The 112,965-nt window shown below is 66.6% G+C and carries 103 protein-coding genes, 1 tRNA gene, 1 other RNA gene, 6 pseudogenes and 1 riboswitch; of the genes and pseudogenes, 56 read left to right on the top strand and 55 right to left on the bottom strand.

Features of this window, described 5'->3' with window-relative positions; genetic code table 11:
- The first annotated feature begins 568 nt into the window (after positions 1 to 568).
- Both WS75_RS34510 and WS75_RS34505 read left to right on the top strand, forming a co-directional pair.
- Positions 569 to 694, top strand: a complete 126-nt coding sequence (locus WS75_RS34510; RefSeq protein ID WP_257129356.1) for an Arm DNA-binding domain-containing protein — start codon at positions 569 to 571, stop codon at positions 692 to 694.
- A 6-nt stretch (positions 695 to 700) separates the two neighbouring features.
- Positions 701 to 835 (top strand): annotated as a pseudogene (locus WS75_RS34505) (Arm DNA-binding domain-containing protein); the annotation flags it as partial.
- Between the two features lie 299 nt (positions 836 to 1,134).
- Here WS75_RS34505 and WS75_RS10965 read toward each other — a convergent pair.
- Positions 1,135 to 2,253, bottom strand: a complete 1,119-nt coding sequence (locus WS75_RS10965; protein ID WP_059680496.1) for a right-handed parallel beta-helix repeat-containing protein — start codon at positions 2,251 to 2,253, stop codon at positions 1,135 to 1,137.
- 463 nt (positions 2,254 to 2,716) lie between these two features.
- Here WS75_RS10965 and WS75_RS10960 point away from each other — a divergent pair, with 463 nt between their 5' ends.
- Positions 2,717 to 3,061: a hypothetical protein gene (locus WS75_RS10960; RefSeq protein WP_059680495.1), complete on the top strand. Its 345-nt coding sequence runs from the start codon at positions 2,717 to 2,719 to the stop codon at positions 3,059 to 3,061.
- Between the two features lie 43 nt (positions 3,062 to 3,104).
- Here the strand turns inward: WS75_RS10960 and WS75_RS34910 are convergent.
- Positions 3,105 to 3,350, bottom strand: a pseudogene (locus tag WS75_RS34910) (SDR family oxidoreductase); the annotation flags it as partial.
- An 11-nt stretch (positions 3,351 to 3,361) separates the two neighbouring features.
- Between WS75_RS34910 and WS75_RS10955 the strand changes: the two are divergent.
- Positions 3,362 to 3,610: pseudogene (locus tag WS75_RS10955) on the top strand (TetR/AcrR family transcriptional regulator); the annotation flags it as partial.
- 81 nt (positions 3,611 to 3,691) lie between these two features.
- On the opposite strand, the gene eco reads toward WS75_RS10955, so the two are convergent.
- Positions 3,692 to 4,192 (bottom strand): serine protease inhibitor ecotin, encoded by a 501-nt coding sequence (gene eco, locus WS75_RS10950; RefSeq protein ID WP_059680494.1) that lies wholly within the window; start codon positions 4,190 to 4,192, stop codon positions 3,692 to 3,694.
- Positions 4,193 to 4,335: 143 nt separating this feature from the next.
- On the opposite strand from eco, the gene WS75_RS10945 reads away from it, so the two are divergent.
- Complete coding sequence (locus WS75_RS10945) at positions 4,336 to 4,674, top strand: hypothetical protein (RefSeq protein ID WP_059680493.1); 339 nt, start codon at positions 4,336 to 4,338, stop codon at positions 4,672 to 4,674.
- Positions 4,675 to 4,894: 220 nt separating this feature from the next.
- Here WS75_RS10945 and WS75_RS10940 read toward each other — a convergent pair whose 3' ends face one another.
- Positions 4,895 to 5,296 carry a hypothetical protein gene (locus WS75_RS10940; protein WP_059680492.1) on the bottom strand — a complete coding sequence of 134 codons (402 nt, stop codon included), beginning with the start codon at positions 5,294 to 5,296 and terminating at the stop codon, positions 4,895 to 4,897.
- A 117-nt stretch (positions 5,297 to 5,413) separates the two neighbouring features.
- On the opposite strand from WS75_RS10940, the gene WS75_RS10935 reads away from it, so the two are divergent.
- Positions 5,414 to 5,794, top strand: coding sequence for a DUF5594 family protein (locus tag WS75_RS10935; protein ID WP_059680491.1), 381 nt, complete (start codon positions 5,414 to 5,416; stop codon positions 5,792 to 5,794).
- A 182-nt stretch (positions 5,795 to 5,976) separates the two neighbouring features.
- Positions 5,977 to 7,344 carry an MFS transporter gene (locus tag WS75_RS10930; protein ID WP_059680490.1) on the top strand — a complete coding sequence of 456 codons (1,368 nt, stop codon included), beginning with the start codon at positions 5,977 to 5,979 and terminating at the stop codon, positions 7,342 to 7,344.
- Positions 7,345 to 7,499: 155 nt separating this feature from the next.
- On the opposite strand, the gene otsA is transcribed toward WS75_RS10930, so the two are convergent.
- Together otsA and WS75_RS10920 are read right to left on the bottom strand one after the other, a co-directional pair.
- Entirely contained in the window at positions 7,500 to 8,921 is a 1,422-nt protein-coding gene (otsA, locus tag WS75_RS10925) for an alpha,alpha-trehalose-phosphate synthase (UDP-forming) (protein ID WP_059680489.1), read from the bottom strand.
- A 150-nt stretch (positions 8,922 to 9,071) separates the two neighbouring features.
- Complete coding sequence (locus WS75_RS10920; protein ID WP_059680488.1) at positions 9,072 to 9,257, bottom strand: hypothetical protein; 186 nt, start codon at positions 9,255 to 9,257, stop codon at positions 9,072 to 9,074.
- Between the two features lie 286 nt (positions 9,258 to 9,543).
- Here WS75_RS10920 and WS75_RS10915 point away from each other — a divergent pair, with 286 nt between their 5' ends.
- Together WS75_RS10915 and WS75_RS10910 are read left to right on the top strand one after the other, a co-directional pair.
- Positions 9,544 to 10,095, top strand: coding sequence for a hypothetical protein (locus tag WS75_RS10915; RefSeq protein ID WP_059680487.1), 552 nt, complete (start codon positions 9,544 to 9,546; stop codon positions 10,093 to 10,095).
- A complete protein-coding gene (locus tag WS75_RS10910; RefSeq protein WP_059680486.1) occupies positions 10,092 to 10,586 on the top strand; it encodes a hypothetical protein in 495 nt (164 codons plus the stop codon). Before WS75_RS10915 ends, WS75_RS10910 begins: the two co-directional genes overlap by 4 nt.
- Positions 10,587 to 10,747: 161 nt before the next feature.
- Here WS75_RS10910 and WS75_RS10905 read toward each other — a convergent pair whose 3' ends face one another.
- From WS75_RS10905 to WS75_RS10870, 7 genes are all read right to left on the bottom strand, one after another.
- Entirely contained in the window at positions 10,748 to 11,179 is a 432-nt protein-coding gene (locus WS75_RS10905; protein WP_059680485.1) for a hypothetical protein, read from the bottom strand.
- The gene (locus WS75_RS31875) at positions 11,176 to 12,459 is read right to left on the bottom strand and encodes a PAAR domain-containing protein (protein WP_218919268.1); all 1,284 of its coding nucleotides are present in this window, start codon (positions 12,457 to 12,459) and stop codon (positions 11,176 to 11,178) included. The genes WS75_RS10905 and WS75_RS31875 overlap by 4 nt, the downstream gene beginning before the upstream one ends.
- Positions 12,460 to 12,471: 12 nt before the next feature.
- Complete coding sequence (locus WS75_RS10895) at positions 12,472 to 13,293, bottom strand: DcrB-related protein (protein WP_059680484.1); 822 nt, start codon at positions 13,291 to 13,293, stop codon at positions 12,472 to 12,474.
- A 97-nt stretch (positions 13,294 to 13,390) separates the two neighbouring features.
- The gene (locus WS75_RS10890; RefSeq protein ID WP_257129355.1) at positions 13,391 to 14,077 is read right to left on the bottom strand and encodes an ankyrin repeat domain-containing protein; all 687 of its coding nucleotides are present in this window, start codon (positions 14,075 to 14,077) and stop codon (positions 13,391 to 13,393) included.
- Between the two features lie 95 nt (positions 14,078 to 14,172).
- The gene (tssI, locus tag WS75_RS10885; protein ID WP_059680628.1) at positions 14,173 to 17,172 is read right to left on the bottom strand and encodes a type VI secretion system Vgr family protein; all 3,000 of its coding nucleotides are present in this window, start codon (positions 17,170 to 17,172) and stop codon (positions 14,173 to 14,175) included.
- Positions 17,173 to 17,687: 515 nt separating this feature from the next.
- Positions 17,688 to 19,025: an ABC transporter ATP-binding protein gene (locus WS75_RS10875; protein ID WP_059680481.1), complete on the bottom strand. Its 1,338-nt coding sequence runs from the start codon at positions 19,023 to 19,025 to the stop codon at positions 17,688 to 17,690.
- 22 nt (positions 19,026 to 19,047) lie between these two features.
- A complete protein-coding gene (locus tag WS75_RS10870) occupies positions 19,048 to 20,805 on the bottom strand; it encodes an ABC transporter permease (RefSeq protein WP_059680480.1) in 1,758 nt (585 codons plus the stop codon).
- Between the two features lie 506 nt (positions 20,806 to 21,311).
- On the opposite strand from WS75_RS10870, the gene WS75_RS10865 reads away from it, so the two are divergent.
- Entirely contained in the window at positions 21,312 to 21,578 is a 267-nt protein-coding gene (locus tag WS75_RS10865) for a double-stranded DNA-specific endonuclease (RefSeq protein WP_014896379.1), read from the top strand.
- A gap of 49 nt (positions 21,579 to 21,627) precedes the next feature.
- On the opposite strand, the gene WS75_RS10860 is transcribed toward WS75_RS10865, so the two are convergent.
- Complete coding sequence (locus tag WS75_RS10860) at positions 21,628 to 22,944, bottom strand: ATP-binding protein (protein ID WP_059680479.1); 1,317 nt, start codon at positions 22,942 to 22,944, stop codon at positions 21,628 to 21,630.
- Complete coding sequence (locus tag WS75_RS10855; RefSeq protein ID WP_059680478.1) at positions 22,928 to 23,653, bottom strand: response regulator; 726 nt, start codon at positions 23,651 to 23,653, stop codon at positions 22,928 to 22,930. The genes WS75_RS10860 and WS75_RS10855 overlap by 17 nt, the downstream gene beginning before the upstream one ends.
- Positions 23,654 to 23,877: 224 nt before the next feature.
- On the opposite strand from WS75_RS10855, the gene WS75_RS10850 reads away from it, so the two are divergent.
- Positions 23,878 to 24,429: a periplasmic heavy metal sensor gene (locus WS75_RS10850; RefSeq protein ID WP_059680477.1), complete on the top strand. Its 552-nt coding sequence runs from the start codon at positions 23,878 to 23,880 to the stop codon at positions 24,427 to 24,429.
- Between the two features lie 70 nt (positions 24,430 to 24,499).
- Here WS75_RS10850 and WS75_RS10845 read toward each other — a convergent pair whose 3' ends face one another.
- Positions 24,500 to 25,198 (bottom strand): pirin family protein, encoded by a 699-nt coding sequence (locus WS75_RS10845; RefSeq protein ID WP_059680476.1) that lies wholly within the window; start codon positions 25,196 to 25,198, stop codon positions 24,500 to 24,502.
- A gap of 369 nt (positions 25,199 to 25,567) precedes the next feature.
- Here WS75_RS10845 and WS75_RS10840 point away from each other — a divergent pair, with 369 nt between their 5' ends.
- The 4 genes from WS75_RS10840 to WS75_RS10825 all read left to right on the top strand — a co-directional run bounded on the left by WS75_RS10840 (position 25,568) and on the right by WS75_RS10825 (position 28,769).
- A complete protein-coding gene (locus WS75_RS10840; protein ID WP_059680627.1) occupies positions 25,568 to 26,344 on the top strand; it encodes an ABC transporter substrate-binding protein in 777 nt (258 codons plus the stop codon).
- A gap of 227 nt (positions 26,345 to 26,571) precedes the next feature.
- Positions 26,572 to 27,261, top strand: coding sequence for an ABC transporter permease (locus tag WS75_RS10835; protein ID WP_044847743.1), 690 nt, complete (start codon positions 26,572 to 26,574; stop codon positions 27,259 to 27,261).
- A complete protein-coding gene (locus WS75_RS10830) occupies positions 27,258 to 27,971 on the top strand; it encodes an ABC transporter permease (protein ID WP_059680475.1) in 714 nt (237 codons plus the stop codon). Before WS75_RS10835 ends, WS75_RS10830 begins: the two co-directional genes overlap by 4 nt.
- A gap of 18 nt (positions 27,972 to 27,989) precedes the next feature.
- Positions 27,990 to 28,769, top strand: coding sequence for an ABC transporter ATP-binding protein (locus WS75_RS10825; protein ID WP_059680474.1), 780 nt, complete (start codon positions 27,990 to 27,992; stop codon positions 28,767 to 28,769).
- 55 nt (positions 28,770 to 28,824) lie between these two features.
- Here the strand turns inward: WS75_RS10825 and WS75_RS10820 are convergent, their stop codons facing one another.
- Positions 28,825 to 29,322, bottom strand: coding sequence for a GNAT family N-acetyltransferase (locus WS75_RS10820; RefSeq protein WP_059680473.1), 498 nt, complete (start codon positions 29,320 to 29,322; stop codon positions 28,825 to 28,827).
- Between the two features lie 136 nt (positions 29,323 to 29,458).
- On the opposite strand from WS75_RS10820, the gene WS75_RS10815 reads away from it, so the two are divergent.
- Together WS75_RS10815 and WS75_RS10810 are read left to right on the top strand one after the other, a co-directional pair.
- Positions 29,459 to 30,385 (top strand): LysR family transcriptional regulator, encoded by a 927-nt coding sequence (locus WS75_RS10815; RefSeq protein ID WP_059680626.1) that lies wholly within the window; start codon positions 29,459 to 29,461, stop codon positions 30,383 to 30,385.
- 574 nt (positions 30,386 to 30,959) lie between these two features.
- Positions 30,960 to 32,039 (top strand): porin, encoded by a 1,080-nt coding sequence (locus WS75_RS10810; RefSeq protein ID WP_059680625.1) that lies wholly within the window; start codon positions 30,960 to 30,962, stop codon positions 32,037 to 32,039.
- Between the two features lie 141 nt (positions 32,040 to 32,180).
- Here the strand turns inward: WS75_RS10810 and WS75_RS10805 are convergent, their stop codons facing one another.
- Positions 32,181 to 32,519, bottom strand: a complete 339-nt coding sequence (locus WS75_RS10805) for a P-II family nitrogen regulator (protein WP_006398637.1) — start codon at positions 32,517 to 32,519, stop codon at positions 32,181 to 32,183.
- An 83-nt stretch (positions 32,520 to 32,602) separates the two neighbouring features.
- Entirely contained in the window at positions 32,603 to 34,324 is a 1,722-nt protein-coding gene (locus tag WS75_RS10800; RefSeq protein ID WP_059680624.1) for an NAD+ synthase, read from the bottom strand.
- Between the two features lie 109 nt (positions 34,325 to 34,433).
- On the opposite strand from WS75_RS10800, the gene WS75_RS10795 reads away from it, so the two are divergent.
- A complete protein-coding gene (locus tag WS75_RS10795; protein ID WP_059680472.1) occupies positions 34,434 to 35,615 on the top strand; it encodes a GNAT family N-acetyltransferase in 1,182 nt (393 codons plus the stop codon).
- 39 nt (positions 35,616 to 35,654) lie between these two features.
- Here WS75_RS10795 and WS75_RS31870 read toward each other — a convergent pair.
- Positions 35,655 to 35,852: pseudogene (locus WS75_RS31870) on the bottom strand (fibronectin type III-like domain-contianing protein); the annotation flags it as partial.
- Positions 35,853 to 35,941: 89 nt separating this feature from the next.
- Here WS75_RS31870 and WS75_RS10790 point away from each other — a divergent pair.
- Entirely contained in the window at positions 35,942 to 36,820 is an 879-nt protein-coding gene (locus WS75_RS10790; RefSeq protein ID WP_059680471.1) for a GIY-YIG nuclease family protein, read from the top strand.
- A 56-nt stretch (positions 36,821 to 36,876) separates the two neighbouring features.
- Here WS75_RS10790 and ppa read toward each other — a convergent pair whose 3' ends face one another.
- The gene (ppa, locus tag WS75_RS10785) at positions 36,877 to 37,404 is read right to left on the bottom strand and encodes an inorganic diphosphatase (RefSeq protein ID WP_011885693.1); all 528 of its coding nucleotides are present in this window, start codon (positions 37,402 to 37,404) and stop codon (positions 36,877 to 36,879) included.
- Positions 37,405 to 37,814: 410 nt separating this feature from the next.
- Here ppa and WS75_RS10780 point away from each other — a divergent pair, with 410 nt between their 5' ends.
- From WS75_RS10780 to WS75_RS10770, 3 genes are all read left to right on the top strand, one after another.
- Complete coding sequence (locus WS75_RS10780) at positions 37,815 to 39,254, top strand: aldehyde dehydrogenase family protein (RefSeq protein WP_059603720.1); 1,440 nt, start codon at positions 37,815 to 37,817, stop codon at positions 39,252 to 39,254.
- A gap of 75 nt (positions 39,255 to 39,329) precedes the next feature.
- Positions 39,330 to 40,088, top strand: coding sequence for an SDR family oxidoreductase (locus WS75_RS10775; protein WP_059680470.1), 759 nt, complete (start codon positions 39,330 to 39,332; stop codon positions 40,086 to 40,088).
- 128 nt (positions 40,089 to 40,216) lie between these two features.
- Entirely contained in the window at positions 40,217 to 41,521 is a 1,305-nt protein-coding gene (locus tag WS75_RS10770) for an MFS transporter (protein ID WP_059680469.1), read from the top strand.
- Positions 41,522 to 41,626: 105 nt separating this feature from the next.
- Here the strand turns inward: WS75_RS10770 and WS75_RS10765 are convergent, their stop codons facing one another.
- The 3 genes from WS75_RS10765 to hemC are packed head-to-tail and all read right to left on the bottom strand — an operon-like array spanning position 41,627 to position 45,779.
- Entirely contained in the window at positions 41,627 to 42,814 is a 1,188-nt protein-coding gene (locus WS75_RS10765) for a heme biosynthesis protein HemY (RefSeq protein WP_059680468.1), read from the bottom strand.
- A 2-nt stretch (positions 42,815 to 42,816) separates the two neighbouring features.
- Entirely contained in the window at positions 42,817 to 44,793 is a 1,977-nt protein-coding gene (hemDX, locus tag WS75_RS10760) for a fused uroporphyrinogen-III synthase HemD/membrane protein HemX (protein WP_059680467.1), read from the bottom strand.
- Positions 44,793 to 45,779: a hydroxymethylbilane synthase gene (gene hemC, locus WS75_RS10755; protein WP_059680466.1), complete on the bottom strand. Its 987-nt coding sequence runs from the start codon at positions 45,777 to 45,779 to the stop codon at positions 44,793 to 44,795. Before hemC ends, hemDX begins: the two co-directional genes overlap by 1 nt.
- A gap of 218 nt (positions 45,780 to 45,997) precedes the next feature.
- Between hemC and ppc the strand changes: the two genes are divergently transcribed.
- Positions 45,998 to 49,012: a phosphoenolpyruvate carboxylase gene (gene ppc, locus WS75_RS10750; protein ID WP_059680465.1), complete on the top strand. Its 3,015-nt coding sequence runs from the start codon at positions 45,998 to 46,000 to the stop codon at positions 49,010 to 49,012.
- 148 nt (positions 49,013 to 49,160) lie between these two features.
- On the opposite strand, the gene WS75_RS10745 is transcribed toward ppc, so the two are convergent.
- Positions 49,161 to 49,913: a class I SAM-dependent methyltransferase gene (locus tag WS75_RS10745; RefSeq protein ID WP_059680464.1), complete on the bottom strand. Its 753-nt coding sequence runs from the start codon at positions 49,911 to 49,913 to the stop codon at positions 49,161 to 49,163.
- 182 nt (positions 49,914 to 50,095) lie between these two features.
- On the opposite strand from WS75_RS10745, the gene WS75_RS10740 reads away from it, so the two are divergent.
- From WS75_RS10740 to WS75_RS10730, 4 genes and pseudogenes are all read left to right on the top strand, one after another.
- On the top strand, positions 50,096 to 50,905 hold the full coding sequence (locus tag WS75_RS10740) for a helix-turn-helix transcriptional regulator (protein WP_059680463.1): 810 nt from the start codon (positions 50,096 to 50,098) through the stop codon (positions 50,903 to 50,905).
- Between the two features lie 43 nt (positions 50,906 to 50,948).
- A pseudogene (locus tag WS75_RS34905) lies at positions 50,949 to 51,182 on the top strand (fimbria/pilus outer membrane usher protein); the annotation flags it as partial.
- A 109-nt stretch (positions 51,183 to 51,291) separates the two neighbouring features.
- Positions 51,292 to 52,701, top strand: coding sequence for an argininosuccinate lyase (gene argH / locus WS75_RS10735; RefSeq protein WP_059680462.1), 1,410 nt, complete (start codon positions 51,292 to 51,294; stop codon positions 52,699 to 52,701).
- Positions 52,702 to 52,795: 94 nt separating this feature from the next.
- Complete coding sequence (locus WS75_RS10730; RefSeq protein ID WP_059680461.1) at positions 52,796 to 53,479, top strand: HAD family hydrolase; 684 nt, start codon at positions 52,796 to 52,798, stop codon at positions 53,477 to 53,479.
- Between the two features lie 89 nt (positions 53,480 to 53,568).
- Here the strand turns inward: WS75_RS10730 and WS75_RS10725 are convergent, their stop codons facing one another.
- The 5 genes from WS75_RS10725 to apbC all read right to left on the bottom strand — a co-directional run bounded on the left by WS75_RS10725 (position 53,569) and on the right by apbC (position 59,203).
- The gene (locus tag WS75_RS10725) at positions 53,569 to 54,399 is read right to left on the bottom strand and encodes a lysozyme inhibitor LprI family protein (protein ID WP_059680460.1); all 831 of its coding nucleotides are present in this window, start codon (positions 54,397 to 54,399) and stop codon (positions 53,569 to 53,571) included.
- Complete coding sequence (locus tag WS75_RS10720) at positions 54,399 to 56,678, bottom strand: arginine/lysine/ornithine decarboxylase (protein ID WP_006497175.1); 2,280 nt, start codon at positions 56,676 to 56,678, stop codon at positions 54,399 to 54,401. The genes WS75_RS10725 and WS75_RS10720 overlap by 1 nt, the downstream gene beginning before the upstream one ends.
- Before the next feature lie 81 nt (positions 56,679 to 56,759).
- The gene (gene dcd / locus WS75_RS10715) at positions 56,760 to 57,329 is read right to left on the bottom strand and encodes a dCTP deaminase (RefSeq protein WP_006398615.1); all 570 of its coding nucleotides are present in this window, start codon (positions 57,327 to 57,329) and stop codon (positions 56,760 to 56,762) included.
- A gap of 112 nt (positions 57,330 to 57,441) precedes the next feature.
- Positions 57,442 to 57,978: a superoxide dismutase [Cu-Zn] gene (gene sodC / locus WS75_RS10710; RefSeq protein ID WP_059680459.1), complete on the bottom strand. Its 537-nt coding sequence runs from the start codon at positions 57,976 to 57,978 to the stop codon at positions 57,442 to 57,444.
- Between the two features lie 133 nt (positions 57,979 to 58,111).
- Positions 58,112 to 59,203, bottom strand: a complete 1,092-nt coding sequence (apbC, locus tag WS75_RS10705; RefSeq protein WP_059680458.1) for an iron-sulfur cluster carrier protein ApbC — start codon at positions 59,201 to 59,203, stop codon at positions 58,112 to 58,114.
- A gap of 352 nt (positions 59,204 to 59,555) precedes the next feature.
- Between apbC and WS75_RS10700 the strand changes: the two genes are divergently transcribed.
- Positions 59,556 to 60,197 carry an OmpA family protein gene (locus tag WS75_RS10700; protein ID WP_059527561.1) on the top strand — a complete coding sequence of 214 codons (642 nt, stop codon included), beginning with the start codon at positions 59,556 to 59,558 and terminating at the stop codon, positions 60,195 to 60,197.
- A 368-nt stretch (positions 60,198 to 60,565) separates the two neighbouring features.
- Positions 60,566 to 62,722 carry a methionine--tRNA ligase gene (gene metG / locus WS75_RS10695; protein WP_059680457.1) on the top strand — a complete coding sequence of 719 codons (2,157 nt, stop codon included), beginning with the start codon at positions 60,566 to 60,568 and terminating at the stop codon, positions 62,720 to 62,722.
- A gap of 100 nt (positions 62,723 to 62,822) precedes the next feature.
- Here the strand turns inward: metG and WS75_RS10690 are convergent, their stop codons facing one another.
- Both WS75_RS10690 and WS75_RS10685 read right to left on the bottom strand, forming a co-directional pair.
- Entirely contained in the window at positions 62,823 to 66,869 is a 4,047-nt protein-coding gene (locus tag WS75_RS10690) for a translocation/assembly module TamB domain-containing protein (RefSeq protein WP_059680456.1), read from the bottom strand.
- Positions 66,870 to 66,897: 28 nt separating this feature from the next.
- Positions 66,898 to 68,724, bottom strand: a complete 1,827-nt coding sequence (locus tag WS75_RS10685) for an autotransporter assembly complex protein TamA (protein ID WP_059680455.1) — start codon at positions 68,722 to 68,724, stop codon at positions 66,898 to 66,900.
- Between the two features lie 254 nt (positions 68,725 to 68,978).
- Between WS75_RS10685 and WS75_RS10680 the strand changes: the two genes are divergently transcribed.
- The 4 genes from WS75_RS10680 (at position 68,979) to panD (ending at position 71,570) form a co-directional block, all read left to right on the top strand.
- Positions 68,979 to 69,167, top strand: a complete 189-nt coding sequence (locus tag WS75_RS10680; RefSeq protein WP_044849219.1) for a DUF3460 family protein — start codon at positions 68,979 to 68,981, stop codon at positions 69,165 to 69,167.
- A gap of 4 nt (positions 69,168 to 69,171) precedes the next feature.
- Entirely contained in the window at positions 69,172 to 70,044 is an 873-nt protein-coding gene (locus WS75_RS10675; protein WP_059527573.1) for a segregation and condensation protein A, read from the top strand.
- Positions 70,045 to 70,302: 258 nt separating this feature from the next.
- Entirely contained in the window at positions 70,303 to 71,142 is an 840-nt protein-coding gene (gene panC, locus WS75_RS10670; RefSeq protein WP_059680454.1) for a pantoate--beta-alanine ligase, read from the top strand.
- A gap of 41 nt (positions 71,143 to 71,183) precedes the next feature.
- The gene (gene panD, locus WS75_RS10665; RefSeq protein WP_006484038.1) at positions 71,184 to 71,570 is read left to right on the top strand and encodes an aspartate 1-decarboxylase; all 387 of its coding nucleotides are present in this window, start codon (positions 71,184 to 71,186) and stop codon (positions 71,568 to 71,570) included.
- Between the two features lie 182 nt (positions 71,571 to 71,752).
- Here the strand turns inward: panD and WS75_RS10660 are convergent, their stop codons facing one another.
- The 4 genes from WS75_RS10660 to WS75_RS10650 all read right to left on the bottom strand — a co-directional run bounded on the left by WS75_RS10660 (position 71,753) and on the right by WS75_RS10650 (position 74,840).
- Positions 71,753 to 72,412 (bottom strand): ParA family protein, encoded by a 660-nt coding sequence (locus tag WS75_RS10660; protein WP_059680622.1) that lies wholly within the window; start codon positions 72,410 to 72,412, stop codon positions 71,753 to 71,755.
- A 126-nt stretch (positions 72,413 to 72,538) separates the two neighbouring features.
- Entirely contained in the window at positions 72,539 to 72,952 is a 414-nt protein-coding gene (locus WS75_RS10655) for a DoxX family protein (protein ID WP_059680623.1), read from the bottom strand.
- Between the two features lie 163 nt (positions 72,953 to 73,115).
- A complete protein-coding gene (locus WS75_RS34080; RefSeq protein WP_170296487.1) occupies positions 73,116 to 73,256 on the bottom strand; it encodes a hypothetical protein in 141 nt (46 codons plus the stop codon).
- Positions 73,257 to 73,337: 81 nt separating this feature from the next.
- A complete protein-coding gene (locus tag WS75_RS10650; RefSeq protein WP_059680453.1) occupies positions 73,338 to 74,840 on the bottom strand; it encodes a cobyric acid synthase in 1,503 nt (500 codons plus the stop codon).
- A 75-nt stretch (positions 74,841 to 74,915) separates the two neighbouring features.
- Here WS75_RS10650 and cobU point away from each other — a divergent pair, with 75 nt between their 5' ends.
- The 4 genes from cobU to WS75_RS10630 are packed head-to-tail and all read left to right on the top strand — an operon-like array spanning position 74,916 to position 78,340.
- Complete coding sequence (gene cobU, locus WS75_RS10645; RefSeq protein ID WP_059680621.1) at positions 74,916 to 75,476, top strand: bifunctional adenosylcobinamide kinase/adenosylcobinamide-phosphate guanylyltransferase; 561 nt, start codon at positions 74,916 to 74,918, stop codon at positions 75,474 to 75,476.
- Positions 75,470 to 76,414, top strand: coding sequence for an adenosylcobinamide-phosphate synthase CbiB (gene cbiB / locus WS75_RS10640; protein WP_059680452.1), 945 nt, complete (start codon positions 75,470 to 75,472; stop codon positions 76,412 to 76,414). Before cobU ends, cbiB begins: the two co-directional genes overlap by 7 nt.
- Positions 76,407 to 77,426, top strand: coding sequence for a threonine-phosphate decarboxylase CobD (gene cobD / locus WS75_RS10635; RefSeq protein ID WP_059680451.1), 1,020 nt, complete (start codon positions 76,407 to 76,409; stop codon positions 77,424 to 77,426). Before cbiB ends, cobD begins: the two co-directional genes overlap by 8 nt.
- Entirely contained in the window at positions 77,423 to 78,340 is a 918-nt protein-coding gene (locus WS75_RS10630; protein ID WP_059680450.1) for a cobalamin-binding protein, read from the top strand. The genes cobD and WS75_RS10630 overlap by 4 nt, the downstream gene beginning before the upstream one ends.
- 47 nt (positions 78,341 to 78,387) lie before the next feature.
- On the opposite strand, the gene cobC is transcribed toward WS75_RS10630, so the two are convergent.
- Genes cobC through WS75_RS10605 form a run of 5 tightly spaced genes read right to left on the bottom strand, consistent with a single transcriptional unit; the run spans position 78,388 to position 82,701 of the window.
- Positions 78,388 to 78,972, bottom strand: a complete 585-nt coding sequence (cobC, locus tag WS75_RS10625; RefSeq protein WP_059680449.1) for an alpha-ribazole phosphatase — start codon at positions 78,970 to 78,972, stop codon at positions 78,388 to 78,390.
- Positions 78,957 to 79,733: an adenosylcobinamide-GDP ribazoletransferase gene (locus tag WS75_RS10620; RefSeq protein ID WP_059680448.1), complete on the bottom strand. Its 777-nt coding sequence runs from the start codon at positions 79,731 to 79,733 to the stop codon at positions 78,957 to 78,959. Before WS75_RS10620 ends, cobC begins: the two co-directional genes overlap by 16 nt.
- A complete protein-coding gene (cobT, locus tag WS75_RS10615) occupies positions 79,723 to 80,778 on the bottom strand; it encodes a nicotinate-nucleotide--dimethylbenzimidazole phosphoribosyltransferase (protein WP_059680447.1) in 1,056 nt (351 codons plus the stop codon). The genes WS75_RS10620 and cobT overlap by 11 nt, the downstream gene beginning before the upstream one ends.
- 52 nt (positions 80,779 to 80,830) lie before the next feature.
- The gene (locus tag WS75_RS10610) at positions 80,831 to 81,643 is read right to left on the bottom strand and encodes an ABC transporter ATP-binding protein (protein ID WP_059680446.1); all 813 of its coding nucleotides are present in this window, start codon (positions 81,641 to 81,643) and stop codon (positions 80,831 to 80,833) included.
- Entirely contained in the window at positions 81,640 to 82,701 is a 1,062-nt protein-coding gene (locus WS75_RS10605; RefSeq protein ID WP_257129354.1) for a FecCD family ABC transporter permease, read from the bottom strand. Before WS75_RS10605 ends, WS75_RS10610 begins: the two co-directional genes overlap by 4 nt.
- A 639-nt stretch (positions 82,702 to 83,340) precedes the next feature.
- Positions 83,341 to 83,593, bottom strand: a riboswitch (cobalamin riboswitch).
- 154 nt (positions 83,594 to 83,747) lie between these two features.
- On the opposite strand from WS75_RS10605, the gene WS75_RS10595 reads away from it, so the two are divergent.
- The 5 genes from WS75_RS10595 (at position 83,748) to WS75_RS10575 (ending at position 86,151) form a co-directional block, all read left to right on the top strand.
- On the top strand, positions 83,748 to 84,098 hold the full coding sequence (locus WS75_RS10595) for a hypothetical protein (RefSeq protein WP_059603797.1): 351 nt from the start codon (positions 83,748 to 83,750) through the stop codon (positions 84,096 to 84,098).
- Positions 84,095 to 84,409, top strand: coding sequence for a cell division protein ZapA (locus tag WS75_RS10590; protein ID WP_011885730.1), 315 nt, complete (start codon positions 84,095 to 84,097; stop codon positions 84,407 to 84,409). Before WS75_RS10595 ends, WS75_RS10590 begins: the two co-directional genes overlap by 4 nt.
- An 80-nt stretch (positions 84,410 to 84,489) precedes the next feature.
- A non-coding RNA gene (gene ssrS / locus WS75_RS10585) (6S RNA) lies at positions 84,490 to 84,671 on the top strand.
- A gap of 69 nt (positions 84,672 to 84,740) precedes the next feature.
- Entirely contained in the window at positions 84,741 to 85,202 is a 462-nt protein-coding gene (locus WS75_RS10580) for an EVE domain-containing protein (protein WP_059680444.1), read from the top strand.
- Between the two features lie 208 nt (positions 85,203 to 85,410).
- Positions 85,411 to 86,151 (top strand): SIMPL domain-containing protein, encoded by a 741-nt coding sequence (locus tag WS75_RS10575; RefSeq protein WP_059680443.1) that lies wholly within the window; start codon positions 85,411 to 85,413, stop codon positions 86,149 to 86,151.
- Positions 86,152 to 86,339: 188 nt separating this feature from the next.
- Here the strand turns inward: WS75_RS10575 and lgt are convergent, their stop codons facing one another.
- Together lgt and WS75_RS10565 are read right to left on the bottom strand one after the other, a co-directional pair.
- Entirely contained in the window at positions 86,340 to 87,230 is an 891-nt protein-coding gene (gene lgt, locus WS75_RS10570) for a prolipoprotein diacylglyceryl transferase (RefSeq protein WP_059680442.1), read from the bottom strand.
- Positions 87,231 to 87,319: 89 nt separating this feature from the next.
- Positions 87,320 to 88,237, bottom strand: a complete 918-nt coding sequence (locus tag WS75_RS10565; protein WP_059680441.1) for a LysR substrate-binding domain-containing protein — start codon at positions 88,235 to 88,237, stop codon at positions 87,320 to 87,322.
- A 135-nt stretch (positions 88,238 to 88,372) separates the two neighbouring features.
- Between WS75_RS10565 and ilvD the strand changes: the two genes are divergently transcribed.
- Both ilvD and WS75_RS10555 read left to right on the top strand, forming a co-directional pair.
- On the top strand, positions 88,373 to 90,046 hold the full coding sequence (gene ilvD, locus WS75_RS10560; protein ID WP_059680440.1) for a dihydroxy-acid dehydratase: 1,674 nt from the start codon (positions 88,373 to 88,375) through the stop codon (positions 90,044 to 90,046).
- A 124-nt stretch (positions 90,047 to 90,170) separates the two neighbouring features.
- Positions 90,171 to 90,500 carry a c-type cytochrome gene (locus tag WS75_RS10555; RefSeq protein WP_059680619.1) on the top strand — a complete coding sequence of 110 codons (330 nt, stop codon included), beginning with the start codon at positions 90,171 to 90,173 and terminating at the stop codon, positions 90,498 to 90,500.
- A 143-nt stretch (positions 90,501 to 90,643) separates the two neighbouring features.
- On the opposite strand, the gene WS75_RS10550 is transcribed toward WS75_RS10555, so the two are convergent.
- Genes WS75_RS10550 through WS75_RS10540 form a run of 3 tightly spaced genes read right to left on the bottom strand, consistent with a single transcriptional unit; the run spans position 90,644 to position 93,375 of the window.
- The gene (locus WS75_RS10550) at positions 90,644 to 91,387 is read right to left on the bottom strand and encodes a DUF2486 family protein (protein ID WP_059680439.1); all 744 of its coding nucleotides are present in this window, start codon (positions 91,385 to 91,387) and stop codon (positions 90,644 to 90,646) included.
- A 25-nt stretch (positions 91,388 to 91,412) separates the two neighbouring features.
- Positions 91,413 to 91,829, bottom strand: coding sequence for a DNA polymerase III subunit chi (locus WS75_RS10545; RefSeq protein WP_059680438.1), 417 nt, complete (start codon positions 91,827 to 91,829; stop codon positions 91,413 to 91,415).
- Positions 91,830 to 91,863: 34 nt separating this feature from the next.
- Positions 91,864 to 93,375 carry a leucyl aminopeptidase gene (locus WS75_RS10540; RefSeq protein ID WP_059680437.1) on the bottom strand — a complete coding sequence of 504 codons (1,512 nt, stop codon included), beginning with the start codon at positions 93,373 to 93,375 and terminating at the stop codon, positions 91,864 to 91,866.
- A 122-nt stretch (positions 93,376 to 93,497) separates the two neighbouring features.
- Between WS75_RS10540 and lptF the strand changes: the two genes are divergently transcribed.
- Genes lptF through WS75_RS10525 form a run of 3 tightly spaced genes read left to right on the top strand, consistent with a single transcriptional unit; the run spans position 93,498 to position 96,150 of the window.
- A complete protein-coding gene (gene lptF, locus WS75_RS10535; protein WP_059680436.1) occupies positions 93,498 to 94,589 on the top strand; it encodes an LPS export ABC transporter permease LptF in 1,092 nt (363 codons plus the stop codon).
- A 3-nt stretch (positions 94,590 to 94,592) separates the two neighbouring features.
- The gene (gene lptG, locus WS75_RS10530; protein WP_059680435.1) at positions 94,593 to 95,741 is read left to right on the top strand and encodes an LPS export ABC transporter permease LptG; all 1,149 of its coding nucleotides are present in this window, start codon (positions 94,593 to 94,595) and stop codon (positions 95,739 to 95,741) included.
- Positions 95,742 to 95,766: 25 nt separating this feature from the next.
- Positions 95,767 to 96,150 (top strand): sirohydrochlorin chelatase, encoded by a 384-nt coding sequence (locus WS75_RS10525; RefSeq protein ID WP_059680434.1) that lies wholly within the window; start codon positions 95,767 to 95,769, stop codon positions 96,148 to 96,150.
- Positions 96,151 to 96,229: 79 nt separating this feature from the next.
- On the opposite strand, the gene cobA is transcribed toward WS75_RS10525, so the two are convergent.
- The 6 genes from cobA to WS75_RS10495 all read right to left on the bottom strand — a co-directional run bounded on the left by cobA (position 96,230) and on the right by WS75_RS10495 (position 102,419).
- Positions 96,230 to 96,979, bottom strand: a complete 750-nt coding sequence (cobA, locus tag WS75_RS10520) for a uroporphyrinogen-III C-methyltransferase (RefSeq protein WP_059680433.1) — start codon at positions 96,977 to 96,979, stop codon at positions 96,230 to 96,232.
- 75 nt (positions 96,980 to 97,054) lie between these two features.
- Positions 97,055 to 98,371: a sulfate adenylyltransferase subunit 1 gene (locus WS75_RS10515; protein ID WP_059680432.1), complete on the bottom strand. Its 1,317-nt coding sequence runs from the start codon at positions 98,369 to 98,371 to the stop codon at positions 97,055 to 97,057.
- Positions 98,372 to 98,393: 22 nt separating this feature from the next.
- Entirely contained in the window at positions 98,394 to 99,356 is a 963-nt protein-coding gene (gene cysD / locus WS75_RS10510; RefSeq protein ID WP_059603846.1) for a sulfate adenylyltransferase subunit CysD, read from the bottom strand.
- Positions 99,357 to 99,431: 75 nt separating this feature from the next.
- Complete coding sequence (locus WS75_RS10505; RefSeq protein WP_059680431.1) at positions 99,432 to 100,175, bottom strand: phosphoadenylyl-sulfate reductase; 744 nt, start codon at positions 100,173 to 100,175, stop codon at positions 99,432 to 99,434.
- Complete coding sequence (locus WS75_RS10500; protein WP_059680430.1) at positions 100,172 to 100,714, bottom strand: DUF934 domain-containing protein; 543 nt, start codon at positions 100,712 to 100,714, stop codon at positions 100,172 to 100,174. Before WS75_RS10500 ends, WS75_RS10505 begins: the two co-directional genes overlap by 4 nt.
- Before the next feature lie 25 nt (positions 100,715 to 100,739).
- On the bottom strand, positions 100,740 to 102,419 hold the full coding sequence (locus tag WS75_RS10495) for a nitrite/sulfite reductase (RefSeq protein ID WP_059680429.1): 1,680 nt from the start codon (positions 102,417 to 102,419) through the stop codon (positions 100,740 to 100,742).
- Between the two features lie 214 nt (positions 102,420 to 102,633).
- Here WS75_RS10495 and WS75_RS10490 point away from each other — a divergent pair, with 214 nt between their 5' ends.
- The 8 genes and pseudogenes from WS75_RS10490 (at position 102,634) to WS75_RS33495 (ending at position 110,053) form a co-directional block, all read left to right on the top strand.
- Positions 102,634 to 103,575 carry a CysB family HTH-type transcriptional regulator gene (locus WS75_RS10490; protein WP_009689198.1) on the top strand — a complete coding sequence of 314 codons (942 nt, stop codon included), beginning with the start codon at positions 102,634 to 102,636 and terminating at the stop codon, positions 103,573 to 103,575.
- A 64-nt stretch (positions 103,576 to 103,639) separates the two neighbouring features.
- A complete protein-coding gene (locus WS75_RS10485) occupies positions 103,640 to 104,797 on the top strand; it encodes an ABC transporter substrate-binding protein (RefSeq protein ID WP_059680428.1) in 1,158 nt (385 codons plus the stop codon).
- 93 nt (positions 104,798 to 104,890) lie between these two features.
- Positions 104,891 to 104,975, top strand: a tRNA-Leu gene (locus WS75_RS10480).
- A gap of 175 nt (positions 104,976 to 105,150) precedes the next feature.
- Entirely contained in the window at positions 105,151 to 105,921 is a 771-nt protein-coding gene (locus WS75_RS34900) for a tyrosine-type recombinase/integrase (RefSeq protein ID WP_306453402.1), read from the top strand.
- Between the two features lie 15 nt (positions 105,922 to 105,936).
- A pseudogene (locus WS75_RS34895) lies at positions 105,937 to 106,383 on the top strand (tyrosine-type recombinase/integrase); the annotation flags it as partial.
- 495 nt (positions 106,384 to 106,878) lie between these two features.
- Positions 106,879 to 107,670: a DUF5677 domain-containing protein gene (locus WS75_RS10470; RefSeq protein WP_059680427.1), complete on the top strand. Its 792-nt coding sequence runs from the start codon at positions 106,879 to 106,881 to the stop codon at positions 107,668 to 107,670.
- A gap of 451 nt (positions 107,671 to 108,121) precedes the next feature.
- The gene (locus WS75_RS33500; protein ID WP_156429756.1) at positions 108,122 to 109,153 is read left to right on the top strand and encodes a hypothetical protein; all 1,032 of its coding nucleotides are present in this window, start codon (positions 108,122 to 108,124) and stop codon (positions 109,151 to 109,153) included.
- 3 nt (positions 109,154 to 109,156) lie between these two features.
- Positions 109,157 to 110,053 (top strand): hypothetical protein, encoded by an 897-nt coding sequence (locus tag WS75_RS33495; RefSeq protein WP_156429755.1) that lies wholly within the window; start codon positions 109,157 to 109,159, stop codon positions 110,051 to 110,053.
- Positions 110,054 to 110,306: 253 nt separating this feature from the next.
- On the opposite strand, the gene WS75_RS10455 is transcribed toward WS75_RS33495, so the two are convergent.
- Genes WS75_RS10455 through WS75_RS31850 form a run of 3 tightly spaced genes read right to left on the bottom strand, consistent with a single transcriptional unit; the run spans position 110,307 to position 112,611 of the window.
- Complete coding sequence (locus WS75_RS10455; protein WP_059680424.1) at positions 110,307 to 111,395, bottom strand: type VI immunity family protein; 1,089 nt, start codon at positions 111,393 to 111,395, stop codon at positions 110,307 to 110,309.
- Positions 111,396 to 111,400: 5 nt separating this feature from the next.
- Entirely contained in the window at positions 111,401 to 112,105 is a 705-nt protein-coding gene (locus WS75_RS10450; protein WP_059680423.1) for a VRR-NUC domain-containing protein, read from the bottom strand.
- Entirely contained in the window at positions 112,102 to 112,611 is a 510-nt protein-coding gene (locus tag WS75_RS31850) for a PAAR domain-containing protein (protein ID WP_082729558.1), read from the bottom strand. The genes WS75_RS10450 and WS75_RS31850 overlap by 4 nt, the downstream gene beginning before the upstream one ends.
- Before the next feature lie 238 nt (positions 112,612 to 112,849).
- Here WS75_RS31850 and WS75_RS10445 point away from each other — a divergent pair.
- Positions 112,850 to 112,965 (top strand): transposase (locus WS75_RS10445; RefSeq protein ID WP_059680422.1); only part of this gene is annotated, 116 nt, incomplete at its 3' end.

Raw genomic sequence — 112,965 nt, 5'->3', positions numbered from 1 at the left:
AACGATTGACTTGAGTCAACTTCAGTTTGCGGGACGAAAATCGGCGCCGGGATAGCCGGAATGGCCAACCGCCCTTGGCTCAAGATGGCAGCCACGCAACGGCTACACCAGCAGCACACCGGGTAAGCGTCGGCGCGGCGCGATTCTTTGCGCGGAACGTTCCAGACGGCGGAGCAGTTCGCAAAGAGACGGAATGGATACCGCCTGCCCGGTCGTCCATCTCCAAATCTCCAGATATTTTTGCTTCCGACGGCACGACAAGCTTACGCACAACGTCCCCTTCGGCTAATCCAGCCTACGCCGATACGCCTGTCGGTATTTTTGTTGATATCTACGGATAATCTGAACCCGCTGAACCCACCCAGCCGTGAGATAGGAAACATGAATTCTGTCGGGGACCAGCCTAGTTCCCAATACTTCCCAAGCTTTCCCCAAAAATCGCGCACATCCCTGTGTCGCCTAGGCTTTTGCTGCCATCACTACCCAAGGTTGCCCACTACAAGCAACCTAACCTGTGGGCATCTTTTGGGACATGCCTCCATGCCCCCAAACTCGATGCCCCCACGCCATGCCGAAGCGCGCTACCCCGCTCACCGAGATGCAGATCCGCAAGGCCAAGCCTGCCGACAAGCCCTATCGCCTCGCAGACGGCAAGGGGCTGTACCTAGAGGTAATGCCGAACGAATCGCGCTAACGGCGGATGAAGTACCGATTCGACGGCAACGAGAAGCGCGCCGCCTTCGGCGTCTATCCAGCGGTGACACTGGCTGAGGCTCGACGGGCCTGTCTCAATGTGCGGAAGCAACTGGCCGCCGACACCGATCCGACCGAGCAGAAGCGAGAAGCAAAACGCACCCGAGCGATCGAATCCGCATCGACGTTTGAAGCCGTCGCGCGCGAGTGGTTTACGACCCAGAAGAATGGCTGGACCGAAGTGAATGCGGCCAAAGTCCATGTATTCATACCCAGAACGCGTTCGGGCGGTCGAGTTGTGCCTGAAACCTGCGTCCCCCGCATTTGCTGCATCCGGCCGCTGATTCGCGCACGTTCCCGCCTGGTCCCCTGTTCGGCCGCGACCACCTACGCCAGGCTTTGCCACACAACACCCACCCGCCTTGCAGCCTCACCGCCCCGTCACTGCATCAACCCGGTCCTGACCTGCGGCATCAGACTCGCATTCGCACCCGTCACGGCAAACGTCCCCGTCGGCGACGCCCCGGCCGGCAGCGCCAGCAGACTGCCGTCCCCGAGCCGATTCGCATCGACGACGATCTGGTTCGCCGCGCAACCATTCGTCAACAGCGAGACCGGCAAGCCGGCAATCGACGAAAACGTGTTGCCCGTCACACTGAACGAACACACGTTCCCGTACGCCCGGAAACCCGCATAGCCGGAGCCCGACACGCGGTTGTCCGCCACGGTGACATCCGACACGGTTCCCGACCACGTATCCAGCTCGATCGCGCCCTGCTGCGTCGGCTGCAGCCCGTTGTTCACGTTCGCGGTCTGAATGTTGGTCACCGTATTGCCCGTGATGACGACGTTCGAAGACCCGTAGGTTTTCCAGCTGTCCTCCTGTGCGACCAGAATTCCCGCCGCCTTCTCGACGCCGTCGACCGTATTGTTCGAGATCGTTACTGCCTGCCCGCCGACGACGGTGATGCCGCGCCCCCACGCGTTGCCCGACACCGCGTTATGGTCGATCAGCACGTTGTTGCTCAGGCGGCCGTCGCCGAGATAGCTGACCACGGCGATCAGGTCGTCACCGGTGCCGGCCACCGTATTGTTCTGCACCAGCACGTTGGTCGAACCGTAAGTCGTATGGATGCCGTCGGCCAGCGTCGCCTGAACGGTATTGCCCACGATCGCGATACCGTTGCCGCCGAACACGAAGATCCCGGCGCTCGCGCCGCCCTGGATCGTCACGCCGAGCACCTGAACGTCCGAGCCCGTCACCTCGACTTTCGTCGACTCGGGCGTCGTGAGGCGCGTCGTGCCGGTGCCGGCCAGCGTCACGCCGACGAGCGTCGAACCCGCGCCACTCATCACGAGCGTCTGGTCGGCCGGGTTCGTGGCGGCCAGCGTCGCTCCATATCCGGAAATCACCGCCTGGGGCACCGTCACGGCAAGCGAATGCCCGACGACGTAGCGTCCCGGTGCGATGACCAGGCGTTGGCCGGCACGCAGGCTGTCGAATGCTTTCTGCAACGCGTCGGCCTGGTCGCTGCCGTCGGCGGCCGGGAAGACCGTCACATCGGCGACGAGAACGGGTTTGGTGCCATTGGCAGGCGGAAGCGTCGCGCCGGACGCCGTACCGGTAGGCCCGGCGGTCGACGCCGGGCTGCCGGAATTCGTCGATGAAGCCGTTGCGCCAGACGATGTCGATGTGCCCGCAACGGTCTGCACGCCTGCCGCAGCGTTGTCGTCACCGCCGCCACATGCGGCAAGACAAAGGCAGAGCGCGGCAAACGTCGCCCGATCGACTGTACGCATACGAAGTTCCGCTAGCCCAAATTGGCGTCATCGTAAGTACGCTTGATCACTTTGTAAATGAATTCCGCATTTCACCTGTTAAATAGTTCGTTATCCTCTTGCATTCATCGCCGCGTCATCACGACAACATGCGACATGCGATCGCACCTGGACCTTGCGCAATCGACATGCACCGTAGATTACGTAGAATCCCGAAACTTCATCGCCCCCCCGGACCTCGACCATGACTCAAACACTCGCGGCCCTAGCCATGTCTTCGGCGCTGATCTGCACGGCGAATGCCGCCGATGTCGCAAGCGCGACCGGCATCGCGACGCCGAAGCAGCGATACGTCAGCCCGGGCGTCGCCAACGTCGCGGATGCGGCAACACACCGGCCGGAACGCGCGTCGCCCGTTGCTCGCTGCAGCGAACTGGCCGCCGGCATCGATGCCGTCAAACATGCGCCGGACCGCGGCCACAAGGTCGTGCGCGGCATCGGCCCGGACGGCAAGCCGCGCAACGAGCTGCGTGCTTACGACAAACGAGCCGATCTGGAGGTCGAGCATCGGCAGCTCGGCTGCCCGTAGTCAACGTCACTCCGTCCGATCAGGTCGCATCGGCCATTGCCCCTTACGCATTCGCGCCGCCGTCGGCCGCCAACTCCGTCCCGTTGATCGACCTGCCCTTCCAGCTCGACGACTAACGCGACGAGCGCCACCACATCCTCGGCCGTGCCGCACTGCGGAAGCGCCATCCGCGAACGTTGTGCGGCGGCGTGCTCACCGTCGGCCGGATTCATGTCGTATCGGTCGCCCCCGGATGCACGAGATTGACCGTGATGCCGCGCGCGCCGAGATCGTGCGCAAGCGCCTGCGTTCGGCGGTGCGGTACGGCAAACGCTGATCGCGATGCGCAAGCAGACGGTCGGCGCATTACGCACGCGGCTTGGCGAAGGCGTGGTAACCGGCGAGCTCGCCGCGCACGCGAACTTCGATGCGATCGCGCACTACTCCGTGACGGTCCAACAGGGGATGGCGATTCAGACGCGCTGCGGCGCGAGCCGTCGCGATCTGGAGGCGGTCGCGCAAATCGCGCTGGCCGCATGGCCGGCACTCGCGGATGCGAGCGGCGGATAGCGACGGGCTCGGGAGAGAAACCCGCGAGACCGGGCGGCCATGCAGCGGCAAGCGCCCCGCATGACCGCGGCGGTCGGTGCGTTACTGCGTGACGGCGTGCTGCACGTCCTTCGACGCATGCCACACGCGGTAGCGCACGTCGAAACCGTCCGGCACGTACACGACGAGCGGCAGGCGGCTGTTGTAGCGCAGCAGCTGGCCGTCACCGCGCACTTGCACGAAGCGCTGCTGCGGCGCCTGGCCCGGGCAGGCCATCAGCGTCGACGCCGGCCCCTTCACGTCGGTCAGCCGGTAGTACGTATAGCCCCAGCCCTTCACGTCCTCTGCGGTCAACTCGCCGCCGAACCATTGCTGGTTGCAGTCGGTCTGCAGCATCTTGCCGATCATCAGCTCGACACGCGCATCGCCTTCGTTCTCGAGCGCGGGCAACGCGATCACCGCGCGCTGCTGGCCAGCCGCCGGCTGCGGGAACATCTTGATCGATTCGGCCGGCACGGCGGGCGCCGATGCGGGCCCCGCCGCGCAGGCGGCGGCGGTCGTCACGCAAAGGGCGGCCAGGGCGGCCCGGATCGCGAATTTCATCGATGTGCTCCTGAAAAACAAAATAGGCCCCGATGCTAACACTTTCATCGCGCGACCTTACGAGGCTGTAATTTGGCGACACAATTGCAAACAGCCGGCAATCCCCGCGCGCGGTACTTATAGGGGAACCAACGGAGAACATCATGCTGAAGCTCATTGCCGCCGCCGGCGTCGCCACGTTGCTGGCCGGGTGCGTCGTCGGTCCGGACGCCGGATATGGCTACGGCTACGGACAGACCTACTATTCCGATCCCGGCTACGCATACGGGCCGGCCTACGGGGCATCCCCCGTCTATGGCACGGTCAATATCTGGGGTGGCGGCGGCGGACGCGACTGGGATCGCGGACACCGCGACTACCGCCGCTGGGATCGCGATCGTGGCGATCGTGGGGACCATGGCGGCTGGGGACGCGGCGGCGGACGTCGCGGCGACTGGAACGAAGGCGGCGGCGGACGCGGCGACGGCGGCCATCGTCACTGATCCCGCGGATCCAATTGCAACCGTTTGTATCCGCACGCGGCTTCGCTCGGCTGCCGTCTGGCGCCCCAAAGCCGACACCCGAGAAATGACGAAGGCCCTCGCATCGCACGAGGGCCTTTCCTTTTGTCTTCCTGCGTACCGGCGATTCACTCAATCGGCACCGGCCACGCGGAGACGAGCCCAATCACCGGCCCAATCACCGGCCCGATCACAAGCCCGCTTACCAGCCGGCCGGCCGCGCATAGCCGCCCGACACCGGCGCGCCGCACACGTACGGGCGCTGATAGCGGTCGTAGCAATAGTCCTGGCCGTCGTCCTGGTACTGCGCCTGCTGATAGGTCGGATAAGCCGGCTGCTGGTAAGCCGGGGCCTGGTAGTACGTCGGCGGCTGATAGGCCGGTGCCTGATACACGGGCGCCTGGTACGCGACGGGCGGATTCATCGCCGATGTCACGATCGCGCCGAGCACCGCGCCGCCGATCAGCGCGCCGATGATGGCGCCCCCGTCGCGACCATGCGCGGACGCCGGGCCCGCCACGGCGAGCGAACCGGCGAGGACACATACTGCGGCAATTCTTTTCATGATGGACTCCCACGCGAAGTGGTACTGGATGCGATGCATTGTGGCTGCGCGCGGCCGTAATAGATGCAGCAAGTGGTAACGCGCCATTACGCGTATCGCGCACACCGAAACGCGGCACGGCCGTGCTACGATTTTCGGCACACAGGAGACACCTTCATGCAGCCCGAAACCGCCCGCCGTTTCGATACCGAATTCGCGCCGCGCATTGCGCAGGCGATCGCCGCCTACTTCGCCGATCACGTGCTGACCGACGTCGTCCCGTACGGCGGGCACGGACAACCGACGCGCGTGCAGATCCGCAGCGCGCCGCACGAGCACGTGAGCGGCTTCGCGCATCCGCTGAACCTCGAACTGACCTGGGACACCGACGAGATCGAACGACTGATGGGACCCGACGGGCCCGCGCGATTCGAGCACTACCTGAGCGCGCTGCCGAGGAAGCTGAGCGCATGGCAGGGCGCGCGCGACATCGATCTCGTGTCGCGCACGCAGGCCGCGCCGCTCGTGCGGCTCGGCGGCCTCGACTTCGAAGGCTGAGTGCACGCACCGGCCGCCGGCCGGCGGCGGCGTCGCTCGACGCGGCCCGGTGATACACTCGACCGGTCCCGCTCCGGCGCCGCCAGGCTGACCGGGCCGTTCACCACCGCCTCCGCCCGCGAGCATGGTTGCGCACGCAACCGGCATCCGGGCACGCGGCCAATCACGCCTTCGCTCCCGTCATGAACGCCGATACCGGCCTGCCGCTTCCGCAACGCTACTGGGCAATCGTCTGCGTCGCATTGGGCATCACGCTCGCCGTGCTCGACGGCGCCATCGCGAACGTCGCGCTGCCGACGATCGCGCGCGACCTGCACGCGTCCGATGCCGCATCGATCTGGATCGTCAACGCGTACCAGCTCGCGGTCACGATCACGCTGCTGCCGCTCGCGTCGCTCGGCGAACGCGTCGGCTATCGCCGCATCTACATCGCCGGGCTCGGGCTCTTCACCGCGGCGTCGCTCGGCTGCGCGCTCGCCGGCTCGCTGCCCATGCTCGCCGTGATGCGCGTGATACAGGGGTTCGGTGCAGCCGGCATCATGAGCGTGAACGCGGCGCTCGTGCGGATGATCTACCCGTCGTCGATGCTCGGGCGCGGGCTGTCGATCAATGCGATGGTGGTCGCGCTGTCGTCGGCGATCGGCCCGACGGTCGCATCGGCGATCCTGTCGTTCGCGTCGTGGCCCTGGCTGTTCGCGGTCAACGTGCCGATCGGCATCGCCGCGGTGTTCGGCAGCCTCCGTGCATTGCCGGCCAACCCGCTGCACGACGCACCGTACGACTTCCCGAGCGCGCTGATGAACGCGTGCGTGTTCGGCCTGCTGATCATGGCCGTCGACGGGCTCGGTCACGGCGAAAGCCACGCGTACGTCGCGGCCGAACTGGCGATCGCGTTCGCCGTCGGCTACTTCTTCGTGAAGCGACAGCTGTCGCAGCCGGCGCCGCTGCTACCGGTCGACCTGATGCGCATCCCGATGTTCGCGCTGTCGATCTGCACGTCGGTTGCGTCGTTCACGTCGCAGATGCTCGCGTTCGTCGCGCTGCCGTTCTGGCTGCAGCATTCGCTCGGTTTCTCGCAGGTCGAAACCGGCCTCTACATGACGCCCTGGCCGCTCGTGATCGTATTCGCCGCGCCGCTCGCCGGCGTGCTGTCGGATCGCTACTCGGCCGGCATCCTCGGCGGAATCGGACTTGCGCTGTTCGCGGCCGGGCTACTGTCGCTCGCGACGATCGGCGCGCATCCTGGCACCGTCGACATCGTGTGGCGGATGGCGCTGTGCGGCGCGGGTTTCGGGCTGTTCCAGTCGCCGAACAATCGAGCGATGCTGTCGTCGGCGCCGCGCGAGCGCAGCGGCGGCGCGGGTGGGATGCTGAGCACGGCGCGCCTGACGGGCCAGACGCTCGGTGCCGCGCTCGTCGCACTGATTTTCGGGCTGGCGCCCGACCGTGGGCCGACGATCGCGCTCTATGTCGCCACGGTGTTCGCGGCGCTCGCCGCGGTGGTCAGCATGCTGCGCATCGCGTCGCCGCGCCCCGACGCGGCAACCTGACGCCGCCGCGTGCGCGGCGAGCGCCGGTCACGCGGCGTCGAGCGCGTCCATCACGAAGCGCACGCGCGCCTTCAGCTCACGCACGGCAGCCGGGGCCGCCTGTCACGACGAAGAAGCGGGCGGACACATCCTGCGCGCCGCCCTCCTCCACGCGCTCAGACATGCGCGGCTCGCCGGCCCGCGCGCTGCGTGACCGACGCGACCGCCGCGACGCTGCGCAGGTCGGCGACGAACGTATCGCGCCAGACCGACAGGTTGTTCTCGCGCAGCCGCGCGAGGTTCTCCTCGTGACGCGCCTGCCGCTCCGCGAGCGGCATCGACAGCGCGCGCTCGAGCGCGTCGGCCATCTGCGACACGTCGTAAGGATTGACGAGCAGCGCACCGGTCAGCTCGGCCGCCGCGCCCGCGAACTCCGACAGCACGAGCACGCCCGGATCGGCCGGATCCTGCGATGCGACGTACTCCTTGGCGACGAGATTCATCCCGTCGCGCAACGGCGTCACGTAGCCGACCTGCGACATCCGGAAGAACGCCATAAGCAGATTGCGCTCGTACTTGCGGTTCAGGTACTGGATCGGCGTCCAGTCGAGCTGCGAGAAGCGGCCGTTGATGCGGCCGGCCTCGCCTTCGAGCATTTCGCGAATGCGCTGGTAGGTCTGCACGTCGGAACGCGTCGGCGGCGCGATCTGCACGAGCGACACGCGCCCCTGCCAGCCCGGCGCGTTGGCGAGCATCCGCTCGAACGACTGGAAGCGTTCGACGAGCCCCTTCGAATAGTCGAGCCGGTCGACGCTCATCACGAGCTTGCGGCCGGCGAGCGCATCGCTCAGCATCTTCACCGGCTTGCGCGAGCCGTACTGGACGGCTGCCTCGGCGATCGCATCCGGATGCACGCCGATCGGATAGGCGGCGACCTTCACGACGCGGCCGTGCGCATGCAGCATCCCGTCGTCGCTCGCCGCACCGACGCCGCGCCGCTCGATGTAGTCGGTAAACGCCTGCTTGTCGGCATCGGTCTGGAAACCCGCGATGTCGTACGCGCACATGAACTTCACGAGCTCCTCGTGCGGCGGCACGACGCGCAGCATGTCGGGCGACGGAAACGGAATGTGCAGAAAGAAGCCGATCGGGTTCTTCACGCCAAGTTCGCGCAGGCAATGCGCGAACGGCAGCAGGTGATAGTCGTGCACCCAGATCAGGTCGTCGGGCCGCAGCAGCGCGGCGAGCTGCTTCGCGAGCATCGCGTTCACGCGCAGATAGCCCGCGTACTCCTGCCGGTCGAAGCGCGCGAGATCGCCGCGGTAGTGAAACACCGGCCACAGCGTCGCGTTCGAGAAGCCGCGGTAGTACTGATCGTAGTCGCGCCGGGTGAGCCCGAGCGTCGCATACGTGACGTTGCCGTCCCGCTGGATGGCGGGTGCGGCGTCGGGCGTACCGACGATCTCGCCGTTCCAGCCGAACCAGACGCCACCGGTTTCCTTCAGCGCGTCCATCACGCCGACCGCGAGGCCGCCTGCGCTCGGGCGCGTGTCCTCGCCGGCGGCGACACGGTTCGATACCACGATCAATCTGCTCATGCGGCTTCCCCTCCTCGATTCGATGGGATGACGCGCGGCGCGCGCCAAGGCGGACGCGACGGCCCGAAGGCGGTCGCGCGGCGATTCAGATGTGAGCGATGCAACAACGAGCGCAAGGAAATGCGGCGGCGGAATGCAACGGCGACGGCATCAAGCGTCCTGCTCCTGGCCGAGATCGCGTTGATAGTCGAGCCCTTCAGGACGTGCGCCGCCCTGGTTGTGATCGCCGTCGGACGGCGTCGCGTCGGGCGCGCCGGCCGGCGCATCGGTCTGCGGACGCGGGCGCTCGACACCCGAATCGGGCGGCCGGGGAGAAAACCGTTTCGAACGGCGCATGGCTGGGTGTCTCATATGCAACGCGGCTCGGAGCCGTCGTAGAAACATTCCATAGCAAAACAGTCTAGGTGGCTTGCTCGCATGCCACGGTAACAATTACCTTCAATTTGTAACGTTTCGACCCCTGCTCAGCGGACTGTCCGACAATAGCGCCGCGCGTACGCGCGAGCCGCCGCCCGGTGATTTGTCAAAGCTTTGCAGTTTTCCTATGACAATTGCGAAACAATGACGCGGCATGGGGGCGCGCATGCGTCGCCGCTCACCCAGACAGGACTTGCACTCAGGGATGAAGATTCGTTTCGAACCGCCGCGTCGGGCCATGCCGGCGCGCATCGTGCTGGCCGCGATCGCCACGGCCGCACTGCTGTCCGGCTGCAACTCGCTGTACAGCGAAGGCGCGACAGCCGGTGCCGGTATCGCGGGCGCCGCGATTGCTTCCAAGGTCACCAACAACGCCGCCGTCGCGACGGGTATCGGCCTCGGCGCCGTCGCCGGCGCGCGTGCGGGCGTCCAGTACACGCAGCGGGTCGCGCACCGCTACACGCAGGAGCAGATCGCGAAAGCGGCCGGCCCGCTCGACGTCGGGGGCGTCGCGCCGTGGGCGACGCACCATTCTTTCCCGATCGAGGACGACGAACAGGGCCGCGTGACGGTCAGCCGGATGATCAGCATCGGCCCGCTCGACTGCAAGGAAATCGTGTTCGCGGTCGACACGCCCGCGAAGGCCGACAAGGCCGCCGAATCGGCGTTCTACGTGGCCACGATCTGCCGCGACGGCCCTGTGTGGAAATGGGCGTCGGCCGAACCCGCGACCGAACGCTGGGGCGCGCTGCAATGAGCGTCGCGATTCGTATCGCGGCGATCGGCGTCCTGTGCGCGGCCAGCGCCGCGCTGTCGGGCTGCGGCTCGGTCGGCGCGGCGAGCGGCGCGCTCGCCGGCGCGGCGACGGGCCTCGTCACCGCGAATCCGGCGGTCGGTGTCGGCGTCGGGATCGCCGTGCAGGCGGCGACCGACGAGGCCGTCAACCGCACGATGAAGCAGCTCCATCAGAATCAGCAGGACGCGATCGCGAAGGCGGCAGGCAGCCTGGCCGTCGGCGAGGTGAAGCCGTGGAAGGTGAAGAACACGCTGCCGCTCGAAAACGGCGAAGGCGAGGTGCGCGTCACGCGTGCGTACTCGACAGCGCTCGCGCTGTGCAAGGAATTCGCGTTCTCGGTGAAGGACGGCGACAAGGCCGACTGGTATTTCGCGAATGCGTGCCAGCAAGGCACGCACTGGAAGTGGGCGTCGGCCGAACCGGCCGTCGACCGCTGGGGGAATTTGCAGTAACGGGGCGATGCGCCGCGCATCGTGCGTGGCGTCCGTGTCGTTCTGCGTACTTTCGTGGTTACAGACGCGTGCGAAGCTGCGCCACGCGTTCCTTGATCTTCGCGGACAGCGCATCGTCCGGGTTGTAATCCAGGGCGACACAAAATGGGCCGGGCGCGCGCCTAGCGACTCCAGACATCGATCAGGGATCTCTGCAATTCCTTGTTTTTGGCGAGGCTTGCGATATAGGCGAAGTGATCCTCGTCTTCATCGAGCTCTGGCAGATTCGGATCGAATGTTTCATCGCCAACCCACCAGGCGGGATACTGAATCGCATCGCCATCAATGGAAAAAGTCGTCATCCCGCGGTGGAAGTCGTGTTCGTACTTGACGTTGTGTCCGAGATCCGCGAAGTTCCAGCGCTTTTTGTTCCATTGAAGATACAGCTGCCGATCCGCCGCGAAGACAGCAACGTCCTGGCCCTCGACAGAGATGTAATTCCCCCGCGCCACGTAACCGTCTCCGACCAGCGCGGAAAACACGCCTGTCTCCAGATTCAGCTCGACGAAGCTCGACGGGCGATTGATCACGCCGAGTTGCACGTTCTTCATCATTTTCCAACCTTCGCGATGCCAGTAAGAATGTCCATTGTAGGGTTGCTGCGTGTCCCCGCGGCAATCACCCCCTCCGGGCTACCATATTTCTGAAGCAATGCTTCATACGTCGGACCGTACTTGTTTCCGTATTTCGCCATATTGCGCTCATACAACATCGGCAGCTTGTCCTCGGCGTATTTCGACATCCGGGTTTGATTGCGCATGTCGACGATCTGCCGCCCAATACTTTCTTCGCTGGCGCCGCTGGCGCGCATGTCGGATACCCATGCACTCTCGTCGGCCAGGCCCTGATGGTATTCGAGCCGCACGTTCCGGGCATTGGCAACTTGCTCCGCATTCGTCCAGTCGACCGGCCACTTGGGCGCCGCAAACTCGGATCCTTCTACCGGCGTGTACCCGTAGACACCCTTTGGATTGCTGACGAGGTCCGCCGGCATCGAATCGACCACGTAATCGAAAGGACTCGTCGCGCCGGCCTTGGGCAGCGTGCCGGCAAGCGCGTCGGCGGCGGCTTCCCCGGCAGAGATTTCGCCCGCAACGGACCCGGCGCCCTTCGCACCGCCAACGAGCCCGGCTCCCTTTGCCGCGCCAGCCCCTCCCAGGAGGCTGCCGCCAAGCATCGACCACTTCTGCCCGTCCGACCCTTCTCCAAACACCTTGCCGCCGACCCATGAACCGACTTCCCCGCCGACGAACCCGCCGGCCGCGCCCAGAATCGCGATCGCCGGCCCGGCGAGCACGGCGGTCGCCGCCACGCCGACTGCCAGCATCGTCCAGTTGACCCAAGCCGGAATCTCGGGATTGAACTCCCCGACCGCCGGGCCGCCGATGAACACGTTCGGCGATCCGTCGTTGATCAACGCGCCGCACATCATCCGGTCTTCCTTGCGGCTCGCCGGCCGGCTGTTGATGAAGACCGTCGACGAACCCTGCGCGACCACCTGCGGCGGGCCCGCGTGATCGCTGCACAGGCCCACGCTCAGGATGGCCCGCATCGCCGCGCGACTGTTGATGAAGACGTTGGGCGAACCCTTTATGAGACTTCCAGTGACATGCCGCGGCGCCCATGACATCGTGCCCAGCACTTCGCCGAGACCGCCGCCCGCAGCAGCGCCCGCCGCGATTGCAGCGACGATCGTCAACGCAGCACCGCCCGTCGCGACCACCGCGACGGCGCCGATTACTGCACCCGCGATCAGCCCGGCGATCATCCATCCCTTGGATGCCGTATGCGCGATAGGATCGCCCAACCGCGCAGCCGCCAGTAATGTATCCACGCCCGCTCCCCGTCAGCCCGCGTTCGCAACCGCGCTCAGGTAAGCACGCACGGCCTCGACGCTCTGCATGCCGGTCATGCCCTTCACCGACGTCACACCGCCAAGTCGATCGCTCAGCGATGCGTGCTCGCGCAAATCCACCGTCCACAGCGCGAATTGACGGCCGTCCTTCGCGCGCCACGCCGATTGCCCGTCCGGGGCCGGCTGCAGCACCAGCGGTTCGCCGCCCGAGCCGAAGAATGCGGTGTCGTCGAACATTTCCGTGACGTCATGCCGATACAGTTCGGCCATGCCCGTGAGCGCGTACAGCGTCGCGCTCGGCTCGTGCAGCACGAACACGATGCCGGCCTCGTCCTGGCCGAGCGCAATCGGCACGAAGGCTGCCCGATCGGGCCGGGCGAGCACGACACTCGCGAGCAGGCTCTTGTATTCCTTGCTCTTCTCTTCGGTAAACGACTTCGGACAAGTGCCGATGAAACTGATCGCCACGCGTTCGCGCCCCGCCTTCGGCGACATCACGACCGTCTGGCGTTGATGCAGCGGCGCGCCTTCCGACACCCAGCGATAGTCGATTTCACGGGCGGTTTCGCCGTCGATTTCCCGGTTTTCCAGATGCTTCAATTCGAAACGCGGCAGCGACTTGCGCATCTCCGAGACCAGCCGCGTCACGAACGTATCGACCGTGTCGTCCGGCTCCATCGGCGCGCGCGAAACCACGAAAGTGAATCCGCTACTACCGCTACCCGTTTCATCGACCGTAAACAGGTGAATCGTCTTGTCTTTGAAGTGCGCCGGCAACTGAATGACGGCATCGTTCATCTGATATTCGGACATGCTCTTCTCGGTTCGGCCGGCCCGTCGGGGCAGGTGCCGGATTGAAACTGTTCGCCGGCTGCACGGCCGCAGCCGACGCAACCGTCACGGGGCAACGTTACTGCACGCCAGCCGCGACCAGACGCTTGTGAATGGCTTCGATGCGGCCCTGCTGCGGCGAACCTTTCGGCGTCTGTTGCAGTTCGTCGCCGAGGACCTTCGCGTACGCGAGGCCGTTGTCGTTCTTCACCGACGGATCGGCGCCGTGCGCGAGCAGATAATCGACGACGTCCCATTGCCGCAGGCGCGTCGCTTCGAAAAGCGCGGTTTCTTTCATCGAATCCCGCACATTGACGTTCGCCTTGTGCTCGACCAGTACGCGCATTTGCGGCAACAGCGTGTCCTTGCACGTGGCGAAGAGCAGCGGTGTATCGCCGTCGTACTTGAGATCCGGATTCATGCCGCCGGCGAGCAACGCTTTGAGCAGGTTCGGCGTGTCGGCCCGCGCGGCCAGATATGCGACGTTCGCGCCATTCTCGCCGAACGGTTGTTCGGGCTTCGCGCCGTCCCGCACCAGTTCGCTGACGATCTGAAGGCGCACGTTGGCGGCATCCGTCTTCACCGGCACGGCTTCCTGCACTGCGAACGACAACAGGCTCGCCTTCGTGTTGCCCAGCGCAGCGAGATCGGTATGCGGCGCGAGCGCCTTGACCTGCTCCAGATTCCCGTCGCGAATGGCACGCGCCAGCTCGAGTTGCTGTCCCGTGAAAAAATCTTCGGGCGGATAACGTTTGAAGTCTGCCATTTTTGTTTCCTGTGCTTGAGTCGGCCACCAGAACGGCGACGACAAACCGATTACCGCGACAACCGCGCCCGCGGCAATGACCTTGCTGTATTTCATCAATGTCCCTGAAGTTGACTGAGCAGCGACGATTGCTGCTCCGCGACGGTCGTATTCAATCCGCTCGTCACCTGCCCCATCATGTGCCGCTGGACCGTCGTCACGCTGGTGCCCGGAATGGTGATCTGCTCGCCGACGGCCTTGGGCATCAGGTGGGACGTCACATCGCTGATCGGGCCGAGCCCGCCTTCCTGCGAGCCCGTCAGGATGTCGCCGTCGACGCGATAGTTCGTGATCGACGAGGCCCGCGGCGTGGCGCCGTACAGCGGCAACGTTTCAGGATTGAGGCCTGCCGCGTTGAAGGTGGTCGCGCCAGCGCCGCTCGCCTGCGATGCAGCCGACGCCAACCCGCCGCCGAGCGAATGGCCGGTGAGGTCGAGGCCGCCCGCATTTCCGGAGCCGTAGATTTTCTTGCCGAGGGTCACGGCGCGATCGTAGTACGGCGAATTGTCGCCCAGCCCCTGGCTGAGGTTGTTCGACCAGTCCTCCTTGACCGTCGGCTGCGTGCCCTTGAATGCCAGCGTCGGCTTCATGCTGTCGCCGAACACCGCAGGATCGGGTGCGTAGACCTGCGCGCCGAAATTGCTGCCGGGGATCTTCAGATCTTGCGGCCTCATGCCGAACTTCTTCAGCGCGTCAGGATCGTTCGACACGTTCTTCCATCCCGGCGGCGCCGTCCCCGGCGTGTATACCGCTTCCGCCAGCTTGGCCAGTTGCTGCGCCTTCACCGTCGCCTGAAGCTTGCGTGCCGCGGCCTGCACCTTCGGATCGGCTGACGCGAGACCCGCCGCGATGACCGCCTGCTGATTAGCCCACTCGATCGCCATCGCCTGCTCGGGCGTGACGAAAAGCCCCTGGTTCAGATGGATCACCGGACCATCGAGGAAAATGCCGCTCTGATTGATCAGGATGCTCGAAGCGCCGTGGGACAACTTGATGCTGTCCGGCTTCAGCGTCACGATGCTCGCGCCGACCCGATGCTCGATCTCGTCCGTCGCCTGATAGCTCTGCTTGCCTGGTCCGGCGTCGCCAGCCAGCGCTTGCACGCCAACGGTGTTGGCCGTCGTGAAGCGCGCTTTCGCGATCTTTTCCGACAGGCTGCCTTCTGCGACATGCTTGCTCTCGTCGCCTTTGAGCACCGACACGTTCCGCGCACCGGATTCGACCGTGTGAGACTCGCTGTCCTTGACGATCGTCTTCATGTCCTTCTGCGCATGCAGAAAGACTTCCTGGGCGCCGTTCACGTCCGAGAATCGCAGTTCGTTGAAGCCCTCGCCCTTGTGCGTCTGACTGCGCATCCCCATCGTTTGGCCGCCGCTGCCGTGATACGGGTTGCCCGATTCGCCATTGAACACACGGCCGACGACGATGGGGTTGTCCGGATCGCCCTGATTGAACGAGACGAGCACCTCCTGGCCGATCCGCGGAATCGCCGAGCCCCCCCATCCCTTGCCTGCCCATGGTTGCGATACGCGCACCCACATCGAATCGGAACCGTCGAGCTTGCCGCGCCGGTCCCACAGGAAATGGAGCTTGACCCGGCTGCCGTCGGTGTGAATTTCCTCGCCCTTCGGCCCGACCACGATCGCGGATTGCGTGCCCTGCATGTGCGGCTTGGGCGTACGCCGCTCCGGCCTGAACGGAATGTCGATCGGCAGGCACGTAAACGTGTTGTGGTACGGCAGTTTGGAGGTCTGCTGGGTATAGTCGTTCGCGACCTGGTGACGAACGCGAAGAATCACGAAATCCTTGTTGTTGTAGGCGGACGTGCCGTGATTGACCAGCGTGAAGCGCCCGCTCGTCGTCATCCCGTGCGCATGACCGGCGCCGTTGAAACGATGCGCGAGCGCTTCTTCCGCTTCCATCGCGTAGCACGCGTAACGCTGCCCGTCGTCGCCGTGGTCATACAGCGAATGGAACTGATAACGCTCCGTCGTCTGGATGTTCGGGTGCTTCAGATTGACGGTCGGCACCTCGACATGCATCAGTTGCGACGACGGCTGGTTGTAGTTGAAATCCCGGTACGTGATCTTGCCGACCCGGAAACTGAATGCCTCGTCCCATCGATCGATGCCGTTCTGCTCGCTGGCCGCGCTGTTGACTTCGTACGGAATGGTCTTCAGGTTCGGAATCGGCTGGAACACCGCGTTGGTATCGCCGATCACGAGGATGTGCTTGTCCTCTTCGTAACGGATCGTCCAGATCAGCCCTTCCTGCTCCATTAGGCGCGAGCAGAAACTGTAGTACGACTCGTCGTACATGACGATGTATTCGAGCTTCGGACGTTCGCCCTGCATCGCGAACTCGAAATCCGAAAAACCCATCTCGCGGAAAATGTCGCTCAGGATGTCCTGCGGCGTCTGGTTCTGGAAGATCCGGCAATCGGTCGAGCGGGTGAGAAACCAGAACCACGGCACGACCGACATTTCGTAGCGGGTCACCGAACCCGATTTCCCGACGCGGCCGAACGACGCAACGTAACCGTCGAAATATCGCTTCGTCTCGGTATCCGCCGCCGACGTCACGACGCGCGTCAGACTGAAATTGCGGCTCTGGGGCTGGAGCGTGATCTTGACCCGCTGCCCGACGATTTCCTGCGGTTCGATATTGTTGCGATGGGAAAGCAGGTCGAGATGTGTTTCGGTTAGCTGATTGACGTGTTCGTCGATGATCGCCGCACTGACCAGCAGCACGTCCGGGCCGAGTGGCGTTTCGATCGTGATGAAGCGATTGTCCTGGGTCAGGCGCGGAAGCGCACCCGTCAGGCTGTTGATGGCCTCGGCGATCGACTCCGGGGCCTTGCCCATCAGCGATAAGCCGGTTTGCGCCAGTTGCACCGCGCTCGCGGCACCGCCCAGCAGCCCCGCGCCCGGCATGCCGGCCAGCGCCCCCAGTTGGCCCGCCATGCCGGCAAGCGAACCCAGGTTGCTCAAACCGCCGGCCAAAGCCGCACCGCCCCCTCCCATCCCGTCGGGGGTTCCGTTTGCTGCGAAACTCATCATTAACCTCGTTCTTTTTTGTCGGGCGGACCCGCCGCAATACGGACGCCATCTCACCTTCAAGGCGCTCTCAGCCGCCTTGGTGGCGCCAAATATATCAAACCGTAGGGAAATTCATAACCACTTGTCAGCATCTAATTTTCGGCGCCGAAAGCAGCCCGATCGATCGGCTGATCGATCCCCAATACTTATTGCTGAAGGACGGGTGCGATCGCGCGCCGGTCGAAGCGCGCCGCACCGATGCCGAAGGCATTCAACGCGTGGTGAAGGGAAGGACGACGTCGGAAGTGAACGAAGCGTTGCCGTCGAAAAGTGAAACCGGGTGTGACATCCTCGGCGAATGCCATCCGCAGCGCCCGCCGCAGGGGCACGATCAGACAATCAGGTGTCCATGACCCGGCGCCCGTTGCGGACGCCAGGATCAGGCCGCAGGCTCTTGGCCCGCTGCGGCCGACTCCCGCCGCAGCAAGCATCCGGACGATTCCGGTGGATGCACCGGAATCGCCCCGACCGCATCAGGACTCGACGTCTTCGAGACTGAAGATTTCGGTCTGGTCGTTGTACGAGAAGATCTCGCCGTAACGACCCCAGTCGATCACCGCGTCGAGGGTTTCCTCGGCCGCGCCGTCCGACAGGAAATCCTCCAACTCCTGTTCGAAGCGCACGCGCGGCGCGCGATGGCCGGGGCGCTCGTTCAACACCTTCTTGATCCGCGCGGCGAGCGGCACGTGCTTCAGCAGATGATCCGCGAACATCAGCTTGCGCTCCTGCGTGCCGAATTCCGCGAACACGCGCCCCGGCGGCGTCAGGAACACGTCCCCTTCGCGCACGTCGGCGAAGCCGAGGTACTGCAGCACTTCAGCGATCGGGAACAGGTCGTCGACCTCCAGATGCAGCGTGCGCGCGATTTCCGGCATGTCGGCGCGACCGTGATACGGCGCCATTGCGAGCGTCTCGATCAGACCGGCCATCAGGTTGGTTGAAACCTGCGGCAGCCAGCTGCCGAGCTCGAGCCCCTTCTTCGTCGCCTCGCCGGTCTGGCGCGCGGTCATCTTCGCGTAGATGTCGTCGACGAGCTTGCGGAAGGCCGGGTCGAGGCGGTTGCGCGGATGCTTGAACGGCACCTTGATCTCGGCGATCACGCGGCCCGGGTTCGACGACAGCACGAGAATCCGGTCGCACATGAACACCGCTTCCTCGATGTTGTGCGTGACGATCAGCACCGACTTGATCGGCATCCGGCCTTGCGTCCACAGGTCGAGCAGGTCGGTACGCAGCGTTTCGGCCGTCAGCACGTCGAGTGCCGAGAACGGCTCGTCCATCAGCAGGATCGTCGGGTCGACCACGAGCGCACGCGCGAAGCCCACGCGCTGACGCATGCCGCCCGACAGCTCACGCGGGTAGGCGTTCTCGAAGCCGTCGAGACCGATCAGGTCGATCGCGGCGAGCGCGCGTTCGCGCCGCTCGCGTGCGCCGACGCCGAGCGCTTCCAGCCCGGCTTCCACGTTCTGCAGCACGGTGAGCCACGGGAACAGCGCGAAGGTCTGGAACACCATCGCGACGCCTTCGGCCGGGCCGGTCAGCGGCTTGCCGAGGTAGGTCACTTCACCGCCGGTCGGCTCGATCAGCCCCGCGATGATCCGCAGCAGCGTGGACTTGCCCGAGCCGGAGCGGCCGAGCAGCCCGACGATCTCGCCTTCGCGCAGCGACAGGTTTGCGTCGTCGAGCACGAGCAGTTCGCCCTGCGTCTTGTTGAAGCCGCGGCAGACGTGATCCACGCGCAGGATTTCCTCACCGAGGCGCGGCGGCTGGGACGTCTGGACGGGGGCGTTTATAGCATTCGGATTGTGCATCGCGTTTCGCTCTCAATCGGTCTCAGTCGAGCCGCAGCTTCGCTTCGGCGAAGGCATACAGCGGGCGCCACAGCAGGCGGTTGAACAGGGTAACGAACAAGGACATCACGGCGATGCCCAGGATGATCTTCGGGAAGTCGCCGGCGGCGGTGGTCTGCGCGATATATGCGCCGAGGCCGTGCGCCTCGATCCTGGTCGTGCCCCACTGCACCGCTTCCGACACGATGCTCGCGTTCCACGCGCCGCCCGATGCGGTGATCGCGCCGGTCACGTAATACGGAAAGATGCCGGGCAGGATCGCCTGGCGCCACCACTGCCAGCCGCGGATCCGGAAGTTCGTCGCGGCTTCGCGATAGTCGTTCGGATAGGACGTCGCGCCCGCGATCACGTTGAACAGGATATACCACTGCGTGCCGAGCACGATCAGCGGCGACAGCCAGATATCGGGGTTCAGATGGAAGCGCGCGATCACGATCACGAACACCGGGAACAGCAGGTTCGCCGGGAACGCGGCCAGGAACTGCGCGAGCGGCTGCAGCTTCTCGGCGAGTTTCGGGCGCAGCCCGACCCACACGCCGACAGGTACCCAGATCACGGACGCGATCGAGATCAGCACGACCACGCGCAGCAGTGTGATGAGCCCGAGCACGATCACGTGGCCGACTTCGGCCATCGTCACGCCGGTCAACACGAAGCTGACGACACGCCACACGATATAGGCCGTGCCGAGCAGCAAGAACCCCGCCCACACGATGTCGACCGTGCGCGACGCCTGCTTCTCGACCTTGGGCAGCGCGAAGCGCATCGCGCCCGACAGCGGCAGACGCAGCGGAATCCGCGCGGCCTTCGCGAAGAACCAGCCGGCCGGCACGAGCAGTTGATGGATCAGGCGCGTACGGCGCACGAGGTCGAGCAGCCAGGATTGCGGCGCGTCGCCCGACGCGGTGTTCTCCATCCGGAACTTGTCGGCCCATGCGATCAGCGGGCGGAACAGGAACTGGTCATAGGCCAGGATCACCACCGTCATCGTCAAGATCACCCAACCGATCGCACCGAGGTTCTTGTCCGAGATCGCCTGGGCGAGATATGCGCCGATCCCGGGCAGCGTGATGGTCTGGTTGCCGACGGTGATGGCCTCCGATGCGACGACGAAGAACCAGCCGCCCGACATCGACATCATCATGTTCCAGATCAGCCCCGGCATCGAGAACGGCACCTCGAGCTTCCAGAAGCGCTGCCACGACGTCAGGTGGAAGCCGCGCGACACTTCGTCCAGATCGCGCGGCACCGTGCGCAGCGACTGGTAGAAGCTGAACGTCATGTTCCACGCCTGGCTCGTGAAGATCGCGAAGATCGCGGCCAGTTCGGCGCCGAGCACGCGGCTCGGGAACAGCGCGAGGAAGAACGTCACCGTAAACGAGATGAAGCCGAGCACCGGCACCGACTGCAGGATGTCGAGGATCGGGATCAGCACCATGCCGGCGCGGCGGCTTTTCGCGGCGAGCGTGCCGTAGATCAGCGTGAACGCGAGCGACGCGACCATCGCGGCGAGCATCCGCAGCGTGGTGCGCAACGCGTATTCGGGCAGGTTCGACGGATCGAGCGAGATCTTCTGGGTCTGAAGGGTCCCGATCGGCGCCATCGTTTCATGAAAGCCGACGACCGCCATCGCGATCAGGCAGATGATCAGCGGGAACGCGATGAAGTCCCACCGGTTCGGCAGAACGCGCCACGCGGACGCGTTTGCGGTCCGGTTCGGATTGAAGAATCCGACGTCCATCAGGCGCCCTCCCCGGTAAGGCCGAACGAAGCCGGCAGACGATGTTGATTCATGGCAAAGCGCACGGGCGCGGTAATTCGACGCGGTAATTCGATTGATTCACGATCTGACGCCGGCGCGAGGCGCCGTGCGTGCAGGCTGCGCTCCCGGCGCGACGAGTCGGGCCGCGACGGCACGACACTACACCAACCTGTATTTCAGGTTCAACCGTCCGGGGCCGGCGCGGCGCCGCGCGACGCGCGAACGGCGCACGGATCGTGCCCGGCACGCGGGCGAACGACAGGCGTGGGATACAGAGCAGCCCGACCGCGGTCCTCCGGCCGGCATGCAGGCCCCGAATTATGCCGTGATCTGGGCCGGCCGGGAACCCGCCAACCGCACGCGGACGCAAACCATGCCGGACGTCAGCGGACGATTGCGGCGAAGCAGGTATGATCGGGGCTAGCCCCCTGGCGTCGGTGTTGACCACAGCCGCCAGGGATCGACCGACCAGCGGGAGGAAGGGAATGGCAGGAAACTTGGTGATCGTCTGCCGCGATCAGGATGCCGATGCGTTCTACGAGCTGATGCAGGAGTATGGGTCGTTCCAGACGCGGCTGTCGTCGACGGCATGGTACCTGAACATGAACATCGTGCCGGAATCGCTGCAGGAGGAGATTCTGGAGCGCCTTGGCCGCTACACGACCGTCTATATCTTCGAGGCCACGAGCGTGACCTACAACACCATCGACAGCAACGCCGCCGAGACGCTCGGCACGCTGTTCGGCGAATGATGCCGCGCGGCGCCTGCCCGGCAGGCGCCGCATCCGCCGCATCCGCCGCTTATGCGGCCTGGGCGTGCAGTTCGTCCTTCGGCACCGCGTCGAACGGGAACGTCATCGCCACGCGCAGGCCGCCCTCGGGACGATTGCCGATCTCGCACGCCCCGCCCAGCCTCAGCACCAGCCGCTCGACGATCGCGAGCCCGAGCCCGCTGTGGCCATTGCCGCCGCGCGCGGGGTCGAGCCGCACGAACGGCCGCGTCGCGGCCGCGAGGTCGCGCGGCGCGATCCCGCCGCCGCTGTCGCTGACCGACAGCACGTAACCCGTCGGCGTACGCGCCGTCTCCACGAGCACGGGTGGCGCGCCGTACGCATGCGCATTGTCCAGCAGGTTCGAGAGGATCCGGTCGAGCGTCGCGGTCGGCAGGCGGAAACCTTCGTCGGCGGCCAGACGCGTCTGGACCGTCGGCGCGTTCGGTGCGACCGCGCGATAGCTGCGCGCGATCCGCTCGCAGGTCTGGTCGACCGGCACGGGCTCGCTGCGGTCCGCCCCGCCGTGCGCGAACACGAGGAACTGGTCGACGATGTGCGACATCGAGTCGACATCGCGCACCACACCGTCGCGCAGCCGCGCGTCGTCCATCATTTCCGCGCGCAGGCGCATCCGCGCGAGCGGCGTACGCAGGTCGTGCGCGACGCCGGCCAGCATCACCGCGCGATCGCTCTCGGCCTGCGACACCTGTTCCACCATCTGGTTGAAGCCGCGCGTGAGCTGGCGCAGCTCGCGCGGGCCGCGCTCGCGCAGCGGCGGCACCGGCTGGCCTCGGCCGAAGCGCGCGACCGCGCGCGCCAGCGAGCGCAGCGGCTGCTGCAGTTGCCAGGCCGCGAACAGCGCGGCGATCACGCCTGCCGAGAAGATCGTGCCGAGCCACAGCAGCATCCGGTCGAGCGAGCGCGGCGGGCGCAGCGGCTGCACTGGCACCACGATCCAGTTGCGGTCGGTCGGTTCCTTGACCCACAGCACCGGCGGATGGCCCGGCGCGCCGATCTCGACCCGAGTGCCGGCCGGCATGCGCTCGCTCACGTCGTCGCGGAAACGCTTGAGCGGCGCCGGCAGCTCCGAGCCTGCGCTCGTCGGCACGTCGGGACTGTCCGGCGACACCAGCCGCACCCGTGACGGCAGCGGCTGGTCAGGCGTGCGCTCGACGTGCTGGCGCACGGCGTCGACGAGGAAGGCGGCCTCCTCGACCGCGTAACGCGTCTGCATCTGGCTGCGCTCGAGGCGCATCGCGAAGAACCACGCGAAGTGCGACAGGAGCAGCACGCCGACGACCAGCAGCGCCAGCCGTCCGAACAGTGAATCAATGGGTTTGCGCATGGGCCTCGCCGTCGGGCACGAACACGTAGCCGCGCCCGCGGACCGTCTGGATGAAGCGCGGCGTCGACGGATCCGTTTCCAGGATGCGGCGCAGGCGCCACACCTGGACGTCGATGCCGCGGTCGGTGCCGTCGTACTCGGGCCCGTGCAGCAGCTCGAGCAACCGCTCGCGCGTGAGCGTGCGCAGCGAGTGGTTCACGAAGATCTTCAGCAGCGCGAATTCGCTGCTCGACAGCGTCGCCGGCTTGCCGTCGACCGACAGCGTGCGCGCCTGGAAGTCGAGCACGAAGCGGCCGAACGCGAACGGCTCGCGCTGCTCGGGCGCCGCCGCCGACGGCGTCGCCCGGCGGCGGCGCAGCACGGCCTGCACGCGCGCGAGCAGCTCGCGCGGGTTGAACGGCTTGCCGAGGTAGTCGTCCGCGCCGAGTTCGAGCCCGACGATGCGGTCGACGTCGTCCGCGCGCGCCGTCAGCATGATCACGGGGATGTCGTCGCCGGCCGCGCGCAGCTGGCGCAGCGCGGTCAGGCCGTCCACGCCGGGCATCATCAGGTCCAGCACGATCAGGTCGGGCCGCTCTCGCTCGAGACGCTTCTCGAGCGTCGCCGCGTCGTGCAGCACGGACACTTCCATCCCCTGGCGCACGAGATAGTCGCGCAGCAGGTCACGGAGTTCTTGGTCGTCGTCGACGATGAGGATCTGGGTAGTCATGGCTCGAAGTTTACCGCGCGAGCGCGGAGTCGAAGAACGTATCAAAGAAACGAAAGGGTTACTGCGGGTTACGACGCAAGGGAACTGTAATGCACCGTAACCCGGCAGCCACCCCACGTAACACCTGCCGGGGCACGCGCCGCTAACCTGCGTCTTACCGGATGCGGCACACGCGTCACCCGCGCACCGCATCGCCGGACCCTTTGGATACAGGAGTTTCTGAAATGTATAAGAAGACTTCCCGCGTGGCCATTGCGGCCGCCACCGTGCTCGCGCTCGCATTCGGCACCGCGCATGCCGCGCAGCCCAACGACATGCCGCCGCCGGGCGGCCCCGGCATGCACCAGATGCACGGCGACCATGACGGCGGCCCGTTCGGCGTGCTCATGAAATTGCACGATCAGCTGAAGCTCAACGCATCGCAAGAGCAGCAATGGCAGACGGCCGTCAACACGATGAAGCAGAACCATGAAGCGATGCGCAAGAGCCACGAGCAGATGCGCGAGCAATTCAAGGCGCAGCAGAATCAGCCGATCCTCGACCTGAACGCGATGCACGCCGCCCGCCAGCAGGCCGAGCAGCAGAATGCGCAACTGCGCGAGCAGAGTTCGGCCGCGTGGCTCGCGTTCTACAACGGACTGAACGACCAGCAGAAAACGACGGTCAGCACCGCGCTGAAGCAGCAGTTCGCGCGGATGGAGCAGCGTCACGAGAAGATGAAGGAACGCTGGCAGCAGCACCGCGCGGCCAAGGCCGCGTCGGCGCCGGCGCAGTAAGCCGGCGGGCCGCCTTCCCGGGCGGCATCGCAGGGGACGCGGGTACTCGGCCCGCGTCCCCTGTTTCGTTTCAGGCGACGTCGAACAGCAGCACCTCGGCCGCCCGGCCGCGCGCGAACGCAATCGCGTCCACCCCGGCGATCCGCGCGCCGTCGCCCGCGGCCAGTGCGTGGCCGTTGACTTCCACGTCGCCGCGCGCCACATGCACATAAGTACCGCGTCCGGCCGGCACGCTGAATTCCGCCTCCTCGTCGCCGTCAAGCAACCCCACGAAGATCCGCGCATCCGCACCGATCGACAGCGCGCCGTCGGCGCCGTCCGGCGACGCGACGAGCCGCAGACGGCCGCGCTTCTCGTCGTCGGCGAAATGCCGCTGAGCGTAACCGGGCCGCCCGCCGCGCTCGGCCGGCTGCAGCCAGATCTGCAGCAGATGCAGCACCCGGTCGCGCGACGCATTGGTTTCACCGTGCATGAGCCCCGTGCCGGCGCTCATCCGCTGGATGCCGCCGGCCCGCACGATGGCGCCGTTGCCAAGGCTGTCGCGATGCGCGAGCGCGCCGTCGAGCACGCAGGTGACGATTTCGAGATCGCGGCGCGGCTGCATCCCGAAGCCGCGCGTCGGCGCGATCCAGTCCTCGCTCAGCACGCGCAGCGCGCCGACCGGCGGATGCGCGGCCTCGGCATGGCCGACAAGCGGAAAGCTGTGACTCGACTCGAGCCAGCCTTGGCGCGTGTGACAGCGGTCGGCGGCGCGACGGATCTGGAACATGGGGCGGGCACTCCGGCAGGGCAGACATTCTTTCTTCGGGTTTACCTGCACTGTAGAGGCGCGCCAAGCGCGCCACAATCCGCCGTCCGCGCACCGCATCGTTGCGCTCACGAAACCAATCGGCGCAATACTCGTTGCGAATACCACGATTGCCGCAACGAGCGGATCGAAGAATCCATCGGTCACGCCGGATTGCCGTTTTCCGGGTATCGCGTTCGGGTAAAATACCGCCCTTTTGGCGTTCGCCCGTGCGGCGAGCGCCGTTGCCAGCGCGCCGAAACACGAATTTTGGCCGTCTAGAATACGCCGCGGCGCCCGGCCCGACCGGCCGCGAGCGCCCTCCCGGAAGTGAGCGACAAAAGGATGGAAATGAAGAAGGCCGCCCTGTGCGCCGCCCTCGCCCTCGTGGCGGGCAGCGCCTTCGCGAAAGAGTGGAAGACCGTGCGGATCGGCGTCGACGCCAGCTACCCGCCGTTCGAGTCGACCGCCCCGAGCGGCGAGATCGTCGGTTTCGACGTCGATCTCACCAAGGAAATCTGCAAGCGCATCAACGTGAAGTGCGTGTGGGTCGCGCAGGATCTCGACGGGATCATTCCCGCGCTGAAGGCGAAGAAGTACGACGTCATCGTGTCGTCGCTGACCGTCACGGACAAGCGTCGCGAGCAGATCGACTTCTCCGACAAGGTGTACGACGCACCCGCGCGGATGATCGCGAAGGCCGGCTCGCCGCTGCTGCCGACGGTCGCGTCGCTCAAGGGCAAGCACGTCGGCGTCGAGCAAGGTTCGACGCAGGAATCCTACGCGAAGGCGTACTGGGAACCGCAAGGCGTGACGATCATTCCTTACCAGAACCAGGACCAGGTCTATGCCGATCTCGGCTCGGGCCGCCTCGACGCGACGCTGCAGGATGAACTGCAGGCCGACTACGGCTTCCTGCGCACGCCGCGCGGCAAGGGCTTCGCGTTCGCCGGTCCGGAGGTGAAGGATCCGAAGACGATCGGCGACGGCACCGCGATCGGCCTGCGCAAGGAAGACACGGACCTGAAGCTCAAGATCAACAAGGCGCTGGCCGACATGCACAAGGACGGCACGTACGACCGGCTGTCGCACAAGTATTTCTCGTTCAGCGTCTACTCGGTTCGCTGAGCGCCGACAATGACGGGAAGCGGATGCGGGGGCGCCCCGCGTCCGGCAGTACAGGCAGTCAACCACGCGCCGCCCGCGCTGCGCCCGCCGCTCCCCGCGACGGGCTTGCCCGGCACCGTTGCCGGGGCGGACGGTCATGATACGCACGGGGCGTTCCGCGCAGCTTGGCGGGCGCGTCTTTCGCGGCGCACCGCGTGCGCCGTCCGGGACCACACCAGGGACCACATATGTTTCTACAAGGCTACGGCCCGCTGATCCTCGCAGGCACCTGGCAAACCGTCAAACTGGCGGTGCTTTCGCTCGCGCTCTCGTTCCTGCTGGGCCTGCTCGGCGCGGGTGCGAAGCTGTCGCGCAACCGCTTCACGAACGGCGCCGGCACCGTCTACACCACGCTGATCCGCGGCGTGCCCGACCTCGTGCTGATGCTGCTGCTGTTCTACAGCCTGCAGATCTGGCTGAACATGGCGACCGATGCACTCGGCTGGGACCAGATCGACATCGACCCGTTCCTCGCCGGCGTGCTCGTGCTCGGCTTCATCTACGGCGCGTACTTCACCGAGACCTTCCGCGGCGCGTTCCTGTCGGTGCCGCGCGGCCAGCTCGAGGCCGGCAGCGCGTACGGAATGACCAACTGGCAGGTGTTCACGCGGATCATGTTCCCGCAGATGATGCGCTTCGCGCTGCCGGGCATCGGCAACAACTGGCAGGTGCTCGTGAAGTCGACCGCACTGGTGTCGATCATCGGCCTCGCGGACGTCGTGAAGGCGTCGCAGGACGCCGGCAAGGGCACGCTGCGGTTCTTCTTCTTCACGCTGATCGCCGGTGCGGTCTACCTCGCCATCACGACGATCTCGAACTTCGTGCTGATGTGGCTCGAAAAGCGCTACTCGACCGGTGTCCGCAAGGCTGACCTATGATCGAACTCATCCAAGAATACTGGCGCAACTACCTCTACACCGACGGCTTCCGGATCACCGGCGTCGCGATCACGCTGTGGCTGCTGGTCGTGTCGATCGGCCTCGGCTTCTGCCTGTCGGTGCCGCTCGCGGTGGCCCGCGTGTCGAAAAGGAAGTGGCTGTCGAGCGCCGTGTGGCTCTATACGTACGTGTTCCGCGGCACCCCCCTGTACGTGCAATTGCTGCTCTGCTACACCGGCCTCTACAGCCTGCAGGTCGTGCGCGGCACGCCGCTGCTCGACGCGTTCTTCCGCGACGGGATGCACTGCACGCTGCTCGCGTTCACGCTGAACACCTGCGCGTACACCACCGAGATTTTCGCGGGCGCGATCAAGGCGACGTCGTACGGCGAGATCGAGGCCGCGCGCGCATACGGGATGTCCACCTTCACGATGTACCGCCGCGTCATCCTGCCGTCGGCGCTGCGCCGCGCGCTGCCGCTGTACAGCAACGAAGTGATCCTGATGCTGCACGCGACCACCGTCGCGTTCACCGCGACCGTGCCGGACATCCTGAAGATCGCGCGCGACGTGAACTCGGCGACCTACATGTCGTTCCACGCATTCGGGATCGCCGCCCTGCTCTATCTCGTGATCTCGTTCACGCTCGTGTGGCTGTTCCGCCAGGCAGAGCGTCGCTGGCTCGCGTATCTGCGCCCGCAAGGCAAGTAAGTTTTCGCAGGACTATTGATGAATTCCCAGACTCAGAAGCTTTTCGTCGACGATCTGCACAAGCGGTACGGCGACAACGAGGTGCTCAAGGGCGTGTCGCTGAAAGCGAACTCGGGCGACGTGATCAGCGTGATCGGCTCGTCCGGCTCAGGCAAGAGCACGATGCTGCGCTGTATCAACTTCCTCGAACAGCCCAATGCGGGCCGCATCTTCGTCGACGGCGAGGAAGTACGCACCGCCCTCGACAAGGCCGGCGCGCTGCGCGCGGCCGATCCGAAACAGTTGCAGCGCGTGCGCACCAAGCTGTCGATGGTGTTCCAGCACTTCAATCTCTGGTCGCACATGAACGTGATCGAGAACGTGATGGAAGCGCCCGTGAACGTGCTCGGCATTCCGAAGAAGGAAGCCGAGGAGCGTGCGCGCACGTATCTCGAGAAGGTCGGCCTCGCGCCGCGCGTCGAGAAGCAGTATCCGTCGCATCTGTCGGGCGGGCAGCAGCAGCGTGTCGCGATCGCGCGCGCGCTGGCGATGCATCCGGACGTCATGCTGTTCGACGAGCCCACGTCGGCGCTCGACCCGGAACTGGTCGGTGAAGTGCTGAAGGTGATGCAGAAGCTGGCCGAGGAAGGCCGCACGATGATCGTCGTCACGCACGAGATGGGCTTCGCGCGCAACGTGTCGAATCACGTGATGTTCCTGCACCAGGGGCGCGTCGAGGAAGAAGGCGTGCCGTCCGAGGTGTTCGGCAACCCGAAGAGCGAACGCCTGCGCGGGTTCCTGTCGGGTAGCCTCAAGTAACGCGCGCGACGCGCGACGACACGCGAACGGGCGCCATGCGGCGCCCGTCTTGCGTTTACACGACGTCCACCGGTGCGCCGTCGGCGAACGCGCGTAGCGCATCGCCCGCGAGCCGGTAGCGCACCCATTCGCTCTGCGGCGCGGCGCCGACGCTCTCGTAGAAACGGATCGCCGGCTCGTTCCAGTCGAGCACGCTCCATTCGAAGCGCCCGCATCCGTTGTCCACGGCGATGCGCGCAAGCGCCTTCAGCAGCCGCAACCCGGCACCCGCGCCGCGAAAGCGCGGCGATACGTACAGATCCTCGAGATAGAGCCCCTGGCGGCCGAGCCACGTCGAATACGAGAAGAAATACACGGCGAAGCCGGCCGGCTCGCCGTCGACCTCGCAGATCAGCGCGCGCGCCGGCGTTCCTTCGCCGAACAGGCTGCGCTCCAGCGACGCGGCCGTCGCGACCACTTCATGCTCCGCCTTCTCGTAGATGGCCAGCTCGGTGATGAAACGCAGGATTTGCGGCACGTCGGCGACGGTGGCGGAACGAATGTCGATTTGCACGGTGGGGAGCCCTCCTTCGGCCCGGACTGAAAACGGAATGCGGCACCCGCGCAAGCGCGCCTGGCGTCGGACAGATCGACATGCTACGTTCACGGCTCAACTGCAGGAAGTGCAGTTTCTTCATCCAGACATGAACATGATGCATCCCGACCTGCGCCGTCTCGACCTGAACCTGCTGCTCGCGTTCGACGCGCTGTACCGCCACCGGTCGGTCGCCGCGGCCGCGCACGAGCTGGCGATGAGCCCGTCCGCGCTGAGCCACGCGCTCACCCGGCTGCGCGACGCGATCGGCGATGCGCTGTTCGTGCGGCTCGGCAACGAGATGCAGCCGACCGTGCGCGCCGACGACATCGCCACATGGGCCGGCGATGCGCTCGACACGATGTCGAAGGGGCTCGCCCGCGCACGCCGCTTCGATCCCGCGCAAAGTGACCGCACGTTCGTGTTCGCTGCGAGCGACTACACGGCATTCGCCGTGCTGCCGGCGTTGCTCGCGCGCATCGAGCAGGTCGCGCCGCGGCTGCGGATCCGCGTCGTCCACTCCGACCGCAAGATCTCGATCGACGAACTCGCGGCCGGCCGGATCGACTTCGCGCTCGGCTATCACGAGGAGTCGGCCGCCGACGCGCCGGGTATCGAGGATTTCGACTGGTTCTCGGACGACTACGTCGTGATCGCGAGCGCCACGCATCCGGACGTCCACCGCCGACTGACGCTCGACCAGTACCTCGCGGCACGCCACGTGGTCGTCACGCCGTGGAACGAGTCGCGCGGCGTCATCGACTACGTGCTCGACCGGCTCGGCCTCGCACGGCAGGTCGCCGTGCAGTTGCCGAGCGTGCTGGCCGCACCGTTCGTGATCGCGGAATCGGGACTCCTGATGACGGTGCCGAACCGTGCCGCGCAGGCGCTGCGCCGCGCGGCGCCGATCCGCATCTTCCCCGCGCCGTTCGAGATCCCGCGCTACACGGTGAAGGTCTACTCGCACGCGAAGCACGCGCGCACCGACGCGCACCGGTGGCTTCGCACGCAATTGCTCGCTGCCCGGCCCGAGCCAGGTTGAGCCGGAAACGCTTGTACGGCGGGCCCTGCCACCCTGCCGCCCCACCGTTTCCGGCATCACTCCGGCAGCAGCAGGCCACCGCCTCCTTGTTACGAAATACTGACCAATTTTGCCGCTTCCGCGCTTACGCTCGCGCTCCGGCAACGTCAATAGTGGCAATCCTTGACCCATCGCCGCGGAATCCGTGTCTCCCTTGCCGGACAAGGGTTTTCCGGTAATCGACAGGCTCCGCGATGCCCGCCGCGCACCGTGTTGCATGGCAAATTGGCGACACGTGTTAGTCAAACAACGATTTCCATCGCCACAAAATTGTATTTTTGCTAAATTAGTAACCAAAGTAGCAAAACGAAGTTCGTGAAATGTAGTTTAGCTTCACGACACAACAAGGAGACCCCGCAAGCCGACCCGGCCGCGCGGGACCGCTCAACGGTTTTCCGTCCGCTTGCCCGCGTGCCGCGCTTACCGGCCCTGCACGAGGTCTCCCTGGTTATCCCGCTTTTCGCTTTTGCCCGGCGCTCGCTGCTCCGGGCATCTCGTGCAGTCTGGGTTGACTTTTTGACAGGGTATGGAGGAGATGATGAAGAAAGCTTTGGTCGCGGCCGCGCTGATGGCTGCTGGGGTGATTTCGGCGCACGCGCAGAGCAGCGTCACGCTGTATGGTCGCCTGGATGCCGGCCTCGAGTACCTGAACGGCCTGCAGAACGGCCACCAAGTGCGCGCCGAAAGCGGCGACTGGGGCACGAGCCTGTGGGGCTTGAAGGGCAGCGAGGACATCGGTGGCGGCAACAAGGTCCTGTTCCACCTCGAAGGCGCGTTTAACACGATGACGGGCGGCTTCAGCGGCTCGATCTGGGATCGTTTCGCGACCGTCGGTATTTCGAACGACCGCTACGGTACGCTGCTGCTGGGTCGCGAACTCGCGATCGCCAACGGCGTGTGGGACTTCGATCCGCTGGGCCAGTCGAGCTGGTCGTCGGCATCGCTCGTGCGCGGCCGCAACTGGAACAAGACCAGCAACAACGTGTCGTACCAGTCGCCGCAGTTCTACGGCCTCGACTTCTACGGCCAGTTCGCGTTCTCGAACTCGACCAGCTTCAACGGCAACACGACGGCCGGCCAGCCGGGTCGTGCAGCCGGCGCGCAGGTTACCTACACGAACTCGCTGTTCCAGTTGCGCGGCATCTACGACGAAACGCGCGACAGCAACGGCCGCTTCTCGGACGTGTTCAACTACTCGCGTGAATACTTCGCGGGCGTGAACGTGTTCCTCGGCCAGTTCAAGGTGCAGGCGGCCTACCAGTCGTCGCACGCGGACGGCAGCGGCGGCCCGGCCGTCAACAACGGCATCACCGGCACCCAGCAGGTCTGGGGTGGCGTGACGTGGCAGGCAACGCCGGCGGCAGCGCTGATCGCGGCCGTGTACCACGTGAACGCCAACCACGGCGGCGGCAACGCGAACATCTACACGGTCGGCGGCTCGTACAACATTTCGAAGCGCACGCTGTTCGACGTGCAGGTCGCGACGGTGCGCAACAGCTCGACGGCCAACTTCGGCCTGAACGCGAACGGCGCCGGCACGGCCGTCTCGACGGGCAACCCGCATCCGGGCGGCAGCCAGACCGGCGTCTACGCCGGCATCCAGCACCTGTTCTGATCAGGCGCCGTCCAGAGAACGATTCGACAACACTTTCCACGCTGCTGCGAGAGGCGCGTATCGGTGCGGTACCCACCCGGGTATCCGCACCGTTTTTTATTGGCGAGCCGGGATCGAGCGATCCACAGCCCGATGCGGTGCTCAGACCGCCGCTTCGTTCTCTTCGCCGGTGCGGATGCGGATCACGCGCTCGACGTCCGACACGAAGATCTTGCCGTCGCCGATCTTGCCCGTGCGCGCCGCGCCGATCACCGCATCGATCACCTGGTCGACCTGCGCTTCCGCGACGACCACCTCGATCTTCATCTTCGGCAGGAAGTCGACCACATATTCGGCGCCGCGATACAGCTCGGTGTGCCCTTTCTGGCGGCCAAAGCCCTTCACTTCCGTCACGGTCAGGCCGGTGAGGCCCACTTCGGCGAGCGCTTCGCGGACTTCGTCCAGCTTGAACGGCTTGATGATGGCGGTGATGCGTTTCATGATGGTTGTCCCTCAATGCTCGTTTGGATGCAAAATCGCGATCCCGATTGTAAGCCGGCCGGCCGCGTACGGCCCAGCACGGCTCAGTCGAGACGTTCGGTAAAGCGTGACGTGATCGGATAGCGCCAGTCGCGCCCGAATGCGCGATGCGTGACGCGAATACCGATCGGCGCCTGGCGGCGCTTGTATTCGTTGATCTTGATGAGCCGCGTCACGCGCGCGACGTCGGCCTGCGCATAGCCGGCCGCGACGATCTCCGCGAGCGGCCGGTCCTCCTCCATGTACATCCGCATGATCGCGTCGAGCACCTCGTACGGCGGCAGGCTGTCCTGGTCCGTCTGGTTCTCGCGCAGCTCGGCCGACGGCGCGCGCGTCAGGATCCGCTCGGGAATCACGTCGCGCAGCCCGTAGTCCGTCGTTGCGTTGCGATAGCGGCACAGCCGGTAGACCAGCGTTTTCGCGATGTCCTTGATCACCGCGAAGCCGCCGGCCATGTCGCCGTACAGCGTACAGTAGCCGACCGCCATCTCGCTCTTGTTGCCGGTCGTCAACACGATCGAGCCGAACTTGTTCGACAGCGCCATCAGCAGCGTGCCGCGAATGCGCGCCTGGATGTTCTCTTCCGTCGCGTCCTCGGCGCGGCCCGCGAATTCGCCCGCGAGCGCCGCACGGAACGCGTCGAACATCGGTGCGATCGCGATCTCGTCGTAACGCACGCCGACGCGCCGCGCCATCTCCGCCGCGTCGGTGGTCGAGATGTCGGCCGTGTAGCGCGACGGCATCATCACCGCGCGCACGCGCTCGGGCCCGAGCGCGTCGCAGGCGACCGCGAGCACCAGCGCCGAATCGACGCCGCCCGACAGCCCGATCAGCACGCCAGGAAATCCATTCTTGCCGATGTAGTCGCGCACGCCGGTCACGAGCGCGCGATAGACCTGCGCGTCGACCGACAGCTCGGGCGCGATCGCGCCGGGCAGCGGGCGCGGCCCGTCAAATTCGACGATCGCGTGCCCTTCGTCGAACTGCGGCATCTTCGCGACGAGCGCGCCCTGCGCGTCGAGCACGAACGAGCCGCCGTCGAACACGAGCTCGTCCTGGCCGCCGACGAGGTTCACGTACACCATCGGCAGCCCGGTTTCGTGGATCCGCGCGCGCAGGATGTCGATGCGCAGCGCTTCCTTGTTCATGTGATACGGGGAGCCGTTCGGGATCAGCAGCACCTGCGCGCCCGCAGCCTTCGCGATCTGTGCGGCCGACGCATGCCAGGCGTCCTCGCAGATGATCACGCCGTATCGGACGCCGTTGAGCTCGAACACGAGCGGCTCGGTGTCCGTCGCGAAGTAGCGCTTCTCGTCGAACACGTCTGCGTTCGGCAGATCCTGCTTGCGGTACGTACCGACGATCTCGCCGCCGACGATCAGCGACACCGCGTTGTAGGTGTCGGTCGGCGGCACGCCGCGCTCGATCGGGCGGTTTGCATTACCATCGACGGCTGGCGCGTGCGGATCGCCGCCCGACGCATCGCCGCCTGCGCTCCGCAACGGATGGCCGACCAGCACCGCGAGCCCGTCGAACGCGCGCAGCGCATCGGCGAGCGTGTCGAGCGCGGCGGCCGCCGCCGTGTAGAACGCGGGCCGCAGCAGCAGGTCTTCCGGCGGGTAGCCGGACAGCGCGAGTTCGGGCGCGATCATCAGGTGCGCACCATCGTTGTGCGCGGCGCGGGCGGCAGCGACGATACGCGCGACGTTGCCGGCGAAATCGCCGACGGTGACGTTGATCTGGGCGAGAGCGAGTCGGGTCTTCATGACGGGATCGGCGCAGCCCGGTGGCGCGCCCTGAACGGCTGACGAAATCATCCCGGACGCGGGCCACGGCGGCACGCATCCGGCGGCATCCAACAGTACGGATTCACGCTTGAAACACGAACGCATCGATTATCGCACGGGCATCCTGTCGTCCCCCGCGGAGGTGCCCGCCGACGAATGGAACGCACTGCTCGAGCGCGACGCGCAGCCGACGCCGTTCCTGCGCCACGAATTCCTCGACGCGCTGCACGTCGCACGCTGCGCGGTCGACGACACCGGCTGGTCGCCGCACTTCGTCACGCTGACCGACGCGCGCACGGGCCGGCTCGCGGCCGCCGCCCCCGTCTACGCGAAACAGCATTCGTACGGGGAATACGTGTTCGACTGGGCGTGGGCCGACGCGTATCAGCGCAACGACCTGCCCTATTACCCGAAGCTGCTGTGCGCGGTGCCGTTTACGCCCGTGCAGGGCACGCGCCTGCTCGCCGCCGACGACGACGCACGCCGCCGGCTCGCGGCCACGCTGCTGGCGTTTGCCGAGCAGAGCGACGTGTCGTCGCTGCACGTGCTGTTCCCGACCGGCGACGAAGCACGGCTGCTCGAGTCGATGGGGATGATGCTGCGCGAAGGCGTGCAGTTCCACTGGCTCAACGACGGCTATCGCGACTTCGACGACTTCCTCGGCACGCTCGAGCAGAAGAAGCGCAAGAACATCCGCGCGGAACGGCGCAAGGTGCGCGATGCCGGTGTCACGTTCCGGCGGCTCACCGGCGAGCAGATCACCGACGCCGACTGGCGCTTCTTCACGCGCTGCTATCGGCAGACCTACCGCGAGCACTTTTCGAGCCCGTACCTGAACCTCGACTTCTTCCGCGCGATCGGCGCGACGATGCCGGAGAACCTGCTGCTCGTGATCGCCGAGGCCGACGGAAAGCCGATCGCGAGCTCGCTCGCCGTATACCGGCGCGGCGCGAACGGCATCGGCGGCACGCTGTACGGCCGCTACTGGGGCGCGCTCGAACACGTGCCCTGCCTGCATTTCGAAACTGCCTACTACCAGTTGCTCGAGTTCTGCATCGAGGCCGGGCTCGACACGTTCGAGGGCGGTGCGCAGGGCGAGCACAAGCTCGCGCGCGGCTTCCTGCCGACCGTCACGCATTCCGCGCACTGGCTCGCGCACCCGGCGTTCTCCGACGCGGTCGCGCGCTTTCTCGAACGCGAGACCGAGCATATCCACGCGTACGTCGACGAGCTGCGCGAACACGATCCGTTTCGGCGGAGCGCCGGGTAGCATCGGCACATCTGGACAGCGACCATCTGCTCGTCCTCTTCAGCGCGCGGCGTGCGTCACCGTCCGCGACACCGCCTGCGGGTCGCACGACGACGCGGCCGCCGACAGCCAGTAAAGGCCTGCACCGATCCGCCACGCGTGCGCATTCGCCTCCCGGACCGCGAAGCGCTGCGCCGGCACCGCGATACTGAAGGTGCGCGCCTCGCCCGACCGCAGCGCAATCTTCGTCCAGCCGACGAGCCGCTTGAGCGACGGTCACGGCGATCGGTGGCGTTGACGCACGCCATTTCTGAGACACTGACGGCTTCGCATCCCGCCGCCTTCCCATGTCCTGGTTTCTGTATCTGATCGAGTGCGCCGATGACAGCGTCTACACGGGCATCACGACCGACGTTGCCGCGCGCTTCGACGAGCATGCGTCCGGCAAGGGCGCGCGCTATACGCGATCGCGCAAGCCGCGCGCCGTGCTCGCATCGTTCCCGCTGCCCGACCGGTCGATCGCATCGCGCGCCGAGTACTGGGTGAAGCGGCTCACGGCCGCGCAGAAACGCGAGCTGGCGGCCGGGATCAGGACGCTCGAATCGGTGTTGCCGGCCGGGATGTCGATCGACGGAAACGTCGACGCCGCCGAGCCGCAGGACGGCACACGCGGAAGGAAGAAGGTGAAGGTTACGGTGAAGCGCGCCGACATTGCGAACGAGCCGGCCGAAACCAAAAAGGCTCGCGATAAAGCCGCGAAGCGCGGAACTGCCGGGAAAAAGCCCGGGGCCGCGAAAACCCCGAAGAAAGCTCAAGCCGCAACGGCACCAACGTCGGCAAAAGCCTCGCCTGTCGCCTCGAAACGTGCGAGGACCGCCGACGACACGGAAGGGAAAAAGACCGCCGCGCGCGGGACGCCGGCAAAACGGGGCAAGCCAGTCGCGAACGCATCGCCGAAACGGAAAGCGGCGGCAACCGGCGCCAAGCCCGCCGCGGACGGACGCGCCGCCCCTGCTTCGTCCCCGGCGCGCGGGCGTTCGTCGGCAAGGAAGGGCGCCGCCGAAATCATCGAGGCCGTCGCGCCCCCCGTTGCCCCCGCACGCCGCGCAACGGAAGCGAAACGTGCGAAGACGGCGGCAAGTGCGGGCGCCCAGCCCGCTGCGGCCCGCAAGAAAACCGTCGCGCGCGCCATCCCGCGCGCAAAACAAAACCGCGCGGCCTCCTGAGGAGACACGCGCGGTTTGCGTTCCGAACGAACCGGCCGCGAGGCCGGCCTGCCGGCTTACTTCTTGTAGTTCGCGGCGCCGTCGGCGATTTCCTTGTGCGCGGCGTCGATGCCGGCCCAGCCTTCGACCTTCACCCACTTGCCCTTCTCGAGCGCCTTGTATTGCTCGAAGAAGTGCTTGATCTGGTCCTTCAGGTACTCGGGCACGTCGTCGATCGACTTCAGGTTCGCCGTCATCGGGCAGACCTTGTCGTGCGGCACGGCGACGAGCTTCGCATCGACGCCCGACTCGTCGGTCATCTGCAGCATGCCGAGCACGCGCGAACGCACGATCGAGCCGGCCAGCAGCGGGAACGGCGTGATCACCAGCACGTCGACCGGATCGCCGTCGCCCGACAGCGTCTGCGGGATGTAGCCGTAGTTCACCGGGTAGCGCATGCCCGTGCCGATGAAGCGGTCGACGACGAGGAGACCCAGCTCCTTGTCCGCCTCGTACTTCACCGGATCGCTTTGCGCGGGGATCTCGATGATCACGTTGAAATCGTGCGGCAGGTCCTTGCCGGCCGGAACATGATTGAAGCTCATAGCGCTCTCTGTTGGTCGATGGGAATTCAGGACAGGGCACCGCGGCCGGTGCACCGCCGCGGGCGTCCCCGCAGGGAATGCGCCATTATAGCCAATCGACCGGTGGCGTCCGGATGACGATCGGCGCGATAATCGTTCCGGATGTCCGACCGCCGAACCACGGGCGACGTTGCATGGAATCCGGGTAACTGCTGAAGCACCGACAGATTTGCATGGGACCGGACCAAGCGCTGAAATGGCAACTCCGGTCGACCGCGAAGCATGGGACCCGAGTAAGCGCTAAAGGGCTAACTTGGGTCGACCGCGAAGCATGGGACCCGAGTAGGCGCTAAAGGGCTAACTTGGGTCGACCGCGAAGCATGGGACCCGAGTAAGCGCTAAAGCGCTAACTCGGGTCGACAGGAGCAGGCATGGAAGAGGCGAAGCACTTCATCGCAGGCGAATGGACGTTGCCCGCGCAACTGGAGACGATTCCGGTCGTCGACCCGTCCGACGGCCAGCCATTCGCAACGATCGCGCGCGGCACCGCGCCCGACATCGAGCGCGCGGTCGCCGCGGCCCGCGACGCATTCTCGGGCCCGTGGGGCGCGGCGAGCGCCGCCGAGCGCGGCCGCGTGCTGATGCGGCTGTCCGCGCGCGTCGCCGACCACCTCGAGGAACTCGCAGCGATCGAGGCGCGCGACACCGGCAAGCCGTTGAAACAGGCGCGTGCCGACGCCGCCGCGCTCGCACGCTACTTCGAGTTCTACGCGGGCGCCGCCGACAAGCTGCACGGCGAAACCCTCCCCTATCAGGCCGGATACACGGTGCTGACGGTGCGCGAGCCGCACGGCGTCACCGGCCACATCGTGCCGTGGAACTACCCGATGCAGATCTTCGGGCGCAGCGTCGGCGCGGCGCTCGCGGCCGGCAACGCATGCGTCGTGAAGCCGGCCGAGGATGCGTGCCTGTCCGTGCTGCGCGTGGCCGAGCTGGCCGCCGAAGCCGGGCTGCCGTCCGGTGCGCTGAACGTCGTCACCGGCTACGGCCATGAAGCGGGCGCCGCGCTTGCGCGCCATCCCGGCATCGACCACATCTCGTTCACCGGCTCGCCCGCGACCGGCAAGCTGGTCACACAGATGGCCGCGGAGAACCATGTCCCCGTGACGCTCGAGCTCGGCGGCAAGTCTCCGCAGATCGTGTTCGCCGACGCCGATCTCGACGCGGCGCTGCCCGTGCTCGTGTCGGCGATCGTGCAGAACGGCGGGCAGACCTGCTCGGCCGGCAGCCGCGTGCTGATCGAGCGCGCGGTCTACGAGCCGCTCGTCGAACGGCTCGCCACCGCCTTCAACGGGCTGCGGGTCGGCCCGAGCCGCGCGGATCTCGACTGCGGCCCGCTGATCAACGCGAAGCAGCAACAACGCGTGTGGGATTTCCTCTCCGATGCGCAGCACGACGGCATTCCGATGGCCGCGCACGGCCAGGTCGTCGCCGAGGCGCCCGAAAGCGGCTTCTACCAGGCCCCAGCGCTGCTGCGCGACGTGCCGCCGTCGCACCGCCTCGCGCAGGAGGAAGTGTTCGGCCCGGTGCTTGCCGCGATGCGTTTCGTCGACGAAGACGAAGCGATTGCGCTCGCGAACGGTACGCCCTACGGCCTCGTCGCGGGCATCTGGACCCGCGACGGCGCACGCCAGCTGCGTCTCGCGCGCCGCCTGCGCGCGGGCCAGGTATTCGTCAACAACTACGGAGCCGGGGGCGGCGTCGAGCTGCCGTTCGGCGGCGTCGGCCACTCGGGGCATGGTCGCGAGAAAGGCTTCGAGGCGCTATACGGCTTCACCGCCCTGAAGACGATCGCGATCCGGCACGGCTGAACCAGACGAACGCGGCCGGCCACGACCGGCCCCGCACCGAAATACCACGCACGCTTCCAACACAGGAGACACATCATGCGGCTGAGCGGCAAGACGGCCATCGTCACGGGCGGCGGTTCAGGCTTCGGCGAGGGCATCGCGAAGACCTATGCACGAGAAGGCGCGAACGTCGTCGTCAACGACCTGAACGGCGCAGCGGCCGAGCGCGTCGCGAGCGAGATCGCGCTGGCGGGCGGCAAGGCGATCGCGGTCGCGGGCGACGTGTCGAAGGACGCCGACTGGCGCGCACTGCTCCAGGCCGCGCTCGACGATTTCCATTCGGTGCAGATCGTCGTGAACAACGCCGGCACCACGCACCGCAACAAGCCGGTCCTCGACGTGACGGAAGCCGAGTTCGACCGCGTGTATGCCGTCAACATGAAGAGCCTGTTCTGGAGCGTGCAGACGTTCGTGCCGTATTTCCGCACCCAGGGCGGCGGCGTGTTCGTGAACGTCGCGTCGACGGCCGGCGTGCGGCCGCGCCCGGGCCTCGTCTGGTACAACAGCACGAAGGGCGCGATGATCACCGCGAGCAAGTCGCTCGCGGCCGAGCTCGGCGCCGACCGCATCCGCGTGAACTGCATCAACCCGGTGCTCGGCGAGACGGGCCTGATGACCGAGTTCATGGGCTGCGAGGACACACCGGAGAATCGCCGCCGGTTCCTGGCGACGATTCCGCTCGGCCGCTTCTCGACGCCGCAGGACATCGCGAACGCGGCCTTGTACCTGGCGTCCGACGAAGCCGAGTTCGTCACCGGCGTGTGCCTTGAAGTCGACGGCGGGCGCTGCATCTAGCCGCACCGCCGCAATTGCGCGCACCGGCATCGCCGGCCGGCGCCGCATCCAAGCATCATCATCGCTTCGCACGACCGGATCGGGCGCCGACGCGCCGGCTCCGGACAACGACAAGAACTGGAGACAACATGGCAACATCGACGCAATCGCTGCCGGGCTCGTCCGGCACATTCGAGGAAGCAACCTACCGCAAGGTGTCCTGGCGACTCACGCCGCTCCTGCTGCTGTGCTACGTGGTCGCGTATCTCGACCGCGTGAACGTCGGCTTCGCGAAGCTGCAGATGGCGAGCGACCTGAATCTCAGCGACACGGTCTACGGGCTCGGCGCCGGGATCTTCTTCTTCGGCTACTTCCTGTTCGAAGTGCCGAGCAACATCATCCTGCACAAGGTCGGCGCGCGCGTCTGGATCGCGCGCATCATGGCGACGTGGGGCGTGATCTCGATCCTGACGATGTTCGTCACGACGCCCGCGATGTTCTACGTGATGCGCTTCCTGCTCGGCGTCGCCGAAGCCGGCTTCTTCCCCGGCGTGATCCTGTACCTCACCTACTGGTATCCCGCGCACCGGCGCGGCCGGATGACGACGTTCTTCATGACGGCGGTCGCCTTGTCCGGCGTGATCGGCGGGCCGCTCTCCGGCTTCATCCTGAAGGCGTTCAACGGCGTGAGCGGCTGGCACGGCTGGCAATGGCTGTTCCTGCTTGAAGGGATCCCGTCGGTGCTGGCCGGCGTGCTCGTATTCTTCGCGCTCGACGACCGGATCGCGAAGGCCAAATGGCTCACCGACGACGAAAAGGCGCTGCTCGCGCGCAACGTCGACGCGGAGGAAGCGACCAAGGAAGACCTGCCGCTCGGCGCGGTGATGGCAAGCCCGCGCGTGTGGCTGATGGCGCTCATCTACTTCTCGTTCGTGATGGGACTGTACGGCGTCGGCTTCTGGCTGCCGACGATCATCAAGGCGACCGGCGTGACCGACACGTTCATGATCGGCCTGCTGTCGGCGGTGCCGTATGCGGCGGCGGTGGTCGCGATGATTCTGATCGCGCGCAGCGCGGACAAGCGGCGCGAACGACGCTGGCACCTTGCGATTCCGGCCGCGTTCGGCGCGCTCGGGCTCGTGCTGTCGGTGATATGGGCGCACCAGACGACGCTCGCGATGCTCGGCCTCACGCTCGCGACGATGGGCATCCTGACGACGCTGCCGCTGTTCTGGAGCCTGCCGACCGCGTTCCTCGGCGGCGCGGCAGCCGCAGCGGGCATCGCGATGATCAACTCGATCGGCAACCTCGCGGGCTTCCTGAGCCCGTACTTGATGGGCTGGCTCAAGCAGGCGACCGGCGCCAACGACGCGGGCATGTACATGCTCGCCGCGTTCCTCGTGCTCGGCGGGCTGCTCGCGCTGTCGGTGCCGAAGCGGCTCGTCGACAAGTGACGCGGCACGCGACGACGTGCCTGCCGCAGGGCAATACATGAAAAAGCCCCGAAGGCCGGTTGGCGTTCGGGGCTTTTTGACGCGCGGCGGGCAAGCGCCGCCGCGTCAGACCACGGTGATCGCGAGCGCGCTTTCGCGGTAGTGCTTCGCCGCCTTGTCGGTTTCGCCAAGATGCTCGAACAGGCGTGCGAGCGCACGGTGCGCACGCACCTTCAGCGCCTCGTTGTCGGCCTGCTTCAACGCGGCTTCGAGGAACGACTGCGCCTTGCCCCACAGCTGCTGCTGCTGGCAGAGACGGCCGAGCGCGAACAGCAGGTCGGCATCGTCCGGGTGATCCTTCTTCCAGCCTTCGGCCTTCTGGATCAGCGGCAACGCATCGCCGCCGGCCGTATCCGGATAGCGGCGCAGCAGGCGCGCATCCCAGTTGTGCGCGAGCGCCTCTTCGACGATGCGGCGCGCTTCGGTGCGGCGCTCGAGCGTCACCAGCAGGTCGGCCGCGAGATCGGCCAGGCGCGGCGACTGGCGCTCGAGCGGCGACAGCGACTGCCACACCTCGAGCAGCGCGTCCGGGTCATGCCGGCGTTCGCGCAACAGATTCTCCGCCGCCTGCTGGCGCAGCCGCACGGCCGCAGCCGGATGCAGCGCCTCGCGCTTCTCGAGTGCCTTCGCGAGCTTCAGCACCTCGGCCCAGTTCTTCAACTGTTGCTGCGCGCGCAGGGCGACCTGCTGCGCATGGATACGCTTGCCGCCCGCCTGCAGGTCGGCCAGCGCGGCGAGCGCACCGTCGGCATCGCGTGCATCCGCGCGCATGTCGGCCGCGGCAAGCAGCCGTGCATCCTGCCATTCCGGTGCGTCGACCTTCGACAGCCAGTCGTCGCGACGCGTGTACTCGTGCATCCGGTGCGCGGCGGTCGCCGCGACGAGACTTGCAGCGCCCTGGTTCGCATCGACCGCGAGCGCATCGCGCGCGGCCTTCTCGGCGCGCGAGAAGCGGCCTGCGTACAGGTTCGCGATCGCATCGCGCAGCGACGCCTGTGCCTTTTCGTTGCGCGAACGCGCACGATAGGCGGCGACCCGCTGCGGCATGCGCCAGATGTTGCGCACGATGCGCAGCAGCGCGTAGACGACGATGAACAACACGACGATGGAGATCACGAACAGGTTCAGCGACACGTCGACCCGGTACGGCGGATAGACGAGCAGCACCTGCCCCGCGTCGAAACGGCCGACGGTGGCGAGTGCCGCGGCGATCGCGAACAGGATCGCGAGCCAGACGATTCCTCGAAGCGTCATCGTTACCCCCGACTCTTGAACTGCTGAACGGCGTTCAGGCTCGTGTTCAGGTTCGGCACGGCGACCGTCAGCGATGCGCCGTCGACCTGCTTGAGCAGATCCTCGACGGTTTGCGTGTCCCTCGATGCCTGGTCGAAATACTTGCCGAGCGCGGCCTGCGCCGCATGCAGGTCGGCCTTCATCGCGCCGTCGTTGCGCGCGAGCAGCGACAGCCGCGCGGTGAGCAGGCGCAGCTTCACGTTCTCGCGCACGAAGTAGCCCTGGTCGGGCGATGCGAGCATCGCGTCGGCGTTGTCGATCCGGCGCACCTGCACGAGGCCCTTCAACTGCTGGCCGAGCCCCGTCGAGAAGTCATGCCACCACACCTTCCAGCGCGGCTCGCCGGCCACGGACGCAGCCGACGACGCGGCGTCGGCCGGCACGGCCTTCGGCGCCGCGTGCGGGACGATCGCCTCGCCCGACAGCGGCAGCGCGTCGATCTTCGCGATCGCGTCGTCGAGCTTGATCGCGAGGCCCGTGAGGTCGGCCGACGGTGCGGCTTTCAGCTTCTCGATGTCCTGCGCGAGCGCCTTGCGCACCGTGACGGCCTGCGCGCTCTGCGACGTCGCGAGGCGCGCATCGGCATTCTGCAGCGCGATCAGCGCGAGTTGCGTGTTCCCCGTCAGCTGCAGCTGCTGGCTCGCGCTCGACAGCATCTGGTCGACTTCCTCGAGCATCCAGGCGTCGCGGTTGCGCGACAGGTCCTGGTATTGCTGCTGCAGCGCCTGCTGCGCGCTCTGCGCGTCGGCGAGCTTGCCGTCGAGCTGCGCGAGCTGCGTGTCGACCTGATGCGTGCTCGCGAGCGCCTGCTCCGTCTTCGTGCGGGTCTCGGCCGTCTGCGCATCGAGCGCCTTCTGGCGCGCGACGAACGAATCGTCGAGCCGGTCGACCTTGCGGTTCAGCGCATAGCCGCCCACACCCGCCGCGCAGCCGAGCACGACGACGACGAACCACAGCGCCGCGCTGCCGCCGCGCCGCGCATGCGGCTCGGACGCGAGATAAGGAGGACTGGACGGCGGTGCGGATGCAGCGGCCGGCTGGGAAGCGACGCCTTTGGAATCGTTGGTATCTGTCATGCGTTTAGTCACCGGTGCGGCTGTCGCCGGTTGGACGGCCTCGTCGGCCATCGTTCGAAACGCGCGGACGATGCGCTCATCGCCCGCGCCGGTCAGCGTAATCCTATCAAAACCCAGTGCGCGCGCGGTCTGCTCGATGCGCGGGTGCGGCGTCACGAGCGGCGCATGCTTCAGCGCCTCGATCTCGGCGTCGTTCAAATGCGTGCGCGCGAGTTCGTGCAGGTTGCGCACGCCCTCCGAGCTCGTGACGAGCCACGCGTGCGGCGCGCCGGCGAGCAGCGCATGCACGCGCTCCCACGCGCCGATGCGCGGCTCGGGCACGACGCGCCGGTACGCGGCGACCAGCGTGACCTCCGCGCCGGCTTCGCGCAGCCGCTCGGCGAGCCATTCGCGACCGCCGTCGCCGCGCACGATCAGCACGTGCTGGCCGGCGAGCGCTTGCGCGCCGCCGAACGCGGTCTCGATGCTCGCGAACAGGTTTTCCGAATCGTAATGCGGGACGCCGTCATCGGCGAGCGCCTGCGGCGCGATCACGCGATGCGCGGGCGCCGCGATGCCGTGGCGCGCGAGCGCCGCGACGCTGCCGGGGCCGACGACACCGATCGGCAGCGCATTCGGCCAGATCGCGCCGTACTGCGCGAGCGCGCGGTCGATCGCGTTCGGCGACACGAAGATCACGAGCGCGTAACGCCCAAGCGCCGCGAACGCGGCGTCGAGCGGCGCCGGATCGTCGACCGGCGCGATGTCGATCAGCGGAAATTCGAGCACGTCGCAACCGGCCTCGGCCAGTTGGGCCGCAAGCGCGGCCGACTGGCCGTCCGGGCGCGTCAGGACGGCGGTGAACGCGCGCGCGCCGCCCGCCATCAGGCGTCGCCCTTGCCGGCCTGCGAGCCGGCGAGCAGCGCGTTGACGATGTCGCGCGCGCCCTGCGCCTCGAGCTCGTCGGACACCGCGCGGCCGAGCGCGACCGCATCGGCGACGGTCATGACCGCACCGCACTCCTCAGCGGTCAGCACGCGCTGTCCGTCGGTCGTCGACACGCGGCCCGTCAGGTACAACTCGCCCGCGCGCCACACCGCGTGGGCGGCGAGCGGCACCTCGCAGCTGCCGCCGAGCGCGCGCGACACCATCCGCTCGGCCTCGACCGCGAGCGCGGTCCGCGGGTCGTGCAGCGGCGCGAGCCATCCGGCCACGTCGGTGCGACGCGCGGCAATTTCGATGCCGAGCGCGCCCTGGCCGGCGGCCGGCGGGCTGTCCTCGACGCCGATAAGCGCACGGATTCGCGCTTCGAGGCCAAGGCGCTTCAGGCCCGCGGCCGCGAGAATGATCGCCGCGTAGTCGCCGCGATCGAGCTTCGACAGGCGCGTGTCGAGGTTGCCGCGCAGCGGCAGCACGTTCAGGTGCGGATAACGCGCACGCAGCATCGCCTCGCGGCGCAGGCTCGACGTGCCGACGACCGCGCCGGCAGGCAGCGCGTCGAGCGACGCGTAGTCGTTCGACACGAACGCGTCGCGCGGATCCTCGCGCTCCATGATCGCGGCGAGCGCGAAGCCGTCGGGAAGCGCCATCGGCACATCCTTCAGCGAATGCACGGCCAGGTCGGCGCGACCGTCGGCCAGCGCATTCTCCAGCTCCTTCACGAACAGGCCCTTGCCGCCGACCTTCGACAGCGTGCGATCGAGAATCTGATCGCCACGGGTCGTCATCCCGAGGATTTTCACGTCACAAGCTGGATATAATTTGCGCAGCGCATCACGCACATGTTCGGCTTGCCACATCGCCAGGCGGCTCTCGCGCGAAGCAATCGTCAGCGTCACGGGGGATTGTGCCGAAGAGATCTCGGAATTCATTGCAGGAACAATCGAAGGACGGGATTGAAGATCGAACAATGGTAGCACGCACGCCCCGGCCCGCCCGGGCCGGGCACCTGCGCCCGCCGCGCTTCGGCGCCGGCGGCGACACCGATGCGTGGATGTGCCGCACGTAGCTGGTTGCTTGACCGCAGTTCCCGTAGTTTCCGTAATCCCCGCAGTCCCTTTTGACTCGAGCTTTCCCAAGGAAACCCATCGTGAAGTCTTCCGGATCGGCGCGTACGGCGCGCCGCAATGCTGCCTTGCCCTCCTCCGATGCCCAGACGGGCTCCATCGCCACCGCCGCGAACGGCCGTGCGAAACCGGCAACGAAACCGAAAGACCCGATACGTCAGACAAAACGCGCGACCACGGCCGCCAGCCCGGCTGCCCGCAAGGCCGGCGCGGCGAAGCCCGGCGCCCGCACGCGCGAGGACAAGGACGGTCCGCTGTTCGAGGACATCCGCTACCTCGGCCGCCTGCTCGGCGACGTGGTGCGCGAACAGGAAGGCGACACCGTGTTCGACGTCGTCGAGACCATTCGCCAGACGGCGGTGAAGTTTCGCCGCGAGGACGACAGCGAGGCCGCACAAACGCTGGAGAAGAAGCTGCGCAAGCTGACGCCGGAGCAGACGGTGAGCGTCGTGCGCGCGTTCAGCTATTTCTCGCATCTGGCGAACATCGCGGAAGACCGCCATCACAACCGCCGCCGCCGCATCCACGCGCTGGCCGGATCCGCGGCACAGCCCGGCACCGTCGCGTACGCGCTCGAGCAGCTGAAGACGACCGGCAACGCGTCGAAGCGCCTGCTGCAGCGCTTCTTCGACGATGCGCTGATCGTGCCGGTGCTGACCGCGCATCCGACCGAAGTGCAGCGCAAGAGCATCCTCGACGCGCAGCACGACATCGCACGCCTGCTCGCCGAGCGCGACCAGCCGCTGACGGCACGCGAACGCTCGTACAACGAATCGATGCTGCGCGCACGCGTGACCGCGCTGTGGCAGACCCGCATGCTGCGCGACGCGCGCCTGACGGTCGGCGACGAGATCGAGAACGCGCTGTCGTACTACCGCGCGACGTTCCTTGACGAACTGCCCGCGCTGTATGGCGACATCGAGGCCGCGCTCGCCGAGCACGGCCTGTCCGCGCGCGTGCCCGCATTCTTCCAGATGGGCAGCTGGATCGGCGGCGACCGCGACGGCAACCCGAACGTGACCGCCACGACGCTCGAAGAAGCGATCAACCGCCAGTCCGCGGTGATTCTCGAACACTATCTGGAGCAGGTGCACAAGCTCGGTGCCGAGCTGTCGGTGTCGAACCTGCTGGTCGGCGCGAACGACGCCGTGAAAGCGCTCGCGGCCGCGTCGCCCGACCAGTCGCCGCACCGCGTCGACGAACCGTATCGCCGCGCGCTGATCGGCATCTACACACGGCTCGCCGCGAGCGCACGCGTGCGCCTGGGCGAAGGCACGGTGCCGGTGCGCAGCGCCGGCCGCGGCGCGCCGCCGGTGCGCGCGGTGCCCTACGCCGATTCCGAGGCCTTCGTCGCCGACCTCAAGGTGCTGACCGCCTCGCTCGACGAACACCACGGCACGTCGCTCGCCGCGCCGCGCCTCGCACCGCTCGTACGCGCGGCCGAGGTGTTCGGATTCCATCTCGCGAGCATCGACCTGCGCCAGAGCTCCGATATCCACGAAGCCGTGGTCGCCGAGCTGTTCGCGCGTGCCGGCGTACATGCGGACTACGCATCGCTCTCCGAGGACGACAAGCTGATCGCGCTGCTTGCCGCGCTGGCCGATCCGCGCCCGCTGCGCTCGCCGTACATCGAATACTCGGCGCTCGCACAAAGCGAGCTGGGCGTGTTCGAGAAGGCACGCGAGGTGCGTGCGCAGTTCGGCCCGCGTGCGGTACGCAACTACATCATTTCGCACACCGAGACGGTCAGCGACCTCGTCGAAGTCCTGCTGTTGCAGAAGGAAACCGGGCTGCTGGAAGGCACATTGGGCGCCGCTCACGACAGCGCGCGCAACGGCCTGATGGTGATTCCGCTGTTCGAGACGATCCCCGACCTGCGCGACGCCGCGCGCATCATGCGCGAATACTTCGCTCTGCCGGGCATCGACGCGCTGATCGCGCACCAGGGTGCCGAGCAGGAAGTGATGCTCGGCTACTCGGACAGCAACAAGGATGGCGGCTTCCTGACGTCGAACTGGGAGCTGTATCGCGCGGAGCTCGCGCTCGTCGACCTGTTCCGCGAACGCAAGATCACGCTGCGGCTGTTCCATGGCCGCGGCGGCACGGTCGGCCGCGGAGGCGGCCCGACCTACCAGGCGATCCTGTCGCAGCCGCCGGGCACCGTGAACGGCCAGATCCGTCTGACCGAACAGGGCGAGGTGATCGCGAGCAAGTTCGCGAACCCCGAGATCGGGCGGCGCAATCTGGAGACCGTGGTCGCCGCGACGCTCGAGGCGTCGCTGCTGCCGCAATCGAACGCGCCCGCGCAGCTGCCCGCGTTCGAAGCCGCGATGCAGACACTGTCCGACGCCGCGATGGCGTCGTATCGCGCACTCGTCTATGAAACGCCCGGCTTCACCGACTACTTCTTCTCGTCGACGCCGATCACCGAGATCGCCGAGCTGAACATCGGCAGCCGCCCGGCCTCTCGCAAGCTGCAGGATCCGAAGAACCGCAGGATCGAAGACCTGCGGGCGATTCCGTGGGGCTTCTCGTGGGGCCAGTGCCGACTGCTGCTGACGGGCTGGTATGGCTTCGGCAGCGCGGTGAGCGCGTATCTCGACGGCGCGCCGGACGCGGCCGAACGCACCAAGCGCCTGACGCTGCTGAAGAAGATGAACAAGACCTGGCCGTTCTTCGCGAACCTGCTGTCGAACATGGACATGGTGCTTGCGAAGACCGATCTCGCGGTCGCGTCGCGCTATGCGCAGCTGGTCGCCGACCGCAAGCTGCGCAAGCACGTGTTCGAGCGGATCGTCGCGGAATGGGAGCGCACGTCGCAGGCGCTCGCGGAAATCACCGGGCACGCTGGCCGCCTCGCGACCAACCCGCTGCTCGCGCGCTCGATCAAGAACCGCTTCCCGTATCTCGATCCGCTGAACCACCTGCAGGTCGAGCTGATCAAGCGTCACCGCGCGGGCGACACGAACGCGCGGCTGCGCCGCGGGATTCACCTGACCATCAACGGGATCGCGGCCGGCCTGCGCAATACGGGCTGATCCGCACGCGGCGCGGGGCTGCTCCGCGCCGCGCCGGCGTTGCGAAACGCGCGCCGTAAAACGAAAGCCGCGATACGCAACCACGCGTATCGCGGCTTTTTCTCATGGAACGGCACGACGGCGCCGGCCGCCGTGTCGCCCCATACGCTCATTGCGCGTCGATCAGCAGCGCATCGTGCTCGAACGACCCGTCCGGCTGCACGGCGTAGTAGCCGCGCACCTCGTCTGGCGCATGCGCCCACAGCGCGCGGATGCCCGCGACGCTGTCGGCCGGCGTGCGGATCCGCTCGACCCACGTGTCGAAATCGATCGGCAGGCGCCAGCGGCTCTGCACGTGCGCGTCGAACCCGGCGCCGCGAAACATCGCGAGCCATTCGTCGGCACGGTAGTCGCGCACGTGGGAAGCGTCGCGCAGCACTTCGGCGGCCTGCAGATACGTGTCGAGCAGCGGATGATCGTTGCCCGCGATATCGATCATCAGCACGCGGCCGCCCGGCTTCAGCACGCGACGCACCTCGGCGAGCGCCGCGGGCACGTCGTGCCAGTGGTGCGCGCTCATCCGGCTGATTACCCAGTCGAAAGTGCCGGCTTCGAACGGCAGCCGTTCGGCCGGCCCCTGCTGCGTGCGGACGTTCGCGAGGCCGCGCTCGCGCGCGGCGGCGGCGACGGTCGCGAGCATCGGCGCCGCGAGATCGTAGGCGACCACGTCGCGCACGTGCGGCGCGACCGCGAAGCTCGCATGGCCCGCACCGCAACCGAGATCGAGCACCGCGGCGTCGGGCGTCGCGCGCACGGTGTCCGCCAGCGCCTGCAGATCGGCGCCCGTCGCGTGGACCGTGCTCGTCAGGTAGGCGGCGGCCGTCGTGCCGAATGCGTCGGCGACCTGGTCGTGGTGTTTCATCGTTCGCTCCTTCTTTGGGGGGGGCGCTTGCTGCCTGCCAGCGCGCGAATCGCTACAATAGGGCCGCGCTTGTACCAGTACAAGTTAAGCAGTTATTCTGGTATTTGTTACACCTGCCTGATTTCCGGCCCGATTTACGCCGCGCGTCGCGCGCCCCTTTTTGTCGTTTCAGCCGTTTCCGCATGAGCCAGCCGTCCTCCGCCCCCACCCCGCCGCTCGACGCCACGCCCGCCCGCGCACTCGGCGAATTCATCCGCGCGCACCGCGAACGGCTGTCGCCGCAGGCCGTCGGCCTGCCGCCCGGCCCGCGCCGCCGCACGCCGGGGCTGCGGCGCGAGGAAGTCGCGCAGCTGTGCGGCGTCAGCCCGACCTGGTACACGTGGATCGAGCAGGGCCGCCCGGTGTCGGCGTCGGCCGATGCGCTCGCGCGGATCGCCGTCGCACTGCAGCTGTCGAAGGCCGAACGCGCGTACCTGTTCGAGCTGGCCGCGCAGCGCGATCCGGCCGAGCCCGACGTCGCGGCTGGCGACCTGCCGCCGACGCTCGCGGCGACCGTCGCCGCGATCGCCACGCCTGCATACGTGCTCGACCGGCAATGGAACGCGCTCGCATGGAACGCGCCGGCCGCCGCGCTGTTCACGGGCTGGCTCGACGGCGAGCACGACCGCAACCTGCTGCGCTTCACGTTCATGGCGCCGGCCGCGCGCACGTTGATCGTCGACTGGGAAACCCGCGCGCGCCGGCTCGCGGCCGAATTCCGTGCCGACTCGATCCGCCACCTCGCCGATGCGCCGACCCGCGCACTGATCGACGCGCTGATGGCCGGCAGCGATGCGTTCGCGCAGTATTGGGCGTCGCAGGACGTGTTCGAGCGCGAAGGCGGTCTGCGTGAATTCGACCATCCGGCCGACGGCCGCCTCGTGTACCAGCAGATCACGCTGAAGCCCGCGCACCGCGAAGACCTGAAGCTGGTCGTGCTCGTGCGCGATTGAAGCGGCTCGGAAGCTGATCGTCGCGGCGATCGATGCGCAGACGCTGCGCGCGCCGCATGGCACGCCGCGGCCGCCCGGGCTCGCGGTTCGCCACGCCGAAAGCGGCCCGCGCACGATCGCCGGCGACGACAGCCTGACCTTCGTCGACGGCCTCGTCGAGAACAATCACGTCGAAATCCCGGGCTGCAGCCGCGACTGCGCCGTCGAATTCGCGTACGGGCGCCCCGACGACGGCACGCTGCCGCGGATCGGCCCGCTGACCCGCGGCCCCCGGTGATCCGTGCCCGTTCGCGGCCGGCGCGCACCGGCCGCCAGCCCCGCGAATGCTAGAATTGCGGGATTCCCTCGGCGGCGCACGCCGCCCAACTCCCCTTCGAAGAATCGCCATGACGTCCCAACTGCACAAAAAGGGCGAGGCCTGGTCGGCCCGCTTCTCGGAACCGATGTCGGAGCTGGTCAAGCGCTACACGTCGTCGGTGTTTTTCGACAAGCGCCTCGCGCTCGTCGACATCGCCGGCTCGCTCGCGCACGCGAGCATGCTCGCGGCGCAGAAGATCATCAGCGCCGACGACCTCGCCGCGATCGAACGCGGGATGACGCAGATCAAGGGCGAGATCGAGCGCGGCGAATTCGAATGGCAGCTGGATCTCGAGGACGTCCACCTGAACATCGAGGCGCGCCTGACCGCGCTGATCGGTGACGCCGGCAAGCGCCTGCATACGGGCCGCTCGCGCAACGACCAGGTCGCGACCGACATCCGCCTGTGGCTGCGCGGCGAGATCGACCGCATCGGCGGCCTCCTGAACGACCTGCGCGGCGCGCTGATCGACCTCGCGGAGAAGAACGCCGACACGATCATGCCGGGCTTCACGCACCTGCAGGTCGCGCAGCCGGTCACGTTCGGCCATCACCTGCTCGCGTACGTCGAAATGTTCACGCGCGACGCCGAGCGCATGCGCGACTGCCGCACCCGCGTGAACCGCCTGCCGCTCGGCGCGGCCGCGCTCGCCGGCACCAGCTACCCGATCGACCGTCACGCCGTGGCGAAGACGCTCGGCTTCGACGGCATCTGCGCGAACTCGCTCGACGCGGTGTCGGATCGCGACTTCGCGATCGAATTCACGGCGGCATCCGCGCTCGTGATGACGCACGTGTCGCGCTTCTCCGAAGAACTCGTGCTGTGGATGAGCCCGCGCGTCGGCTTCATCGACATCGCCGACCGCTTCTGTACCGGCAGCTCGATCATGCCGCAGAAGAAGAACCCGGACGTGCCCGAGCTCGCACGCGGCAAGACGGGCCGCGTGAACGGCCACCTGATGGCGCTCCTCACGCTGATGAAGGGCCAGCCGCTCGCGTACAACAAGGACAACCAGGAAGACAAGGAACCGCTGTTCGACACGGTCGACACGGTCGCCGACACGCTGCGGATCTTCGCCGAGATGGTCGCCGGCATCACGGTGAAGCCGGACGCGATGCGCGCAGCCGCGCTGCAGGGCTTCTCGACCGCCACCGACCTCGCCGACTATCTCGTGAAGCGCGGGCTGCCGTTCCGCGACGCGCACGAAGCCGTCGCGCACGCGGTGAAGATCTGCGACGACCGCGGAATCGACCTCGCGGACCTCTCGCTCGACGAAATGAAGCAGGAACTGCCGAACGTCGCGCACCTGATCGGCGACGACGTGTTCAGCTACCTGACGCTCGAAGGTTCGGTCGCGAGCCGCAACCATCCGGGCGGCACCGCGCCCGATCAAGTGCGTGCGGCGGTCAAGGCCGCTCGCGCCGCGCTCGGCAAGTAAGCCTGCCGGCACGGACGGGCGCCTTCGGCGTCCGCCTTTCACTCGGGCGGCCGTCGCGCCGCCCGACGCCCTTCCCGCTTCCCGGATACCGCCGATGACCTTCTCCGCCGCGCTCTTCGACATGGACGGCCTGCTCGTCGATTCCGAGCGGACCATCATGAACACGTGGATCGACGTGTCGACCGCGCACGGCGTCGTGCTGACCGAGATCGACTACCTGCAGATCGTCGGCCGCTCGTTCGCGGAGGGCCAGGTCATTCTCGCGCGGCTGATCGGCGACACCGACACGTTCGACGCCGTGCGCACCGTCGTGCGCGAACGGCTCGCCGCGCCCGAACCTCATCCGAAATTTCCGCTGAAGTCCGGCGCACTGGCGCTGCTCGAGACGCTCGCGCAGGCCGGCATTCCGTGCGCGGTCGCATCGTCGTCCGCGCGCGACGTGATCCGTGCGCGGCTCGACGCGGTCGGCGTGCTGCCGTTCTTCCGCGCGATCGCGGGCGGCGACGAAGTCGCGCGCGGCAAGCCCGACCCGGCCGTGTACCGGCTCGCGGCCGAACGCCTCGGCGTGCCGGCGCACGCGTGCGTCGCGTTCGAGGACAGCGACTTCGGCGCGCAATCGGCCGCCGGCGCGGGCGCATCGGTCGTCACCGTGCCCGACCTGAAGGCACCGACGCCCGAGATCGTCGCGCTGAGCCTGCACGTGCTCCCGTCGCTCGACGACGCGGTCGCGTTCGTGCCATCGTGGTTCGGCCGTCTGGACGCGCAGCAGCCCGCGTAAGCGCCGCTCGCGGCACGCCATATGCAAACGGGCACCCTCGGGTGCCCGTTTTCCGTTGCCGCGCCGAATGACCGGCGTCGCGGCGATCGTCAGTTGTTGCCGGCCGTCTCCGACAGCCGCTTCATCGTCGCGATGCGCGCGCCGATCAGATCGACGCGTCCGTCCTCGCCGACGAGCGGCGCCGTCGCATCGCTGAACGCGACCCACGCGCGCTGCGCACGCACGAGTGTCGCGGCCGAATGCGCGGGCATCTTGCGACGCAGCTTCTGGTAATAGCGGTTCAAATCGAACAGCGCGTGCTCGCACGCGGCATCCTGCACACACGGCCGCACGCGGCGTATCGCCGAATCGCGCGGCGCGTTCGCCGGCTTGCCGCCGGCTGGCGCAGCAGTGCCCGCACCGCCCTGGGTGTCGCCTTGCGCACCGCTCGTGGCCGCCACCGGCACGGCGGCAGGCGGCAACGCATAGCGGTCGGCCGCCGCGCGCAGCGCCAATGCACGATCGCGCACGGGCTGCAACTGCATGTCGGCGCTCGACATCGCGTACGCGGTACCGCGCGTCGTGTCGTACACGGCTTTCAACAGATGAACTTCATCCTTGCGCCACGTGACCCAGCGGCGCTGGCTGTCCTGCCAGCCGCGCTTCACGTCGGCCGGCGCATTGTTCGACAGGCGCTGGTACGCGCCGTCCACCACCGCCTGCCACTGCTGCTGCGCTTCGCTCATGCACTGGATCTGGCCGGCCGTCGACGACCGGTCGCGCCGCGCGAGGCATTGCCGCATCGCGACGTCGATCGGGTCGGCCGCCGCGACTTCCGCGTGCGCGACACCCACGCCCGCCAGCCCGGCCGCCCCTGCCGCCCAGACGACGAGCGCGGCCAACGCCGCACGCATCGTCCGGATTCGTCCCTGCGTCGCCATCAGTCGCGCACGCAATCGACGAAGTACTCGACGCGGCCGTTCACCTCTTCCGCGACGAGGCCGTGGATGTCGGTGTGGAAGCCCGGGAAGCGCTCGTTGAAGTCGCGCGCGAACCGCAGGTAGTTCACGATCGTCTTGTTGAAGCGTTCGCCCGGGATCAGCAGCGGAATGCCCGGCGGGTACGGCGTGAGCAGGATGCTCGTCACGCGGCCTTCGAGCTCGTCGAGCGGCACGCGGTCGATCTTGCGGTGCGCGAGCTTCGCGAACGCGTCCGACGGCTTCATCGCCGGCTCCATGTCCGACAGGTACATCTCCGTCGTCAGGCGCGCGATGTCGTTCGCACGGTACACGTCGTGGATCTGCGTGCACAGGTCGCGCAGGCCGACACGCTCGTAGCGCGGATGCTGCGCGACGAATTCCGGCAGCACGCGCCACAGCGGCTGGTTGTTGTCGTAGTCGTCCTTGAACTGCTGCAGCTCGGTCACCATCGAGTTCCAGCGGCCCTTCGTGATGCCGATCGTGAACATGATGAAGAACGAGTACAGGCCGGTCTTCTCGACGATGATCCCGTGCTCGGCCAGATACTTCGTGACGATCGCGGCCGGAATGCCCGTCTCGCCGAACTCGCCGTCGACATCGAGCCCCGGCGTGATGATCGTCGCCTTGATCGGGTCGAGCATGTTGAAGCCTTCCGCCAGCGGGCCGAAGCCGTGCCAGTGGTCGTTCGGCTTCAGCATCCAGTCCTCGCGCGAGCCGATGCCTTCTTCCGACAGGTTGTCCGGGCCCCACACGCTGAAGAACCAGTCGTCGCCGTATTCGGCGTCGACCTTGCGCATCGCGCGGCGGAAGTCGATCGCCTCGGCGATCGATTCCTCGACGAGCGCGGTGCCGCCCGGCGGCTCCATCATCGCAGCCGCGACGTCGCACGACGCGATGATCGCGTACTGCGGGCTCGTCGACGTGTGCATCAGGTACGCCTCGTTGAAGCGGTGCTTGTCGAACGTGCGGTTCTCCGAATCCTGCACGACGATCTGCGATGCCTGCGAGATGCCCGCGAGCAGCTTGTGCGTCGAGTGCGTCGCGAACACGAGCGCGCCGGTGCGCGGACGGCCGTCGCCGATCGCGTGCATGTCGCGGTAGAAATCGTGGAACGTCGCATGCGGTAGCCACGCTTCGTCGAAGTGCAGCGTGTCGAGCAGGTCGCCGAGCAGATCCTTGATCATCTCGACGTTGTAGACGACGCCGTCGTACGTGCTCTGCGTGATCGTCAGGATCCGCGGCTTCATGTCCGGGTTCTCGCGCAGCGCCTCGCGCGCGAACGGGTTCGCCTCGATCTTCTTGCGGATGTTCTCCGGCTTGAATTCGTCGCGCGGGATCGGCCCGATGATGCCGAAGTGATTGCGCGTCGGCGTGAGGAACACCGGAATCGCGCCCGTCATCGTGATCGCGTGCAGGATCGACTTGTGGCAGTTGCGGTCGACCAGCACGATGTCGCCGGGCGCGACCGTCGCATGCCAGACGATCTTGTTCGACGTCGACGTGCCGTTGGTCACGAAGAACAGGTGGTCCGCGCTGAAGATGCGCGCCGCGTTGCGCTCGGACGCCGCGACCGGGCCAGTGTGATCGAGCAGCTGGCCGAGTTCGTCGACCGCGTTGCAGACGTCCGCGCGCAGCATGTTCTCGCCGAAGAACTGGTGGAACATCTGGCCGAGCGGGTTCTTCAGGAATGCCACGCCACCCGAGTGGCCCGGGCAGTGCCACGAGTACGAGCCTTCGTCCGCGTACTTCACCAGCTCCTTGAAGAACGGCGGCGCGAGCGAGTCGAGATAGACCTTCGCCTCGCGGATGATGTGGCGCGCGACGAACTCCGGCGTGTCCTCGAACATGTGGATGAAGCCGTGCAGTTCGCGCAGGATGTCGTTCGGCAAGTGGCGCGACGTGCGCGTTTCGCCGTACAGGAAGATCGGGATGTCCGCGTTGCGGCGGCGCACTTCGGTCACGAACGCGCGCAGCTCGATGATCGCGGTCGCGAGCTCGGGCAGTTCGCCGTCCGGGCCGGTCTCGCCGAGCATGAGTTCGTCGTCGTCGATCGACAGGATGAAGCACGACGCGCGGCTCGACTGCTGCGCGAACGACGTCAGATCGCCGTAGCTCGTGAGGCCGAGGACTTCGACGCCCTCCTTCTCGATCGCTTCGGCCAACGCCCGGATGCCGGAGCCCGAGATGTTCTCGGAGCGGAAATCTTCGTCGATGATGACGACGGGGAAACGAAACTTCATGGGCGATTCTCCAAAAAGAACGACCGCGGCGCGTCACGCGCAGCGGTCACCCGGAAACTGGTGAGACGTTATGCAACCAGATCAGGTTTTCGGCAGCGTGACACCGCGCTGACCCTGATACTTGCCGCCGCGATCGGCGTACGACACGTCGCACACTTCGTCGCTTTCGAAGAACAGCACCTGCGCGACACCTTCGTTCGCGTAGATCTTCGCGGGCAGCGGCGTGGTATTCGAGAATTCCAGCGTGACGTAGCCTTCCCACTCGGGTTCGAACGGCGTCACGTTGACGATGATCCCGCAGCGCGCGTACGTCGACTTGCCGAGGCAGACGGTGAGCACGGTGCGCGGAATGCGGAAATATTCGACGGTGCGGGCCAGCGCGAACGAGTTCGGCGGGATGATGCACACGTCGCCCTTGAAATCGACAAACGAACCTTCGTCGAAGTTCTTCGGATCGACGATCGTCGAATTGATGTTCGTGAAGATCTTGAATTCGTCCGCGCAGCGGATGTCGTAGCCGTAGCTCGACGTGCCGTAGCTGACGATCCTGCGACCGTCCTCGGACGCGCGAACCTGATCGGGCACGAACGGCTCGATCATCTTGTGTTCTTCGGCCATGCGCCGAATCCACTTGTCGGACTTGATGCTCATAACAGGGCGCCTGGAAACGCTGCGTGACAGTCGGTGAGGGCCGGACCCGCGAGGCCGCGGCCGGGAAAGGCGCACATTTTACGCGATCATCGGCCCGCGCACGCGGCGTCCGTCATCGGATCACGCCACACGCGAGCGCCGGCCCCGCGCCGTGCTGCGGAAACGCCGGGTCGCTCGGGTCGCGGTGCACCAGCGCCGCGCGATTCAGCGCGGAGCGCACGCCGTCGAGGGCCAGATCGGGCGCGACGATGAAACCGGCTGCGACGCCGTTCGCATCCGCATGGATGTTGCCCAGATCGCCAGCGACGCGCGCGCCCGCGCGCAGCCGGTCGGCTGCCGGCGCGAACACCTGGCCGGCGCTCGAGCCGTCGCCCGCGTTGCAGTCGCCGCGCTCGTGCACCTGCAGCGCGTGATCGCTGTTCGGCGGCAGGCCGGCCAGGTTGTACGTGACCTGGACGCCGTCCGGGCGTTCGACGAACGTCACCGCGCCGCGTGCCTGCGAGCCGACGGTCGGCTGCAGTTGCGCGTCGGCGCGCTTTTCGTGCGACGAGGAAAAAGAGGTACAGCCGGCCAGCAGGCCCAGCGCGGCGGCGACCAGCAGCGCGCGCCGCGCGCGGCCGGCATACACGCCGTGATGTCGTTGGTTCATTCGATCCTCATGCCGGCTGGCGGCCGTTCGACACGGCGGCCATGCCGGGCGGGTAAAGGGACCCGGGAAAAGTCGCCATGATACCGCGCCTCGCGGCGCCGTAAACAGCGTGAGGCCCCGCCCCGCAAGGGTTTTACGTATTTTGAACAACGATCGACGGGAACTTCGACGTCATATCGCGCGCGCGCTCGGCGATCGCCAGCGCGACCCCGCGCGCGATGTCGCGGTAGCGCCGCGCCAGCGCGCCGTCCGGTTCGGCCACGACCGTCGGCGTGCCGCTGTCGGCGCGCTCGCGGATCGCGATGTCGAGCGGCAGGCTGCCAAGCAGGTTCACACCATAATCCCGGGCCATCCGCTCGGCGCCGCCCGCGCCGAAGATGTGCTCTTCGTGGCCGCAGTTCGAGCAGATGTGGATGCTCATGTTCTCGACGATACCGAGGATCGGAATCCCGACCTTCTCGAACATCTTCAGGCCCTTCTTCGCGTCGAGTAGCGCGATGTCCTGCGGCGTCGTCACGATCACGGCGCCCGTCACCGGCACGCGCTGCGCGAGCGTGAGCTGGATGTCGCCCGTGCCCGGCGGCATGTCGACGATCAGGTAGTCGAGCTCGCGCCAGTTGGTCTGCCGCAGCAGCTGCTCGAGCGCCGACGTCGCCATCGGGCCGCGCCACACCATCGGGTTGTCTTCCTCGATCAGGAAGCCGATCGAGTTCGCCTGCAGCCCGTGGCCGACCAGCGGATTCATCGACTGGTTGTCCGGCGACTCGGGGCGCTGACCGTGAATGCCGAGCATGGTCGGCAGCGACGGACCGTAGATGTCGGCGTCGAGAATGCCGACCGACGCGCCTTCCGCGGCGAGCGCGAGCGCGAGGTTCACGGCCGTCGTGCTCTTGCCGACGCCGCCCTTGCCCGATGCGACCGCGACGATGTTCTTCACGTTCGGCAGCAGCTTCACGCCGCGCTGCACCGTGTGCGCGACGATCTCCTGCGACACGGCGACGCGCGCGTCGCGCACGCCCGGCACAGCCTTCAGCGCATCGGCAATGCGTGTGCGCACGTCGTCGTGCTGGCTGCGCGCGGGATAGCCGAGCACCACGTCCACCGCCACGGCGTCACCGTCGATCGCGACATTGCGCACGCCCTTGTTCGCCGCGTACGGACGGCCGGTATTGGGGTCGACGACAGCCGCCAGTGCGGCGTCGACTTGTGCCCGGTCAATGCTCATTGAAACTCCGTGAAAACGTTTTTCTCTCGCGCAAACGTCAAGAAATATCAAATAACGCTGCGAAAATCGGGAAAAGTGAAAGAATCTGTTGCACGCCATTGCGCGAACGCGCGCGTCGGAGCAATCTTCGCGTGCGGCATGCTATGGGGCCAAATCGGCCACTTACCGCCTATATTGTAGAGGCTGATGCGTCGCCCTGTCCGGAACAGCCCCGCTGGCGAACAGGGCATGCGGCCGCCTCGGCGGCTGCCGCGGCACGGGCCGGCCCTTCCTTTTTCGGGCGTCCGTGCAGGGAGCCGTAACTGTTGTTTGTCGTCGTTGTCGACTCGTTCAACCAAGAGAGGAATTCAAGATGAACATGAAAATCGCGACTCGCCTGTCCGTCTTCGCACTCGCCGGCGCGCTGCTGGCAGGCTGCGCCACGCAGCAAGGCAACAATACGGCCGTCGGCACCGGCACGGGTGCGGCGCTGGGCGCGGGCATCGGCGCGCTGGCCGGTGGCGGCAAGGGCGCGGCGATCGGCGCGGGCGTCGGCGCACTGGTCGGCGGCGTGACGGGTTACAACTGGCAAGCGATCAAGAACAAGCTCGCGCCGTCGGCAGCCAAGACGGGCACGCAGGTGACCGAGCAGCCGGACGGCTCGCTGAAGCTGAACGTGCCGAGCTCGGTGACGTTCGCGACGAACCAGTACGCGATCACGCCGGCCTTCACGCCGCTCCTGAACGACCTGGCGACGACGCTGAACCAGAACCCGCAAGTGACGGCATCGATTGTCGGCTACACGGACAGCACGGGCTCGGCACAGCTGAACCAGACGCTGTCGCAGAACCGCGCACAGAGCGTCGTGAACGCACTGGTGCAGCGCGGCGTCGCCGGCGGCCGCCTGTCGGCACAAGGCATGGGCCCGTCGAACCCGATCGCGGACAACGCGACCGAAGCCGGCCGTGCGCAAAACCGCCGCGTCGAGATCTACCTGCGCGCAGCACAGCAGTAAGCATCGCCGCGAGAGGAGAAAACGGGGGCACGCGCCCCCGCCGCACAAGGCTTCCAGCGGGATCCATAACGAATCGAAAAAAATTTCGAACTTCTGTCGCGGCCTGCGGTCTGTCTTTACGGTACGCGGCTGGCGCAGCCGGCGCGTCACCATTCTCCTCTTGTCGTTGTTGCTCCGGGGCCGTATCCGCCCCGGTTTTTTTTGCCCGGAATTCGCATGCTGCGCCGCAGCATTGCAGCGCCGGGCAAGCCGCCACGGCGGCCCCGCCCCTTCCTGCGTCCGCTCCACGGCGCCCGCGCCGGCTGACGTGCCCGCGCCCCTGCTAGAATCGCAGTTTCCGTCGTTTCCGCCGTTCTTCTACAGACCCTATGTCCGCATCCGACCTCACTTCCGTGCAGGCTGCGGCGCCGCAAGGCAGCCGCCAGATCCTCGTTACGTCCGCACTGCCCTATGCCAATGGCCAGATCCACATCGGCCACCTGGTCGAGTACATCCAGACCGACATCTGGGTGCGGACGCTGCGAATGCACGGCCATGAGGTCTACTACATCGGCGCCGACGACACGCACGGCACGCCGGTCATGCTGCGCGCCGAGAAGGAAGGCCTCACGCCGAAGCAGTTGATCGACCGCGTGTGGACCGAGCACAAGCGCGATTTCGACAGCTTCGGCGTGTCGTTCGACAACTTCTACTCGACCGACTCGGACGAGAACCGCGTGCTGAGCGAGAAGATCTACCTCGCGCTGAAGGAAAACGACCTGATCGCCGAGCGCGAGATCGAGCAGGCGTACGACCCGGTCAAGGAAATGTTCCTGCCGGACCGCTTCATCAAGGGCGAATGCCCGAAGTGCCACGCGAAGGACCAGTACGGCGACAACTGCGAAGTGTGCGGTTCGACCTATCTGCCGACCGAACTGCTGAATCCGTATTCGGTCGTGTCCGGTGCGACGCCGGTGCGCAAGAAGTCGACGCACTATTTCTTCCGCCTGTCGGACCCGCGCTGCGAGTCGTTCCTGCGCGAATGGGTCAGCGGCCTCGCTCAGCCCGAAGCCACCAACAAGATGCGCGAATGGCTCGGCGACGCCGGCGAAGCCCGCCTCGCCGACTGGGACATCTCGCGCGACGCGCCGTACTTCGGCTTCGAGATCCCGGGTGCACCCGGCAAGTACTTCTACGTGTGGCTGGACGCGCCGGTCGGTTATTACGCGAGCTTCAAGAACCTGTGCGACCGCAAGGGCATCGACTTCGACGCGTGGATCCGGTCGGGCTCGACCGCCGAGCAGTACCACTTCATCGGCAAGGACATCCTGTATTTCCACACGCTGTTCTGGCCGGCGATGCTCGAGTTCTCGGGCCATCGCACGCCGACCAACGTGTTCGCGCACGGCTTCCTGACGGTCGACGGCGCGAAGATGTCGAAGTCGCGCGGCACGTTCATCACCGCGCAGAGCTACATCGACACCGGCCTGAACCCGGAATGGCTGCGCTACTACTTCGCCGCGAAGCTGAACGCGACGATGGAAGACATCGACCTGAACCTCGACGATTTCCAGGCGCGCGTGAACAGCGATCTCGTCGGCAAGTACGTGAACATCGCGAGCCGCGCGGCCGGCTTCCTGCTCAAGCGCTTCGACGGCCGCGTGCAGGACAGCGCGATGAACCATCCGCTCGTCGCGAAGCTGCGCGATGCGATTCCCGCGCTCGCCGCGCACTACGAAGCGCGCGAATACAGCCGCGCGCTGCGCCAGACGATGGAACTCGCTGACGAAGTGAACGCGTACGTCGACGGCGCGAAGCCGTGGGAACTCGCGAAGGATCCGGCCAACGCGGTCGCGCTGCACGAAACCTGCAGCGTGAGCCTCGAGGCGTTCCGCCTGCTGTCGCTCGCGCTGAAGCCGGTGATGCCGCGCGTGGCCGAAGCCGTCGAGACCTTCTTCGGGATCGCGCCGCTCACGTGGGCCGACGCCGCGAAACCGCTGTCGTCCACGCAGCCGATCAAGGCGTACCAGCACCTGATGACGCGCGTCGACCCGAAGCAGATCGACGCGCTGCTCGCAGCGAACCGCGATTCGCTGCAGGCCGAGGCCACCGGCGCCGCTGCCGCGAGCGCGGCCAACGCCGCGAAGGAAGGCAAGAACGCCAAGGCGAATGCGAAGGCGGCCGCCGCGAACGGTGCCGACGACGGTCCGATCTCGATCGACGATTTCGCGAAGGTCGACCTGCGCATTGCGAAGATCGTCGCGTGCCAGGCCGTTGAAGGCTCGGACAAGCTGCTGCAGCTCACGCTCGACATCGGCGAGGAAAAGACCCGCAACGTGTTCTCGGGCATCAAGTCGGCGTACCAGCCCGAGCAGCTCGTCGGCAAGCTGACGGTGATGGTCGCGAACCTCGCGCCGCGCAAGATGAAGTTCGGGCTGTCCGAAGGGATGGTGCTCGCCGCGTCGGCCGCCGACGAGAAGGCCGAGCCGGGCCTCTACATCCTCGAGCCGCACAGCGGCGCGAAGCCCGGCATGCGCGTGAAGTAAGCAGCACGCGCCGCCCGTTGCACACGAAAGCCCCGCACGATGCGTGCGGGGCTTTTTTCATGCGCGACGACGATTCCGATGCGCGTCGCAGCGCGTGCCGTCACCGCCGGCTGAACCAGCTATCGAAGCGCCGCGTGTAGTTCAGGTCGACGCCCTGGAACGTGCCGCCGTATGCAGACACGGACCAGAAGCGCGTCAAGTTGATCGTCGCCTTGAACGCGTTGCTCGCCGACTGCAGGCCCTGCTCGAAGCCGAGCACGAAACGCTCGTTGATCGCCTTCGAGACCTGGATGACCTGCGGATCGGTCAGGCCGACTTCGCTGCGGCCGATCGAGAATTCGTCGAGGCCGAAGGTCTGGGCGACGCGCTTGCCGGTCACGCTGCCGAGCAGCGCGAGCGCCGCCGTCATCGTGCCCTGCTGGCCGACGTTGTTGCCCTGGTCGGTGCCGTGCCCGAACAGCAGCCACGACAGCTTTTCGTTGTCGGTGACGTTGGGTTCCGACACCAGCTTGACCGTCAGAGCCTGGATCGTGCCGGTGACCTGCACCCCGGCCTCGACCTCCTGGTTGCGCCGCATCGCGAGGATATTCACGCCCGGATTCGACACGGGGCCGTTGAACGTGAAGAAGCCGTTCTCGACCGCGAGCTTGCGGCCGAACGACGTGTACGTCGACCCTTCGGTCACGCGCACGTTGCCGATCGCGCGCAGCGGCACGCCAGGCGCGCTCATCACGGTGATCGTGCCGCGCAGCCCGAGATCCGCGCCGTGTCCCTTGAAGCGGAAGTTGTTGCCGAGGCCGATGTCGATGTTCGCGCGCGGCGCGAGCGACGGCGCCGGCTTGTCCTCGACCTTCTGCGGCTTCGCGACCGCCGTGCCGGTCGGCGTCTCGCCGCGCACGGTCCCGTCCGGTCGCACCACGACGACGTCGTCGGACAAGTGCGGCGCCGCGTCTTCCGGCAAGTCGAACAGCGCACGGTCGACGACGAACTTGCCGTCGATCGACAGCGCGCCGCGCGGCCCGTCGTTCGCGACGGTCGCCTTGCCGGACAGCGACAGCTTGCGGTCCGGCGCCGCGAACAGTTCGAGTTTGTCGGCGACGATGCTCGCGGTCAGGTCCGGCGCCTCACCGTCGAGACGCACACGGCCGATCGCGCGCAGCGTGCCGTCGCCGCCATGGAACTCGACCTGCTGGAATTCGACGAGGTTCTCCGCGAGCTTCACGCGCACGATGCCGTCCTTCAGCTGCACGCCCTGGTCGACGAGCGTCGCGGACAGATCGTCGCCCGTCAGCATGCCCGACACGTTCGGCTTCACCGGCGTGCCGGCGATCGTCAGCTTCAGCGCCGCGCGCCCGCCGAGCAGGTAGCTCGGCCCGAACAGGTTGCCGGTCGCCTTCAGCGACGGGATGTCGGCGTCGATGCGGCCCGCCAGCGGGCCATCGTCGACGACGCCGAACACGCCGTCGCGCAGCGCGAACGGCACGGTGACGTTCGCGTCGAGCGTGCCGACCCGGTTCGCCTTCGCCAGCGCCACCACATTGAGCCGGTTGCCCGGCGCAAAGCTCGCGCGCGCCGACAGGTCGGTCAGCCCGAGCGACGCGATGCCGCGCCCGGTCTCGATCGTCACGTCGCCGCCGCGCCGCTTCACCTGCACGTAGCCCGTCGCGTTCGCGCCGAGCGAGAAATCCCAGTCGGCGTCGAGCACGACGTCGGTGCGCACCGGCGCCCGCTGGCCCGTCAGCTCCTGGCGGATCTCGAGGAAGCGCGCGACCGACGCGCCGCGCACGGTGCCTGCCGAGCGCATCTGGCCGTGATCGAACACGAACGACTTCAGGTCGATCGCGGCGCCTTCGAGCGTGAGCCGCGTCGCGCCGAGCGTCACGCGGCCGGCGCCGGCCGACACGGCGAGCGGCGAGAGCAGCGCCACCGCCGGCGTGCCGCGGTTCGCGAGGCGCGTGACGGTGCCGTCCCAGCGCATCCCGTCGCGATTCTCGATCACGCCGCCGTTCGCCGCGAGCGTCAGGTCGATCACGCGGCCGCCGGCCGTCCCGACCGCCGACGCGTCGAGCGTATGCTTCGCGCGCGTGCCGTCCAGATTCGCGCGTAGCGATTTCAATTGCAGCGAGCCGAGCGCGATGTCGGTCGCGTCGGCCGTGAACACGAGCGCACCGTACGCGCCGTCGCGGATGTCGGCGCGCCCCTGCGCGGCACCGATCCGGTTCGAGCCGACCACGACGTGCTGCGCCTTGTAGGTGGCCGTCACGTTCGGATGCGCGAAGCTGCCGGTCAGCTCGCCCTGCGCCTGCACGAGCCCCTGCACGCCGAAGCCGAGCCGGTCGAGCTCGGGCGCGTCGACGACGAAGCGCAGCCGGTCGCCCGGCGCGCCGAAACTGCCGCGCAGGTCGACGTGGTTGCCCGCGATCGTCAGGTTCGCGTTGCTCGGCAGGATCCGCGCGCCGACGAGCTGCACGACGCCGGCGCCGGTCAGCGGCACGCCGTCGTAGAGGCTGTCGCCGAGCTTGAAGGTCGCCTTCGTCGACACCTGCGGCTCGAACGCGCCGGAGGCCGTCAGCGTGCCCGATACGCGCGTCTCGCCGCGCCTGGCCGGCGCCTTCGCTGCTGCCTTCGCCGTTCTGGCGGCCGGCTTGCCGCCACCCGCGCCCGGCGCGCTCATCGCGGCGAGCAGCAGCGGGTCGAACGCGGTCAGCGTCGCCTTCGCGTCGTAGCTCGAATGCGCGTCGTGACGGAACACGCCGGTCAGGTCGATACGGCCCTTGCCCGCCGTCACGCGCGCATCGGTCAGCGCCGTCTGCTGCGACGTCAGCGCGACCTTCGCACGCGCGCCGAGCCCAAGCTTCGGATCGTTCAGGTTGAAGTCCACGGTCGTCACGTCGCCGGCGAGCGTCACGCCGAGCGGGCCGCCGAGGCGCATCGGCCGCAATTCGGCGACGAACGCATTGAGGTCAAGGTTCGCGACCTTCAGGTCGAAGCGGCCCTTGCCGCCCGTCAGCGTGCCGTTGCCGGTCACGCTGCCGTCGCGGATCAGTTTCAGCGCGAGGTCGTCGATCCGCTGCGCGTGTGCGTCGAGATTGACGGTCGCATGGGCGTCGACGACGGGCAGCAGGTGCTCGCCGAGCGTGCCGGGCTTCGCGTTGACGATCGACACCGGGCCGGTCACCGCGAAGCCCTTCGCCGGTGCGGCGCCGGCCGGCGCGGTCACGGGCGCCAGCTCCGCGCGCACCGCGAGATCGGCGGCCGGCGCGCCCGGCGCGATCGCCTGCGGGTTCACGTGATCGAACGCGAGCGACGCACGCGTGAGCGGCACCGCGCCGAACGGCGCGGCCTCGACGTGCGCGCGCCCGTTCAGCTTCATCCCGCTCGCGGTGACGTCGGCGACGAGCGCTTCGAGCGAACCCGATACGTTCGCGCTCGCGTTGACCGGTTCGTTCGCGAGCTTGCCCACGTAGGTCGCGTTGCCCGTCAGCGCGAACGGCTTCACGCCGTCGAGCTTCGCGCGTGCGGTCAGCGCACCGTACGGCGTGTCGACGCCGTCGAGCGCGAGCTCATGGTGACGGCCGTCGCTGCGGCCGTTCAGCGCGAGATGGTCGAGCTGCGTCGTCGATCCACCTTCGTGAATCGCCAGGTGATCGACGCGCAGGTCGTCGATCCGCAACTGCAGCGGCAGGCTCAGGTCCTGCGGCGTCGCGGCCGGCGTCGACGGACCCGGTGCGATCCGTACGTCGATCGTGCCCGCGCGAAGGTAGTCAACGGACAGCCGCCACGGCGCACGGGTGAGCGCCCAGCGGCCGTCGAGCCGGTCGATCCGCACTTCGGTGCCGGCGCCGCCGGGGCTCGTCCACGCGAAGCCGCGCACGCGCACGCCGGTTGCGAGCGAACCGCCTTCGAGCGTGCCCGCCAGCCGGCCGCCCAGCACGCGCACGGCCGTCTGCCACGCGAGGCGCGTGCCGCGCTCGGTCGTCGCGGCGGCCAGCACGAGCCCGGCCGCCAGCACGACGAGCAGCACGACCGTCACGAGCGCCCACGCGGCGATCCGGCCCCCACGCACGCGGCGCGGCGGCGCGTCGGGCGCGCGCTCGGGCGAGTCCGGATCGTTGGGCGGCGGCGTGTCGTTCGGATCCTTCGTCATGCGGTTCGTCGTGGCTCGTGCAACAAGGTCAGAAGGCGATGCCGAGCGTCAGGTACGGGCGCACGCTGTGGTTGCGCAGTCCGTACGCGACGTCGACGTTGATCGGGCCGACCGGGCTGCGCCAGCGCGCGCCGATGCCGACGCCCGGGTAGAACACGCGCTCGCCCCACGCATCGGTCGCGGTGCCGATGTCGAAGAAGGTCGCGGCGCCCCAGTCGCGGTTGAACCAGTGCTGATATTCGGCGGTACCCGTCATCAGGTACTTGGTCGGCAGCACGGAGCCGTCGACGCTGTTGCCGATGCTCTGGTAGCCATAGCCGCGCACCGAATTCGAGCCGCCCGCGCGAAACAGCAGCGACGCCGGCACGCCGCTCGAGCTGCCGCTCGTGAACACGCCGCCGAGCTCCGCGCGGAACACGAACAGGTCGCGCTTGCCGATCGGCACGTACTGCTGGCCGCGCGCGTAACCGCGGATGAAGGTCTGATCGGTCAGCACGCCCTTGATCGCGAAGCCGGCCTCCGCGTGGATCAGGTTGCCCGAGCGCGGGAACAGCGGATCGTCGACGTTGCGGCGCGTCCAGGCCCACTGCGGCACCAGCGCGCGGCTCGTGGTCGGGCCGGCGCCGTTCTGGTCGAGCCGGTCCTGGTAGAACATCAGCGAGTATGCGTAGTCGATGAACTGACCGGAGCGTGTCCGCTGCGCGCCGACCCGCGCGCTGTAGATGCGCGTGTCCGACACGTTGGTGTTCGTGTACGACGCGAGCACGCTGTTGGTCCATCCTTTCTCGCCTGGCGGCATCGACAGCTGGACCTGGCCGTACTGCTGGATCTGGTCGAGCCGGCCCGACACGGTGAGCGGCCAGGCGGCGCCGAATGTGTCGAGATACGTGTAGGATCCCTGCACGTGCGGGCCCGTATCGGTCGCGTAGCCGACGCCGCCGCGAATGTTGTTGTACGGAAACTCGCTGACCTTCACGTGTACGGGCGTGCGCTCGGGCTTCGCCGTATCGTCGCCGACGTCGATCGCGACGCTCGCGTAGTAAGGCGTGTTCTGCAACTGCCGCTGCAGCTCGGTGATCCGCTGCACGTCGTAGATCTCGCCTTCCGACAGCGGATTGACGTTCGTGACGATCTTTTCCGGATAGCGGCGCACGCCGTCGACGTCGACCTTGCCGATCGTAAACGTCGGGCCGCTGTCGAACGTGACGGCCAGCGTCGCGCGCTGCGTGCGCGGATCGACGCGCGCCTCCGACGACGCAATCTTCGCGCCCAGGTAGCGGCGCGACTGCAGCTGCCTGAGCGCCGCCCCCTTCGCGCCGTCCCAGTCGGACTGCGTGAACGGGTCGCCCGGCTTCAGCGAGAACGCGAAGCGGGTCGCGGCCTCCTGCTTCGGATCCTCGGTGCCGACCGGGCCGTTGAATGCCAGGTCGACCGTCGACACGACGGTCTGCGGCCCCGGATCGACGGCGACGCGCACGTCGCGCTTGCCGTCGCGCGTGCGCACGTCGGTGCGCACGACCGGCGAGAAATAGCCGGCCGTCGCGGTCAGGTCGCGCACCTGCTGCGGCGTGGCGGTCACGAGGAAGTCGAACTGGTCGTCGCTGATGTCGTCGCGCTTGGCGAAGCGCGCGATGTCGAGATGGGCCTCGAGGAGCTTGCGGATCGCGCGCGGCGCGTCGATGTCGACGTCGTACTTCGCGTAAGCCGGCAGCACCACGAACGCGGCGAGACAGCCCACGAGGGCTGCCCGGGCCGCCGCACCGGCGCCGCGCCACGCGCGACGACCGCGGTGACGCACCGCGCACGGGCTCGCCTCATGCGCCGTCTGTGCCTGCTGGTTCACCTGACCCGCCAAATATGACCTCGTCCTCGGTTGTCGTGATTGTGTGGAAAACCCCGTATTTGACCACAGGGCGACGGCTCTGCCCCCACGGGCGCCGCTTTGACGCCAGCACGCAACGAAGCGCGCGCGGGCCCGGCCGGTCGGGCCGCGGGTGTCGGCCAGCCGATTCGACGCGCGATTGCCGCCGGCTGTTCCCCGCGATGCGGTAAAATCCCGCCATCGCGAACCCGGCGCGTCGTGCGCCGCCCGAAACGGAAAGCCAAGCCATGCCGTACCAGTCCGACGTCACGCAATTCCTGAACCAGCTCAAGCAACAGAAGCCGACGCTCGAAGAAGAGCAGCGCAAGGGCCGTTCGCTGCTGTGGGACAAGCAGCCGATCGACCTCGACGAGCGCGCCGAGCAGCAGGAATCGCGCGTGAAGCAAACGTCCTACGTCTACTACCAGAACTTCTGACGACGTGAGCGCCGCCGACGAGGCCAGCGCCGCCCGGCAGGACGACGCGATTGCCGCGCCCGCGGGCGCCGATTCGACGCCCGACACGGTTGACGGTGTCGCGGCGTTCGCGCGTCTGTACGGCGAGCCGCTCTTCAAGCTGCCGCAGGATCTCTACATCCCGCCCGATGCGCTCGAGGTGTTCCTCGAGACGTTCGAAGGCCCGCTCGACCTGCTGCTGTACCTGATCCGCAAGCAGAACTTCAACGTGCTCGACATCCCGATGGCGCAGGTCACCGCGCAATATCTGGGCTACGTCGACCAGATCCGCACGTCGAACCTCGAGCTGGCGGCCGAATACCTGCTGATGGCCGCGATGCTGATCGAGATCAAGTCGCGGATGCTGCTGCCGGTCAAGAAGGCCGATACCGGCGAGGAAGCCGAGGATCCGCGCGCGGAACTCGTGCGCCGCCTGCTCGAATACGAGCAGATGAAGCTCGCCGCGCAACGCCTCGACCAGCTGCCGCAGCTCGGCCGCGACTTCCTGCGTGCCGAGGTCTACATCGAGCAGAGCATCACGCCGCGCTTCCCGGACGTCGACTCGGACGACCTGCGCGCCGCATGGGCCGACGTGCTCAAGCGCGCGAAGCTCGTCCAGCACCACAAGATCTCCCGCGAGGAGTTGTCGGTGCGCGAACACATGAGCCTGATCCTGCGCCGGCTGCAAAACGCACGCTTCATGGAGTTCGCCGACCTGTTCGACACGTCGCGCGGCGTGCCGGTCGTCGTCGTGAACTTCATCGCGATGCTCGAACTCGCGCGCGAATCGCTCGTCGAGATCACGCAAGCCGAGCCGTTCGCGCCGATCTACGTGCGCCTCGCGTACCTGCCCGCGTAAGGCGCGCCGCCGCGCCCGCACCACCCCCGCACACCGAAATGCACGCATCCTGCCGCCGCGCCCGCCCGCGCGGCTCGCTCGCGGTGCGCCCGGTCAAAAAGTGAACGATCGTACTTTTTTCGATGCGTCCGGCGGCCAAATCCTCTACAATCCGCCGACGCCCGATGCGCCGCCCGCGCGCCGGCGTTCTCCGCTTCGACCCCGACGCCGCTGTTGCGGCGCCAACGCGCGCCTGCGCGAGGAACCCGCTACCCGATCATGAAAGTCATCAGCTCGATCCAGGAACTGCGCGACCAGTTGCGCGGACAGAACCGCACGGCGTTCGTGCCGACGATGGGCAACCTGCACGACGGTCACCTGTCGCTGATGCGCCTCGCGCGCCAGCACGGCGACCCGGTCGTGACGAGCATCTTCGTCAACCGGCTGCAGTTCGGCCCGAACGAGGATTTCGACAAATATCCGCGCACGCTCCAGGACGACATCGAGAAGCTGCAGAGGGAAAACGTCTACGTGCTGTTCGCGCCGACCGAGCGCGACATGTATCCGGAGCCGCAGGAGTACCGCGTGCTGCCACCCGACGATCTCGGCGGGATTCTCGAGGGCGAGTTTCGCCCGGGCTTCTTCGCCGGCGTGTGCACGGTCGTCACGAAGCTGATGTCGTGCGTGCAGCCGCGCGTCGCCGTGTTCGGCAAGAAGGACTACCAGCAGTTGATGATCGTGCGCCGGATGTGCCAGCAGCTTGCGCTGCCGGTCGACATCATCGCGGCCGAGACCGTGCGCGACGAGGACGGCCTCGCGCTGTCGTCGCGCAACCGCTTCCTGTCGACCGACGAGCGCAAGGAAGCGCCCGAACTCGCGAAAACGCTGCAGCGCGTGCGCGACAGCGTGCTCGGCGGCGAACGCGACCTCGGCAGGCTCGAGCAGACCGCGCGCACGCATCTGGCCGAGCGCGGCTGGGCGCCCGACTACATCTCGATCCGACGCCGCGCGAACCTGATCGCGCCGAGCGCCGCCGAACTCGAAGCCGGCGAGCCGCTCGTCGTGCTCGCGGCCGCGAAACTCGGCGCGACGCGCCTGATCGACAACCTGGAAATCTGACGGGCCGCACGCCCTCGCCTCTCACGCATCACGGAGATACCATGCAGCGCCACATGCTCAAATCGAAGATCCACCGCGCGGCCGTCACGCACTGCGAGCTGCATTACGAAGGCTCGTGCGCGATCGACGAAGACCTGCTCGAAGCGGCGGGCCTCATCGAAAACGAACGGATCGACATCTGGAACATCAACAACGGCGAGCGCTTCTCGACGTATGCGATCAAGGGCGAGCGCGGCAGCGGGATGATTTCGCTGAACGGCTCGGCCGCTCGCCGCGCGCAACTCGGCGACCTCGTGATCATCGCGGCGTTCGCGATGGTCGATGAAGCCGAGCTGCAGGCCGGCTGGAAGCCGAAGCTCGTGTTCATCGACGAAGGCAACAAGATCAAGGGCCACCGCGATCACGTGCCGACGCAGAACTGGACCTGATCCACGCCGCGGCCGGCGTGTCGCGACGCGCCGGATCGCTGCCTCGGCGCCCCCGCGCGTCGTGACGGCCGGCACCGCGCGGCCGCATATGCAGGAAGGGCCTGATCCGACACGATGCCGGATCAGGCCCTTCTTCATTCACCCTGCTGCACCTGGCTTCGCCGGTATTCGGCCATCGGCGATCAAGACGCCTTGGCGACCTTCTCCGCTTTCGGCGCGCGACGCTCGGCCCATTCGACGATCGGCCGCCACTGTTCGAGATCCTTCTCGACGCGGCTTTTCGCGACGTCCCACAGCGTCAGGCCGTGCGCGGCGATCTGCACGTAGTTCTGCGTGTCGCGCACGTAGCCGAGCACCGGCAGCCCGAGCCCTTCGACGAAACGGTGCAATTGGTCGGACGAGCGCGTGCGCGCGTCGACCCGCATCCCGACGATCCCGACCTCGACGCTGCCCTTGCGCACGGCCTTTTCGCCGGCGAGGCGCTCCAGAAACTGCTGGGTCGCGAGAATATCGAACATCGACGGCTGCAGCGGCACGATCACCCTGTCGGCGAGCTGCAGCGCGACGTTGAGCCGGTTGCCGTGGAGGCCGGCCGGCGTGTCGATCACCGCATATTCGAGGCCGCGCGGCGGCTTCGACGGTGCGTCCGGATCGAGATTCCACGCCTCGATCGCCGGCAGGCCGGCCGGCCGCAGGTCGAGCCACGCATGTGCGGACTGCTGCCGATCCAGATCGGCGAGCGCGACCCATGCGCCCTGCGCCGCGAAATAGCCGGCAAGATTGGTGGACAGCGTGCTTTTCCCCACGCCACCCTTCGGATTTGCCACCACGATGACCGTCATGAATTCCCCCGAAAATGCCACGCGGCACCTGCCGCCTGGCAGGCGCCGCTCGATTGCGGATACAGGGAGCGATGATATCGGCAAACGGGGGGTCACCGGAACGGGTTGCGCCGATGCCCGCCCCTTTTAAGCGGTTCGCGCCGCGGCACGCGGTGCGCCGAGCGCGAATGCGCCGCCGCCCAGCAGCGCCTGCACGGCCAGCGTGACGGCCCAGAACGCCGGATATTCCCAGCCGCCGTTCGGCGACGCGAAGCTCCAGCCGTTAGGCAGATGCGCGGACACCGCGCCGAGCATGAACGGCAGCAGCACCAGCGCGGCGATACGCACGCGGAAGCCCGCGAGCAGCGCAAGGCCGCCGGCCAGTTCGACGAACGTCGTCACATACGCGAGCCAGCCCGGCAGGCCGATCGACGCGAAGAACTGCGCGGTGCCGGGCAGCGTGAAGACGAACACCTTCTGCGCGACATGCGCGAGGTACAGCACACCGAGTGCGACGCGCAGCAGCGTCGCGCCAAGATCGTTCAGGCGATGCGGGTTCATGGCGAATTCCTTCATGAGTGGATGAGAATGGATCGCACTCTATTCGAATCAATTCGACCAATAAACACGCGATATGGCTTTAACTGATTCCTCCAAGGAACGAATTGCGGCGTAAAAAGGGGCATGACCGATCATGCCCCGCTGCCCGCATTGGTTACTGACGTCAGCCGCCGCTTTTGCCTTGCGCGGCGTCACCCGAACCGGCCGGGCCACCGCCCGGCGCGTACGAGTCGCACGCATGCGCCACGGCCGACGCGCCCAGCAGCGCCGCGAGCAGCATGCCCAACCACCATCGAGCCTTCATCGTCGCGCTCCTTCGGCGGACCTCCGCCCATCTGAGTTGTACACGCTCCGCCGCAAAATGCCAGGCCGGGCACGCCAGGCGTCAGCGGAACTCCGCGTACAGCGCGCGCAGGTCGAGATGCTCGGCGAACGAATCGGCCAGCCGCTCCAGCGACGCCTCGCGCAGCGCCGGGTAGTCGATGCGCTCCGCGCCGTCGAGCCCCGCCCACGCGAGGAGTGCCGCACACGCGTCGGGCGCGTCGAACAGCCCGTGCACGTAGGTCGCGAGGATCTGCCCGTCGGCCGAGCGTGCGCCGTCCGTGCGCACGCCGCCCGGTGCGTCGCCCGCCGCCAGTTCCAGCGCGGGCGACGCGAGCGCAGGGCCGCGCGTGTCGCCCATATGGATCTCGTAGCCGTGCACGGCGGCCGCGCCGGGCAGCGCGAGATGCCCGGTCACGTTCTTCAGCGTCTTGTCCGGCTGCAGCGTCGTGTCGAAATCGAGCAGCCCGAGCCCCGGCACGCTGCCGGGCGCGCCTTCGAGGCCGAGCGGATCGTCCAGTGTGCGGCCGAGCATCTGCATGCCGCCGCAGATGGCGATCACCTTGCCGCCATAGCGCAGGTGCCGGCGGATCAGCGCGTCCCAGCCCGCGTCGCGCAACCACGCGAGATCGCGCTGCACGCTTTTCGAGCCAGGCAGGATCAGCAGGTCGGCATCCGGCACCGGGCCGCTCTTCCAGTACGTGAATTCGACCTGCGGATGCGCGCGCAGCGGATCGAAATCGGTATGGTTGCTGATCCGCGGCAGCGCGGGCACCACCACGCGCAGCACGCCGGCGTCGCCGCGCGAGGCGGCGCTGCGCGCCTGCGATGGCAGCATGTCTTCCGCGTCGAGCATCAACCCGTGCAGGTACGGGAGCACGCCGAACACCGGCTTGCCCGTCTGCGCGCGCAGCCAGTCGAGGCCCGGTTCGAGCAGCTTGATGTCGCCGCGAAAGCGGTTGATCACGAAGCCGCGCACGCGCGCACGCTCGCTGTCCGACAGGCACGCGAGCGTGCCGACCAGGTGCGCGAACACGCCGCCGCGGTCGATGTCGGCCACCAGCACGACCGGGCAGTCCACGCGTTCGGCGAAGCCCATGTTCGCGATATCGCCTTCGCGCAGGTTGATTTCGGCCGGGCTGCCCGCGCCTTCGACGAGCACCGTGTCGTAGCCGGCACGCAGCCGCGCGTACGACTCGAGCACCGCCTCGAACGCGACCGGCTTGTAGTCGTGATACGCACGCGCATCGAGGTTCATGCGCGCCTTGCCGTGGATGATCACCTGCGCGCCGCGATCGCTCGTCGGCTTCAGCAGCACCGGGTTGAAATCGGTATGCGGCGAGACACCCGCGGCGAGCGCCTGCAACGCCTGCGCGCGGCCGATCTCGCCGCCATCGGCCGTCACCGCGCTGTTCAGCGCCATGTTCTGCGGCTTGAACGGCGCGACGCGCGCGCCCGCGCGACGCGCAAGGCGGCACAGGCCCGCGACGAGCGTGCTCTTGCCCGCGTCGGACGTCGTGCCCTGGATCATCAACGTGCCGCGCGGCTGCGGTTCGGGTGCGTTCATCGTATGCAAGGTCGTGGCGAAGCAAAGGCCGCATTATCGCCCGCGCCGCCACGCGTGCGCCGTTACAATCACGCGATGATTCCGCACGACCTCACCTTCGTCCTCGGCGGCGCGCGCTCGGGAAAAAGCGCGCACGCCGAGCGGCTCGCCGCCGACAGCGGCCGCCCCGTCACCTATATCGCGACCGCGGCCGCGACGGCCGCCGATGCCGAATTCGAACGGCGTATCGCGCATCACCGCGCGCGCCGGCCGGCCGACTGGGGCTTCGCCGACGCGCCCGTCGACCTCGCCGGCACGCTCGCGCGGCTCGACGATCCGCGCGCGTGCCTGCTCGTCGACTGCCTGACGCTGTGGCTCACGAACCTGCTGTGCCCGCTCGACGGCGAACCGCTCGACGATGCGCAGTATGCGGTGCAGGTCGAGCGGCTCGAGCACGCGTTGTGCGGTGCGCGCGCGAAGGTGATTGTCGTCAGCAACGAAATCGGGCTCGGCGTCGTGCCGCTCGGATCGGTCACGCGCCGCTACGTCGATGAACTCGGGCGCCTGAACCAGCGCATCGCCGCGCTCGCGACGCGCGTGACGCTGCTGGTCGCCGGGCTGCCGCTCGAACTCAAGGCCGGAGCGCCGTCATGCTGATGCTGTCGCTGCCGGTCGTCGCGATGCTCGCGGTCGCGGCCGCGATCGTCGATCGCATCGTTGGCGAACCGGCCGGCTGGCATCCGCTCGTCGCGTTCGGCCAGCTCGCCGCGCGCATCGAGGGCGCGCTGAACACGGGCCGGCGCGGCCGCATGGTCGGCGTCGCCGCATGGCTCGCGGCGGTGGTGCCGCCGGTGGCCGTCGCCGCATGGCTCGCGGCCGTGCTGCCCTGGCCGCTCGCGGCCGCGCTGCACGTCGCGCTGCTGTGGTTCGCGCTCGGCGCGAAAAGCCTCGCCGACCATGTCGCACCGATCGCCGCCGCGCTGCTGCGGCACGACCTCGACGCCGCGCGCGCGCTGACCGCACGCATCGTCTCGCGCGACACGAGCGAAGCCGACGAAGGCGCACTGTCGCGCGCGGCCGTCGAATCGGCGCTCGAGAACGGCAACGACGCGATCTTCGGCGCGCTCTTCTGGTTCGTCGTCGCGGGCGGCCCCGGCGCGCTGCTGTTCCGGCTCGCGAACACGCTCGACGCGATGTGGGGCTACCGCACGCCGCGCTTCCTGACGTTCGGCTGGGCCGCCGCGCGCCTCGACGACGCGCTCAACTGGATTCCCGCGCGCCTCACCGCCGCGAGCTACGCGCTGCTCGGCGACACGGCCGCCGCGTGGCGCTGCTGGCGCACGCAGGCGCGCCACTGGGACAGCCCGAACGCAGGCCCCGTGATGGCTGCCGGCGCCGGCAGCCTGAACGTGCAGCTGGGCGGCCCGGCCGTCTATCACGGCGAAATCGAAGACCGTCCCGCGCTCGGCACCGGCGCGCCGGCGACGGCCCTGCACGTCGTCGCCGCGCTGTCGCTCGTCACGCGCACGCTCGCGCTGTGGCTCGCGCTGCTCGTCGCGAGCGGCGCACTCATTCTCGCTACCCATCATGTCTGACGCACGCATCCCGCACGGCGGCAACCTGCACGAAGCCGCGCGCCGCCACGGCATTCCGTACGATGCCTGGCTCGACCTGTCGACCGGCATCAATCCGGTCGGCTATCCGGTGCCGCCGGTCCCGGCCGACGCATGGCGCCGGCTGCCCGACGACGGCGATACGCTCGCCGCATGCGCGGCCGGCTACTACGGCGCACCCGATGCCGCGCACGTGCTGCCGGTCGCCGGCAGCCAGGCCGCGATCCGCGCGTTGCCCGCGCTGCTGCCGACTGGCGACGCCGGCGTCGCTACGCTCGCGTACGGCGAATACGCACCTGCATTCGCGCGCCACGGCCACCGCGTCGTCCCGCTCGACATCGGCGCGGACGTGCTGCCCGCAACGCTGCGCCACGTCATCGTCGGGAATCCGAATAATCCGACCGCCGAATGCGTTCCGGCCGAACGGTTGCTCGGCTGGCATGCTCAGCTGTCGGTACGCGGCGGCACGCTGATCGTCGACGAGGCATTCGCGGATACGGGCGCCGCGCCATCGCTCGCGCAGTTCACCGATCGTCCGGGCCTCGTCGTGCTGCGCTCGGTCGGCAAGTTCTTCGGACTCGCCGGCATTCGAGCCGGCTTCGTGCTCGCCTGTCCCGAGCGGGTCGCCGCGCTGCGCGACATGCTCGGCGCATGGACCGTGAGCGGCCCCGCGCGTCACGCGGTCGCCGCCGCCTTCGCCGATCGCGCATGGCAGGCCGCCGCGCGCGCGCGGCTCGCGGCCGACGGCCAGCGCCTCGCCGCGCTGCTGCGCACGCACGGCTTCGCGGTGCACGCGACGCCGCTGTTCAGCTGGACCGACGATCCGCGCGCCGCCGCGCTGCACGCCGCGCTCGCCGCACACGGGATCTGGACGCGGTACTTTGCGCAACCGTCGAGCGTGCGCGTCGGCTTGCCGGGCAACGAAGCCGAATGGCGGCGCGTCGCCGACTCACTCTCGCAGTGCGTCCCGACTCTGTCACAGGCATCCGCATGAACGCCTGCCTGTTGCGCCGGTTGCCGGCCCTCGCGTCGCTGGTCGCGCTCGCGCACGCGCCCTTCGCTCACGCGGACGTAACGACCCGCGACGATGCCGGTAATACGGTCGCGCTGCCCGCGCCGGCGCAACGCGTGATCAGCCTTGCACCGCATGCGACCGAGCTGGTCTACGCGGCCGGCGGCGGTGCGAAACTGGTCGGCACGGTCGCGTACAGCGACTACCCGCCCGCCGCGCAGGCCGTGCCGCGCGTCGGCGACAACAAGGCGCTCGACCTCGAGCGCATCGCCGCGCTGAAGCCCGACCTGATCGTCGTCTGGCGACACGGCAATGCCGAGCGGCAAACCGACGCGCTGCGTGCACTGCACATTCCGCTGTTCTTCAGTGAACCGAAACATCTCGACGACGTGGCCACGTCACTGCGCCGGCTCGGCACGCTGCTCGGCACGCAACCGGTCGCCGACGCGGCCGCGGCATCGTTCTCGCACGATATCGCTGCGCTGCGCGCGCGTTACGCGGCACGTCCGCCCGTCACGATGTTCTTCCAGGTATGGGATCGCCCGCTGACGACGCTCAACGGCGCGCATCTGTTCAACGAAGTCATCACGCTGTGCGGTGGTCGCAACGTGTTCGCGGCGCTGAAGCCGCTCGCACCGACCGTCACCGACGAGGCAGTGCTGGCTGCGAATCCGGAAGCGATCGTGACGACGAGTGCCGGCGCGACCCGTTCGGACGCCCCGCTGCCGAGCCTCGCGCGCTGGCGTGCGTGGCCCGCGCTGACGGCCGTGGCGCGCAACAACCTGTTCGCGATCGACGGCGATCTGCTGACCCGGCCGTCGACGCGCATCGCGCAAGGCGCGGCCGCGCTGTGCGAGGATCTCGACGCCGCGCGGGCGCGGCGGCCGGCGCGCTAACGTCGGGCTTCGATGCCCGTGCGCGCGTCAGGCGAGCAAGCGCTCGCCTATTCGTCCCAGTGGACGACTTCCCATGTGCGCGCAGCATCCTCCGTCCGCAACCAGACGACGCCGCCCGTCGGCACCGGTCGCGACAGCAGCGTATCGAGCGGCACGCGCAACGCATGCGACGCGAATGCGCGAATCACGCCTGCATGCGTGAGCGCCCATTGCTGCGCGTCAGTCCGCGCGACCGCGTCCGCGATCCGTGCGACGCGCGCGGCGAACCGCGCGACGCTTTCGCCGCCATGCGCGCACGCATGCATCAGGTCGGCCGCCCATGCATCGAGCGCCGCGCGGTCGATATCGTCCCAGCGCCGCAACTCCCACGCGCCGAAGTCCATTTCCTGCCAGCCGGCATCGCGCCGCAGCGGCACGTCGAGCGCCTGTGCGAGCCGCTCGGCGACCGACGTGCACCGCGTCAGCGGGCTCGTCCAGACCTGCTCGGGCAACGGCGCGCCGAGCGCCGCGAGACGCTCGCGCACGGCCCGCGCCCCCGCCTCGGCCGATGCGGCGAGCGGCACGTCGCTGCGTCCGTAGCACACGCCCGGTTCGATATCGACGGCCGGATGGCGAATCAGTACGAGATCCATCCGAGCACCACGAGATAAATCGCCAGCTCGCTCAACTGCTGCGCGAAGCCGAGGCAGTCGCCCGTATAGCCACCGATCCGCTTCACGAAATAGCGGGCCGCCCATGCGCGCACGAGCACGAGCGAGACGAAGGCCGCGAGACCCGCGCGCCAGTCCGGCCAGAACAGCCACGGCAACCCGAATGCGGCCGCGATCCAGGCCGCGCGTGCGCCCATGCGTTGCGCGACCGGTTTCGCCTTGCCTTCCGGCCGGACGTAGTCGAGCGACATCAGCAGGCTCACGGCCCCTGCGCGGCTCGCCGCATGCGCGGCGATCATCGTCCACGCGGCGCGCAGTGGCGGCATCGCCGCGAGCGCCTGCCATTTCAGGCCGAGCGCGATCACGAGCGCGACCGCGCCGAACGTGCCGATGCGCGAATCGTGCATGATGCGCAGCACGTCGTCTCGCGCGTAGCCGCCGCCGAACGCATCGCAGCTGTCGGCCAGGCCATCCTCGTGGAACGCGCCGGTCACGAGCAGCGTCGCGGCCATCGACAGGCCGACCGCGATCGACGCGGGCAACACGCGCAGGGCCGCGAGATAAACGAGCGCGCCCCACGCGCCGACACACGCGCCGACGAGCGGAAAGTAACGTGCGGCCTGATCGAGATCGCCGGCTGCGTAGCCGATCGCGCGCGGCACCGGCACGCGCGTGAAATAGCCGAGCGCGACGAAGAAATAGCGTAGTTCGGCGCGTACACCGCTCGCGCGCTCAGGCGTCACGATTGTCGACGCCCGCGGATTCGAAGCTCGCCATCTCGGTGAGGAACGCGACCGCCGCGCGCACCAGCGGCAGCGCGAGCGCGGCGCCCGTGCCTTCGCCGAGGCGCAGGTCGAGCGCGAGCAGCGGCTTCGCGCCGAAATGCTCGAGCATGCGCCGGTGCCCGGCTTCGTGCGACGCATGCGAGAACACGCAGTAGTCGCGCACGCCGGGCGCGATGCGCTCGGCGACCAGCAGCGCGGCCGTCGCGATGAAGCCGTCGACGAGGATCGTCATCCGCTCGCTCGCGGCCGCGAGATACGCGCCCGTCATCATCGCGATCTCGAAACCGCCGAACGTCGCGAGCACATCGAGCGGCGTGATCGCATGCGAATGCCGGACGAGCGCGCGGCCGAGCACCGCGCGCTTGTGCGCGAGCCCCTGGTCGTCGAGACCCGTGCCGCGCCCGACGCACGCGTCGATCGGCACGTCGAGCAGACGGCTCATCAGGCATGCGGCCGACGACGTGTTCGCGATCCCCATTTCGCCGAAGCCGATCACGTTCGTGCCGAGCGAGGCGTGCAGGCGCACGCGCGCCGCACCGGCGGCGAGCGCCGTCTTCGCCTCGTCGTGCGTCATCGCCGGTTCAGCCGCGAAGTTGCGCGTGCCGCGCGCGACGGGCAGCGACACGAGCCGGTCGGACACCGGCAGCGGCGACGCGACGCCCGCATCGACGATCTCGAGCACGCTCTGTGCGACGCCCGAGAACGCATTGATCGCCGCGCCGCCGGCCAGGAAGTTCGCGACCATCTGCGCGGTGACCGCCTGCGGATACGGGCTCACGCCCTCGGCCGCGATCCCGTGGTCGCCGGCGAACACAATCATCACCGGACGCTGCACGTGCGGCTTCTCGGTGCGCTGGATCAGGCCGATCTGCAGCGCGAGCGCCTCGAGCTGGCCGAGACTGCCGGGCGGCTTGGTCTTGTGATCGATCACATGCTGCAGGCGCTTTCGCAGCGTGTCGTCGAGCGGCGCGATTGCGGGCGGGAAGTCGGTCGGATTCGTCATCAGAAGGTTGCCTCGTTGGCGCGGCCGGTGCCGCGCATCGAAAGAATGAAGTTCATCGTCGCTCGGGCCACGCGGGCAGCAACGCGTCGCGGCCGTTCTCGCGGATCAGCACGAGCGGATAGCCGAACGCGTCGCTCGCGCGCGCCGGCGTCAGTACATCGTGCACGGGGCCCGCCCACGCATGGCCGCGGCCGTCGAGCAACAGCGCGTGCGTCGCGAAACGCCGCGCGAGATTCAGGTCGTGGCATGAGAACAGTACCGTGCGCGGCCCACCGTCGAGCCATGCGCTCAGCGCGGTCAGGGCATCGATCTGGTGATGCAGGTCAAGATGGGCGAGCGGTTCGTCGAGCAGCATCAGCGGCGCGTCCTGGCACAGCGTCGCGGCCAGCGCGACGCGCTGCCGCTCGCCGCCCGACAGCGACAGCACGTCGCGCGACGCGAGTGCGGTCAGCCCGAACGTCGCGAGCGCGTCGCGCGCGGCCGCGCGGTCGCCGTCGCGCTCCCAGCCCCAGCCGCCGAGATACGGGAAGCGGTTGAGCAGCACCGTGTCGAACACCGTCGCGCTGAACGCATCGTGCAATTGCTGCGGCATCAGTGCACGGCGCCGTGCGAGCTGTTCGGGCGGCCATGCGGCGAGTGGCCGGCCGTCGATCTCGGCATGGCCGCCGGCCGGTCGCTGCAGGCCCGCGAGCGTCGCGAGCAGCGTCGTCTTGCCCGCGCCGTTCGGCCCCGCGACGCACCAGATCTCGCCGGGACGGAACGCCTGCGTGAAATCGTCGAGCAGCGTCCGTTCGCCGGCCTTCAGCGTGAGATCGATGGCCGCATAGGTCATTTCGCCGGCCGTGTGCGGTGCGGCATGCGTCATCGCATCGGTCTCCTCAGCAACATCCACAGGAACACCGGCACGCCGATCAACGCCGTCATCACGCCGACCGGCAATTGCGCGGGTGCGATCGCCGTGCGCGCGAGCAGGTCGGCGGCCATCACGCCGCCGCCGCCCGCGAGCATCGCGGCGGGCAGCAGCATGCGCTGGTCGTTTCCGAATGCGAGCCGCAACGCGTGCGGCACGACGAGGCCGACGAACCCGATCGTGCCGGCCGTCGTCACCGCGGCCGCGGCGGCCAGCGACGCGACGAGGTAGATCCGCACGCGAACTCGCGCGACCGGCACGCCGAGCGCGAGTGCGGTCGCGTCGCCGCGCAGCAGCACGTTGAGCTGCGGCGCGGCCGGCAGCGCGACGCATGCGGCCACCAGCAGCGCGCCCCATGCGAACCACGGTGCCGTCACGCCGTTCAGGTCGCCCGTCAGCCAGAAAATGATGCCGCGCAGTCGCGCATCGGGCGCGAGCGACAGCAGCAGCGTGACGAGCGCGCCCCACCCGGCCGCGACCACGACACCCGTGAGCAGCAGCCGCGGCGACGCGTCGCGCGAGTCGCCGCGCCACAGCTCGCGGCGAGCAAGCCCGAGCACGAGCGCGACCGAAACGAGCGCGCCGGCGAACGCGGACGCATCGACGAGCCACCACGCGCCGCCCGCGATCATCGTGACGAGCGCGAAGCCGGCCGCGCCGCCGGACACGCCGAGCACATACGGCTCCGCGAGCGGATTGCGCAGCAGCACCTGCAGCAGCGCACCGGCCAGCGCAAGCAGCGCGCCGCATGCGAACCCCGCGAGCGCACGCGGCAGCCGGAGCGTGCACACGATGTCGGCGAACAGTGCGTCGCCGCCGTGCGGCACGAGCGACGCGAGCGCCTGCCACGGTGACATCGGCACGCTGCCGATCGACAGCGATGCGACGAACAGCAACGCGACCACGGCCGTGAGCGCTACCCAGATCGCAGCGGCACGCGCGGCGCTCATGCGCCGCACGGCATCGCGCACGCCGCGCGATGCTTTCGCTGACCATCGTTGCCGGCTGGGCACGGCACCGGCGTCGCGTTTCGGGGTGTTGCAGGCTTACGCAAGCTCGTCATCCTCGTCGAACAGGTTGTTGATGCGTGCACGGACGAACAGCGGCCCGGTGATGTCATCGCACGCGCGGCTCGAATGCCATCCCCATGTGCGGCAAAGCGAGTGTTGCACGGCCGGCGGCGCACTGCAGCGCGCACCGCGATCGGTACCCCGATTCCCGCGTTTCGCCGATCGCGTCCCGCAAGCGTTCGGCCGGCCGAACGTCGGTCGCACCGGCGCGACACGGCCACGGTCCATCGAGCCGCACCTGCGTGCGGCCGACATTCTGCGCAATATAGTGGAAGCCGCCGCGTCGGGTCGATCGGCATCGGCATCGCGGTTGCGTCACCGTCGGGCATGTTCGGCGCGGCGACCGCGACTTCCGGCGGCAACGGCGCGGCGGCGCGCGGCGCGACAGGTCCCGGCGCCGCAACGGCCTGCGTCGTCGCCGATCCGGGCGAACCAGCCGCCGCCGCAGTATGCGCGACGGCGAGATGCGGCACGCTGCGGCGTGCGCCGGAGGCCGCGCGGACGATTGGGGTCAGCATCGAAGACAAGTCCCGTGAAGCACTGCGCGCCCCGCGTCCCCGCAGGCCGTGCGTCATGAAGCCGTTCAGGCTCCTCGCCTCGGCCGGTATCCGGGCTGGCGGCGTACCGGCTCGCCTTCCCGCGCGTATCACGCGCAGTGGCCCGCGCCCGCGTGCGACCTGCACGCGTAACGCGCCCGAGCCGGCCTGCGTCGTCCGACGCGGCCGCTTACCGTTGCGGGGGCAGCGCAGGTTGGCGATCTCCATGCGGAGCACGCGCCCTGCTTCCCGTTTAACCGCGCGACACACGCGCGAGCACCGAGGCGGCGCCAGTTTAGGAGCGGGTCGCGCAAGCGTCAAGAAAGCGGCCGAACGTATGCCAGCGCCGCGTATTCGCGGCAAGAAGCCGGGGTGTTACGACTGGAAACGTTACAGATGTCGGAATGCGCGTTATTCCGCGCTAAAATGCTGGGTCTTTAGAGGACGCAGCAAATGCTCAACGAACTCGAAACCTTATCTCAAAATATTGGCCGTCTGATCTCGCTGAACAAGCGCTATCACGCGGAACGGCTCGCGCTCGAGGAGCAAGTCGCGCAAATGCGCGCGGAAGCGGACACGGTCCGCGCGGAACTCGCGCAACTGCGCGACGAACGCAATGCGCTCGCGGCCGAGCGCGACACGCTGTCGGCAAAGATCGATGACGCCCAGGTCAAACTGAACGCGATTCTCGAAAAGCTGCCGCGCACGAAGAACGCGGAGCAAGCCGACAACCAGCTCGACCTGCTGGATGCGCAGGCGCGCACGGATGGCGACGACGCGGCCAGCCACGGAGAACATGCATGAGCACCAAGCAGATCGAAGTCTCGATTCTCGGTCAGCCCTATCGGCTCGCCTGTTCGGCCGAGACCGAAGCGGCGCTGCTCGAGGCCGTCGCACGCGTCGACGCCGAAATGTCGAAGATCCGCGCGAACAGTTCGGTGCGCGGCACCGACCGTATCGCGGTGATGGCGGCACTGTCGCTCGCATCCGAATTGCTGCGACTGCAAACGAGCGTGCGTCACGGTGAAGCATTTCCGGCGGAGGAAATCCGTCGTACAATGCACCAGATGAACGAACAGCTCGGCGCGGTGCTCGCACAGCACGAGACGCAGTAACGTTTGATCGATGCGTCGATTCCCCTTGATCTCGGCGATCAACGGTGGTCAAATTGGCGCAACGAAACACAGTTCAGTCAGCTTCCCTGCCTGGTTCGCCAAGGTCATATATTCCTTGAACCAATGCCATGTGCACGGTTGCGGAAATTTGTAGCACGGGCGCGCGCGTCACTCTGTCTGATGTACCCGAAGTGCTGCTAACTGCGACCAATTCTGAACCTCAGGTTCAGGATGCCGGCCTAGCGGCCAAGGCGGGGGCCTATCCAACGGCATCGGGGATCCCCGATGCCGTTTCCTTTTGTAGCAGCCCTTTCTGCGTCGATTACGATCCATGCAATACTGGCTGATGAAGTCCGAACCGGACGAAGCAAGCATCGACGATCTCGCGCACGCACCGCAGCACTCGCTGCCATGGACCGGCGTGCGCAACTATCAGGCGCGCAATTTCATGCGCGACATGATGAAGATCGGCGACGGCGTGCTGTTCTATCACTCGAGTTGCCCTGAGCCGGGCATCGCGGGCCTCGCCGAAGTGTCGTCGACGCCCTACCCCGACCCCACCCAGTTCGATCCGAAAAGCCCGTATTACGATCCGAAGTCGACGCACGAAGCACCGCGCTGGCTGCTCGTCGACGTGCGCTTCGTGAAGAAGTCGCCGCTCGTGCCGCTCGCCGCGTTGCGCGAGCATGACGAACTCGCCGACATGCGCGTGCTCGCACGCGGCAATCGGCTGTCGATCACGCCCGTCACGCGCGCCGAGTGGCGCTTCATCACCGAAAGGCTGATGAAGTAGCCGCACGCGGTCGAGGCACGCGCAACCGACTCACTGCAAAGGTCAAATCAGGTCAACACGCGCCGCCGCCACGGAACTCGCGACGCGTTCGCGCAGCCTAAGCAACCGCTGTCGCCCGATCGGAACGACGGCCGTTTTTTCGTCGCGCGGTACGCCCGCGTCGCGCACGCGTGATCCGCATGCGCGCCCTCGCACAAGGAGTCCAACAATGACCAAGAAATCCGCACTCGCGCTGTCGCTCGCCCTCGCCGCCGCCGTGCCCGTCGCGCTGACGCTCGCGTCACCGGCCGCGCACGCGCAGACCGCGAACCCGCACTTTCCGGAACCGGCGGGCGTACTGTCGCTGTCGTCGCAGGCCAGCGCCGACGTGCCGCAGGACATCATCCACATCACGCTGTTCTACGAACAGCAGGCGAAGGATCCGGGCAGCCTCACGTCCGCGCTCAACCAGCGGGCCGACGCGGCGCTCGCGCAGGCGAAGGGCGTATCGGGCGTCACCGCGCACACCGGTGCGTTCTCCGTGTATCCGAGCACCGATCGCGACGGCAAGATCTCCGCATGGCGCGGTCGTACCGAAGTCGTGCTCGAATCGCGCGATTTCGCGGCGGCGTCGAAGCTTGCGGGCCAGCTGTCGAACCAGATGCAGGTCGCGAACGTCGAGTTCTCGCTGTCGCCCGAAGCACAGCGCGCGGCCGAGCAGAAGCTCACGACCGAAGCGATCAAGTCGTTCCGCGCGCGCGCGGACGAAGCCGCGAAGGCCTTCGGCTACAACAGCTACTCGATCCGCGACGTGAACGTCGGCGGCAGCCGCAACGTGCAGCCGTACCCGCGCATGATGGCGATGGCCGCGGCACCGATGGACAGCGCGAAGATGAGCGCGCCGATCTCGGTCGAAGGCGGCAAGGCGACCGTGTCGGTCACGGTCAACGGCTCGGTGCAGATGAAGTAACGCACGTCGCGCAACGCGCGGCAGATGCGAAAACGCCGGCCTTCGGGCCGGCGTTTTTCGTTCGAGATCCTGCGATCGATGCGCACGATCGGCGTGCGCATCCGCATCGCATCACGCGTCATGCGTCATGCGTCATGCGTCATGCGTCACACCGCTCGCGCATGACGCAACCGCATGACGCAGCAACATCACGCCGCCACGCTCGCCGCACGGCGGCGGTACGCCCACACCAGCAGCGCGATGCCCGCGAGAATCATCGGCAGCGACAGCCACTGCCCCATCGACAGGCCGAGGGCGAGCAGGCCGAGGAAGTCGTCCGGTTCACGCGCGAATTCAACCGTGAAGCGCGCGAGCCCGTAGCCGATCAGGAACAGCGCGGAAATCGCACCCATCGGCCGCGGCTTGCGCGAGAAGAAGAAGAGCACGAAGAACAGCGCAATGCCTTCGAGTGCGATTTCGTAGAGCTGCGAAGGATGGCGCGGCAACATCTGGTACTGCATGAACACGTCGGCGAGATGCCACTTCTCGACGAACGCCGGATGCGCCGGCAGCCACGCCGCGTCGTCACGCATCGCACCCGGGAACAGCATCGCCCACGGCGCGCCCGGATCGGTCACGCGGCCCCACAGCTCGCCGTTGATGAAGTTGCCGAGCCGCCCGGCCGCGAGCCCCGTCGGCACCATCGGCGCGACGAAATCGGTGACCTGCAGCCAGTGGCGCTTGCGCTGCCACGCGAACAGCGCCATCGCGAGCGTCACGCCGAGGAAGCCGCCGTGGAAGGACATCCCGCCTTCCCACACCTTGAACACGTCGAGCGGATGCGAGAAGTAGAAGTCGGCCTTGTAGAACAGCACGTAGCCGAGCCGGCCGCCGAGCACGGTGCCGAGCACGCCGTAGAACATCATGTCGTCGATGTCCTTGGCGGTCCAGCCCTGCGCCGCGACGTGCGGCAGCTTCAGGCGGATCCGGCCGACGACGATCGCCGCGATGAAGCCGACGAGATACATGAGGCCGTACCAGCGCACGGCCAGCGGCCCGAGATGGATCGCTACGGGGTCGAAATTCGGGTGAATGATCATGGGTTAGCGATGAAGTTTTCGAATGCGGTACGGCGCTCGCACCGGCGCCGCACCGCGCATTGGACGGCGCTGGCGCGCCATCGTTCGCATCATTGTGCGAGACCGTGCGCGCGCACGACGTCGATGAAGCCGGCGAGCACCGGGCTGACGTCGCCCGTGCGCCACACGAGGCCGGTCTCGACGACCGGTGCGTCGCCGGCGAGCGGCCGGTAGACCACGCCGGTGCGCCGCAGGTTACGCAACGACTGCGGCACCAGTGCGACGCCCATGCCGGCCGACACGAGGCTCACGATCGTCTGCATCTGGATTGCCTCCTGGCCGATGCGCGGGGTTTCCCCCGCCGCGCCGTAGCAGCCCGTAATGATGTCATAAAAGCCGGGCGCCAAACGACGCGGGAAGATGACGAGCGGCAGCGCGGCCAGCTCGGCCAGATGCACGGGTTCGTCTTCGGGCACGCCGGGCGCCACGGCCGCCGGCATCGCGACCACCAGCGGCTCGCGCACGACCGGCAGGTACGACAGCCCGGCCGCGTGGCGCGGCGGCACGGGCGGAATCACGAGCCCCGCGTCGATGCGGCCGGCGACGAGTTCGTCGATCTGCACGTCGCTCGTTGCTTCCGCGAGCTGCAGCCGCACGTGCGGATAGCGTGCGCCGAACGCGCGCAGCAGCGACGGCAGCAGCCCGTAATCGGCGGTCGACACGAACGCGAGCGACAGCGAACCGGCTTCGCCGCGCGCGAGACGCCGCGCGAGCGGCGGCAGCGCATCAGCCGACGCGAGCAGCCGGCGGACGTCGGGCAGCAGCGCCGCGCCGACCGCCGTCAGCGCGACCGAGCGCTTGGTACGCGCGAACAGCGCGACGCCGAGCGCGTCCTCCAGCGCCCGGATCGCCTGCGATAGCGGCGGCTGCGTCATCGACAGGCGCTCGGCCGCGCGGCCGAAATGGCGCTCGTCGGCAACGGTCACGAAATAGCGCCACTGGCGCAAATCGGGCGTCGGGTCGGCCATGTCTCACTCATTCGCAAAATGACTTAATAACCGACAAATAATATATTGGACATTCCAAACCGGAAACTCCATTCTTGATTGATCCAAACCGGCGCGCCGTTCGCGGGTGTCGCCAATACAACGATGGAGCCCCCCATGCCGTACAACCGTCGCTCGAAGCACATCACGCAAGGCGTGGCCCGTTCGCCGAATCGCTCGATGTATTACGCCCTCGGCTACCAGAAGGACGATTTCGACAAACCGATGATCGGCATCGCGAACGGCCACTCGACGATCACGCCGTGCAATTCGGGCCTGCAGCGGCTATCGGACGCGGCCGTCGCGGCAGTGAAGGCGGCCGATGCGAACCCGCAGATCTTCGGCACGCCGACGATCTCGGACGGCATGTCGATGGGCACCGAGGGCATGAAGTATTCGCTCGTGTCGCGCGAAGTGATCGCCGACTGCATCGAGACCTGCGTGCAGGGCCAGTGGATGGACGGTGTGGTGGTGGTCGGCGGCTGCGACAAGAACATGCCGGGCGGGATGATCGCGCTCGCGCGCCTGAACGTGCCGGGCATCTACGTGTACGGCGGCACGATCCGGCCCGGCCACTGGAAGGGCCGCGACCTGACGATCGTGTCGTCGTTCGAGGCGGTCGGCGAGTTCACCGCGGGCCGCATGTCGCAGGAAGATTTCGAGGGGGTCGAGCAGAACGCGTGTCCGACGTCGGGGTCGTGCGGCGGGATGTACACCGCGAACACGATGAGCTCGTCGTTCGAGGCGCTCGGCATGTCGCTGATGTATTCGTCGACGATGGCGAACCCCGATCAGGAGAAGGTCGACTCGGCCGCCGAATCGGCGCGCGTGCTGGTCGAGGCCGTGAAGCGCGACCTGAAGCCGCGCGACATCATCACGAAGGCGTCGATCGAGAACGCGGTGTCGCTGATCATGGCGACCGGCGGCTCGACCAACGCGGTGCTGCACTATCTGGCGATCGCGCACGCGGCCGAGATCGACTGGACGATCGACGACTTCGAGCGCATCCGCAAGCGCGTGCCGGTGATCTGCGACCTGAAGCCGTCGGGCCAGTACGTGGCGACCGACCTGCATCAGGCCGGCGGCATCCCGCAGGTGCTGCGGATCCTGCTCGATGCGGGGCTGCTGCACGGCGACTGCATGACGATCACCGGCCGCACGATCGCCGAGGAGCTGAAGGACGTGCCGGGCGTGCCGCGCGCGGACCAGAAGGTGATCTTCCCGATCGATCGCGCGCTGTACAAGGAAGGGCATCTCGCGATCCTGAAGGGCAACCTCGCGAAAGACGGTGCGGTCGCGAAGATCACCGGCCTGAAGAACCCGGTGATCACGGGCCCGGCGCGCGTGTTCGACGACGAGCAAAGCGCGATGGACGCGATCCTCGGCGACCGGATCCGCGCAGGCGACGTGCTGGTGCTGCGCTATCTCGGTCCGCAGGGTGGCCCCGGCATGCCGGAAATGCTCGCGCCGACGTCGGCGATCATCGGCAAGGGGCTCGGCGAATCGGTCGGCTTCATCACCGACGGCCGCTTCTCGGGAGGCACCTGGGGGATGGTGGTCGGGCACGTCGCGCCCGAGGCCTTCGTCGGCGGCACGATCGCGCTCGTGCAGGAAGGCGACTCGATCACGATCGATGCGCACCGCCTCGTGCTGCAGCTGAACGTCGACGACGCCGAGCTCGCGCGCCGGCGCGCCGCGTGGAAGCAGCCGGCGCCGCGCTACACGCGCGGCGTGCTCGCCAAGTACGCAGCCCTCGCCCGCCCGGCGAACAAGGGTGCCGTCACCGGCTGATGCGGCACACAGGTCATGCGACCCCATTGCGGACGGCCGCCGGGGAAACGCGCAAAACGCGCTTTCCCTTTGCTTTTATAATGCGCGGACCGTGAAGCCGGCCGTTCCGCCGGTGGAGAACCGCATGAAACAGACGATATCGCGCGCGCTGCTCGTGGCGCTGCTGACCGGCAGCGCGTCGGCGGCACACGCCGACCAGGCGAGCGACGGGCTCGTGCTCGCGCAGCGCAAGAACTGCATGGCCTGCCATGCGGTCGACAAGCCGCTGATGGGCCCGTCGTTCCACGACATCGCCGGCAAGTACGCGGCACGTGCCGACGCCGTCGATTACCTCGCGCAATCAATCGTGAAGGGGAGCGTCGGCGTGTGGGGCGGCGTGCCGATGCCCGCCAATACGCAGCTGACGAGCATCGAGGCGCGCACGCTCGCGCAGTGGGTGCTGTCGCTCCACTGAGCCGGATGACCGGGCGCACGCACACACGCCGCGCTTGGCGCCCGGCACGGTTCCATGCCGCACGTTGCAACCGGATCGGCGATCGTCAGCGACGACGATCTGAGCCGCGCCCGCGGCGCCCGCGCACGACAGTCGCCGTGCGCTCAGCCTGAACGACCCGTCCGGCGGTGAGCGATCTCTTCGTCGACCGCGTCGCGAACCCATTCCATCACTTCGGTTTCGAGCGCCAGCGCCACTTCGCGCGTGATCTGGCCGACCAGCCAGGCCGTATGGTCGTGCAGCGCATCGCGGCAGCGCGCCTCGATGGCCTCGCGCCCTTCCCCGGTCAGATAATTCGTCAGCCGATTGCGCAGACGCTCGGCGATATGGTGCGCGTCCTCCGGCGTCAGCGCGGCGGCCGCACGCGACTCCGAGAGCGCTGCGTGAGCAAGATGATCGGTGGCCAGCCCGTCGGCAGCCGGTGCGACCACGTGGGACGCCATCGCTGCGCCGGGCTCGTGCTGCGTCGCGGCAACGCCGGCCTGCTGCCCGTCGTCATCGGCCAGCGCGGAGCGCAATGGCGCCAGCGCCGCAGCCGACTCCTCGGCGACGACGTGCCCGGCGGCACCGGGTTGCGCCGGCGCATCGCTGTCGCCCGGCAGTTCGACGGCCGGGACGTCCGGCGTCGGCACCGGCTCGATCACCACGAATTCGGGATCGGTTCCCGCGCGGTCCGGCGCGGCGGACACCATGGCCGGATGGCCTGGCGCGACTACGTCGGTCAGCACCGGCACGGCGGCATCGTCGCGCGGCGGCGCATCGGTCGCGGACGAACGCGCCGGCACCGGCTTGCCCGGCACCAGCACGTCGGTCAGTGTCGGGATCGAAGAGGATTCGGCTTGTGTCACGGGGACGCTCCGTCGACGGTTTCGGCTAGCTGCCTTGCTTGTAGTTGTTCAGCGCGTATCCGCGATCGCGGTAGAAGCGGTAGCGTTCGCGGCCCGCGGCCAGTTCGTCCGGCGCATTGCCGACCACCTCGAGCAGGCGTTCGAAGCGCGCGAACTGCGCGGGCACGGCCGCGCCGAGGTTCAGCAGCACGTGGTGATGCGGCGCCTGGTCGAGATCAGCGGTCAGCACGATCGGCGTGTTGGCCGCGTGCGCGCTGTCGACGCCGCAGTGCGGAATGAAATCGAGCGGCGAGAACGTCCAGAGCCGCTCGTCGAGCGCGCGCAAGCGCGCGGGTTCCGCGAGCACGACGACCGGCTGCCCGGCCTGGTAGGCCTTGCGCAGCAGCCGGCATGCGTACGCGAGCGAATCGCCGACGTTCGAATGGAAATCGATTCGCGTCATTGCCCGCGCACCCGCATCGTCGTGAGACCTGCCATCACTGGCCGGCGCGGTCGATCAGGAACTGCGCGAGCAGCGGCACCGGACGGCCGGTCGCGCCCTTCGCCGCGCCGCCCTTCCATGCCGTGCCGGCGATGTCCAGGTGCGCCCAAGGATAGCTGTCGGTGAAGCGCGACAGGAAGCACGCCGCCGTCACGGCGCCGGCCGGACGCCCGCCGATGTTCGCGATGTCCGCGAAATTCGACTTCAGCTGATCCTGGTATTCGTCGTCGAGCGGCATGCGCCACGCCGGATCGTTCGCTTCGCGCGAGGCGTCGAGCAGCTCGCCCGCGAGTGCATCGTCCGTCGAGAACAGGCCGCTGTTGTGCCCGCCGAGCGCGATCACGCAAGCGCCCGTCAGCGTCGCCACGTCGATCACGGCCGCCGGCTTGAAGCGTTCGGCATAAGTGAGCGCGTCGCACAGGATCAGGCGGCCCTCGGCGTCGGTGTTGAGCACCTCGATCGTCAGCCCCTTCATGCTGGTGACGATGTCGCCCGGCTTCGTCGCGTTGCCACCCGGCATGTTCTCGCAGGTCGGCACGATCGCGACGACGTTGATCTTCAGGCCCATTTCGGCGACCGCACGCATCGTGCCGAGCACCGAGCCCGCGCCGCACATGTCGTACTTCATCTCGTCCATGCCCTCGCCCGGCTTCAGCGAGATGCCGCCCGTGTCGAACGTGATGCCCTTGCCGACCAGCACGACCGGCGCGGCCTTCGCGGCGGCGCCCTGGTAATGCAGCACGATGAACTGCGGCGGCTCGACCGACGCGCGCGCGACCGACAGGAACGAGCCCATCTTGAGCGCCTGGATCTGCTTCAGGCCGAGCACCTCGACCTTCAGACCCCAATCCTTCGCGATCTTCTTCGCGGTATTGCCGAGATAGGTCGGCGTGCACACGTTGCCGGGCAGGTTGCCCAGGTCGCGCGTGAGGTCCATCCCGTTCGACAGCGCGACGGCCTGCTTGACCGCCAGCTTCGCCGCCTTTTCATCGGCCGGATTGACGCTGAACACGACGCGCTTGAGCGCATGCGACGCCGGTTCCGGCTTGCTCTTCATCTGCATGAAGCGGTAGGTCTCGTTGCGCAGCGCGAGAATCGCCGCACGCACGCCCCAGTCGGAGCCGCGCTCGTCGACCGGCAGTTGCGCGAGCGAGAACGTGGCCTGGACCACCTTGGTCGCCAGCAGCGCGCGCCATGCGGCCGTCGCCGCGTCGTTGTAGGCTTTCTGATTGAAAGCATCCTGCTTGCCGAGGCCGACGAGCAGCACGCGCGACGCGCCGATGCCCGATACCTCGGGCAGGAACAGCGTCTTGCCGCGCTTGCCGTCCATGTCGCCGGCCTTCACCACGCGCGAGATCAGCCCCTTGGTGGCCGTGTCGATGTCGAGCGCCGCGCCCGAGAGAGTCTGCGCCTCGAAGATGCCGAGCACGATGCAGTCGGACTTCCCGGTCAGGAACCCCTTGGCCTCGCCTTTGCTCCAATCACAGCCTTTTATGCTAAAGTCCATCGCGCTTGTCCTCGGATAAAATCTGGGCTAAGGATGAAAGCCGCAATTATCCGCTATTTTTCCCGTGGCGGCGCGAGCGCTCCACCACGCGTGCGCAGCCTCCCGCCCTCTTCTCATCAAGAATGATCTTCGAACGCTCCCTCCAGCGCGAGCTTGCGTATACGGCTGGCGCCGTGTTCATGGTGCTGCTCACGATCATGCTCACGACGATGATGATCCGCATCGTCGGCTATGCCGCGTCCGGCGAAATCGATCCGCGCGACGTGCTCGTGCTGATCGGCCTGACCGTGATCGGCTATCTCGCCGTGATGCTCGTCGTCACGCTGTTCGTGTCGATCCTGTTCGTGCTGACCCGGTGGTACCGGGATTCCGAAATGGTCGTCTGGCTCGCGTCGGGCGTGAGCCTCACGCGCCTGATCAAGCCGATCGGCGTGTTCGCCACGCCGATCGTCCTGCTGATCGCATTCTTCGCATTCGTCGGCTGGCCGTGGTCGAACCAGCAGAGCAAGATGATCAAGGCGCGCTTCCAGCAGCGCGACGAGATCTCGCTGCTCGCGCCGGGCCAGTTCCGCGAATCGGCGTCGAACCATCGCGTGTTCTTCATCGAGAAGATGTCGCCGGACCAGAGCAAGGTGCAGAACGTGTTCGTCACGTCGACCGAGAACGGCAAGGTCAACGTCGTGGTATCGCACACGGGCCACACGGAAACGAAGGACGGCGATCGCTTCGTCGTACTGGAGGACGGCCGCCGCTACGACGGCACGCCCGGCCAGCCGAACTTCAAGATCATGGAGTTCCAGCGCTACGGCGTGAAGATCACGAGCACGCCGGTCACCAACGTACCGACCACCAACAGCACGCCGACGCCCGACCTGCTGCGCAACCCGACGCGCGACAACCTCGCGGAATTCGCGTGGCGCGCGGGGCTGCCGCTGATCGCCATCAACCTGATGGTGCTCGGCATTCCGCTGTCGTACCAGAACCCGCGCCGCAGCCGCACGATCAACCTCGTGATGGCCGTGCTGATCTACCTCACGTACTCGAACCTGCTGAACGTCGTGCAGGCGCAGATCGAGCAAGGCAAGATGTCGTTCGGCGTCGGCCTCGTCGGCCTGCACCTGGTCGTCTCGGCGATCATCGCGTTCATCTTCTGGTTGCGCGTGCGCAATCGTCCGCTGTTTACACGCGCGCTGTTCGGCCGCTCGGGAGCATGATCGATGCGGCTCTATGAAAAATACTTCGCGCGGCAGATCTACGTCACGTTCGTCTTCATCCTGTTCGCGTTCTCGGGCCTGTTCTTCTTCTTCGACCTGATCAGCGAACTGAACTCGGTCGGGCACGGCAACTACAAGTTCGGCTACGCGGTGCTGCGCGTCGCGCTGCAAACCCCGTCGCGCTTCTACGAGATCATCCCGGTCGCCGCGCTGATCAGCGCGATCTACGTGTTCGCGCAAATGGCGGCGAACTCGGAATTCACGATCTTTCGCGTGTCGGGCCTCGCGACCAACCAGGCGCTGCGCTCGCTGCTGAAGATCGGCATTCCGCTCGTGATCATCACCTACCTGATCGGCGAATTCGTCGGCCCGTACGCCGACCAGCTGTCCGAACGCGTGCGGCTGCAGGCGCTCGGCGCGTCGGTGTCGTCGAACTTCCAGTCGGGCGTGTGGGTGAAGGACACGCTCGCGGCCCGCGAGAACGGCGAGCAGGTCACGCGCTTCGTCAACGTCGGCAGCCTGTCGCCCGATTCGACGATCAGCAACGTGCGCATCTACGAATTCGACTCGAAATTCCAGCTGCAAAACGTGCGGATCGCGCAGACCGGCCGCTACGAGCCGCCCGGCCACTGGCTGCTCAAGGGCGTGACGGAAACCGAACTGACGCCGATCAAGCCGGTCAGCGGCGCACCGGCCGACGCGCTGAACCCCGTATACCGGTCGCAGCAGGTGATGCTGCCCGAATACCGGCTGCGCTCGGACCTGACGCCGCAGATCCTGTCGGTGCTGCTCGTGTCGCCGGAACGGATGTCGCTCATCAACCTGTTCCGCTACATCCAGCACTTGCGCGAAAACCAGCAGGACACGCAGCGCTACGACATCGCGCTGTGGCGCAAGCTGCTCTACCCGTTCGCGGTGTTCGTGATGCTCGTGCTGTCGCTGCCGTTCGCGTACCTGCATACGCGCGCCGGCGTGGTCGGCGTGAAGGTGTTCGGCGGCATCATGCTCGGCATGAGCTTCCAGCTGCTGAACACGCTGTTCTCGCACATCGGCACGCTGAACACGTGGCCCGCGCCGCTGACCGCGGCGACACCGGGCCTCATCTATCTCGCGCTCGGCCTGTTCGCGCTCAAGTGGGTCGACCGGCACTGAGCGCCGTCACGACGGAGGCTTCGACATGAATTCGCACGGCATCGTCCTGTTCGGCCACGGCGCACGCGATCCGCGCTGGGCCGAGCCGTTCGAGCGGCTCGCCGCACGGCTGCGCGCGGCCGGCTCCCCTGCCCCGCACGTGTCGCTCGCGTTTCTCGAGCTGATGACGCCGTCGCTCGATACGGCCGTTGCCGCGCAGGTCGCGGCCGGCTGCACGCGCATCACCGTGGTGCCCGTGTTCTTCGGCCAGGGCGGCCATGTGCGCCGCGACCTGCCGCAGCTCGTCGACGCGTGCCGTGCCGCGCATCCGGGCATCGAGATCCATTGCGCGACGGCCGTCGGGGAAGACGACGGTGTGCTCGACGCGATCGCACGCTACTGCATCGACCAGCTCGGCCGCGACGCATAAGCGAACCGGTGGCCCAAACAAAAAAGCGCTGGCTTCCGAAGCCAGCGCTTTTTTTGCGCCTGCGAACCACGCGCTCGACTCAAGCGGCGTCCTGCAGCGCATCGCCCGCTTTCACGCGCCGCACGCGTTCGGCGAACGCATCGCCGATCATCAGCAGGCTCGGTTCCGCCGGGTCGAGCCACGCCTGCGCGTCGCCCGCCGCCATCTGCGCAAGCGTGAGCGTCAGCGTGCGCTCGCGCGCGGTGCTGCAGGCCTCGACGATCGCCACCGGCGTCGCGGGCGCACGGCCCGCGTCGATCAGTTCGCGGGCGATGCCCGGCGCGCTGTCGCGGCCCATGTAGTAGACGATCGAATCGGCACGCGCGGCCTCGCGAATCTCGTCGCTGCCCGGTGCGCGGCTGTGCGTCGCGAACGCGACGCTGCGCGACACGCCGCGCAACGTCAGCGAGCGCTTCAGCGTCGCCGCGCCGGCCAGCGCCGCGGTGATGCCCGGCACGACCTCGTAATCGATGCCGGCCGCCTCGAGCGCGCGCATTTCTTCTTCGGCGCGACCGAACAGCATCGGATCGCCGCCCTTCAGGCGCACGACGCACGCATGCTCGCGCGCCGCGTCGACGATCTGCTTGTTGATGAAGTGCTGCGCGGTCGAACGCTGCCCGCAGCGCTTGCCGACCGCGATTTTCCGCGCGTTCGGCGCATAGTCGAGCATCGCCGGCTCGACGAGCGCGTCGTGCAGCACGACGTCGGCTTGCTCGAGCAGCCGCGCGCCACGCACCGTGATGAGGTCCGCAGCGCCCGGCCCTGCTCCGATCAGATACACCTTGCCCATGTTTGTCGCTTCGCTTGTCCTGCTCGTGGACGGCAACCGGCGCGCGCCGCCCGCGCGGGCGGCGCTAAACGCCAGTTATGCCGAGAACGCCCGGATCATGCCGGCGGCGACCGTATGATGCGTCGCCTCGTCGATCAGCACGAACGCGCCCGTGCCCGGGTGCGCGTCGTACGTGTCGCACACGATCGGCTTCTGCAGCGTCAGCGCCACGCGGCCGATGTCGTTCATCTTCAGTTCCTGGCGGTCGGTCGCGTGCGACAGCGTATGCACGTCGAGCACTTCCTTGACCGCGCCGATCTTCGCGAACACCGTGCTCGTGGTCTGCTTCAGCAGATACTTGCGCTGCGGCGACAGCGGCGTCTCGTCGAACCAGCACAGGTCCGCCTCGAGCTTCTTCGCCGGCGCGACCGTCTCGGCGGTCGTGACGAACATGTCGCCGCGCGACACGTCGACGTCCTGGTCAAGGCGGATCGTCACGGTCTGGCCCGCGAATGCGTGTGCCACCGACGCGGTGCCGCCCGGCACCGGCGCGACGATCTCCGCGATCGTCGCGGTGCGGTTCGACGGCAGCACGACGATTTCGTCGCCGACCTTCACCTCGCCCGATTCGATCCGGCCCATGTAGCCGCGGAAATCGTCGGCCGAGCTGCCGTCCTGGCGTGCGACCCACTGCACCGGGAAGCGCAGCGCGTCATGGGCCTGCGTCTCGACCGGCAGCGATTCGAGCACGTCGAGCAGCGGCTCGCCCGCATACCACGGCATGCGCTCGCTCGCGCCGACGATGTTGTCGCCCTTCAGCGCCGACACCGGCACGAAACGCACGTCTTTCAGGCCGAGCTGCTTCGCGAGTGCAACGTACGCATCGCGGATCTCGTTGAAGCGCGCTTCGCTGTAGTCGACGAGGTCCATCTTGTTGATCGCGACGATCACGTGCTGGAGCGCGAGCAGCTTCACGATCGCGCTGTGACGCTTCGTTTGCGGCAGCAGTTCCGCAACGCCGTTCTCGACCGTCACGCGCGTCGCGTCGACCAGGATGATCGCCGCATGCGCGGTCGATGCGCCCGTCACCATGTTGCGCGTGTACTGCTCGTGGCCCGGCGTGTCGGCGATGATGAACTTGCGCTTCGCGGTCGCGAAGTAGCGGTATGCGACGTCGATCGTGATGCCCTGCTCGCGCTCGGCTTCGAGCCCGTCCGTCAGCAGCGCGAGGTCGATCTCGTCACCGACCGTGCGCTTGTTCTTCGCGCGCGACAGCGCGGAAAGCTGGTCGGACAGCACGGCCTTGCTGTCGTACAGCAGGCGGCCGATCAGCGTGCTCTTGCCGTCGTCGACGCTGCCCGCGGTGATGAAACGCAACACGCCGAGGTCTTCGGTGTTCTCGATGATGCTCATGATGTGAATGTCCTCGTGTGCTTCAGAAATAACCTTGCTTCTTGCGCTGTTCCATCGCGGCTTCGGATGCCTGATCGTCCATCCGGGTCGCGCCGCGTTCGGTGATCTCGGTCACCGCCGTCTCGGCGATGATCTTCTCGACGTCGTCCGCATCGCTCTCGACCGGGCACGTGCAGCTGATGTCGCCGACCGTGCGGAAGCGCACCTGCGCGAGTTCGCTCGTCTCGCCGTCACGCATCGGCGTGAGCGGCGTGACCGGCACGAGCAGACCGTTGCGGCGCACGATCTCGCGCTGGTGCGCGTAGTAGATCGACGGCAGTTCGAGGTTCTCGCGCGCGATGTACTGCCACACGTCGAGCTCGGTCCAGTTCGAGATCGGGAACACGCGCAGGTGCTCGCCCTTGTGCAGGCGTGCGTTGAACAGGCTCCACAGTTCCGGGCGCTGCGCCTTCGGATCCCACTGGCCGAATTCGTCGCGGAACGAGAAGATCCGCTCCTTCGCGCGCGCCTTCTCTTCGTCGCGGCGCGCACCGCCGATCAGCGCCGTGTAGCCGTGCTGCTCGATCGTCTCGAGCAGCGTGACGGCCTGCGCGGCGTTGCGCGAATCGGTTTCGCGGCGCAGCACGACCGTGCCGCGCCGGATCGAATCCTCGACGTGGCCGACCACCAGCTCGGCGCCGAGCTCTTGCGCACGACGGTCGCGGAAGTCGATCACTTCCTCGTAGTTGTGGCCCGTGTCGATGTGCACGAGCGGGAACGGCAGCGTCGTCTTGCGGTTCGCGCCGAGGCCGAACGCCTTCAGCGCGAGGTGCAGCACGACGACCGAGTCCTTGCCGCCCGAGAACAACAGCGCCGGCTTGCTGCATTCGGCAACGAGTTCGCGCAGGATGTGGATCGACTCGGCTTCGAGCCAGTCGAGGTGGCCCATGCGGTCGTCGGCACCGGTGGGCGGGGCAAAGGCGGATTGCTCGAGCGTCGTGCTCATGATTTCAGTCCTTCTCTTCTGGGTTCGTGCCGCCCGCTGTCGCAGGCGGCGCAATATTCGGTTTCTTGTCGGCTTTCAGTGCGCGGCGCCGGTTTCGGCATTCGCGGGAATCGGCGTGATCGTGATGTGCAGCCCGCATTCCTTCGTGTCGCGCGACTCCCACCACCAGCGGCCCGCCCGGCTGTCCTCGCCGGGGCGGATCGCGCGCGTACACGGCTCGCAGCCGATGCTCGGATAACCGCGGGCATGCAGCGGGTTGACCGGCACGTCGAACGCCTTCAGGTACGCCCATACGTCGGCTTCCGTCCAGTCGGCGAGCGGGTTGTACTTCGCGATCCCGCGCGCTTCGTCCTGCTCTTCCTCGTGCAGCTCGGCACGCGTCACCGACTGCTCGCGGCGCTGGCCCGTTACCCACGCACCGACGTCGGCCAGCGCGCGGTTCAGCGGCTCGACCTTGCGGATGTGGCAGCACGACTTGCGCAGCTCGACGCTTTCGTAGAACGCGTTCAGGCCGTGCTCGGCGACGTACTGGTCGATCGCGTCCTGGCGCGGGTGAAACTGCTCGATCTCGTAGCCGTAGCGCTCGCGCACGCGGTCGATCATGCCCAGGGTTTCCGCGTGCAGGCGGCCGGTGTTCAGCGAGAAGATGCCGATCGACACGCCCTTCGACAGGATCGCGTGCGTGAGCAGCATGTCTTCCGCGGCGAGGCTGCTCGCGAACTTCACCCTCTCGTGGCGCGCGCCGATCTGCGCGAGCAGTGCGTCGAGGCGCTCGACCTTCGCGGCGAGTTCCGGCGTCAGTGCGGTCGCGGTGCTCATGCGTTCACCTTGGCGTCGGCCGTGGCGGCGCGGCGGCGGAACAGCGGTGCCGGCTCGTCGAACGCGCCCTGATAACGCTGCGTGAATTCGCCGAACGCGTTCAGCGCGTCGCGGATGTCCTTGTCGGCACGCACCGCGAATGCGTCGAAGCCGCAGCGCGACATGTACAGCAACTGGTCGCGCAGCACGTCGCCGATCGCGCGCAGCTCGCCGGTCCAGCCGTGGCGCTCGCGCAGCAGGCGCGCGATGCTGTAGCCGCGGCCGTCCGCGAAGCGCGGGAAATCGACGGCGATCAGCGAGATCGCACCGAAGTCGGCCACGAGATCGGCCGGCTCGCTGTCCGGCGCGAGCCACACGCCGAGTTCGTCCTTCGTCTTCGCGGCGACGAGCGCCGCGCGCTCGGCCTGCCACAGGGCGAACGGCACCAGCACCTTGCCGGCCGGCAACGCGTCGACCGCGGGCAGCGCACCGTCTTCCGCCGCGCGCACGACCTGCCATGCGTCGTCGATCACTGCGCGGTTCTTGATAATCGAAGCCATCTGCAAATTCCTTCTACCCGGTTGGTTACGCGTTCACTGCCTGGCGCGCTGCATACACGCGCTCCTTGAACGGTGCGATGCCGATGCGGTCGTACGTGTCGATGAAGCGCTCGCCGTCGATGCGTGCCTCGACGAACGTGTCGATCAGCTTCGCGATCACGTCCGGCACTTCCTCAGCGGAGAACGACGGCCCGATCACGCGGCCGAGGCGCGCGCCGTTGCGGCCCGTGCCCTGCTCGCCGCCAAGCGACACCTGGTACCACTCGGCCCCGTCCTTGTCGACGCCGAGGATGCCGATGTTGCCGACGTGGTGGTGACCGCACGAGTTCATGCAACCGGAAATGTTCAGCGACAGGTCGCCGAGGTCGTACACGTAGTCCAGATCGTCGAAACGTTGCTGGATCGCCAGCGCGATCGGGATCGACTTCGCGTTCGCGAGCGAGCAGAAATCGCCGCCCGGGCACGCGATGATGTCGGTCAGCAGGCCGATGTTCGGCGTCGCGAAACCGGCTGCCTTCGCCTTTTCCCACAGCGCGAACAGGTCGCGCTTCTTCACGTTGGCGAGGATCAGGTTCTGCTCGTGCGACACGCGCAGTTCGCCGAACGAGTACGCGTCGGCCCAGTCGGCCACCAGGTCCATCTGCGCGTCGGTCGCGTCGCCCGGGGCCACGCGGTGATCCTTCAGCGACAGCGTGACGGCGGCATAGCCCGGCACCTTGTGCGGCGCGACGTTGCGCTCGACCCAGCGCGCGAACGCCTTGTTCTCGAGCAGGTGCTGTTCGAACGATGCGTCGGTGTCGGCGAGCTTCTCGTAGACGGGAGGCTTGAAGTATTGCGACACGCGGTCGAGTTCGGCCTGCGTGAGCGTCGACGGGCCGTCCTTCAGGTGCTGCCACTCTTCCTCGACCTGCTGCGCGAACTTCGCGGGCGACAGCGCCTTCACGAGGATCTTGATACGCGCCTTGTACAGGTTGTCACGGCGACCGTAGCGGTTGTATACGCGCAGCACGGCTTCGCAGTAGGTCAGCAGGTGCTGCCACGGCAGGTCTTCCTTGATCACCGCGCCGACGATCGGCGTGCGGCCGAGACCGCCGCCCGCAAGGATGCTCGCGACCACTTCGCCCTGTGCGTTCTTCTTCAGGTACACGCCGAGGTCGTGGATCTGCACGGCCGCGCGATCGTGCTTCGAGCCGGACACCGCGATCTTGAACTTGCGCGGCAGCCATGCGAATTCGGGATGGAACGTCGACCACTGGCGCAGGATTTCCGACCACGGACGCGGATCGATCTCCTCGTCCTGAGCGACGCCGGCGAACTGGTCGGCCGTGATGTTACGGATGCAGTTGCCCGACGTCTGGATCGCGTGCATCTGCACCGACGCGAGCTTCGCGAGGATTTCGGGCGTTTCCTCGAGCTGGACCCAGTTGAACTGGATGTTCGAGCGGGTCGAGAAGTGGCCGTAGCCGCGGTCGTGTTCGCGGGCGATGCGCGCCAGCATGCGGAGTTGCTCGCTGCGCAGGTTGCCGTACGGAATCGCGATGCGGTGCATGTACGCGTGGCGCTGCATGTACAGGCCGTTCTGCAGGCGCAGCGGACGGAACTCGTCTTCGCTCAACTCGCCCGACAGGCGGCGGCGCACCTGATCGCGGTACTGCGCGACTCGCTCGTCGACGATCGTCTGGTCGTACTGGTCGTACTGATACATTCGGGGACCCCAGGGTTTTCGTGGTGACCGCGCGACGTCCTAGCCACGTCGCGCCCGAATCTCCGTTCCGCCGTCACCGCCCCCATCCGCTGCCGGGTGGATTGCTAATGACGAAAACAGATATCCATATTTGAAAAACTCCGGTGAATCGTAATAAACTCGCCTTATATTTCAAACGACTAAAAAATTCTGTTGATATGCGGAAGGGTTATAAATGAACCTGCACCAATTTCGCTTCGTGCGCGAGGCCGTCCGGCAGAATTTCAACCTCACCGAGGCCGCCAAGGCGCTCTACACGTCGCAACCGGGGGTATCGAAGGCGATCATCGAGCTCGAGGACGAGCTCGGCGTGGAGATCTTCACGCGGCACGGCAAGCGCGTGCGCTCGCTGACCGAGCCGGGCAGGATCATCCTCGCGTCGGTCGAGCGGATTCTTCAGGAAGTCGAAAGCCTAAAAAGGGTCGGAAAAGATTATGCAGCGCAGGATCAGGGCAACCTGACCATCGCAGCGACCCACACGCAGGCCCGCTACTCGCTGCCCGCCGCGATCGCCGAATTCAAGAAGCGCTTTCCGAAGGTGCATCTGTCGATCCTGCAGGGCAGCCCGACGCAGGTCGCCGAGATGGTGATCCACGACCAGGCCGATCTCGCGATCGCGACCGAGGCGATCGCCGACTATAAGGAACTCGTGTCGCTGCCCTGCTTTCAGTGGCACCACGCGGCCGTCGTGCCGGCCGACCATCCGCTGCTGGAGCGCAAGCCGGTCACGCTGGACGATCTGGCGCAGTATCCGCTGATTACGTATGACGACGCGTTCGCGGGCCGCAAGAAGATCAATCACGCGTTCGCGCTGCGCGGGCTGTCGCCGGACATCGTGCTCGAGGCGATCGACGCCGACGTGATCAAGACCTACGTCGAACTCGGCCTCGGCGTCGGGATCATGGCCGACATCGCGTTCAATCCCGAGCGCGACCGCAACCTGCGGCTGATCCCGGTCGGCCACCTGTTCGGCAGCAACGTGACGCGCGTCGCACTCAAGCAGGGCGCCTACCTGCGCAGTTATGTATATACGCTGGTCGAACTGCTGTCGCCGACGCTGAACCGCAAGCTGATCGAACAGGCGCTCAAGGGCGAATCCGAATCGTACGAACTTTGAGCGGCGTGTATAACCACGGGGGCGCATCTCGCGCCCCTTTTTGCTGTCCGACGGAGAATCCCGCATGACGCCTCCCGCCCTGTTGCGCCGCGCCGCCGGCGCCGCCCTCGTGCTCGCCTGCGCGGCCGCGCATGCCGACCTGAAGGTCGGCGTCGACCTGTCGTCGACCGGCCCGGCCGCCGCGATCGGCATCACCAGCAAGAACGCGATCCTGATGTGGCCCAAGACGATCGCCGGACAGCCGCTGCAGGTGACGGTGCTCGACGACGCGTCCGATCCGGGCGCCGCTGTGCGTAACATCCGCAAGCTGGTCGACGAGGATCAAGTCGACGTCGTGGTCGGGCCGAACATCACGCCGGCCGCGCTCGCGGCGCTCGACGCGGTGGCGGCCGCGCAGACGCCGATGATCACGCTGGTCGGCTCCGGCGCGATCGTCGAGCCGCAGGAAGGCGCGCGGACCTGGGCATTCAAGATGGCGCAGAGCGACAGCGCGATGGCCGACGTGATGACGCGCTACATGGCCAACCACGGCGTGAAGACGGTCGGCTTCATCGGCTTCGCGGACAGCTACGGCGACAGCTGGCTGAATGAATTCACACGCTTCGCGGAAGTCCGCAAGATCCGCGTGATCGCGACGGAGCGCTTCAACCGCACCGACGCAAGCGTCACCGGCCAGGCGCTGAAGCTGATCGCGGCGAAGCCGGACGCGATCCTGATCGCGGGCTCGGGCACGCCGGCCGTGCTGCCGCAGCGCACACTGATCGAGCGCGGCTACAAGGGCGCGATCTACCAGACACACGGGATCGCGACGCCGGAATTCATCAAGCTCGGCGGCAAGGACGTCGACGGGACGCTGTTCCCGACCCAGCCGGTCGTCGTCGCGCGTACGCTGCCGGCCGACCATCCGGCCCGCAGGGCCGCGCTCGCGTTCGTCGATGCATACGAGGCGAAATACGGCGCCGGCACCGTCACGCAGTTCGCAGGCGACGCGGCGGGCGTGTACCCGCGCCTTGCCGACGCAGTCGGCCGCGCGCTCAAGGCCGCGCAGCCCGGCACGCCGGCCTTCCGCGCGGCGCTGCGGCGCGAGCTCGAACGCGCGCACGAACTCGTCGTGCCGAACGGCGTCGTCAACACCAGCAACAAGGATCATGTGGGGCTCGATCAGCGCGCGAGCGTGATGGGGATCGTGAAGCACGGCCAGTTCGTCTACTTGAGCCAGTAGCACGGACAGCCGCCGGAAAGCTTGCCCGGTGCCCCGTTTTCCGCCATAATTTGCGTTTCGCCGCGCACAATCGCATGCGCGGCCAGGATCAAAGCCCAGGTGGTGAAATTGGTAGACGCAGGGGACTCAAAATCCCCCGCCGCAAGGCGTGCCGGTTCGATTCCGGCCCTGGGCACCATGACATAGTTCCGGGAGGTTCCCGGAAGTACCGAAACCCGCGTCAGCTCTAGGCTTTCGCGGGTTTTTTCGTTTCGGAAGGTCCCAAGTGGAACCGGGAAAGCCCCAAAAATCGGGGGTAAGATCGGGGGTACGGTTTGCCGATTTGGGGGTAAGCCGACGACAGGGACCAACATATGCTTTCAACACCCCTCACCGACGTCCGATGCCGCACCGCCCGCTATGCAACCGGCGGCACCGGCAACAAGCTGTTCGACGCCGGCGGCCTGTTCCTTGAGCTCCGTGCCAGCGGGGCGAAGAAATGGCGTCTCAAATACCGGTTCAATGGCAAAGAAAACCTACTGACGTTCGGGGACTATCCGCTCGTTTCCCTCGCCGAGGCTCGCGCCAAGCGCGACGAAGCCAAACGCACGCTCGCGGCCGGCCTCGATCCCGCGATGCAGCGCGATATGACCCGTCATGCCCAGATCGTTGCCACCCAGAATACGTTCGAAACCGTAGCCCGCGAATGGCATGAAATGCAGCACGGCACTTGGAGCGCCGACCATTCTCGTCGCGTCATCGATCGCCTCGAAAACGACGTGTTCCCTCACCTCGGTCGGCGACCCATCTCTGAAATATCCGCGCCCGAGCTCCTAGCCGTGATCCGGCGTATCGAGAGTCGCGGCCCGCTTGAAACCTCCCGAAAAACGCATCAGACATGTGGCCAGGTGTTTCGCTACGCGATCGCCACAGGCAGGGCAGAGCGCGACCCGTCGCCCGATTTGCGCGGTGCGCTCAAAACACGTCCCGTTAAGAACATGGCCCGTGTCAGCGAAGGAGAATTGCCGGAGCTGCTGACGGCGATCGACAACTACGACGGCGACAAGCGAACCAAGCTGGCGTTGCGTCTGCTTTCTCTGACGTTCGTCCGCACCGTCGAGCTGCGCTTCGCAGAATGGTCATAATTTGACCTAGAGCGCGCCGAGTGGCGCATCCCGGCTCCGCGTATGAAGATGCGTCAGCCACACATCGTTCCGCTATCGAGACAGGCGCTCGCCGTCATCCAGGCTATCCGCGACACGACGACGAACAAGCGCTGGCTGTTGCCTAGCCCGCGCAACCCGGAACAGCCCATCAGCGAAAACACGATCCTGTACGCGCTGTATCGCATGGGCTTTCATGGCCGCATGACCGGGCACGGCTTCCGGGGGCTCGCGTCGACCATACTCAACGAACGCGACTTCAATCCGGACTGGATTGAGCGTCAGCTTGCGCACACCGAGCAAAACAGCATCCGGGCCGCCTATAACCACGCGCAGCATCTACCGGAGCGGCACCGCATGATGCAATGGTGGGCTGACTATCTCGATCAGCAAAGCGGAGCGAACGTCAAACCGATGGACACTGGCACGCTGCGCGCTGCCTAACTTCTCGCAACCTACCGCTTGCGGAGTCGCAAGACGATTCAGTGCCAGCAACCTTTTACGTCCAGCACGCGAGACCGCGACGGAATACCGCGCCCTCAGGGCCGCCGGAAGTACGCGCCCCCCGGGCAAACTACAACGATCGGCAGCGAGGGCCGTGGTGCGTCTCCTGATGCGCCAGAGGGGCATTCGCGGGGCGGAATCAGGCCCGAAGATGCCGCCCGCGCCCCGGCGCGCGCAGTTGTGACCCCGCCCCACCTGCCCGTAAAAATGAACGGTTTTTGTGCATACATGCGCTGGCGTCTCCGGGCCGCCCAGCGCGGGCCAATCGGCGACCGACGGGCCAATTCTTCTATGCACTTTTATGCACCTTGGTTATGCAGTCTCGGCGTTTCTTCGCCTGTGCCTCGCAATCCGACAGAACTGTGAGCGCCGGTAGAGGTGCTGGGGTATCGTTTGCGGACGCGTTCGGAGCGACGCGTACTACGGGGGACACATATGCCAATTGACGACAGACTGGTGCTGGCGGGCACCGCAGCGAACGAACTGTTCGAGACGATTCTCGCCCGAATGGAGATGGACGACACCACACAGACCCGTGCGGCCGGGATGCTTGTCGCGTCCATTGCGGAGATGGCGAACGCGGCAATGCTTCTTATGGGTACGCCGTTGCAATCACACGCGCCCGTATTGCTGCGTTCGATGCTGGAGGCGCTCGTCGATCTGAAATGTTTGCTGGCGGACGATGGGTATTTGGATCAGCTTGAGTTCAATGACGCGCTGCAACTTGTCAGGGTGTTTCGCGACTTTGCTGAATCGCCGGGCTTCATGGAGAGCGAAGAGCGCCGCCAGCAACTCGCCGAAATGCGGACGCAGACGGAAGCGCGATATGAAGCGTTGCGCTCGGGACACGCCGAGGTCAGCACACGAGACCTGTTCGCCAGAGCAGGTATGCCTGCCGACTACGTTGCATATAGGACGTATTGCTCCTGGACGCACAACAAGCTGTTCGCGTTGCGAGGGCGACACGGCGCGCACGGCACGGTGAGAACGGGGCAGCCGATGCCCGACGATATGCAGCGAAGTGTCATCACGAACTCCGTGAGCATCTACGCGCGCGCGATGCAAACGGTTCCTGAGTTCACCACGAACGTCACTGCGGAAGAAGTGCGCGAGGTGATTGGCGCAGTCGACGAGGTCATTACTCAAGCGCTGCCGCCTGGTTGGGGGCGAGATAGATGGGTTTCGCGTGCGGTGCCGCAGCGTTCAACTTGCGACACTCTGGGCTGATGCAAACAGAGCAGGCAAAATGACTCGACTCGCACCGGCCGGAGAGGTGCGACGTCACAAGACAAGAAGTGCCGCGGTGCTTTCTCGGGCCGCGCAGAGTGCCTGGCCGGCTCGACATCCCAGCCGTCGTGGCCAGGATTGCCTGGCGTTTCACCAGGTAGAGGAACCGTGCAAAGTCACGCGCGATTATGGGCCTACGTTTGACAGAAGATAAGAGATAATTTGGGAACGTTTGTCGAGTTCATGACCCGTACGCGATCCGGCGTGGATACGACAACAATTTGCCAACGGCTACGGGGAATGGTGAGATGTGTCTTATTTTCGTTTGAGATGTGCTTACACCTCACCAATCGTCACCTATGTTTTCGGGTCGGTTGCTGCAGATAGCATTCGCATCACTTCCTCAAGCGCTTCGTTTTACAACCTTACCAAACTTCCTTAGGGAGAGGTCATGAGTTTGACTGTTCATAGCGTTGAATCCGATCAGGTTATTAGAAGTACCTTTATTAGTGCGCAAGCGGACTACGAATTTGCACTAGAAAACCTTGTCCCCCTGATCGGGAGGCTTGATATTCAGCGCGAAGTTCAGAATCCGAGATTTTACGAACGACTGGCAAAGGACATAGTGAGCGGCTGCATTATGCCGCCCATTACACTCGCCATTGTAGACGAAGATGCCGTCAAACCAAGAACCAAACCCGAGGCAAAGAAATTTGTAGTTGAAAATATCAGCAATTTCTTTGTCCTTGACGGTATGCAGCGGCTTAATACAATGGATCGCGCACACAAGCGCTCACCCGACACATTTCCATTGGAAAGACCGGTATTTCTAAATATCCTGATTTGCCATTCCATGGATTTATTGCTATACCGAATGATCACCCTAAATAACGGCCAAAAGCCAATGACGGCCCGCCATCAAATCGAAATTGTTGCGTCAAATTTGTATGACTTTGACGGCACTGGGCTGCACGTCCAGGCCGAAAAAAGGGTGGCAGGTCAAAAGAGAAAGAGAGGCGCATTTAAGAAGGCAGACCTAATCAAGGCGTACCTTGCGTTCTTGAGCGAAAGCGTCAACGTCGATAATGATAAAATAATCCAGGAAAAGATGGATGAGCTTCTCGCATCAAAGATTATGAACTCAGACATTACATCTTCTGAGAGCAGCTTTGAGGACGTGGTAGCGCAAATAGATCGACTCTATGATCAAGATGAAACTAGAGACTGGATAATGAGCCAAAACAACCTCATTGGATTCTGCGCTGGCGCCCGGAAATCGGTCTCCCGCATTAGCAAATTAGCCGATGATAAGATCGCAAGCTCAATTTCCGTTTTTGAGGACGCCTTTTCTGGGATCAACGTTTCGAAAATCAAACTTGGAAATGCCCGCAGAAAAGCGGTTCAACATTTCATCGAAAATATTTCACGCATGGTGAAACTAGACTCAGAGGAGATGCTTGACGAGATTAGCCAGGAGATTTGATGAATGTTCTCTAACGGGTATCTCAGCGTAGATAATGCGAATCGGTTGCGCGACGAGGGGCGAGCAAAGATATTGCAGCTAACCCCTAAGAGCCAGTCTTCCCTTGTTCTTTTTAGAATACTGCTTGGCGGAGTAAAAATCGACGCCGGAGGCAGAACCGCGATTCAATCAAATAATTTCTTCGTAATTGATTTCCCAAAAATAAATGGGTTTACTATAAATTCCGACATTTTGCGAGCCTTCCCCGGATTGGGGGAGCAAGATAGATTTGGGAATTTTTTATCGTATACGGTCGCCGCATCTCTGGATCGCTTCTTTCGCGCCACAGGGACAAATAAGGGTTTTTTCGAGGTTTTGCTGAATGAGATGGCAAGGTCGTTTGTAGCCTCATCTACCGGCAACGACCTTTCGGCGTTCGTATATGTATACCGAGCGCTAGAGCACATGAGCTATGCATTACCCTTCTTTCATGCGCGCCATGCAAACAATTATGTCAAGGCGTTTAATGATTTGAGGAATTTGATAGCATCAGGAGATGCTGAGTTAAAATTTTGCGACAAATTTATAGGATATCTATTCTCCGGAGATCCCGTATTTTCCAGTCACAAGTATCGATTCAAATTTGACGGTGGATTCTCCACAAAATACGAAAAATATCTGAAGAACGTCCATTCCAGACACTGCACAATAAATTCTAGCGTTGTGGAAATTCCATTTCTACAGTCATTCGGATTCCTCGTTGACGTAAGAAATAAATTTTTTCATCACTTATCGGGTAGCAACCAAAGCGCATCCTCGAGGGAGATTGAAGATGCCGACGTGTTCTTTCGGCCGATTAATCGAGTTGCCTGGTCTATCATTTCTCTGGTGCTCGGGCGGATGATCGCTGCGGAAATGTAGAATTAAATTGGCCATTTGATCGTCACTGTTATGAGTCGCATTAGTCATCCGTCACGACGACTAGCGCTCAATTCAGAACTCACTCGAGTATGTCATTATGCGCCTCCAATCCTAGCAAGGACCTGGTCACGCCACCAGCAATTTGAAAAGTGGTAGCAGGAAGGGAGGAATGTAAGTCGCAGTTCCCTTCCCGCGTGCGAGAGGGCTTGCTAGAGCAGTTTTAATGCACCCGCTCCAACGAAGCCCCTAATGCTCACACGCGCTCCGGCAACGTGCAGTCGGTATCGAGTGTCGGCAAGTGCAGTAGCTTCGCCTTGTACTCGAAAAGCTGATCGTCAGGTACATCGAAGCGTCGCAACCAGTCATCGCTTTCGGCCGTCGTAGCGAAATACGGCGATGCCGAGCCTGGCTGGCCGATCTGCAACTGCCATACGGAAGGAATGCGCACCGATTTGAGGGCTGCATTCAGGATCACGTAGTTAGGTGGCGGAACGGGCGTCCCGTTCTCATTGCCGTCGGCCGGCGAGCCAGATTCAGGGCGCCGGCCAGCCTGGATCACAACGCCGCCGTTCAGATCGTAGAGCGCGTACCAGTTTGGAGGCAGTTCGTTTCGCAGGGTATCGAGCCCGCCAGCCTTGTCGAGCAGTTCCTTGTCGAGCGCAGTAAGCCAGCCGACCGTCTTGATGCCGTCACGCAGGCGTGCCGCCTGCAGTAGCGGTTCGCCAACGTCAAGTGCAATCATCTGCTTTGCGAGCTGGTATTCCGTCGGCACGTTTGCTGCCGTTTTCGCGAGACTGAGATTCACTGCGTATCCGGCATACCCACTGACAACTTTGAGCCGACGGGCGAAGTCTACGAACAGTTTCTGGAACGCAGCAGGGTTCTCGGCGATGTACAGCAGCGACGTGGAAAATGTCAGCGTGTTCAGACCTGCATGCGGGCGAGCCTCGCGCCAGCGTTGCTGACCGAACACCTGAAAATGCCAGAACCCAGCGTCGGCTGAGGCATCCCCTGATGTCACGTATGCGGTCAGTGCGGCCTTGTCGGAGTAGGACGTGAATGTGCCGGAGGGAAGGTTTCCGCCCTTGATCTTGACGGGTTCCTTGCCGTCCTGCCAAAGCCATTTCAATTCGTCCTTCGCGATCTCGCGATATTGCTCGTAGCACTCCGATATCGCCCGGCGTACTTCAGGGTCCGCAGCGTTACGAAAAAACAGTGCGCCACGCACAACGACGGCAGCACCAACATAGTCGTGCTTGTCGGTCGGCTCGAGCGCTCCACCGGGAATCAGCGCTTCGAGCTGATGTGCTTTCGCGTATTCGATGAATGCTTTGTCGGTCATGTCAGTTAGAGAACTGGAACGGGTACAGAAGGAGGCATGCCGCCTCCTGGGGCGGGGTCAGCTCCGGTTTGGTTGAGCAGCTTCCTCACCTGCCTTCCAATCGACGAGAAGGCGTCGCGCAGCGCGTCGGCGGTCGGACTGGATGACTCTTCGCCTCCGTCGTCGGGGCAGCCACAGGTCGCCGGATCGAGTTCCGTGACCTTTGCGTGCGGGCCCGCGATTTCTTGGTAATCCGCTATCTGCTCGATGTCACGTTTGTCCGGCGGGAATTTCATTTCGACCACGCCGGATAGATTATCTTGCGTGGGCGGCTTTCCGGGGTCTTTGACGATCACGACATCAGGTCGTCGAATCCAGCCAACGCCAGGGACGTAGCCTTCCGGGTAGTGAGCCTTGATCCAGTTCGGAATAAACCCGTGCGGCTCGAGCGGATTTCGCGACGACATGATAGGCGCGGGCGGGTATTCGTTCATGTTGTAGCTGATTTCAGGCTTGTAGATGCTATCGCCCCTAGCATCCAGCGCGTTCAGCTTCGTCGCCACGCATGCCTGCTTTAGTCGGGCGCCGACAATGCTGATGTTCGGGCCTTTCTTGCATTGGCAAAGCGCTCCGCAGAGTACTTTTTTGTCCTGTTGATCGAGATCGCCGCCGAGATACACCTTAGTCGTCGTACCTTCGGTCGACATTCCGCCGGGGACATCATGGCTCATTCAGGCTTCTCCCGACCAAATATCAGGGAGGCCGGCGAGTCTGCGTGATGCCACTGAGTGTAACCGTCGGCATCGGTTGTGCCGCTGATGGTCTGACCCTCTGGCGTTCGCAAACTGTACGGGCTATTTGCGGCCGGTTGCCCGTCCGCGCCGACGACCTGGAATCGACCGCGATATCGCTCCGTTGAATCATCGGCCTCATGCCGTGCTGACATCGTGGTCCCGCCAGAACCCACGGGAACGTTCGCAACGGCATTGCCCTGGCTAGCAATCAGTGTCGCGCCACATGCGGTCATGTCCCCCTGAAATGCCGCTCGCCGACCATCGAAACTCATACCGGGATTCTTGCTGGTGACGATCGGAAATACCCCCTTGCACTTCGGGCAGGTGACCATCGTGCCAACAAACGCAATCGGCCGACCGTCGATAAAAGTAATCGCTCCGGATGACAGTACAGTGCCACCGTGGTCCGTATGATCGCCCTCTCGAATGAACGCGAATCCCATGCTGAACTCCTATGACGAAATCCGCGGGGACTGTAGCACGCGATATCGATACGTAACCACCCTGTCAAAGTTGACGGGGAGAACGTGCGCAGCGAATTCATACGCCCCTCTGCACCAGCCCGTCGCAGGCCGACACAAAGGGGGAATGGGATGCGCCGTCAGTCAGGGTGACCTGAGACGTTTCTTGTAGCCATCCGGCAAGTGAGTTCTCTTTTATCCTAGGGACAAGGAGGACTCGATGAAGAAGCGATTTACCGACGAGCAGATCATCCGCATCTTGCGCGAGGCCGAGAGCCGGGATGAGCCGGTGAAGGATCTATGCAAGCGCCACAACATTTCGGAACAGACGTTCTA

The sequence above is a fragment of the Burkholderia sp. FL-7-2-10-S1-D7 genome (assembly GCF_001524185.1).
Lineage (GTDB): Bacteria > Pseudomonadota > Gammaproteobacteria > Burkholderiales > Burkholderiaceae > Burkholderia > Burkholderia diffusa.
The sequence above is the reverse complement of the archived record's forward strand: the minus strand, read 5'-3'. Positions and strand labels throughout refer to the sequence as shown.

Bases quoted from the DNA above. Each gene is read 5' to 3' on its own strand.
- WS75_RS34510 (WP_257129356.1), top strand. From the start codon at position 569: ATGCCGAAGCGCGCTACCCCGCTCACCGAGATGCAGATCCGCAAGGCC.
- WS75_RS10960 (WP_059680495.1), top strand. From the start codon at position 2,717: ATGACTCAAACACTCGCGGCCCTAGCCATGTCTTCGGCGCTGATCTGC.
- eco (WP_059680494.1), bottom strand. From the start codon at position 4,192: ATGAAATTCGCGATCCGGGCCGCCCTGGCCGCCCTTTGCGTGACGACC.
- WS75_RS10945 (WP_059680493.1), top strand. From the start codon at position 4,336: ATGCTGAAGCTCATTGCCGCCGCCGGCGTCGCCACGTTGCTGGCCGGG.
- WS75_RS10940 (WP_059680492.1), bottom strand. From the start codon at position 5,296: ATGCATCGCATCCAGTACCACTTCGCGTGGGAGTCCATCATGAAAAGA.
- WS75_RS10935 (WP_059680491.1), top strand. From the start codon at position 5,414: ATGCAGCCCGAAACCGCCCGCCGTTTCGATACCGAATTCGCGCCGCGC.
- WS75_RS10930 (WP_059680490.1), top strand. From the start codon at position 5,977: ATGAACGCCGATACCGGCCTGCCGCTTCCGCAACGCTACTGGGCAATC.
- otsA (WP_059680489.1), bottom strand. From the start codon at position 8,921: ATGAGCAGATTGATCGTGGTATCGAACCGTGTCGCCGCCGGCGAGGAC.
- WS75_RS10920 (WP_059680488.1), bottom strand. From the start codon at position 9,257: ATGCGCCGTTCGAAACGGTTTTCTCCCCGGCCGCCCGATTCGGGTGTC.
- WS75_RS10915 (WP_059680487.1), top strand. From the start codon at position 9,544: ATGAAGATTCGTTTCGAACCGCCGCGTCGGGCCATGCCGGCGCGCATC.
- WS75_RS10910 (WP_059680486.1), top strand. From the start codon at position 10,092: ATGAGCGTCGCGATTCGTATCGCGGCGATCGGCGTCCTGTGCGCGGCC.
- WS75_RS10905 (WP_059680485.1), bottom strand. From the start codon at position 11,179: ATGATGAAGAACGTGCAACTCGGCGTGATCAATCGCCCGTCGAGCTTC.
- WS75_RS10895 (WP_059680484.1), bottom strand. From the start codon at position 13,293: ATGTCCGAATATCAGATGAACGATGCCGTCATTCAGTTGCCGGCGCAC.
- WS75_RS10890 (WP_257129355.1), bottom strand. From the start codon at position 14,077: ATGGCAGACTTCAAACGTTATCCGCCCGAAGATTTTTTCACGGGACAG.
- tssI (WP_059680628.1), bottom strand. From the start codon at position 17,172: ATGAGTTTCGCAGCAAACGGAACCCCCGACGGGATGGGAGGGGGCGGT.
- WS75_RS10875 (WP_059680481.1), bottom strand. From the start codon at position 19,025: ATGCACAATCCGAATGCTATAAACGCCCCCGTCCAGACGTCCCAGCCG.
- WS75_RS10870 (WP_059680480.1), bottom strand. From the start codon at position 20,805: ATGGACGTCGGATTCTTCAATCCGAACCGGACCGCAAACGCGTCCGCG.
- WS75_RS10865 (WP_014896379.1), top strand. From the start codon at position 21,312: ATGGCAGGAAACTTGGTGATCGTCTGCCGCGATCAGGATGCCGATGCG.
- WS75_RS10860 (WP_059680479.1), bottom strand. From the start codon at position 22,944: ATGCGCAAACCCATTGATTCACTGTTCGGACGGCTGGCGCTGCTGGTC.
- WS75_RS10855 (WP_059680478.1), bottom strand. From the start codon at position 23,653: ATGACTACCCAGATCCTCATCGTCGACGACGACCAAGAACTCCGTGAC.
- WS75_RS10850 (WP_059680477.1), top strand. From the start codon at position 23,878: ATGTATAAGAAGACTTCCCGCGTGGCCATTGCGGCCGCCACCGTGCTC.
- WS75_RS10845 (WP_059680476.1), bottom strand. From the start codon at position 25,198: ATGTTCCAGATCCGTCGCGCCGCCGACCGCTGTCACACGCGCCAAGGC.
- WS75_RS10840 (WP_059680627.1), top strand. From the start codon at position 25,568: ATGAAGAAGGCCGCCCTGTGCGCCGCCCTCGCCCTCGTGGCGGGCAGC.
- WS75_RS10835 (WP_044847743.1), top strand. From the start codon at position 26,572: ATGTTTCTACAAGGCTACGGCCCGCTGATCCTCGCAGGCACCTGGCAA.
- WS75_RS10830 (WP_059680475.1), top strand. From the start codon at position 27,258: ATGATCGAACTCATCCAAGAATACTGGCGCAACTACCTCTACACCGAC.
- WS75_RS10825 (WP_059680474.1), top strand. From the start codon at position 27,990: ATGAATTCCCAGACTCAGAAGCTTTTCGTCGACGATCTGCACAAGCGG.
- WS75_RS10815 (WP_059680626.1), top strand. From the start codon at position 29,459: ATGATGCATCCCGACCTGCGCCGTCTCGACCTGAACCTGCTGCTCGCG.
- WS75_RS10810 (WP_059680625.1), top strand. From the start codon at position 30,960: ATGATGAAGAAAGCTTTGGTCGCGGCCGCGCTGATGGCTGCTGGGGTG.
- WS75_RS10805 (WP_006398637.1), bottom strand. From the start codon at position 32,519: ATGAAACGCATCACCGCCATCATCAAGCCGTTCAAGCTGGACGAAGTC.
- WS75_RS10800 (WP_059680624.1), bottom strand. From the start codon at position 34,324: ATGAAGACCCGACTCGCTCTCGCCCAGATCAACGTCACCGTCGGCGAT.
- WS75_RS10790 (WP_059680471.1), top strand. From the start codon at position 35,942: ATGTCCTGGTTTCTGTATCTGATCGAGTGCGCCGATGACAGCGTCTAC.
- ppa (WP_011885693.1), bottom strand. From the start codon at position 37,404: ATGAGCTTCAATCATGTTCCGGCCGGCAAGGACCTGCCGCACGATTTC.
- WS75_RS10780 (WP_059603720.1), top strand. From the start codon at position 37,815: ATGGAAGAGGCGAAGCACTTCATCGCAGGCGAATGGACGTTGCCCGCG.
- WS75_RS10775 (WP_059680470.1), top strand. From the start codon at position 39,330: ATGCGGCTGAGCGGCAAGACGGCCATCGTCACGGGCGGCGGTTCAGGC.
- WS75_RS10770 (WP_059680469.1), top strand. From the start codon at position 40,217: ATGGCAACATCGACGCAATCGCTGCCGGGCTCGTCCGGCACATTCGAG.
- WS75_RS10765 (WP_059680468.1), bottom strand. From the start codon at position 42,814: ATGACGCTTCGAGGAATCGTCTGGCTCGCGATCCTGTTCGCGATCGCC.
- hemDX (WP_059680467.1), bottom strand. From the start codon at position 44,793: ATGGCGGGCGGCGCGCGCGCGTTCACCGCCGTCCTGACGCGCCCGGAC.
- hemC (WP_059680466.1), bottom strand. From the start codon at position 45,779: ATGAATTCCGAGATCTCTTCGGCACAATCCCCCGTGACGCTGACGATT.
- WS75_RS10745 (WP_059680464.1), bottom strand. From the start codon at position 49,913: ATGAAACACCACGACCAGGTCGCCGACGCATTCGGCACGACGGCCGCC.
- WS75_RS10740 (WP_059680463.1), top strand. From the start codon at position 50,096: ATGAGCCAGCCGTCCTCCGCCCCCACCCCGCCGCTCGACGCCACGCCC.
- argH (WP_059680462.1), top strand. From the start codon at position 51,292: ATGACGTCCCAACTGCACAAAAAGGGCGAGGCCTGGTCGGCCCGCTTC.
- WS75_RS10730 (WP_059680461.1), top strand. From the start codon at position 52,796: ATGACCTTCTCCGCCGCGCTCTTCGACATGGACGGCCTGCTCGTCGAT.
- WS75_RS10725 (WP_059680460.1), bottom strand. From the start codon at position 54,399: ATGGCGACGCAGGGACGAATCCGGACGATGCGTGCGGCGTTGGCCGCG.
- WS75_RS10720 (WP_006497175.1), bottom strand. From the start codon at position 56,678: ATGAAGTTTCGTTTCCCCGTCGTCATCATCGACGAAGATTTCCGCTCC.
- dcd (WP_006398615.1), bottom strand. From the start codon at position 57,329: ATGAGCATCAAGTCCGACAAGTGGATTCGGCGCATGGCCGAAGAACAC.
- sodC (WP_059680459.1), bottom strand. From the start codon at position 57,978: ATGAACCAACGACATCACGGCGTGTATGCCGGCCGCGCGCGGCGCGCG.
- apbC (WP_059680458.1), bottom strand. From the start codon at position 59,203: ATGAGCATTGACCGGGCACAAGTCGACGCCGCACTGGCGGCTGTCGTC.
- WS75_RS10700 (WP_059527561.1), top strand. From the start codon at position 59,556: ATGAACATGAAAATCGCGACTCGCCTGTCCGTCTTCGCACTCGCCGGC.
- metG (WP_059680457.1), top strand. From the start codon at position 60,566: ATGTCCGCATCCGACCTCACTTCCGTGCAGGCTGCGGCGCCGCAAGGC.
- WS75_RS10690 (WP_059680456.1), bottom strand. From the start codon at position 66,869: ATGACGAAGGATCCGAACGACACGCCGCCGCCCAACGATCCGGACTCG.
- WS75_RS10680 (WP_044849219.1), top strand. From the start codon at position 68,979: ATGCCGTACCAGTCCGACGTCACGCAATTCCTGAACCAGCTCAAGCAA.
- panC (WP_059680454.1), top strand. From the start codon at position 70,303: ATGAAAGTCATCAGCTCGATCCAGGAACTGCGCGACCAGTTGCGCGGA.
- panD (WP_006484038.1), top strand. From the start codon at position 71,184: ATGCAGCGCCACATGCTCAAATCGAAGATCCACCGCGCGGCCGTCACG.
- WS75_RS10660 (WP_059680622.1), bottom strand. From the start codon at position 72,412: ATGACGGTCATCGTGGTGGCAAATCCGAAGGGTGGCGTGGGGAAAAGC.
- WS75_RS10655 (WP_059680623.1), bottom strand. From the start codon at position 72,952: ATGAACCCGCATCGCCTGAACGATCTTGGCGCGACGCTGCTGCGCGTC.
- WS75_RS34080 (WP_170296487.1), bottom strand. From the start codon at position 73,256: ATGAAGGCTCGATGGTGGTTGGGCATGCTGCTCGCGGCGCTGCTGGGC.
- WS75_RS10650 (WP_059680453.1), bottom strand. From the start codon at position 74,840: ATGAACGCACCCGAACCGCAGCCGCGCGGCACGTTGATGATCCAGGGC.
- cobU (WP_059680621.1), top strand. From the start codon at position 74,916: ATGATTCCGCACGACCTCACCTTCGTCCTCGGCGGCGCGCGCTCGGGA.
- cbiB (WP_059680452.1), top strand. From the start codon at position 75,470: ATGCTGATGCTGTCGCTGCCGGTCGTCGCGATGCTCGCGGTCGCGGCC.
- cobD (WP_059680451.1), top strand. From the start codon at position 76,407: ATGTCTGACGCACGCATCCCGCACGGCGGCAACCTGCACGAAGCCGCG.
- WS75_RS10630 (WP_059680450.1), top strand. From the start codon at position 77,423: ATGAACGCCTGCCTGTTGCGCCGGTTGCCGGCCCTCGCGTCGCTGGTC.
- cobC (WP_059680449.1), bottom strand. From the start codon at position 78,972: ATGGATCTCGTACTGATTCGCCATCCGGCCGTCGATATCGAACCGGGC.
- cobT (WP_059680447.1), bottom strand. From the start codon at position 80,778: ATGACGAATCCGACCGACTTCCCGCCCGCAATCGCGCCGCTCGACGAC.
- WS75_RS10610 (WP_059680446.1), bottom strand. From the start codon at position 81,643: ATGACGCATGCCGCACCGCACACGGCCGGCGAAATGACCTATGCGGCC.
- WS75_RS10595 (WP_059603797.1), top strand. From the start codon at position 83,748: ATGCTCAACGAACTCGAAACCTTATCTCAAAATATTGGCCGTCTGATC.
- WS75_RS10590 (WP_011885730.1), top strand. From the start codon at position 84,095: ATGAGCACCAAGCAGATCGAAGTCTCGATTCTCGGTCAGCCCTATCGG.
- WS75_RS10580 (WP_059680444.1), top strand. From the start codon at position 84,741: ATGCAATACTGGCTGATGAAGTCCGAACCGGACGAAGCAAGCATCGAC.
- WS75_RS10575 (WP_059680443.1), top strand. From the start codon at position 85,411: ATGACCAAGAAATCCGCACTCGCGCTGTCGCTCGCCCTCGCCGCCGCC.
- lgt (WP_059680442.1), bottom strand. From the start codon at position 87,230: ATGATCATTCACCCGAATTTCGACCCCGTAGCGATCCATCTCGGGCCG.
- WS75_RS10565 (WP_059680441.1), bottom strand. From the start codon at position 88,237: ATGGCCGACCCGACGCCCGATTTGCGCCAGTGGCGCTATTTCGTGACC.
- ilvD (WP_059680440.1), top strand. From the start codon at position 88,373: ATGCCGTACAACCGTCGCTCGAAGCACATCACGCAAGGCGTGGCCCGT.
- WS75_RS10555 (WP_059680619.1), top strand. From the start codon at position 90,171: ATGAAACAGACGATATCGCGCGCGCTGCTCGTGGCGCTGCTGACCGGC.
- WS75_RS10545 (WP_059680438.1), bottom strand. From the start codon at position 91,829: ATGACGCGAATCGATTTCCATTCGAACGTCGGCGATTCGCTCGCGTAC.
- WS75_RS10540 (WP_059680437.1), bottom strand. From the start codon at position 93,375: ATGGACTTTAGCATAAAAGGCTGTGATTGGAGCAAAGGCGAGGCCAAG.
- lptF (WP_059680436.1), top strand. From the start codon at position 93,498: ATGATCTTCGAACGCTCCCTCCAGCGCGAGCTTGCGTATACGGCTGGC.
- lptG (WP_059680435.1), top strand. From the start codon at position 94,593: ATGCGGCTCTATGAAAAATACTTCGCGCGGCAGATCTACGTCACGTTC.
- WS75_RS10525 (WP_059680434.1), top strand. From the start codon at position 95,767: ATGAATTCGCACGGCATCGTCCTGTTCGGCCACGGCGCACGCGATCCG.
- cobA (WP_059680433.1), bottom strand. From the start codon at position 96,979: ATGGGCAAGGTGTATCTGATCGGAGCAGGGCCGGGCGCTGCGGACCTC.
- WS75_RS10515 (WP_059680432.1), bottom strand. From the start codon at position 98,371: ATGAGCATCATCGAGAACACCGAAGACCTCGGCGTGTTGCGTTTCATC.
- cysD (WP_059603846.1), bottom strand. From the start codon at position 99,356: ATGAGCACGACGCTCGAGCAATCCGCCTTTGCCCCGCCCACCGGTGCC.
- WS75_RS10505 (WP_059680431.1), bottom strand. From the start codon at position 100,175: ATGAGCACCGCGACCGCACTGACGCCGGAACTCGCCGCGAAGGTCGAG.
- WS75_RS10500 (WP_059680430.1), bottom strand. From the start codon at position 100,714: ATGGCTTCGATTATCAAGAACCGCGCAGTGATCGACGACGCATGGCAG.
- WS75_RS10495 (WP_059680429.1), bottom strand. From the start codon at position 102,419: ATGTATCAGTACGACCAGTACGACCAGACGATCGTCGACGAGCGAGTC.
- WS75_RS10490 (WP_009689198.1), top strand. From the start codon at position 102,634: ATGAACCTGCACCAATTTCGCTTCGTGCGCGAGGCCGTCCGGCAGAAT.
- WS75_RS10485 (WP_059680428.1), top strand. From the start codon at position 103,640: ATGACGCCTCCCGCCCTGTTGCGCCGCGCCGCCGGCGCCGCCCTCGTG.
- WS75_RS34900 (WP_306453402.1), top strand. From the start codon at position 105,151: ATGCTTTCAACACCCCTCACCGACGTCCGATGCCGCACCGCCCGCTAT.
- WS75_RS10470 (WP_059680427.1), top strand. From the start codon at position 106,879: ATGCCAATTGACGACAGACTGGTGCTGGCGGGCACCGCAGCGAACGAA.
- WS75_RS33500 (WP_156429756.1), top strand. From the start codon at position 108,122: ATGAGTTTGACTGTTCATAGCGTTGAATCCGATCAGGTTATTAGAAGT.
- WS75_RS33495 (WP_156429755.1), top strand. From the start codon at position 109,157: ATGTTCTCTAACGGGTATCTCAGCGTAGATAATGCGAATCGGTTGCGC.
- WS75_RS10455 (WP_059680424.1), bottom strand. From the start codon at position 111,395: ATGACCGACAAAGCATTCATCGAATACGCGAAAGCACATCAGCTCGAA.
- WS75_RS10450 (WP_059680423.1), bottom strand. From the start codon at position 112,105: ATGAGCCATGATGTCCCCGGCGGAATGTCGACCGAAGGTACGACGACT.
- WS75_RS31850 (WP_082729558.1), bottom strand. From the start codon at position 112,611: ATGGGATTCGCGTTCATTCGAGAGGGCGATCATACGGACCACGGTGGC.